Here is a 113,241-nt window from a genome sequence, read left to right on the forward strand (position 1 = left end):
CTTTGTGCTGCGTGGAGCCGTCATCTACTACAATCAGCTCGATATTCGCATAAGTCTGGTTCAGCACGCTGGAAACCGCCTGATCCACGTACGGACAGTTGTAGAAGGGAATCACGACCGTTACTTTCGGCAGCATGCGTTCACCTCTTTTCCTTCTAAGGCGGGAGCGGTCGTCAGTTCCGCCTGTAATAGTCCAGCGCATCCGCCAGGGACGTTTCGAAAGGAATCCGCGCCGACCAGCCGAGTGCCTTCAGCGCCGAGACATCCACCGGTCTGACGGGCTCGGGACGCGGCTTGTTCTCGACCTCCAGAGGCAGCGCCGCAGGAGTCAGCGAGCGGAAGACCGAAACGATCTCGCCGAGGGGCCGCAGCCGCTCCGATCCGATCCGGTAGACAGCTCCGGGTTCTCCACGGCCGAGAATCGTTTCGTAGGCCGAGACCGCGTCCCGCACATCGAGATAGTCGCGTTCCTCGCCAAGGGACGACAGCCGGAACGGTTCCGGCGGACCGCCCTTCTCCAGCGCCGAGATCTTGCGGGCGAGCAGCCCGCAGATGCCGCCGGAAGGGCCCGGGCCGACCAGGTTGGACGGCAGCGCCACCATGATCTGCTGCGAGAACCACCGGTGCCAGGACCGGGCGGCGTACAGCAGCAGCATTTTGCTGAAGCCGTACGGATGCGGAAGCGGATCGCCGGGTTCGGCTGCGCCGAGCATGGAACCCGCAACGAGAATCCGCGCGTCGGGCCGCGTGCGCAGCGCTTCCAGCAGATACACGGAAGCCATCAGGTTCGCCTGCAGGAACGCCGCCGGGTCCTTCCACGATTCGGCGACGGAATTGCGTCCGGCCAGGTGGAGCACCCATTCCGGCTCTGCTTCCGCGACCAGCGCCTTCACGTCCTCCTGCCGGGTCAGATCACAGGCATAGAGCTCTCCGGCAGGCATGCCGGCGCCCCGTTTAGCGGACTCGGACTCCTGCATCGCACCGGGCCTAGTTGACCCAGGCGGCACGTCCGAAACATCCGCACAATCCAGCACGACGGGCGTACCCCCGTTCCCATGCTTGCCGTGCGGCGGCTCCGCATTTCTGACCACGGCGGCGACCTCATAGCCTTTGGCAACAAAATAATCACAGGCGGCGCGACCCGTAAAACCGCCCGCGCCGGTGATTAGGATTCGAGGCATTGCGCACACATCCATTCATCCAGTTCTTTCAGCATCGTTTCATACCCCGGAATGGCGTAGTTCAGATCGCTGCGCGTATTTTTAAGCGTCCGGTTCAAGCGGACGGAAGCGTTTTTGCGCACCTCGATATCCGTGCGTCCGAACTGCTTGCGGAACAGATTGAGCAGCTCGTATTTGCTTACCTTGACGGGAGCCGTCAAATGTACGAGGCCCGTTAACTCCGGGCGCTGCAGCGCATGCTCGACAAATTTGGCGAGCTCCAGCGTGGTGACGCCGTTCCAGTAAGCTCTCGTGTAGCCGCCCACTTCCCCTTCCTGACTCAGGAACCAATGGAGAAGCCCGATACCCGATTCCCGGATTTCGGGGCCGATGATCGACGTGCGGACCGTCAGGTGGGGGGCTTCCCGGATTTCCCCAAGCGCCTTGGACCGCCCGTATATGCCGGTACCGTCCGGCACGTCATCCTCCGTGTGGTCCCCGTGGCGGCCCGAGAAAACACAGTCCGTGCTGATATGAATAAGCCGGCCGCCGGCCCCGAGGGCCGCTTCCGCCAGATCGTGCGGGAAAATCCCGTTGACGCGATAGGCGTTAACGGGGTCCGCTTCGGCAAACTGGTTTAGAACACCGATACAGTTAATGACGGCATCGGGACGGAACGCTTCGATAATGCTCCGGATCCGGGCCGTATCCCTGGCATCGGCAAGCAGCCCTTCACGGTCGCTCCCGTCCCGTGTCGTGTAAGCGACCTGAAATCCGGGCAGACGGCGCAGATACCGGACCACCACATGTCCCGCCATCCCCTGCCCGCCGGTGACGAGCAGCTTCATGCAAGAAAACCTCCTTTAACGAGCAGGGCGCGGATCGCCTCTTTTTCCATCAAATTGTCTTTGGAAGAAAAGCTGCTGATTTCCGCCTGGGGATAAGGAGCGTAGTGATCCTTGAGCCCGGGAATTTCGAGAGTCGGCAGAATGACCAGATATTCCTCGTCGTAAAGCACCGTCGTCTGGCTTTCGAATTCCGTAAGCAAAATCTCGTGGATCTTCTCGCCGGGTCTCGTTCCGGTTTCCACAATGCCCACTCCCGTTTTGCCGGAAGCTTCGATAAGCACGTCGGCCAGATCTAGAATTTTGCAGGTCGGCATCGTCATGACGAATATCTCGCCGCCGACGCTTTCTTCCGAAGCTTTGAAAAGCAGGGAAATCGCCTCTTCGAGCGTCAGGAAAAAGCGGGTCATGGCCTTATCCGTAATCGAAATCTGATTTTTCTCGTGGATCTGCTTGTGGAACAAGTGAATCACGCTGCCGTTGGTTCCCAGCACGTTACCTCCCCGGACACAGACAAACTTCGTTTCCGTCCGTAAAAGATTGGCATGCACGATCAGCTTCTCCCCGATCGCTTTGGTCATGCCGTAGAAGTTGGAGGGATTCGCCGCTTTGTCCGTCGAGATGTAGATCACTTTCCTGACCTTGTTCTCGATGGCCGCTTCGATGACATACTGGGTGCCGACTACGTTGGTTTTTAGCGCTTCGTAGGGCTGCTCCTCGCAAACCGGAACATGCTTGAGAGCGGCCAGATGGAACACATAATCCACCGCCTCCGTCGCGCGGATCAAAGCTTCGCGGTCGCGGATATCACCGATGCAGAAGCTGAGGCGGCTATCCTCAAAAGAGCGCTGCATCGCCACCTGAGTCGATTCATTCCGGGAAAACACTATGATTTCCTTGGGGTCCTGCGGAAGAAGCTGCCGGATCAATTCATACCCCCAAGAACCGGTTCCTCCGGTTACCAATATCCTCGTATTACGAAACATGAAGGTTCCCTCCCAGTACATATTTCACGACTTTTGCCGATACGTCCGTGTCCAGATAGCCTTCCGGACATTCCCAGTCCCGGGGCATCCGCGTCATCAGGTCTGCGGCGGATACGATCCGTTTCGCGTCCAGTCCCGACACCACATTGCTGCCGCAGTCAATCGTCTCCGGCCGTTCGGTCGTCCGGCGCACGGTGACGGCAGGCACGTGGAAAATGCAGCATTCTTCCTGAACCGTCCCGCTGTCTGTCAGGACGCAGTCCGCATTCTTCTCCAGCTTCACGAAATCGAAAAATCCGAAAGGCTCGTGAAACCCGACCAGCGGATGAATGCTCAGGCTGTCTTCCGCCTCCAGACGGGACTTGGTGCGGGGATGCAGGCTGCACAGGATGCGTTTGCCGAAGCGTTCCGCCACCCCGCTCAGACCGTTCATGATTTCGCGCAGATGAACGGGATGATCCACATTCTCCGCCCGGTGAATCGTTGCCGCGAAATACCCGCCCGGCGTCAGATTCAGACGCTCCAGTACGTCGCTTTCTTCGATTTGGCCGCTGTAGTGCCGCAGCACCTCGTAGATCGGATTGCCGGTCCGGACGATGCGCTGGCTCGGAACGCCTTCCCTGACAAGATGCTCTTTGCTCTGCTTCGTGTACGGCATGTTTATCGTGGACACCGCATCAATAATGCGGCGGTTTTTCTCCTCGGGTACAGTCAGATCGTAGCAGCGGTTGCCTGCCTCCATATGAATGACGGGAATGCCCATTCTCTCGGCCAGTACCGCACCGAGGGCGCTGTTCGTATCGCCCAGCAGCAGGACACGGTCGGGCCGCTCCGCGTTCAGGATCGTTTCCAGCTCGCCGAACATCGTCGCAAGCTGCGCACCCAGAGACTGCTGCCGGTCCTGGAGCACATAATCAGGCTGACGCAATCCGAGTTCCCGGAAGAACACATCGCTGAGCGTATACGTAAAGTTCTGGCCCGTGTGCACCACGACATGTTTCTCCGCCAATTCGTCAAGCTTGCGCATGATCAGGCTCAGCCGGATAATTTCCGGCCGTGTGCCGAGCAACGTCACGATTTTCAACGGTGCCACCTTCCTTCCGTGATAGGCTGATTACCTTCTGTCCTTGCTACGCCAACCGGCTGCGGACGGGGCTGTCAGGCCGCAGCCCGCGATCTCTTGCGGCGGGCTAGCTTGGCGCCGGGGCGCCCTTTCCGCACCGCACGCGTGCCCTTGCGGCGGGCCGGCTTGGCGCCGGGGCGCCTTTTCCGCGCCGCACGCGTGCCCTTGCGGCGGGCCGGCTTGGCGCCGGGGCGCCTTTTCCGCGCCGCACGCGTGCCCTTGCGGCGAGCTAGCTTGGCGCCGGAGCGCCTTTTCCGCGCCGCATGCGTGCCCTTGCGGCGGGCCAGTTTGGCGCCGGGGCGCCTCTTCCGCGCCGCACGCGCGCTTTTGCGGCGGGCAGGCTTGGCGCCGGTCCGGGGCGGCGGAGGCGCTGCGGCTTCGTCCGGGAAGCTCAAGCCCGTGCCGATAGGCCGGGAAGCCACGAGCGCCTCCGGAACCCGCACCGCACCCGCCCCGAGCCGCTTCCGCTGCGCTTCGGTCATCGGGTAACGGATGCCGTCCCGCAGCAGGTAGAGGCCCTGCTGCTCGCTCCTGGCGATAACCAGGGGACCCGGCACACTGCCGAGAACGGGCGGGACCGGCGGCAGCGGATTGTTTTGACGGGCCGCCAGCCTGTTTTCCACTCTCGCCAGAAGCTGCTCTTGTCTGGACCGGTAAGCTTCGATGCCGAAGGCGTTCCGGACTGCGGAGAGGTTCCTTTCCCCGGTTTGCATCCGCAGAAGTGGGTCCTCGATCAGCTCTCTCATCCGTGCCGCGAGGGTCGGGGTATCTCCTTTCGGCACAAGAAAACGGGCGTTCCCCGTATGCGCAAGAATTTCCCGCAGTCCGCCGGAATCGAAAGCGATCACCGGCTTGCCGAACATCATGCCTTCCAGTGCGGTCATACCGAAGCCCTCTTCCGTCAAGCTCGGAACGACGACGAAATCCATGGCCGTGTAGAGTGGGGCCACTTGTTTTTCAAACGCGGTCCAATGAAATCTTCCGCCATACCCCGATCGGACCGTCAAATCACGGCACTGCCGGTAAAAAACGGCGTCCGTCGGTTTGCCCGCAATCAGGTAACGAACGTGAGGATAAGCGGGACAAAGCTCCAGCGCGGCCCCGATAAAGTGATCCAATCCCTTGAGCGGATAAATGTCCGAAGCGATATAGCCTGCCAGCACTTCGCCGCTGCCGATGCCGAATCCGGCTCTGCGCTGCTCACGCAGCCCGCTCCAGTCACCATCCGTTGTTTCCGCATGCCAGGACGGATACATCACGATTTGCGATTCCGCTTCCCTGACGCCGAAAGGGGCTAAAGTCGCTTCCGAGATGCCCGCTACCAGATCCGCATGCCGGTGGATAAATTCCGCCGAAACCGGCGTGAAAGCCGTGTCCGTCATTTTTTCCGTAATCATCCAGAGCACCGGAATCCCGAGAGCCTTAGCCGCCACAGGGGGCAGCACGTTGACACATGTATTAGAGATGACCAGATCAGGCCCATATTGACTGAGCACGCGCAGCAGTTCCACCAAAGCTCTCGGCTCCCTGGCCGGCAGCCTATCCAGTTGTCCCGTAAGACCGGCATCCGGGGTGTACACCTCCCACACGAGCGGGAACGGTACAACCAGGGTATAAATACCGGCCGCCCGCGCCGCCCGGGAAAGAACACCTTCGCCCGGTACGACCAGGATGCAGTCATGCCGTTCTTTCAGTTCCCGGGCCATGAAAAGCAGCAGCTTCTCGGCTCCGGTTATATGCTGCCCGGAGCACAAATGCGAGAACAGCATGATCCTTCGTGCATTCATCGGATACATACCTGCGGATTAGGTATGGTGTTCACCTCCTTATGTGTGTGGGTAGTACAATATATTAGCGGGACATTCTACACGGCACGACAGTTGAACCCGTAGCATTCGTACAATTTGGAAAAACACCGGACGTTTTCATGAAAAATCGGTCTTCCTCATCCCGGAGTGCCACGGTAGACATCCCGCGCATACGGGAAACGGAGCAGCTTGACAAATTCCGGCCGCAAAAAAAAAGGACTTCCCATATGGAAGTCCCTGGCGGGTATCCGCACCGGAACGTTATCCGACCGGCGCCGCCGCTTCCAGAATATGCTCCCCGTCGACGACGCCCCGAGAGAAGCCGGCCTGGAAGCCGGAATCGTACCCTTCGTTAAATGCCTGGTTATAGGCGGCATCGGCCGCGGTTCTGCGTCTCACGGAAACGGGCAGGCGGCGTTTTTTCCTCAGGCCTCTCCTCCGGGCGGCTTTCGCGCCTTTCTTCTTGCCGCCGGTTCCCTTCCGGGAAGCAGCTCCAGCTCTCCTGCTTTTCACGCTTCCCGTCCCGGACACTTTTTTTAGCCGGGCCTTTCGTTTTACCGGCGGTTCCGATGAAGCTGCGGCGGCCCGTCGGGCCTTCCGCACTTTTTTTACCGATGCCGATTTGGCTCCTGTCTTCTTGTTCATGGTAGCTCTCGTCCCTTCCCCCGCAAGTGGTACGGGCAGGCGGCGGCCGCGCCTACGCGCTTCATTCACTATATGCCGCTGCCGTCCCCGCCGCTTTCCGCACGCGCCTATTACCGGCAAGGAGTCACTGGAAGAATCATCCGAATACGACCCGGAACAAGTTCGTCAGCCGGTTCGTAAACGTATGCTCCCTCATCGTCCTGCTCAGTCCGCGCAGGGCAATTTCCCTGCGTTCTTCTTCATGGGTCAGGTAATATACCAGCTTATCGCGGAGCTCCTCCGCCGATCCGTAGGTCACGATTTCCGTACCGGGCTCGTAAAAACGGGACAGATCGTTCCGGATATCCGTCAGTTGAAGCACACCGCAGGCCGAGATTTCGAACGTGCGCGGGTTGGGAGACACGGCTTGGATTCCGCGGCTGTTGTTGTTAAACTGTTCATCATCGTAGGCCCGGTGCAGATTGATAACGATTTTCGAGCCGTTGTAGTAATCGGCCGTTTCTTCGGGGCCCATCCATTTGTTGAGATTGATTCTCCCCGACAGTTTGGAATAGGCGGCGAGCCGGTCCCACCATAAGCCCGTAAAATGAACGTCGTGTCTGAGCAGTGTGGGCGTCAAGGAATTGAAAATCTGGATCCGGTTCCAGTACCCCGATCCGACGAAACATGCGCCTCTGTTGTTCCCTGCGGCAACGGCTTTGGGACGATACACGGAAGGATCCACGGCAAGGGGCAGATAGTGAACGTTCGGACATCCGCTTTCGGTATAAAAGCTGACACAGTTCAGCTCTATCGTGAACACGTAGTCGAAAGACAGCGCCAGATTCAGCGTCACGTCCGTATAATACGGATCGTCCAGCAGCCAGACGGCCGTTTTGATTCCCCAGTTGCGGATCAGCTCCAGCTGGTCCATGGGCAGCATCATCGCATCGAGCACCAGTACAAAGTCGGGCATTTCCCGGGCCGCCGTCAAAGCCAAGTCATGGGTGGGCTGGGCAAAGACGAGTTCCCGCACCATCGGCCGGATGGTTTCGATAATCCCCGTATCCAGAGGGGAATACGGAAGCCCCTTCCCGGATGTTACATAGAGCACTTTTTTATCCCAAAAAGCCGTGGGCGCAAGAGAAGTCCGGTTCATAATCGATTCGCACCGGCCCAGCCGGTAACCGGCTTCATTGCCCAAGGTGTACCCGTTCTGCCAGCCTTCCGCTTGTTTTGCCGCAAGAGACCGGCTTCTTTTGGACAGAGCAGCCATCTGCCCCACCTCCTTCTGCAAATTCCGTCTAGCCGAAAACGATTTGAAGCAGTTGGCTAAGCCTTGCTTCGAAGCTGTGGCTTGCGCGCGTCCTCATCATTCCCCGGACGGCAATCTCTCTTCTTCGTTCCTCATTCTGAAGATAATACAGCAGCTTGCCTGCGCAGTCTTCCGGCGACTGGAACGTCTCTATTTCCGCACCCGGAGCATAAAATTCCGCGAGATCCCCCCGCAGGTCCGTTAATTGAAACGCGCCGCAGGCCGAAATTTCATAGGTGCGCGGATTGATCGAGCCCGCCGGCAGCCCGATTTTATTTTTACTGTATACGGGATCGAGGGGAGCCCGGTGCAGGTTTAATACGATTTTGGCGCCGTTATAAAACTTCGCGGCCTCGTCCATCGGCTTCCATCCCAGGTGAATACCGGCGCGCAGCTGCTTGTAATGCTTCAGCCGGTCCCAGAGCGCTCCGATCAGCACGACTTTTCTGCCCGCCAGCGCGGGAGCCAGGGCATCGATAAAATCAATGCGGTTCGGAAAGGCGTTCCCGATAAAACACACATCGCTGAGATAGGACGGTTCCACCGGCCGCGGGTAATAAATATGGCCGGCCGCGGCCAGAGGGAGATGGAACACGCGCTCGCAGCCCAGCGACCGGTAATAAGCGACCGCGTTGCGCTCATGGGTAAAAATGTAGTCGTAATGAGGCACAATCGCCGGCGTCAGATCCATAAAATACGGGTCATCCGCGAACCAGATAGCCGTCGGGATACCGAGCTGCCGGACTCCGTCCGCCTGGGCCAGATGATCCTCCGGAAATACATGGAGTCCGTTCAGTACCAGCATCAAATCCGGCCTGGAGGCGGCGGCCGTCTGCAGCATATGCTCCGGCCCGCACACGATAAGCTCCCGCGTCAGGCTTGCCAGCCCCCGCTGGATTCCCGCATCAATCGCTTCGAATCCCTGCAGGACAAACATGACCCGCTTCTCGAAAAAGGCGAAGGCCGGGGCGGGAAGCCGGTTCAGAACCGCCTGGCAGCCGCCGTAGCGGCGGCCCTGCTCCCAGCCCCGGATGTAGCCTTCGCTCCTGGCTTTCTCCGTCTGTTTCCCGGGATGGCGGCCGCGTGTAACCCGTTCACCCATGGCTGGCTTCTCTCCCGTCCGTCAGGTCCGTCAGCAGAAAGTGACGGAGTGCTTCCTCCCATGGCCGGAGCGGCTTGACGCCGATCGCGCCGGCAGCCGTATCGGCCAGTGCCGAGTGTACCGGTCTTGCCGCCGGGAGAGGAAACATGTCGGCCTTGGCGCGCCGAAGCTTCACGCCATCCATGCCGAGTACCCGGATAATCTCGCGGGCGAATTCGTACCGGGTGCAGACGCCTCCGTTCGAACCGTGATAAGTCCCGTATTCCTCCGTTTCAATGAGCGAACCGATAAATACGGCCAGATCGTAGCTGTAGGTCGGCGACCCGAATACATCGTCAACCAGGCTCAGTTCAACTCCCTTTCTGGCCTTCTCCAAGATTTTGGCGACGAAATTGTTGCCTCCGCGGCCGTAAAGCCAGGAAGTCCGGACGATAAAATGGCGCTCGCAGAGCATCGACGCGAATTTTTCCCCATGCAGCTTGGAAGTGCCGTAAACACTGAGGGGATTCGGTTTATCCCGCTCAATGTAAGGGGCGCCTTTGCAGCCGTCAAATACGTAATCCGTACTGACGTAGACGAACTTGGCCCCGATGCGCGCCGCCGCCTCCGCCATATGCCAGGTGCCTGCGGAATTCACACGGTAGGCCCGGTCGATCTCGCGTTCCGCGCCGTCCACATCCGTGTAGGCCGCCGCATGGATAATAATCTCGGGCTGTTCCCGGAATACGGCCGCGTCCACGGCCGCCCCGTCCCCCACATCCAGCTCGTGCCTGGTCAATGCGGCAAGCTTATGCCGCGGGTACAGTACCCGGATAAGATCGCTCCCGAGCTGCCCGCCCGCTCCGGTGATCAGTATTTTCATACGGAACCGCCTCCTTTCAAGAGATGATGGCCCCGGTATTCCCCGCTTAAAATCCGCTCCCACCAGATCCGGTTCCGGACATACCAGTCAACTGTGGAGCGGAGTCCTTCCTCAAATGTATAAGCAGGCTTCCAGCCCAGTTCACCGGTCAGCTTGGAAGCATCGATCGCGTATCTTCTGTCGTGACCCGGCCGGTCCGCAGCGAAGGAGATGAGGGTATCAGGCTTGCCGAGCATGTTCAGAACGGTACGGGCGACTTCCAGGTTCGTGCGTTCGCTGCCGCCCCCGACGTTGTAAACTTCACCCGGCCTGCCGGATTCGAGCACGGCGGCGATAGCCGCACAGTGATCTCCGACATGAAGCCAGTCGCGTACATGCTCCCCGTCTCCATAGAGAGGCAGCGGCAAATCCCGCAGCGCCCGGATGACGAGAGTCGGGATCAGTTTTTCCGGAAACTGCATCGGCCCGTAATTGTTGGAGCAGCGTGTGACGGTTACCGGATATCCGTAAGTTTCGTGATAAGCCCGAGCCAGCAGATCCGAGCCCGCTTTAGACGCCGAATAGGGACTGTTGGGCGCAAGAGGAGTCTTTTCGGTAAAGGCGCCGGAAGTCCCGAGTGTCCCGTATACCTCGTCCGTGGAGACATGGACAAACTTCGGGACACCCCCACGGCGCGCGGCTTCCAGCAGGTTCTGGGTCCCCAGCACGTTCGTCCGCACGAAAGCCTCGGGTTCCCGGATACTGCGGTCCACGTGAGACTCGGCGGCGAAATGAACGACAGCATCTAGGGAGGTTCCGCCCATCAGCCGCTCAAGAAACGGGGCATCCGCGATATCACCGCGAATAAACCGGTAACGAGACGAATCCTGAAGATCCGTCAGATTATACGGGTTGCCCGCATACGTAAGCAGGTCTAGATTAATCAACATGTCCTGCGGATGACGGTTATGCCAGAACCGGATAAAATTACTTCCGATAAACCCCATGCCGCCTGTTACGAGGAGAACGGCCATTACCCTTCCTCCTTCCACATGTGGCGGATCGCTTCATACAGGGACTCGTGGGTTCCCGCATCCACCCACCAATTTTCCAGTATCTTGTAGGCAAGCCGTCCTTTGAGAGCGTACGCATTGTTCACATCCGTAATTTCCAGCTCTCCCCGCTTAGAGGGACGGCAGGTTTTCAGAATATCGAATACCTCGGCGTCATAGAAATAAATCCCCGTCACACTGTAAGAGGATTTCGGCCCTGCCGGTTTTTCATCGATATGGACAATCCTTCCGTCCGTCAAAACAGGCACCCCGTAACGTTCGGGGTCCGGAACTTCTTTCAGCAGCACCATGGCTCCTTCAGACTGGTTTTCGAAATCGCGAAGAAACGGCTTCAAAGAATCCTGAAAAAGATTATCCCCGAGCAGCATCACGAATTTCTCATCCCGCCCGATAAAACGCTCCGCGAGGCCAAGCGCTTCGGCAATCCCCCCGGCCTGCTCCTGGACCGCGTACGTAATGGAAACATCCCACTGCGAGCCGCTCCCCAAATAGTCCATATACAGACCGGCGGACTGCTTGCCCGTGACCAGTAAAATTTCTTTCACGCCCGCTTCCTTCAGCTTCGTGACGGAATAATGAATCATCGGATATTTCCCGACAGGCAGAAGATGCTTATTCATTAAGTTCGTCAGGGGACGCAGTCTGCTTCCTGTTCCACCCGCCAGTATAACTCCTTTCACCAGGCACACCCCTTTCCCGCATGCTTTCCAGAGAAAAAAGAAAGCCGCTGCCAAACTTAACGGTTTAATTTCCAGTTCATTCCTGAAGGCCATCTGGTAAATCATATGCTTTTCCCCATTCCGAGAATAAGGACTCCCAACCAGTCCGCTCAAAATTGGCTTTTATACGGGGCTATTTATCCCCGTGTAAAAAGAAAAAACCTTCCCGTTAAAGGAAGGTTTTCAATGAATATTTTAAAAAAAGCTCCGCCTCCCGAATCAGCCTTTGGAACCGACCGCAATCCAGTTTAAAACGACGTCGAACGTGAGCCCCGGCTGTGTCCGGACAATCGAGAGGACGGCCGTCTTCACCGTTTTCTGTTTGCATACCGCATAGCAGGCCGGATGGCTTCCAGTCGCCACAAGCACGTAAGAAGCATTCGCAAAAGGCTCCTCGAAGGAAATCCCGATTTCCAGCACGTCGTCCTGCTCCTGGAAACTGAAGGCCGCCAGACCGAACTGCTGAAGAACGGCCTTTTTACCCGAGGGAGCCTGCACCGGCCGGAAGGCCAGTTTGCTCTCTTCTACGGCCTCAGCCGCCAGATGCTCGGCATGCACCGATTCCGGGGCCAGCTTCGCTTCTGTTACGGAACCTTCCGCCAGATGGATCGGCTGGACCGCGCCTGCGGAAATTTTGCTGAAAGTAATGCTTCCGTCGGCCAGATGTCCGTTCTCGACGGATTCGCTCCGGAGATGCTCCGCCCCGACGGAACCCGAAGCGATTTTGTCTTCCGTGACAGAACCGTTTGCGAGATGCTCCGTGTCCACGGCACCGGCTTGCAAATGCACACTTCCTACGGCCGATGGCGCCAGTTTAGCGGAAGAAACCGCTTCGTCCGCAAGCTTTTCACCGGTCACCGCCCTGTTTGCGATAAGGAGAGACAGAACCGAGGAAGCCTGCAAATGCTGGCTCGCCACAGATCCCATCGCCAGGTGATCTTCCGTGATGCTCACCGGAGCCAAGCGGGCACCGCGTTGATCGGCAAGCTCCCGGTTCGAAAGCGCGTCCGGATGAAGGTGCGCCAGCGTGATAGATCCCGGTTGGACGTGTTCGCCGGTTACGGCTCCTACCGCCAGCGCCTCGTTCGTCACCGATCCGATCGCCAGTGCTTCGCTCGTTACCGATCCTGCCGCTAGTGCTTCGCTCGTTACCGATCCTGCCGCTAGTGCTTCGCTCGTTACCGATCCTGCCGCTAGTGCTTCGCTCGTTACCGATCCTACAGCCAGTGCTTCGCCGGTTACGGCTCCTACCGCCAGTGCTTCGCTCGTCACCGCGCCTTCCGCAAGTGCCTCACTCGTCACTGAGCCGTTCGCCAGCGCCTCGCTCGTTACCGATCCTGCCGCCAGTGCTTCGCTCGTCACCGCGCCTTCCGCAAGTGCCTCGCTCGTCACTGAGCCGCTCCCCAGCGCCTCGTTCGTCACCGATCCGTTCGCCAGTGCTTCGCTCGTTACCGATCCTGCCGCCAGCGCTTCGCTCGTTACCGATCCTGCCGCCAGCGCTTCGCTCGTCACCGATCCTGCCGCCAGCGCTTCGCTCGTCACCGCGCCTTCCGCAAGTGCCTCGCTCGTCACTGAGCCGTTCGCCAGCGCCTCGCTCGTCACCGATCCGCTCGCTAGCGCTTTACTCGTCACCGATCCGTACGCCAGCGCTTTACTCGTCACCGATCCGCTCCCCAGCGCTTTGCTCGTCACCGATCCGTACGCCAGCGCTTCAATCGTCACGGCGCCGCTCGCCAGTGCTTCACTCGTCACCGCTCTTACCGCCAGTGCTTCGCTCGTCACCGCGCCTTCCGCAAGTGCCTCGCTCGTCACCGATCCGTTCGCCAGTGCTTCGCTCGTTACCGCGCCTTCGGCCAGCGCTTCGCTCGTTACGGCTCCTGCCGCTAGCGCTTCGCTCGTCACCGACCCTACCGCCAGCGCTTCGCTCGTCACTGATCCTGCCCCCAGCGCCTCACTCGTCACCGATCCTGCCGCCAGCGCCTCACTCGTTACCGATCCGTTCGCCAGTGCTTCGCTCGTCACCGATCCGTTCGCCAGCGCTTCGCTCGTTACCGATCCGTTCGCCAGTGCCTCGCTCGTTACCGATCCGTTCGCCAGCGCTTCGCTCGTCACCGATCCTGCCCCCAGCGCCTCGCTCGTTACCGATCCGTTCGCCAGCGCTTCGCTCGTCACCGATCCTGCCCCCAGCGCCTCGCTCGTTACCGATCCGTTCGCCAGCGCCTCGCTCGTCACTGATCCGTACGCCAGCGCCTCGCTCGTCACCGATCCGTTCGCCAGCGCTTCACTCGTCACGGCTCCGCTCGCCAGTGCTTCACTGGTCACCGCACCGCTCGCAAGCGCCTCGCTCGTCACCGATCCTGCCCCCAGCGCTTCGCTCGTCACCGATCCGTTCGCCAGTGCTTCGCTCGTTACCGATCCCGCGGCCAGCGCCTCACTCGTCACCGTTCCATACGCCAGTGCTTCGCTCGTTACCGATCCGTACGCCAGTGCTTCACTCGTTACCGATCCCGCGGCCAGCGCTTCGTTCGTCACGGCTCCGTACGACAGCGCCTCGCTCGTCACCGATCCTGCCGCCAGTGCTTCGCTCGTTACCGATCCGTACGCCAGTGCTTCACTCGTTACCGATCCCGCGGCCAGCGCTTCGTTCGTCACGGCTCCGTATGCCAGTGCTTCACTCGTTACCGATCCCGCGGCCAGCGCTTCGTTCGTCACGGCTCCGTACGACAGCGCCTCGCTCGTTACCGATCCGCTCGCCAGCGCTTCGCTCGTTACGGCTCCTGCCGCCAGCGCTTCACTCGTTACCGATCCGTTCGCCAGCGCCTCGCTCGTCACCGACCCTGCCGCCAGCGCTTCACTCGTCACCGTGCCTTCCGCCAGCGCCTCACTGGTCACTGCGCCGCTCGCCAGTGCCTCGCTTGTCACCGAGCCGCTCGCCAGCGCTTTGCTCGTCACCGATCCGTACGCCAGTGCTTTACTCGTTACCGATCCGCTCCCCAGCGCTTTACTCGTTACCGATCCGTACGCCAGCGTTTCATTCGTCACCGCGCCACTCGCCAGTGCTTCGCTCGTCACCGCGCCTGCCGCCAATGCTTCGCTTGTCACGGCGCCTTCCGCCAGTGCTCTGCTCGTCACCGATTCGTACGCCAGTGCTTCGCTCGTCACCGAGCCGTACGCCAGCGCTTCGCTCGTCACCGCGCCGTTCGCCAGCGCCTCGCTCGTCACCGCGCCTTTCGCCAGCGCCTCGCTCGTCACCGCGCCGCTCACCAGCGCTTCGCTCGTCACCGCGCCTTTCGCCAGCGCTTCGCTCGTCACCGAGCCGTACGCCAGCGCTTCACTCGTCACCGCGCCGTTCGCCAACGCTTCGCTCGTCACCGCTCCGTTCGCCAGCGCTTCACTTGTCACGGCTCCGTTCGCCAGCGCTTCGCTCGTCACCGCTCTGCTCGCCAGTACTTCGCTCGTCACCGCTCCGTTCGCCAGTGCTTCACTCGTCACGGCTCTGCTCGCCAGTGCTTCACTCGTCACCGCTCCGTTCGCCAATGCTTCGCTCGTCACCGCTCCGTTCGCCAGTGCTTCGCTCGTCACGGCACCTTCCGCCAGCGCTTCGCTCGTCACGGCGCCTTCCGCCAGCGCTTCGTTCGTTACCGCCCTGTACGCCAGCGCTTCGCTCGTCACCGATCCGTACGCCAGCGCTTCGCTCGTCACCGCGCCTTCGGCCAGCGCTTCGCTCGTCACCGCGCCTTCGGCCAGCGCTTCGCTCGTCACCGCTCCGTACGCCAGCTCCTCACTCGTCACCGCGCCTGCCGCTAGCGCTTCGCTTGTCACCGCGCCTTCCGCCAGCGACTCGCTCGTCACCGCTCCGTACGCCAGCGCTTCACTTGTCACAGCGCCTTCTCCCAGCGCCCCACTCGTCACGGCGCCTTCTGCCAGGGCCTTGCTCGTCACGGCTCCGCTCGCCAGCGCTTTGCTCGTTACGGCGTCTTCCGCGAGTGCTTCGCTCGTCACTGACCCGTTCGCGAGCGCATCCCTTGTCACGGCTCCGCTCGCCAGCGCATCCCTCGTCACGGCACCTTCCGCGAGCACCTCGCTCGTTACGGCGCCTTCCGTCAGCGTTTGGCTCGTTACCGAGCCTGCCGCTAACGCTTTGCTTGTCACCGATCCTGCCGCCAGCGCTTTGCTTGTCACGGCGCCTTCCGCCAGCGCTTTGCTTGTCACCGAGTCCGCCGCCAACTTCTCGCCCGTCACCGAACCTGCCGCCAGAACCTCCCTCGTCACCGCCCCACTCGCTAGCGCTTCGCTCGTCACCGAGCCTGCCGCCAGCGCCTTGCTCGTCACGGCTCCGTTCGCCAGTGCTTTGCTCGTCACGGCACCTTCCGCCAGTGTTTCACTGGTCACAGCACCCTCCGACAATGCTTCGCCCTTCACGGCTCCGCTCGCCAACGCCTCGCTCGTCACCACACCTTTGGCCAAATGCTGCTGCTTAACAGAGCCTCCCGCCAGATGACGCCCTTCTACAGCGCTGGAGGCAAGATGGATGCCGCTGACCGAGCCTTCCTTCAAGTGACTTCCGTTAACGCCCTGCTCGGATATTTTAGCCGCCGTAATCGCGTTGTTCGCAATATGAACGGATTGAATGCTGAACGGCTGGATATGCTCGCTTTCAACGGATCCGCGGGCAAGCTTTTTACCCGTCACACTGCTGTCATTCAGTTTCGCCGTGCTCACGGCGTAATCCGTCAGTTTATCCGTCGAGACCGATTCTGTCGCAAGTTTCGATGTCGTGACAGCCTGATTCGCCAAGTGAGAAGTCAAAACCGCACTTTCCTCGATATGCCGGCTTTCGACAGCTCTCCGCCCGATTTTTCCTGATTTTACCGCTCCGTTCTCAATCAGGTCCTCTGTAATCTGAGACCCGCCGATATGACTGGAACGAATTTCTCCTTCCGCGATATGAACCGAGAGAACGGAACCGTCCGCCAAGTGTTCGGGACGAATTGTTTTTCTCGCAAGCTCTCGGGAGCCTACCGCTTCTTCCGCCAATTGGGCGGAATCGACTACGCCGGGAGTCAGCTTTTCCCGTGTGACGGAACCCGGTTTCAAATGCTCGCTCCCGATCACTCCGTTTCCGATATGTTGGTCCCCCACCGAACCTTTCGCCAAGTGAATGGCGTTCACCGCACCGGCGGAAATTTTGTCGCCCGTTATCGTTCCGGGCACTAAGTGAGATGCCGCAATGCTGGCCGGCGCTATTTTTTCCCCGGTTACCGCTTCATGCCGCAGCTTCTCGGTAGTAATCGCATCTTCGGCAAGCTTCGCCGAATTAATGACATAGTTGCCCAGATGGCGGGACTGAACGGCACCGCTTTTGATTTTATCAGAAGTCACGGCCTGATCTTCAAGCAGTTCAGGGGTGATACTGGCTTCCGCCAAATGATGAGACTGGATCGAATAAGGGGCGAACTTGGCGGCATCGATCGTCCCGTCCGCAAGTTTTTCCACCGTGACGCTTTTGTCCGCGATCTTATCGCTGGTGATCGTGCGGATCTGGATATGATCGCCGTTCACGATGCCATAAGCCAAATGCTCGCGGAGCACGGCACCGGGAGCGAGTTTCTCGCTGGTCACACTGCCGTCGGCCAGTTTCGAGCGCTCAACCGAAAAATCCTGGAGAGAGCGTGTGCCGATACTATTCGGCTTCATTTTCGACTCGTCGATAGCGCGGCTGGCGATTTTCTCGCCCGTAACGGCGGCTTCCACAATATCGTCGGTATACACGACGCCCTCGCTGCCGCGTTCTTCTTTGCGCTCGGACAAAAGCAGCAGCGGCGAACCGTTCCTGCCGGTTTTCACGATTTCCGGCTCGGCTTGGCGGTTTGAATCGCCGGCATCCTCCGAAGCTTCCGGGGCTTTCGAAGCTGCTTGAACTTCCGATGCTGCCGGAGGCGCCGGAACTTTCGGTGCTGTCGGGACCGCTGAAGCTTCCGGTACTTCCGGAACTTCTACCTCTTCCGTAGCATCGGAATCCTCGGCTGTTTCATCGTCGCTCCCTTCGCTCACCCACCGGTCTTGAACCGCATCCTGCAGCAGCAAAGCTTCATCGAAATCCTCAGACATTTCTTCCCCGGCAAAAATATCCTCCTCGGGCAGAAGCTCGGCGGCTACCGACTTGATCTCGCTTTTTTCCCGAACGGCAGACGCGTTTTCCTTCGCAAGTTTCCCGTCCGGTTCCGTCTGCTTTCCTCCCCCGGATACTCCTTCGGCTTTTGCCCTGAGGAGACCTTGAGGCTTAGACTTCTCCACTGCCCCTTTTTTGGGCTCCCCCGAGGGATCGGCTTTACGGACCGCTTCGGCTTCCGCTTTGGATACGGCGGCATCGGTACGCTCTTTCTTCTTCTTCGGCTCCTCATCCAGCCAGCGCAATTCATTCATGCTCGCGTTGTATTTACTGGGGGCCGGACGCTGCGCGCCTCCCGCCGGGTTTTTCTTTTTTTTCATTCCCATCTCCCTTTCCGGTTCTTCTCCCTCCTGTATCCTATGCAGCGTCCCGCTCCGGTGTTTATGCCTATTTATGAAAAAAAAGGGCGCGGACACGGTCCGGCCCCGATCATTTATTTTTTTCAGGGCAGCAGGCCGTAAAAAGCGCGCTGTCTCTCCGCCATCTTCTCCCACGTGTAAAGCTCCGCCACCCGGTCCAGGCAGCGCTGACCCATCTGCCGCCTCAGTTCGTCGTCGGCAAGAAGCCGGGAGATCGCCTGCGCAAGCTCCGCTTCCACCGACTGGAGCGGCACCAGAAGCCCCGTCGCTTCATGGAGGACAATCTCGGGAATTCCTCCGACACGCGTAGCGACAACCGGGATTCCCGAGGACATAGCCTCCACGTTGACGAGGCCGAACGCTTCGATCCGCATGGAAGGAACGGCGACGACATCGGCCAGCCGGAACCAGGCCGGGATCGAATCGTGCGATACGTAAGGAATGAAGCGGATGTGGTCCGGATACCGGGCCGCCAGTCTCTTCAGCTTCCTGACGTAAGCGGTCTGTCTCGTGCTGCCGTACCCCGCGCCGCCGATGACGAGCAGCACCGCATCCGGGTGAGCCGCAAACACGGCGGGCATCGCGTGCAGAAGCTGCTCGACGCCCTTCATCGGCATAAGACGTCCGGCGTACACAACAACTTTGCGTCCAGAAAGCCCCAGAGACGCCAGCATTTCCTGACGGGCCTCCTCGTGAAACATCCGGGGAGCGAAAATGGCCGGGTCCGCTCCGAGCGGATTCACCACAACCTTGTGCGCGACGGAGGGAGCCCGACGGATGACCTCCCTGCGCAAATAGTCGCTGTTGACGAAAATAAGGTCGGCGCAGCGGAGACATTCGGCGGCCTCTTTGCGCCCGATATGAGGCTTCGATATGAAAGTGATCGAATGCAGACCGAGACAAATCTTGGCCCGTTTCATCCGCTTCCGCAAATAACGGACGAACCGGGGCCGATTCTCTACCTGGATGAGATCGGGATTCATCGGTTTCAGCTTATGGTAAACGGCCTCGATGTACGGAAGGCCGCTTTTGTAGCTCGGCCGTACATACGTGACCCCTCCGATCTGCTCTCTTGCCGGCCTCCGTCTCGTTCTTCTTCCCAATACAGTGACTTGCGCCGCCTCGCTGAGCCGGTCCGCCAGCCGCTCCACCACATGCTCGACCGAACTGCTGGTTCCGGAAGGAACGGGGAACGATCCCGGCGACACAATGGCGATGGATGAGATGTTCATCATTCACCTTCCTCTCTTATGGGTGAATCCGCACAACGGTACCGATCGGAACGAGCCTGGACAGCGCAAGCACATCCTTGTTTTGCATTCTTATGCAGCCGTGGGAGGAACGCTTGCCGATTGAGGACGGGTCGTTGGTTCCGTGAATGCCGTAATGTTTCTTGGACAACCCCATCCAGAAAACCCCGAAAGGTCCGCCGGGGTTCGGCGCCTTGTTGACGATGGTGAACGTGCCCGACGGTGTACTCGTTCCCACTTTGCCTACACCCACCGGGTAAGTCTTCACGACTTTGCCGTCGTTATATAACGTCAGGAGAAATGTCGAGGTGTTGATATCTATGCGGTATGCCATGTGATGACCTCCTTAGGTATTGCGCCAAGCCTGCAGACCTGTTACAAAAAGCTCCCTTCTATAAGATATGACGGCCGGACTCGCCTTGGTTGGGTTAAATGACAATAGAAAAACACCCGCAGCCGATCCGCCGTCAAGTACAAGACATCGCAAATCGGGGTACGGGTATTTTGCATCTGCATAAAGTCCGACACACTAAGTTTTATTTATTTTGTACAGGGAAGCCGCACCATCCGTTACGCTAAGCTGAACGTATAGAATACCAAATTGACAAAAAGGGCCGCTATTGGGTCAGCGGCCCTTTTTTATGGGTGATCCTACCGGCATGCCGGTGAAACGGATGTGTTCCTTGCCGATGCCGTTCCCTCGTACATGTTGTTATTTGATGCCGGACTGCATAAAGCTGTTCATAAACTGGCGCTGGAACAACAGGAAGCCGGCCAGAAGAGGCGCAATCACGATCAGCGTCGCCGCGCTCACCTCGGCCCACTGGGCGCCGGTTTCGAACGACTGGGCGAAAATAGCCAGACCGACCGTAAGGGGACGGTTTTCTACCGAGTTCGTCACGATAAGCGGCCAGAGGAAATTGTTCCAGTGATAGCTGACCGATACGAGGGCAAAGGCCACGTAAGACGGCCGGGCAAGCGGCACATAGATGCGCCACAGGATCTGCCATTTCGTGCAGCCCTCCATCACGGCGGCTTCATCCAGCTCGGGAGGAATCGTCTTGAACATCTGCCTCAGTAGAAAAATACCGAAAGCCGAAGCGAAATAAGGGAGCATGATCCCCAGCTTCGTATCGAGCAGGCTCAGCTCTTTGAGCACGTTATAGTTTGGGAAGACGAGCACGTCGGCCGGAATCATGATCTGCACGAGAAACAGCATGAAGACAAATTCCTTACCTTTGAAATTCAGACGGGCGAACGCGAAGGCCGCCATCGTAACGGTAAGCAGCTGGACGACCAGAATGCCTCCGGTAATCAGCAGCGTGTTGCCGTAGTACAGCCCGAACGGAGCGGCCGACCAGACATGCCGGAAATGCTCCAGAGTAAAATCCCACGACAGCGTGGGATTGATCACGGAATCCTTGGGCCGGAATGCGGTCCACAGCATCCAGACCAGAGGTACGATCCAGACGAGCGCGACGAGAAACATAAGCGCATTCAGCCAGAAATCTAGGGTCAGCGGCCCTTGTGCAAACAGCCTGCGTCTGGCGGTTGCGGGCTTTGCCGTCCCGCCCCGGCGCGAAGCTTCGGGTGCCGCTGGCCCGGCGGTTGTGGAAGTCATGAGTTCCACCCTCCTTTTTTAGCGCGAAATTAACGGTAATGAATGTTCTTGTCCAGTCCGAAATACTGGAGTGCCGCAAGCGCCATCAGCAGAACGATCATCACCATCGTCAAAGCCGAGGCCATCCCCTGATCCCAGAAGCTGAAAGCCGTATCGTAAATATAGAAAAGAAGAAGGTTACTTGCGTTGTCGGGACCGCCCTTAGTCATGATGAACAGGTGATCGACCAGCTTGAACGAATTCGTCAAAGCCACGATCATGACAAACAACGTCGTCGGCATAAGCAGCGGAAACGTAATTTTACGAAAAACGGTCCAGCGTCCGACCCCGTCCATTTCGGCGGATTCGTACAAGTCCTTCGGAATATTCTGCAGGCCGGCGAGATAAAAAATCATCAGGTATCCCGCTTCTTTCCAGACGATCATCGCAATCATTGCCCACATGACCGTATCCTGGCTTCCCAGAATGTTGACCGCCTGGGATTGTCCCAGCCAGCCCATCGCTCTGCTGAGCAGCCCGTACTGCGGCGTATAAATGAACAGCCACACGTTGGCGATGGCGATCATCGGAATCATGTTCGGATAAAAGAAAGCCGTGCGGACGAATCCTTTCGCCCGAAGCGCTTTATTGGCGAACGCCGCCATGACCAGCGCGAGCGCGATGGCCGTCGGCACCGTACCCAGCGCAAACCAGACGTTGTTGCGGAGTACTTTCCAGAAGACGGCATCTTCCGCCATGTGCTTGTAATTGTCGAGACCCGCGAAAATCGGCTGCGGCGTAGCCAGATCAGCCTGATAGAAGCTTAAGATCAGCGTCTTGAGCATCGGATAAAACGTAAAAAGAATAAGAAACACCAGCGACGGCAGCAGAAGCAGCCACGCAAACCCGTTTTCTTTCCAAACCGCGACTTTCCCGGTCATTGTCTTCCCTCCCTGCGGTTTCCGGCCGGTTGAATAAAGAATCGGCAGAGCCAAAGGAGACCCTGCCGACCGCATTTCTACTCCGGCCCGCTTACTTGTTGAACGGCGCCAGCGCCTTGTCCGCTTCTTCCTGAGCTTTTTTCAGCGCAGCTGCCGGTTCCGCCGCACCGGTAAGCACCGCCTGGAGCTGATCGCTCAGCGCCTTGGACACTTTGCCGTTGTTGTGCGTGGACAGCTCGGCTGCCGCATACTGGAGCTGGTCGCGGGCGACAAGCGCCGGCGGGAACTCCGCTACGTACTTTTTCATCACGTCGGTTTCATAAGCGGACTTGCGTACACCTACGTAGCCGGTCTCGATACTCCATTTGGCCGCACGCTCCGGCTCCGTCATAAACTTGACGAACTTCCAGGCCGCTTCCTGCTTTTTCTTGTCGATGTCTTTGAAAATGTAGAAGTTGCCGCCGCCCGTCGGGCTTCCGTACGATTTCTTCTGCGGCAGGAACGACACGCCGAAATCGAACTTCGCGTTCTTCTTCACATTCGTCAGGTTGCCTGTCGTGTGGTACATCATCGCGGTTTTACCGGCGATAAAGTCGGAAGGCACCGTCGCCCACTCCGTTACGCCTTCCGGCATAATTTTGTCCTTGCGGGCCATGTCGGACCAGAATTGAAGCCCTTCGGCATTTTCTTTTGTATCGAAAAAGACTTTCTTTCCGTCTTCGCTCATCAGGTTCTTGCCGTTTTGCAGGGCGAACGTCTGCATCATCCAGTAAGCGAAACCGGATACCGGAATTTCAAGTCCCCAGCGGCCTTCTTTTTTCAGTTTCTTGCCGTATTCGGCCATCTCTTCCCATGTTGTCGGCGGTTTGTTGGGATCAAGACCCGCTTCCTTGAACATGTCCTTGTTGTAGTAAAGGACAATCGTACTGCGCTGGAACGGGATGCTGTACGTTTTGCCGCCCGTCTGGGAGTTGGCCAGGAAAGCCGGGTAGAAATCCGACAGCCAGTTCTTGTCTTCCTTGGCGATAAACTCGTCCAGCGGAATGATCGCATTCATGTCCAGCAGGCTGTACAGCTCCGTCGACAGGTTAACCGCTACGTCCGGAGGCGTTTTACCTTGAACACCCGCCTGGGTTTTCACTGTCGTATCCGCGTAGCTTCCGGTGTACACCGGCTTCACGGTGATGTCCGGGTTTTCTTTGGTGAATTCGGCCGCCATCGCTTCGATCGTTGCCGTCAGAGGGCCGCCTACGGCGATCGGGTAGTAGAACGTCAGCTCGGTTTTCTCTTTGGCCTTATCCGTTCCCGCCCCCGGGGTGCTTGCGCTCGTTTCCGCTTGAGGCTTGGCGCAGCCCGCCATCAAACTTGCCGTAAGCAGTGTCAACACACTCATTTTCGCGATTGTCCGCATTGGATAGTCTCCCCCAAATAAAATGATTTCGGTTTTTGCAGTTCGCCGTGCTTGTCCCCAATGTAACACTCCATTTCCACCGCTGCGTTAACGTTATGTAATGGGGGTGTTAAATATTTCTTCTCCGGAAGGCTTAGTGAACGCCTCCAGTGTCGGTACGATCCAGTCCGGCATGACCGTCCCCGCTCTCACCTCCTCCAAAGTCGCCGCGCCCGTCAGCACGAGCGCGGTGCGCATGCCGCTGGCAAGGCCCAGCCGGATGTCCGTCTCCAGACGGTCGCCGACCATGACGCACCGGTCCGCCGTCTTGCCGGTCCGGCGGAGGGCCACCCGCGCGTAGTACGGCGACGGCTTGCCCGCGACTACCGACGCGCGGACGCCCGACGCCGCCTCGATCGCGGCGGTCATCGCCCCGGTGTCGGGCAGCTCGTCGCCTTCCACCGGGCAGAACGTGTCCGGGTTGCAGGCGATGAGCTCCGCCCCGGACCGCAGCGCCCTGGACGCGGCATGAAGCTTCGCATAGTCGAAGCGCCGGTCCATGCCGACGACCACGTGCGTCGCCTCCCGGGGCGTCCGCACGACGCGGATGTTCTGTGCGTCCAGCTCCGCGATCAGCGCTTCCTCGCCGACGGCGAGCACCCGGGCCTGCGGGGCTTGTTCCGCCAAGTAGGCTGCGGCAGCCGCCGCTGCGGTTACGACCTGCTCGTCGCGGACGGCAAGGCCCAGCCCCCGCAGACGGCGGCCGCAGTCCGCGGCCGTCTGCGTCGTCGTGTTGGTCAGGAAGCCGACCGTCTTGCCGGCTTCCTCCAGCAAGCGGAGCAGCTCCGCCGCTCCGGGAAGAAGACGTCCTCCGAGGAAGATCGTCCCGTCGAGATCAAAAAAATAAGCTTCTGCATCGTTCCATTCTGTCAGGCCCCGCAAGCGTTTTGCCTCCTTGAACACATCGCCGGCCGGGAAGAAGACAACCCAAAAAACCCTTTATCCAATACGCACCGGGTACAGGAAACAATCGCACAAACGGTCTCCGTTGATAGCGGGACTTCCGTCGTGCCATGCCCTGCGGCGAATATTGCATAAAGGGTTTTCTCCTCATCTCAACCCTTGCCGATTCAGTTGTTTCTCTCTTTGCTTCTACTTTATTCCTCAAGTGTTAGCGCTGTATGAACGCGATTTTAAAGATTTGTAAAGAAAAAAGGTACACCGCGTGCGCCGCCTTAAAACAAAGATCCGGACGGCATAGGACTCTTCTCTTCGCCGTATGCTCATCGACAGGCATGCACGCGTCGGGTACACCGTCATGGCTAGGCTCCCAGCGCGCGGTGCTTGGCATCCCATGACGGCGGGCAACCATATTGCCGCGTCAACCGTCCTGCGTCGCCACACCGCGCATCGAGAGCCGTGGCGATGTGAAAGCTCCTTCCGCGTAAGGCGGCAGCCACGAGTTCCTTGGTTCTCCCGCCCTGATTCGTGGTCGAATCCGAACGGACGCGCCCTTTTAACGGACAACCGCAGCATCCGTGCGCGGACGCTTCGCTTCCTTCACCCACAGAGCCCGGCTGCCCATGGAAACCGCCGCAGCCCCCGCCTGTAAAGCCGTTTCAATCTCTTCATGGTGGTGGATCAACCCTCCCGCTATGACCGGCACGGACAGCCTTTCGCTGACTTCCGTAATGACGCGCGGAATCAGCCCCGGCATTATCTCCACGGCGTCGGGCCCGCTCTGCTGGACGTTGGCGATGCCGTTCTCCAAGGCCGCCGAATCGATGAGGAACAAGCGCTGAACGGCCGCCAGGCCATTCTTTTTCGCATGCTTGATCAGATGCGTTTTCGTGGAAATAATACCCGTCGGCCTGACCTTCTCGGCCAAATATTTAATAATGATGGGATCGCTTCCGAGCCCGGCTATAAAATCAACGTGCAAGAACACCTTTTTGCCGCTGTCGAGCACCTGCTTCACATAATCCTGAACGGTGAACAAATCACCGACCAGCAGAAAAACAACCGGCAGATCGCTTGCGCACGCCAGTTTCAAATCCTCCGAATGCCGGACGGCCGCGATGATGCGTCTCGGTCCCAGATTGCCGATTCCTTTATCCATAGTCACCCTTCTTTCTTCCGTCCCCTTAATCGTAGCCGCACCCTGTTTCCCCAGTATTAACGCCGTGTTTTTCCCCTGTAAAATCAGCCGTAATTTTTTTGTATCCGTTACCAGTTTCTCCTATTGCTACTATTCCTCTTTTTCTCTATACTGAACGATGTAGCATTTTTACAAGAACTTAATAGTACGTTCCTCATCCATTTTCGATGAGGTAGAGGTTGCGGGTGCTAGGAGTATTCCGGGGGAGACGGTAGAGACGTCAGAGAATCCGGGAGAAAGGAGCAGCCGCCGAAATTCGGGCCGTTTCTCTTGCGTCCGGATTGGGTCCGTTCCCGAATAGGGGCGGAACTGTCACTACTGCCCTTCCAAGCAGCGGTGTTGCGCTATCTTCATGGAAAAGGCGAGATAGAAGCAGCAGCCGCGAAAACTCCTTTTCGGGGCTCTTTGTGTTTTCCTTTATTAACCCGCGGTTAGCGCAGCAGGCAAGACAAATTATTGACAGAGGTGTTCCTTATGAAACAACCGAACTCCGGTTCCGAGACCACGGAACTTAAGCGCGGCCTGAAAGCCAGACATTTAACCATGATTTCGCTTGGCGGTTCCATCGGGACCGGACTCTTCCTGGCCAGCGGCGGAGCCATTCATTCCGCAGGTCCCGGCGGCGCTTTAATCGCTTACGCGGCCATCGGTATCATGGTTTACTTTCTCATGACCAGCCTCGGGGAGCTGTCGGCCTACATGCCGGTATCCGGCTCCTTCTCCACTTACGCTTCCCGGTTCGTCGATCCGGCGCTCGGATTCGCGCTCGGCTGGAACTACTGGTTCAACTGGGCCATTACGATTGCCGCCGAACTTTCCGCGGCCACGCTTATTATGAAATTCTGGCTGCCCGACAGTCCCTCCATTCTATGGAGTCTGCTGTTCCTGGTGCTGATGTTCTCCCTGAATTACATGTCTGTCCGCGGCTACGGGGAGTCCGAATACTGGTTTGCCCTTATTAAAATCGTGACCGTCATCGTATTCATCATCGTCGGGATTCTGATGATATTCGGCATTATCGGCGGCGAGTCCGTCGGGTTCAGCAACTTTACGCTGGGAGACGCTCCCGTCAGCGGAGGATTTATGGCCGTGCTCGGCGTGTTTATGGCCGCCGGCTTCTCCTTCCAGGGGACAGAGCTTGTCGGCGTGGCGGCCGGGGAAAGCGAAAACCCGCGGGAGAACGTGCCCAAAGCGATCCGCACCATTTTCTGGCGCATCCTGCTGTTCTATATTTTCGCCATCTTCATCATCGGCCTGCTCATTCCCTACACGAGCGATAACCTGATCAGCGGCGACGTCGAAAATATCGCGATCAGCCCGTTCACGCTCGTGTTCGAGAAAGCCGGCCTGGCGTTTGCCGCCTCCGTCATGAATGCCGTCATCCTGACGTCCGTCCTGTCCGCCGGCAACTCCGGCATGTACGCATCCACGCGGATGATCTGGACGCTTGCCCGCGAAGGCAAAGCGCCGCGCTTCCTCGGCAAGCTCGACAAGCGCGGCGTGCCGGTGGTCGCGCTGATCGCGACGGCAGCCGTGGGCATGTTCGCTTTCCTCGCCTCCATGTTCGGCGACGGGGTCGTGTACATCTGGCTGCTCAATGCCTCCGGCATGTGCGGGTTCATCGCCTGGCTCGGCATCGCCGTCAGCCACTACCGCTTCAGACGCGCTTACAAAGCGCAGGGCCGGGACCTGCGCGATCTGCCGTACCTGGCGAAATGGTTCCCGTTCGGCCCCATTTTCGCCCTGATCGTCTGTATCGTCGTGATCCTCGGCCAGAACTACTCCGCCATCTCGGAAAGCGGCGTCGACTGGGCGGGTCTGACCGCCTCCTACATCGGAATTCCGCTGTTCCTGATCGTCTGGATCGTTTATAAAGTCAAGAAGAAAACGAAGGTGCTCCGCCTCGAAGAATGCCGTTTCGACGATTAAACTTTGATGCGTGCCGGCAAAATAGAACAAAAGAACCTCCCGTCCGCCAAGGACCGGGAGGTTCTTTGTTGTGCCGGGCATGGTCGTCGCCCGCTTACATGTTGATATTGCCGACGTTGGCTTTGACGACAATCTCGTCGAACTTCGCATCCGACGATTTTTTCTTCGACAAGACCGTTCCGAGAATGGCGCCCAGGAATCCGAGGGGAATGGAGACGATGCCCGGATTCGTCAGCGGGAACAGCGGCGTGCCCACGAAGATGGCTTTGCCCGCTTCCGGACTCCATACGCTCGGGCTCAGGGCCACAAGCACCAGGGAGGAGATCAGGCCGACGAGCATGCCCGTTACCGCACCCGCCGTGTTGAAGCGCCGCCAGAAGACGGTGAACAGAATGACCGGCAGATTGGAGCTGGCCGCGATGGCGAAGGCTACGGACACGAGGAACGCGACGTTCAGCTTGGATGCGGCCAGCGACAAGATGATCGACAGGATGGAGACGCCGACCGACGCCCAGCGGGCTACCCTCATCTGCTCCGACTCCGTAGCTTTCCCGTTGCGTACGATGTGGCTGTAGAAGTCATGCGCGAACGCGGAAGCCGCGGAGAGAACAAGACCGGTGACAACGGCCAGAATCGTCGCGAAAGCGACGGCCGCGATAAAGGCGAAGAAGAAATCGCCGCCGAGCGCTTTAGCCAGGAGAGGCGCCGCCATGTTGCCGCCTTTGTCCTCCGCGATGATGTTGTCGTACCCGACAAACGCGGCCGCGCCGAAGCCCAAGAACAGCGTCAGCACGTAGAAGATGCCGATGATCCAGGTTGCGTATACGACGGAGCTGCGCGCGGTCGGAGCGTCCTTCACCGTGAAGAAGCGGATCAGAATGTGCGGAAGACCGGCCGTTCCCAGCACGAGCGCCAAGTTAAGCGAGAGCGTGTCGAGCGGAATTTTATACTTATTGCCGGGGTCCAGAAACTTCTCTTTGAGCGGAGTAACGGCTTTCAGCTGATCGAACATTTCGGTCACGCTGAAGTTGAACTTCGAGAACACGACAATCGAAAGAATGAAGGTTCCGCCCATCAGCAGCACCGCTTTGACGATCTGTACCCACGAAGTTGCCGTCATCCCGCCGAATACGACGTAGACGGTCATAAGCAGACCGACAATCAGAACGGATGTCGTGAAATCGAGCCCCAGCAGCAGCTTGATGAGCGCCCCCGCGCCCACGAGCTGCGCGATCATATAGAAGGTGGAGATCGTGATCGTATTCAAAGCCGCCACGCCCCGGATTTTCTTTTCGTTGAAACGGGCCGCAATCATATCCGCCACCGTATATTTCCCGAGATTGCGGAGAGGCTCCGCTACAAGGTAGAGAACGACCAGATACGCGACCAGAAATCCGATGCTGTAAAAGAACCCGTCGAAGCCAGCCAACGCGATCGTGCCCGCGATTCCCAGGAAAGAAGCGGCGGACATGTAATCACCGGCGATAGCCAGGCCGTTCTGCCAGCCCGTCAGTCCTCCGCCCGCCGTATAGAACTCATCGGTGGAGTTGGTTTTTTTGGCCGCGAAATAGGTAATCAGAAGTGTGATCGCCACGATGCCCAGAAATAACCAGAATGCCGTCAAATTCACTTGACTTCCCTCCAATTATGAGAAATGAGATCAGCCTTTCATTTGCTGCCGGATTTGCTGGACCATCACATCGAATTTAGCGGCCCGGCGCGAGTAAAGGATACATAGCACCCAACTCATGATAAACTGCGCAAAGGCGAATACCCACGCCCAGGAGACGGAACCGAATGCAGGGGCGTTAAGCACGGTGGTGTAAGAGGTGAGAATCGGGAGCGTAAAATAAAAGGCAAAGAAGAACAGGGAAAGCGGTAAAATGAATTGTCTTTTTCGTTTCAATAAAGTTTGGAACTGACTGGATTGCGCAATCTCCGTGTAATTGAGCTCCTTGGCTCGCTTTTTCATTAGCTTCCTCCTCCTAATTTTGTTTTCTTTACGTCTGGTAAGCGCTTTCATTAAACCCAACCTTATTATATATAAACTTTACATTTTGTACCAGTTATTTTTCGATCAAAATTCGGCTCATCGCTTCTTTCTTCTCCCTGAAAAAATTCCTTCTACTATAAGACGCTGCAGAGCGTACAGACCGAGCCACCCCCCGCTTGCCAAAAAGACCGGATTCAGGAACACCTTATGCACGCTCGTCATAAAAACCGTGTTGTTTACGAGAATCTCCGCCACGGTCACCCCCGCAATACCGGAAAAAAGTACAAGTGCCGCGTAAGCCGCAGTATCCATGATCCATTTGGCCCCGGCAACTTTATTTTGAAGCCAAACGAGCAGCCACGGCACGACAACAACCGTTCCCCACACCAAACCGGACATAGGTCTTCCCCCTTTTTCTAACCAGCTTAGGCAGCCTTAACCCAAATCATACCTGTCTACCCGAAGATAACGGCACCGTCCCGGCGAAAAGCTTCGTTTTCAGCTGTTGAGCGCCCGAAAACGCCGGGTCGCGGCAATTGTCAAAACGTTCATTCTATGGCAAGATAAAACGAAGACTACAGTCAACGTATAGATAGGAGCATTGAACTAAGCATGAAACCATTGTTTCGACTTATGACGGAACTCTCATCCCGCAAATGGATCTCCCGGATGACCGGTTCGTTTTCCAAATCTCCGCTCAGCCGCTCTCTTATTCCGTGGTTTGCCAAGTCTTACGGCATTCCGGTAGAAGAAGCGGAGAAGGCGATCGGAGAATACGCCACACTCAACGAGTTTTTCACCCGCCGCCTGAAGCCCGGACTCCGTCCGGTCGATACGGACCCGGCCGCGCTGGTCAGCCCGGTGGACGCCGTTATTACCGGCTATGGCCCCGTAGAGGCGGGCCGCATGCTCAGCGTCAAGGGGCAGGATTACACCGTCGAGGAGCTGCTCAACCGTTCCCCGCGTACGATTAATTACGAGAAGGGCTTTTTTATGGTGCTTTATTTAAGCCCGACGGACTATCACCGCATCCACTCTCCCGTTACCGGCGAGATATTGGAGAAAGAACATGTTCCCGGCAAGGTTTATCCCGTGAACGAATTCGGCTTGCGCCACATGACACGCGTGCTCAGCCGCAACGAGCGTCTCATTACCGTGATGGAGCATGAAGCCGGCGAAATTGCCGTCGTGAAAGTCGGCGCGCTCAACGTCAGCTCCATTCAGTATGTCGGAGGCCTACCGTCTCATCTGCAGGCGGGCGACGACCTCGCTTATTTCGAATTCGGTTCGACGGTTGTGCTCGTCACCGAGAACGGCATCCTGACGCCGCGCTCCGATCTCCAGGTGGGCAGCAAAGTCCGCATGGGCGAACGGATCGGTACGCTTACGCGTCCTACACACTAGCTTCACGAAAGGAGTGCGTGCCCTATGGCGTCGCAGGCGACAGTCAATGCCGGCACCGCACGACCCTCAGCAGGAATCCCTTCGTCGAAACCGACGGTTTATAAGGTACTCCTTGCCATCAGTCTCGTGCATCTGTTCAACGACTCGATTCAGTCGGTTATCCCGGCTATCTATCCGATTTTAAAAGACAGCATGACGCTTTCGTACGCCCAGATCGGATGGATCTCGTTCTACTTCAATCTGACCGCTTCCATCATGCAGCCGGTCATCGGCATGTATACCGACCGGAAGCCCAAGCCCTACATGCTGCCGCTCGGCATGGCCTCCACCTTCCTCGGCATGCTCCTGCTCGCGTTCGCGCCTTCGTACACGTTCGTGCTGCTTGCCGTATCGCTGGTGGGCCTGGGATCGGCGGCCTTCCATCCGCAGGGCTCGAAGGTCGCCCACCTGGCCGCAGGCTCCCGCAAGGGCCTGGCCCAGTCGATCTTCCAGGTCGGCGGCAACGCGGGTCAATCGCTGGCTCCGCTGCTGACGAAATGGATCTTCATCCCGCTGGGCCAGTTCGGCTCGATCTGGTTCACCCTCGTGGCGGGCGCCGCCATGCTCGTGCAAACCTTTATCGCCCGCTGGTATAAGGGTGTGATCGAGGCCGGAGCCGTGACGGCGAAGAAGACCGTGCAGCGCGCGATGGATCCTGCCAAGCGGAATAAGATCGCCACCGCGATCGTCGTGCTGGTGTTCCTGGTCTTTATCCGCTCGTGGTACTCGGCGGCCATGACGAGCTATTACGCCTTCTATTTGCGCGATGTCGTCGGCACGACCATCGACCAGGCGCAAATCTATATTTTCCTGTTCCTGGCCGCAGGCGCGCTCGGTACGTTCTTCGGCGGACCTCTCGCCGACAAGTTCGGACAGAGAACCGTCATCTTCGTCTCGATGTGCGGTGCGGCTCCGCTGGCCGCCCTTATCCCCTACGTCAGTCTGGGATGGGCAACCGTGCTGCTCGTGCTGACCGGATTCATCGTGTTCTCCAGCTTCTCCGTCACCGTCGTGTATGCGCAGACGCTGATTCCGGGGAAAGTCGGCATGGTGTCCGGCCTGATTACGGGCTTCGCGTTCGGCATGGGCGGGATAGGAGCGCTCGTTCTGGGCAACCTGATCGACGCGCACGGTATCAGCCTCATTATGAAGCTGTCCAGCCTTCTGCCGATTCTCGGCATCCTGACGCTGTTTCTTCCGTCAGACCGCAAGCTGCGTGAATGGTCCGCAGACGTATAAGCAAAGCAAACCGGTATCCCCTTGCGGGAATACCGGTTTTTTTAGTCGTGTCCGCAACTGTCCCTAAGCGGTCATTCCACGGCCGACGTTTCACGCTTCAGCCCGTCCATTCGTTTAAAGCCAAGAGCACGAAAGCCGCCAGCGTAAAAAGATAAAAAGATCCTATCGCAATGGCCGCGAAGATCGCCGCCATTTTGGCTATACCCAGCAGCACTTTTTTCACTCTCTCCCTCCTTCACCAGATCACAGCGACGGCCCCGATTAAGGATGATCCACCGAAAATTCCCACGGACCTCTTACCAGCGTATGAAGGGAAGACACCTTCAGCTCGTATTCCTTCTGGCCGGGCCGAACCGACAGAAGCATCCATTCCAGCCTGTTCGTTTGCTCGTTACGGTGCCAGGCGGCGGCAAAAACACCGCTGACACATTCCTCGATATCCTCCCGCGACACCGCCCCTTGAAGGATACGATGCACCAGGCCATATACGTTCGAAGCGTATAAGTCCATAAGCGCTTCCAGTGCTGCAGCATCCTGTCCAGACACCCCGCGAACCAACCATTCCTCCGTTTTTTCCATATAGTGCCCCCCGTATTTCCAATCCCGAGATCTGTTTCTTCTGTCCCTATCATGTACTACGCCCGTTCCCTCCGAAATCACTCAAGCCTGAAGAAATATCGTCCAAACCTTCTCACATACAATAGTAAAAAGCAGCGGATTTTTCTTCTGCCGCACCCGTTTGGTGTTTGCCTCAGTAGTGATTGCGGGCACTTTCATCCATCACGGGTTACGCCCTTACTTATTTTTTTCATCCAAAGGAGGCACAGGATGGGCATCTACATACCCGTTGAGCAGGGAGTTAACCTTTACGTCGAGGATTTGAACCCCGGACCCGGGGGCGGCGGCAAAACGATTCTGTTCATTCACGGCTGGCCGCTTAATCACACGATGTTCGAGTACCAGTTCGATCAGCTGCCCAAAGCCGGAATTCGCTGTATCGGCCTGGATTTGAGGGGGTTCGGCAAATCCGACCGTCCTTGGGAAGGCTATTCCTACGACCGGATGGCGGACGATATCCGCCGCGTGATCGAGACGCTCAGGCTCGAGGGCATAATACTGGCCGGATTTTCTATGGGCGGTGCCATTGCGATCCGGTATATGGCCAGACACGGCGGGTTTGGCGTTTCCAAGCTGGCTCTGTTCGCTCCGGCAGCTCCTCTTTTTACCAAACGTCCGGATTTCCCGTACGGCAATTCAATCGAAGAGGTGAATCATCTCATAGAAGGAACCTATACCGACCGCCCTAAAATGCTGGAAGATGTCGGCGGCCGTTTTTTTGCCCGGTATGTGTCGGCCCCTCTTCAAAACTGGTTTCACGGAATCGCCCTGTCATCCTCCGGGCACGCGACCGCCATGGGGGCGGCTCTTTTGAGAGACGAGGATCTGCGTCCCGATCTGCCCAAAATCTCCGTGCCCACTGTGATTTTCCAGGGGGCGCAGGATCTGATCTGTCCCTATCCGTTAGCCCAGGCGACACAAGCGGGCATCAAAGGCTCGGAGCTCGTGGCGTTTGCATACAGCGGACACGGCTTGTTTTACTGCGAAATGGGCAAATTCAACCGGGAGCTGATGCGGTTCGCCGGTTCCTAAGTACGGCTGCCTCACGGCGCATAGTGAGAAGACATTTTTATACCCGCTCTACCCCCGTGTTCCCATTGCCAAATATTGTTATGCTTGCTATACTTCATAGAAAACTTCGGACGGGGTGTCTATCTCATGAAAAGAAAACTTGGCTGCTACCATGCCCACTATTCCAATATCGAACATATCGAGAAAGCACTCGGCTCATATGACATCGAGCTAGTGCATTTCGTCGATCCCGGTCTGGACCGGATCAAGAACGACAGCGATTTTACGGAGGAACTGGCCCAGAACAAAATAAAATCCACACTCGACTGGTTAGCCAGCTGTCATGTGGATGCCATTTTGATCACCTGTACCTATTTTACCGCTCATCTGCCTGAAAATCTCTCCTGCCCGGTACCGATCATTAAAATCGACGATCCCCTGTTTCACAAAATCCTGCAGCTCAACCGGCCTTCTGTTCTTGTCTTCACCAATCCTTCGACTGTCGAAGGCACGATGGAACAACTCCATAAGTTTGCCGACGCAGCCGGCCAGGAGATCCAGATCGAATCGGTCCTCCTGGAAAATACGTTCCAGCTCGTCATGCAGGGCAAGAAAAACGATTATATCGAAGCGGTTTCCAGAGGGCTGTTCCATGTCATCGAGGACCACCCCCGCAAAACGGTGTTCGCGGCCCAATTGTCCATGGTGCCCGCCGCCCAGCGGGTCGGCATGGAAAGCGATGCGTTCCTCGGCAATCACCTCGACGCCCTTCCGGGCTATCTCAAAGATATTCTCAGCCTCGAAGCCGTAGGACGCTGACGCCGGTACACAGCCCGCAGGAATACCTAGCGGCTTTCGTAGTAAGAACTCGGCCGGAACACGCCGCCGCTTTCCGCGTAGAAAGTCTCGTCCAGCTCGAACAACCCGCTGCGTGTGCGGGTCCAGCCCGCTCCCGCCGCCGGATGATAACTTACGAGCCGGTCCCAGTCGCGGTAATTTTGCCCGCCGTTGGATTCGATCAGGCCGTAAGCCATCCCGGCCAGAGGCCGGAGGTGAGCGGCCAGCACGCGGGTCCACTCCACGAGCAGCGGATTGGCCGTGAGATCGGCGCAGAAGCATGGCACTCCCCGCTCGGCGGCAAGAGCGGCCACTTTCAAGCTCAGGCTCATCGACTTGGCCGCAGGTTTAAGGGCGAGAGCTCCGTAGCCCAGATCCATGTAATAGCGGGCATTGCTCTCGGACTGAATGCTCTCATCCCCGGCAATACGGGCCGGTACATCTTCGACGGAGATTTCACGCCCGTCCAGAAAAGGCTCTTCCACCAGAATTACATAAGGCAGCGATCCGCTGCGGTCCGCGTCCTCAAGCAGCCGCAGGAGGTCGTCTTTTGCTGCGTAACGGCCGTTCAGGTCGAGATAGTAAGACACCTCCGCGGTGGCCGGGTGGGTCTGCAAATAAGCTTGGGTCAGCTCATGAATATGCCGAAGGCGCCTGCTGTCCCAGTCGATCATATCGTCGCCTCCGGACCCCAGCTTAATTTTGAGCACAGTACAGCCCTGCTCCAGCAGGCCGGTGATCTCCCCGTCGTCCGTCCCGTACGCGATGGCAGGAACGGCTGCAACCGCCTCCGTCTTCTGCTCGCCTAAGCTGCGGAATTCCCCGGGCAGCAGATCCGAGAAACGGTAAATCTCCCGCTCCCGCGCGTAGAGGACCCAGGCTGCGAAATCGACCGCTGCGAGCGCGTTCAATACATAAGTGGGCCGGATATCAGGATGCCCCTGGCTGGCGAACCAGGACTGCGAAGGCCGCGCATATAAGGCTTCAAACAGTTCCATCGGATGCGCGAAGGAGGCTCCCTCCAGGGACTTTACGGTCTCCTCCGCAAATTTGTACATCAGTTCATTGGCTCCCTGTTCCCCGAGAGCCGCCATCAGATTGGCATCCGACCATAACGGGCTTTGGACGCCCACTCCCGTACCCTTGTGACCGCTTTCACAAGTTAGCGTAACAATCGGCTGCCACAGCTCCGTTAATTGTCCTCCTTTAAATCCGAAAGGATGAAGCAGCGGTTCCCGATCGGCCCGCAGGTTGCTTTCCGTGATTGTCAGCATGCGTTCTCGCCCTCTTTCTCCCCGTTCGCCGGAGCTTTCTTTGTCGGGCAGCTTAACTTCATACCCGCATAAGCACATTTCATTGTACCCATATCTTAGGAGTCACGACAGAGCCTGTCAATGAATCGGCCATTTATCGCAACTTTATAGACACGGAAACAGTAAAATGGTAGAAAAAGGAAGGGGCGAAAGCCATGCGTACAAGACCGATTTATTTGTTCTATGGAGGTATGTCCCTGCTAATGATGGTCGTATACACCGTCCAATTTATCAGCGGTATGCCGGAAGTTTACAAGCAGCGGACCGGGCCGCTGGGAAACGCTCCGCACTTTGAGAACTTGTTTTCGAAAGGCTTGCCCTGCGCCATTTTGGCACTGGCTATGACGTTTTTTTATCTGATTCTATATTTGGCCGACAGGCCGAAAAAAGAGCCGGATCAAGAGCCCGGATAAGGCCCGATTCGGCTTTTTCCGAGTCCTATGTCAGAATGGTAGCTTCTCGGAACGCCGGCTCTGCTTCCAGCCATGTTTATCGCTTGCAGAAATCCCGCCCCGTTAGCCGGACAGGACCTCCAAAGTCAGCAGTTGACCGGTTCTTTTCGTCACGGTCGCCTTCACCTGATTGCCCGCCTCCAAAAGCTCTCCGCTTTCCACCGACGGTATTTCCCTGGACGGCAGCCGGTAGCGCTTCACCTTGCCCTCCCTCGTTTTCAGCGACAGCCTTCCGTTGTCGTATGCCGTTACCCGGCCTTCAAACTCAACGTGCCGGGATTCGATCATATCGAACAGAACACATCCGGCGGTAAAAAGCGCAAAAAGGAGGCCCAGAACTATCAATGGCCTAAGCAAGGGAGGCTGGTCCCAGCTTTGAATCATCAGCGTGACAAACATAAAAACGCTGAATAACGACCCGGCCAGCAGAGGCAGCAGGGGATTTCGTATTTCAATCGTCTTCATAAGCTCTCCTCCTCGGCAAATGAGCACTTCTTTTTACAAGCAAGCTTAATCCTCTATATTTCGTCCTCAGGCATAGAAGCGCGTTACTGTGTTCTCTTCTACTCTAACGAATTTATCATGGGAAATAAATACAAAAAATGAAAATATTTTGTGAGCGCCTCTAAAAAAAGCCCCCGCACCGGCAGGTACGAGGGCTTCTCAAAGCTAACTAATTCACTAAACAAACTCACGTCGTGCAGAGGGTACCCTGATCGTCAGCTTACAGCTGAGCCGCCAGCTCCGTCACGAAACGCTCCAGCATAACGCGGTCGGTTTCGTCAAAACGGGCCAGGTTCGGGCTGTCGATATCCAGGACGCCCAGCAGCTCGCCGTCTTTAACGAGCGGTACGACAATCTCCGAGCGGGAGGCCGCGTCGCAGGCAATATGCCCGGGAAACTGCTCCACATCCTCGACGACCAGCGTCTCGCGCGTCTGCGCCGCCGTACCGCATACTCCGCGTCCGAGCGGAATGCGCACGCAAGCCGGAAGCCCCTGGAAAGGTCCGAGCACCAGCTGCTCTCCTTCCAGCAAATAGAAACCGACCCAATTTATGTCCCGGAGAAACTGGCCGAGCAGCGCCGAAGCGTTCGCCAGATTGGCGATCCGGCTTGTCTCCCCTTCAATGAGCGCCTTCAACTGGGCTATGACGAGAGTATACTGCTCTTCACGGGTTCCTCCGTAAGTTTCCGTATGAAACATAGTATCGCCTGCTTTCCTAGTAAAACTGTAACCAGGAATTTATTATAGCATACCCGCGCCGTCCGCGGACTGCTCGGATTGGACGGATTCGTCGCTGCGGATATCGGCGCTTTTCCGTCTGGCTACGCCGGTTTCGTAAGCGGCCGCAATCACGGCCTCGCGGACCTTCTTCACGACCTGCTTATTGAACACGCTCGGTATGATGTAAAGCTCGTTGAGCTCATCTTCCGAAACGACGGATGCGATAGCTTTGGCGGCCGCCAGCTTCATCTGCTCGTTCACACGCGTGGCGCGGCAGTCCAGAAGACCGCGGAACAGGCCCGGGAAGCACAAGACGTTGTTGATCTGGTTCGGATAGTCGGAACGGCCCGTCGCCATGACGCGCACGTAAGGCTCCGCTTCTTCCGGCGCGATTTCCGGTGTCGGATTCGCCATGGCGAACACGATCGGATCAGCCGCCATTTTCTTGATGTCTTCCACTTTAAGCACACCCGGTCCCGACAGGCCGACAAAAATATCGGCTCCCTCAATGACTTCGGAGAGACGTCCTTTTTCCTCATTCGGATTCGTATTCTCGGCATACCACTGCCACGATTGGTACGGATACGATTGGCCGCGGACGAGTGCTCCTTCACGGTCCACTCCGATCACGTTCTTAACGCCTGCCGCGAGCAAAATCTTGGTGCACGCGATACCGGCGGCTCCGATCCCGCAGACGATAACCTTGCAGTCTTCGAGCTTCTTGCCCGCGACCTTGACGGCGTTCAGCATTCCGGCAAGCAGAACGACCGCCGTGCCGTGCTGGTCATCGTGGAAAACGGGTATATCCAGCTCTTCGATAAGCCGGTTCTCGATTTCAAAACAACGCGGGGACGAAATATCCTCCAAGTTGATTCCGCCGAAAGCCGGGGAAATCGCTTTTACGATCGATATAATTTCTTCAGGGTCCTGTGTATTGAGGCAGATCGGGAAAGCGTCTACACCGGCAAACTGTTTGAACAGCATCGCCTTACCTTCCATAACAGGCATGGCCGCTTCCGGACCGATATTGCCCAGTCCCAGAACCGCCGTACCATCCGATACAACGGCAACGGTGTTGCGTTTAATCGTCAATGAGAACGCTTTCGAAGGATCTTCATGAATAGCCATGCAAACGTTTGCCACACCGGGTGTATACACACGGGACAAATCATCACGGTTTTTGATCGGTATTTTCGGCGTCGTTTCGATTTTACCGCCCAAGTGAAGCAGGAACGTCTGGTCGGACACGTTAATGACTTTTACGCCGTCCAGCTCGTTCAGGGCCTTCACGATGGCACCCGTATGATTCTGGTCGCTGACATTAACGGTAATATCCCGGACGGTAACGGTTTTCGTTGAACGGTTGACGTCAATTGCCACGACATCGCCGCCGGCGTCGCCGATCGTAGTTGCGATCTGTCCGAAATTCGTGCGTTCTTTCATCATCTCAAGCCGCAAAATAATACTTGTACCTCCGGTAAATCCGGCCATATCCAATCACTCCTACGGGAATTCTATATTACGGAAAAGCCTCGGCGAGTCAAACCGGGCTCGTCCTTCATTCACATCATAGCACAAACCTTTTGGAGATTCCCGCATGCCTACAAAAAAGTTTCCCTCAGGACTTCCCCCATCACGGAGATGCCGCGGCCGATCTCCTCCCGTGACAGATGTCCGAAACCGAAACATGCCGCGGGTCTTTCTCCGCAGCGGACATGCTGTCCGGCGTCCCGCCAGAAAACACCCCGCTCGGCGCATTCGGCGGCAAAGCGCCTATATTCCTCCACGCCGCCTTTCCACCAGCCGAAAATATGGAGTCCCGCTTCGCTTGGCATCCATTCGAAAGCGGAATCCAGCGCAGTCAGCCCCGAACGCAGCAGGGCGGCTTTCTCCCCGTACACCCGCTGCATCCTGCGCAGATGGCGCTCGTAGGCGCCGCTGTTCATAAAGGCCGCCAGGGCCCGCTGCTCCAGCATCCCCGTCGTCAGCGGCTCGTAGTGCTGCTTGGCGCGCCGGAACGGCTCGACGAGAGACGGCGGCAGCACCGCATAGCCGAGGCGCAGGCCCGCGTACATCGTCCGCGAAAACGTGCCGACGAACAGGACGCGGCCTTCGCGGTCCAGCGCCTTAAGCGGCTCCAGCGGCCGGCCCGCGTAGCGGAACTCGGTGTCGTAATCATCCTCGATGATGACGGCGCCTCGTTCCTTCGCCCAGCGGAGCAGCTCCTGCCTCCGCTGGAGCGGAAGAACCGCCCCGGTCGGAAACTGCCGTCCGGGGGTGACGAACAGCAGCCGTGCATTCCACGGCTGCGGGATAATGCCCTGCCCGTCGACGGGCGCATCGACGGGCAGGCCGCCCGCGGCCGCCGCAGCGCGTACGGCGCCGCTGTACCCGGGCGATTCGACGACTACCTCGTCGCCCGGGCCTACCAGCAGCTGCATCGTCAGCGCAATCGCCTGCATCGACCCGTTCACGATTGCGACGCAATCGGGGTCCGCGTCGATGCTCCGCGAGCGCCGCAGATGCAGCGCGATAGCCGAGCGCAGCGAATAGTCCCCTTGAGGGTCGCGCAGCGGACCCTCAAGGAAGGCGGCGCTGCGCACCTGCTCGTGCAGGCAGCGGTTCCAGGCCTGCCGCGGGAAGGCCGAGCTGTCGGTGCCCGACAGCTCGAAGACGATGGCGTCCGGACCCGCGGGTGTATGCGGCTCTGCGCTCCAGTAGGCAGCGCCGGTCACTCCTTGCTTCCCGGCTTCTCCTGGTACGCTGCCCGGCCTCCGCTCTGCTCCGAGGTACTCCTGCTCCCGGCTATCCTCCTTATTTCCTGCCGAGCCGCCTCTCCCTTCCTGCCGCCTGCCAGCCTCACCTTCCGGTTTCATCAAAAGGCGTCCCCACGCCGACAAAAGGAGAGGTTCTTCCGAAAAGGAGCCGGTTCCCCCCGCCTGGTCGCTCCGGAAGGCAACGAACGTTCCTTTCCCCGGTTTGCCTTCTATGTATCCTTCGGACATCAGCATCTCGTATACTTGCATAACGAGTCCGCGGGAGATTCCGTATACCTCCGCCAGCTTCCGGCTGGAAGGGAGTTTAGAGCCCCATTCCAGTCTTCCTTCTACTATACTTTCCCGCAGCGCTTGGTAGAGGGCGGTATTTTTATGGGGAAACAGTTGTGCATAGTGATTAAAAGGGATTAAAATCTTCACATAAACCTCCGCCGAATTCCGGTGAAAATAAAAAGCCGCCTGATCGTTTCTATCTTCTTACCATCTCACAGAGACGTGTTCAAAATCAACGGCATTTTAGCCGGCTCCGGGCTCCGCGCACCTGAGTCCCATTTCGGGCGGTCTCTGCGAACTTTTATAGGGGGAAAGCAAAGGCCCAAGGGAACTTCCTGATCCCGTTTGTGGAACCTTTGAGCCGCTTCACCCGTTCGGTTAGGCATATTTGAAGCCGCCGTCCTGTTTCAGGGCGCTGTTCCCGCAGCGGAGCGAAACACGGGTTCTTTGCCCGTCTCCGGCTCCGGTAACAGGACAGAAGATTGTTGTCTGCCATCGGCGCACAGAAAGGAAAATGATATGATTTTGCCAGGTTTGCGTTTAACCATCCGGACCGCTCGCGACCGGTTTCGTACCCATTGGAAAAAAGGAGCCGCGCAGGCTCCGCGTTTGTTCGCCTTCTATTCGATTTTATCCTGGCTGGGCCTGACCGTCTTATGCCTGTCCCTGCCTTTTATGAAAGACAGCCGCACTTTGCTTGTGCAGGCTTTGGTTTCTTTTTACGTACTCTGGCAGCTGTGGATCGTCTGCCGTTCCAAAACCGTCGGCTGGTCCGCGTACGCCGCCTTTTTTATCATCGGCACCTGGATCGTAGCTCCGCTCAATACGCTGTTCATTCACCTGGTCTTCCTGCCGTTCGATCCGGCGGTTTACGCCGTCTGGAACGCGTCGCTCGTTTCTCCGCTGACGGAAGAGCTGATGAAGCTGGCTCCCCTGCTTCTGTTTTTGTGGGGCTCGCGCAAAGCGACCTCGCTCAGCCTGGCCGACTTCGCCCTGATCGGGGGCGCTACCGGAGCCGGACTCCAGTTTCTGGAGGAATACGGGATGCGGCTGCATGCCAGTCTGGAGCGGGCCGGCTCCGCGGCGGTTTCGCCGGATAGCGCGATGAGCTGGAGCCCGGTTCATTTCCTGCCTTCCCTTGAGCAGGGTCTCGCCTCGCCTTGGACCGGGCATACGGCGGCAACCGCCCTCTGTGCCCTCGGCCTCGGAATCGCCATCCGCCTGCGCAGAGTCATCGGGAAATCCGCTTACGCGCTGCCCGTCTTTCTGCTTGTCTGGGTCGCTGCGGATCATGCGGTCCATAACGGGACACAGGCGACCTGGCTGAACGGGTTTCATATGACGCTCGGCGGGGGCGCTTATACCAAGGCGGTATTTATCGTTCTGCTGATCGGTGCGATCGCATACGACTATGCCGACCTGAACCGCATGCGGAAGGGGCTGACATTGCTCCGCTCCGAAAACTTGATCGAACCGTTCCGCGAGCTGTACCGTTCTGTGAGCATGCTGAGGGAAGGCGCCCAAAGCTACGTCAGCCTTCTCCGTTTCTACCGGATCCGGCGCCGCCTGGCGTTCACCCTGCTGTACGGCAAAAAAGATGCCAAGCGCAGCCTCGGCAATCTCCAGGACGAAATGAAAACGCTGAACAAAGCGGCTGTCCTCCTTGCGGCGGGATTCCTTCTGCTGAGCGCCGCATCCTGGACCGGCGGACCTGCCGCGGCCGCAGGAACAAGCCCGGCAGGCAGTGCCTGCGTTTCCTGCCTGTACGTTCCGACCCAGGCTTGGTGGAGCGGGCAGAGTGCCGCCGCGAAAGGCGTGCTCCTGCTCGGCACCGCCTTTCTGTTCACTTCCTTCTTCCCGCTGTGGGGCGCGGTAAGCGATACGCTGGCGGGCAGCTTCAAAGCCCGCCGCAAACACGCCGGGCGGCTTCAGCCCGGAGAGATTTTGCCGCTGCTCGGCACGTTCACTCCGCGTATGGCGGCGGCGGCCGGTCTGCGGCTGCTCCTTGACCGCCTGTCGGGTCTCGGAGCCGGGAAGGAGCCTTCCGCGCCAAGTGCGCCCACGGCTTCGCCGGGCGCGCAGGAGCAGCCCTCTGCGGCCCGGTCCGCAGAAGCCCCGTCTGCCGCGGAAAGCGCGGCGGACGCCGGCAGCGGCGCTGACGCTGCGGCCGGTGCGGCTGGCGCGGAGCGTGCCGGAACCGCCCCGGAACGCCGGCACCGTTTCACGACGGCGCGCACGCGGCAGACCGTCCACCAAGGGGAGCAGGCTTATTTGCCTGCCGGAACCCGCTACGGAGGCGGGTGGACTTTGAAGGGGCTGCATAACTGGAACGGCTTTTTGAACGCCGTCAGCCGGGACCGCTGCACGGTGGTAAGAATCGAGGAACTGCCGGAGAACGGAATCCGCAGAGCCGTCATCAGACGGCAGGGAACGGACCCCGTAACCGGGGAAACGCTCACCTCCCTGACGTACGGCAAAACGTTTTATCCCAGCCACTACAACGATTCGGAAATCGACCGCTTAGGGGAAGACGCGCTGAACAAGGCTATTCTTCATAACCGGCTGCAATCGCAGAATGACCATCGCGGCCGTCTTCAGGCCTATACGTTTAAAGAACAAGTCGTCGGGCCCGACGGGAAAATCATCGGGGTTCGGGGCAGAGTCCTACCCGATGTCGAAGGCAATCTGACGGAAATTATCGACCATTTCCCTTACAATCACCGCCAGACGGTGTCGTTCCGCACGCTTGCGGTGGATCAGGACTAAATTATCCCGCTTTATCGTAAGCGTACCGCTCTTGTACCCGTATGGAAGCAGGCAGTGCATTTTATGCGGTAGATCCGGAAAGGAGGATACCAATGGAAACCAATATGGAGCTGCTCAGGCATCTGGCCCAGATTCACCGCCCCATCGATACCGACGCCGATGATATCTGGCATTATATGATTTTGAATATGGAAGAAGATGCCCTGGATCCCCCGGCGCTTCAAGCTGTCGCCTCCGCTCTGGAGAGCGAAACGAATCAGGGAATCGGTTTCCGGGAAATCCAGTTCGAGCGTGTGCTCGAACACCCCGAGCTTGTCGAAATGGAATACTACGAGACTAATCTGGTCTGCCCGCGGGAAGCGCTGGCCGCTCATATCCGCAAGGTGCTTTTTCTTTACGACGCGGGAATGGAAGCATAATATACGGACTTGATAAAAAAAGAGGCGCCGCACACGTTTTGCAGGCTTAGTCTGCTTGACACTTTCTATTGGTGTTTCTTACTCCTTAGCTGCAACTTTGCTTCTGTTTTCATTATTCGCTCGACAATTCAATCGACGTTTCTATCGCGCTCTCCGCAAGTTTTTCCGGAGCTTTATTACCGGTTCTTGCGGGTTCAAACGGCTTCCGGATACCGGGGGCCGTTTTTTTTAGGTAACGCAGTGACGCATTCCGGTAAGAAGTGCTATAATAATGGCTAAAATGAATTTCCATAACCCCGGAAGGATGGAGCGGAATGAACCCCCTTGCTAAGCAGTTGAATGAAACCATCGAAAAAGAGAACGCCTATGTGTACGAGATGTTATCGTCGCTGGGCAAGCACATGTATTTCCCGAAAGTCGGCATTTTGAGCCAATCGGCCGAGGCTAAAGCGAAAGCCGGTAAATATAATGCCACGATCGGTACTGCCATCGAGAAGGGTCAGCCTATGCACCTGAAGGTCATTCAGGATACGCTGTCCGCCTATGATCCGAAAGATCTCTACGAATACGCGCCTCCTGCGGGCAAACCCGGTTTGCGCACCGCCTGGCGTAAAAAAATGCTGGAGGAGAATCCGTCCTTAAGCAACAAAACGTTCGGCAATCCGATCGTGACCAACGCCCTTACACACGGCTTGAGCGTTGCGGCCGACTTGTTCGTAGAAGCGGGAGACCGCGTCATTATTCCGGATAAAAACTGGGAAAACTACGAGCTCACCTTCGGAATCCGCCGGGGCGCCGAAATCGTTACGTACCCGCTTTACAATGAAGACAACACGTTTAATTCCGCAGGACTCCGCGAACAGCTCCTTGCCCAGAAAGAGACAGGCAAAGCGTTCGTCGTCCTGAATTTCCCGAACAATCCGACGGGGTATACACCGGGTCCGGAAGAAGGACGCCAGATCGTTGCGGTGATCCGCGAAGCCGCGGAAGCGGGCATCAATGTCGTGGCGGTTACCGACGACGCGTATTTCGCGCTCTTCTTCGAGAATTCCCTGCAGGAATCTCTTTTCGGCCAGCTTGCCGATCTTCACGACCGCGTACTGGCGGTTAAAGTGGACGGCGCTACGAAAGAAGAATATGTATGGGGCTTCCGCGTAGGTTTTATCACTTACGCCGGCAAGAATGAAACGCTGCTCAGCGCCTTGGAGCAGAAAACGCTCGGGATTATCCGGGCCACGATCTCCTCGTGCTCGCATCCTTCGCAGACGTTTGTCCTGCACGCTTTGAACTCTCCTGAATTCAACGCTCAAAAGCAGGAAAAGTTCGAAATCATGAAGGGCCGCGCGAACAAAGTGAAAGCTCTGCTCGACAGCGGCAAGTATGGAGACTCCTGGAATTACTATCCGTTCAACTCCGGTTACTTCATGTGCTTGAAGCTGAAAACCGTGGATGCGGAAGCGCTGCGCCAGCGCCTGCTGGAAGTTTACGGCGTCGGAACGATCGCCCTCAGCGAAACGGATCTTCGGGTCGCTTTCTCCTGCATCGACGAAGAAAACATCGAGGAGCTGTTCGACCTGATCTATCAGGGAGTACGCGACCTTGAGACGGTTTCCGCGAAATAAGCGAGCCTTCCTTTGCTCCATACCTAAAAGCCCGGCTGCTATAGCCGGGCTTTTTTATCTTTTATGAGAACTCACAGAAACGGTTTCATGCAGAGTCATATGCTTGCCGCAGGTCGTGAAAGTCAATCATCGGAGTCGAAATAGCCCCGGCAGCGAACAAGGGGGCTCATCTCAACGGTACCCATACACTTCCATTCCACTGCACCGGCGTTCCCTCAGCCGTTCCGGCCGCGATTTTACCGGCGGGTACCCGTACCCTCCTGCCTTCGATTTCCAGCACCGCCGACGGTCCGCCCAGTTCCCGCACGATACCGGAGCGCCTGATTTTGCAGCTGCTTTTCTCCTGCATGAGTTGTACCTCCGTTGTGTATCTATTGTCCGCCCGGCTCCGTCCCTGTCCCGCCGAGGAGCGCTGTCTGCGCTGCTCCGGTACTCGGTAGCTGCCAGCCGCGTGACGGGTTCGCATCCGGCAGCCGAACGTTCCTCCCGCACTCACAACTCGTGGACGGTGACTTCGCTGCGGATCAAAAACCGGGCGTTGGGGCCTGCCTGCCCGATCCCTTTGGAAATGTAATAGCGTCCGTAAGAGGTTTCATGCAAGCCCTTTGTGATCCCCCTCGCCGCGAGCTCCCCCTTCCGTATAAAACGGAACATGAAACTGCATGCCGTGAAAATGCCCCGCCATCAAATAAGTAAACGGCCGCTTTAAACGGAGGACAAGGTTCGGATTGTGGGTCAGCACCACGACCGGCTTGTGTGCCGCAGTATGCCGGAAAGCTTTCCCGATCCGGCTGTGCCCGGTGCCAAGATCATCGATGCCAACGAACTGGAAGGCGCCGAGATCCGCCGAACGGTTGTTCAGCAGAACAACGCCCGCCCCTTCCAAAATCGCGCTCAGCCTCCCCATTCCGGCCGGATCTAAGCGGTGATCGTGATTGCCGAGAACGGCAAATGCCGGAATTCCGCGGGAAACGACCGCCTTCAGCACCCTCTCCACTTTCGGCAAATACTTGTTTCTGCGGGTAAAGTCGCCGGTCAGCGCGATATAATCCGGCTTTTCCGCATCAATCAGCCGAGTAAGCGTACCGGGACGGATTCTCAGCTTTTCGACGTGAAGATCGCTGATCTGCAAAATCTTAATGCCGAGCCCGGCAGGTACCCTTACGCGCTCCACTTTGAGCCACATCGTGGGGACGATCAAGAAGAGATACGCGCAGGCCGCCGCAAGCAAAAGCCACACAAGTACAGTCATAAATCTCATCCTGTTCCAGTTAAAGGTTCCTTCCACCATAAGGCACGCATCCTCCGTTCGTCAAGGTACCGGATACCCCGTCTCCGGCAATAAAAAAGATACGCAAATTGTGTCTTTTTTTGTCGAAATTGGCTACCTTGTACAAATAGAGCCCGGAAGCTATAATGAGATTACATAATGGCATTTTATACCTATTATTTTAAAGGATTGGAGGTAAACGCGATGAAACGCTGGGTTTTTGCTATCCTTACCGTTGCAGCATTGGTTTACTCATCCGGACTGGCCTTTCCTTGGGGTCCGTGAGCCACTTAGAGGAACTGGGCTGAGCCTGGTTCCTTTTTTTATTCGGAGGTTAATATGATCTACTTCATCGTTCTGGCTATCGCCGTTACCCTTCTTTCAGGACGGAACCCGCTCTCCCTGGTAGAGAAAGTGAACTTCAGGCTGCCCTATCTCCTGCTCGGAAGCTTTGCCGTCCAAATCGTGATTTTTGCCGTTACGGTCCGTACAAACCGGACGTACCCTTATTGGACGGAAGCGGCTATTCTGGCCGCCGTCCTGTTTTTGTGGCTGAACCGGAAAGTTCCGGGCATCCCCCTTATTTTCCTGGGCGCTCTCTGGAACTGGACGGCTCTTGTCGTACACGGAGGACTGATGCCCGTATCGGATACGGCACTGGCTTGGGCGGGACTTGCGGCGCTTCCCGAGAACGAACCCCGCCATCAGCTCATGGACGCGTCCGCTTTCTGGTGGATGGGTGACTGGATTCCGCTTGTACGAAGGGTAATCAGCATCGGCGATGTAGGGATCGGAGCCGGGCTTGTGCGGTTTATGCTCGGAAATTCGGTGAAAAGGAGGAAGAATGAAGGACCATAACCCGTTTACTTCCCTGTTGTCGGTTTTCGGAATCCTCACCCTGATCACCGCATCGGCTTTTATCGCGCAGAACGCTTACGATCTGAAGATTTTGCTGCCTATCGCCGTCATGGTGATCGTATTTGAAATGATGCCCGTTAAAATGCCTACCGGCATCTACTACAGCGGTGTCACGATCGGTTTTATCCTTTCACTCTTTGAAATGGGATTTTTTGCAAGCACTTTCTTTCTTGTTCTGAACACGCTGACGTTCTTTATGCTGCATTCGAAGCCTTTTTATAAAATCAGGTGGTTCCGCTTCTTCACCACGCTCGGCATGTACGGCGTCAGTATGCTGGCTGCCTGGGGTACGGGCGTTCTAACCGCCGAGGCCCCTCTTTTCGTCAAAATCGTATGCGTACTCCTCGCGTTCGAGGGCTTGAATCTCCTGTTGAGAATGGGCATCGTGCGTTCGGTCACGGGTACGCCCGTTTCCGCAGGCAAGGCCATTTATGAGGCGCGCAGTCTTCAAATCGGCATCCTGATCGCCTCGGTCGTTCTTTATAAAATGCTGAAACAGCCCAGCTACGAGCTTTTCATTTCGGAAATCGTGTTTACGATCATTGCGATCAAAATCATTCATTATTTTGTTGCCGGGTATTTGAAACAGATCGATATCATTGAAGAGAGCAACAAGCGCTACAAAAAGATGGCCTACTACGACTCGGTCACCGGTCTGCCGAACCGGGCACATTTTAACGAACGCTTGACTCAGGATATCGCCGTGGCTCGGGAAACGAAAGGGAAAGTCGGGCTGCTCTTTCTCGATCTCGACCAGTTTAAAAATATTAACGACACCATGGGACACATCAGCGGGGACGCCCTGCTCGTTCAAGTGGCCGGACGGCTGCAGAGCTGTCTGGGGCAAGACCATACGGTATCCAGGCTGGGGGGCGATGAATTTACGATTATCGTTCGGGACATTGCGGGAGCGCAGGATTGTGTTCGGGTCGCCGAAACGGTCCTTTCCGCCCTGAAATCGGGCTTTTTCCTGCTGGGGAAAGATATCTATATCACGCCGAGCATCGGCATCAGCCTGTATCCGGACAACGGGTACGATTCGGAAACGATCGTGAAAAACGCGGACACCGCCATGTACAGAGCGAAGGAGCTCGGCGGTAACTTGTATTCCATGTTCACCTCCGATTTGGAAGAAACGATTGAAAAGAAACTGATTTTGCAGAGAAATCTACATAAAGCGCTGGAACGCGGCGAATTTCATCTCGTCTATCAGCCCCAGCTGCATCTGGATACGGGCCGGATTCAAGGCATGGAAGCTCTCGTCCGCTGGAACAACCGGGAGCTCGGCCTCGTATCCCCCGAAGATTTTATCCCGCTTGCGGAAGAAAGCCGGCAAATTCTTTCGATCGGCGAATGGGTACTGAGAACAGCCTGCGAGCAAAACAAAGCCTGGCAGAGCGAAGGCTTTCCTCCCGTCAGGATGGCCGTTAATTTGTCTTCCATCCAGTTTGAACACGACGAGCTGATCCCTACCATCCGGCGCATACTGGACGAAACCGGACTGGAAGCCCGATGGCTGGAGCTGGAAATTACGGAGAGTCTTCTGCTCCGCAATAAAATCAAAACGATGCGTACGCTCAGACAGCTCAAGGACCTCGGCGTTCACATCGCCATGGACGATTTCGGCGTCGGCTATTCCTCACTCAGTTACTTGAACTACTATCCGTTCGACCGGCTTAAAATCGACAAGTCCTTCATCCATCATATGAACGACCGCACAGGAGATGAATGGATCGTCCGCACGGTCATCCAGCTGGCCCACGGCCTCCATATGACGGTCGTTGCGGAAGGCGTCGAGACGGAAGAGCAGCTTGCTTATTTGAAGGAACAGGGCTGCGATTGCATTCAGGGCTTCCTGATCAGCAAACCGCTGGCCGCCTCCCGGCTGAAGGAAAAGCTTTGGGAAGCCGCCGGAACGCCGGATAACCGGCCGGATTAATACGCAAGACCCGCAGGCAGCTGCGGGTTTTTTCAGCGTTCGGGCGTGGCGGGAGCGCCTAGGGACGATGTGGGCAGGGCGGGACTGTTTGGACAGCACGGGCGGGTCATTTAGGCTGGGCCTCCGGGCGGGGCCGTCTGGCCAAATTTCCGCATCGTCCGAGAAAGCGAGCTTCGCACAAGATGCCATCTCTTCTTTGCGCGTCAAGGTGTACGGAACGAATCCGGATGGAACTTTGACCTCGGAACATAAATTTGTTACAGTTAAGATTACAGTTAAACCGTTTTTGTTACAGTTATCCACAAGAGGTGAGCTTATGTTGAAACTGGGGATTCTGGATCAATCGCAAGTAGCCGAAGGCCGTACGGCCTCCGACGCTCTTAAAGAAACGACCCGGCTGGCGCAGGAAGCGGACCGTCTCGGCTTCACCCGCTACTGGGTTTCCGAGCATCACGCCTCGAAGTCGCTGGCCCATTCGAGCCCCGAGGTGCTCCTGGCCCATCTTGCGGCGGTGACCTCCCGCATCCGCGTCGGCTCCGGCGGCATTATGCTGCCGCATTACAGCGCCTACAAGGTCGCGGAAAACTTCCGCCTGCTGGAGGCGCTCCACCCGGGCCGGATCGACCTCGGGCTCGGACGCGCGCCGGGCGGCATGCCGCTGGCGACCCGCGCCCTGCAGGCGGACAAATACGTCAGCATCGACCGGTATCCGGATCAGGTAGCCGATATCGCCGGCTACCTTCACGAATCGATGCCTCCGGGACACCCGTTCGCCGCGCTGCAGGCTTCGCCCTCCATACCGACGGCGCCGGAGGTATGGCTGCTCGGCTCCAGCGGCGAGAGCGCCCGCATCGCCGCCAAGCAGGGCGCCGCGTTCGGCTTCGCCCAGTTCTTCGGCAGTCCCGGCGGCGAGGAAGCCATGCGCCACTACAAGAAGCACTTCCAGCCTTCCGTGCTGGGCGACAAGCCGCGTACGCTGGCAGCCGTTCTCGCCGTCTGCGCGGACACCGAGGAAGAAGCGAACAAGCTCGCTTCGAGCACGGACTTGTACTTCCTGCGCCTGGAACGCGGCCTGGAGCTCGGTTTTTTTCCTTCCGTGGACACGGCGCTGAATTATCCTTACACGGAGTATGACCTCGCACGCATCAAAGAACGCCGGGAAAAACGGATTGTCGGCAGCCCCGAGCAGGTCAAACGTCAGCTTCATGCGGTTGCGGAAGCTTACAGCGCGGAGGAGCTGCTGATCGTTTCGCCCATCCACAATTTCGGCGCCCGTCTCCGCTCTTACAACCTGATCGCCGAGGCCTTCGGCATGAAGGGCGAGGCGTAGAGCAAGGCGGAGCGTCCGCCCGAAGCAGTCCGGCTTGTCTTTGCACGGCGGGCACGCTGCGGGCCAAGTCCGCTTGACCGGGTCCGGCTTGTCTCCGCACGGCGGCTATGCTGCGGGCCAAGCCCGCTTGACCGGGTCCGGCTTGTCTCCGTACGGCGGGCACGCTGCGGGCCAAGTCCGCTTAATCGGGTCGGCTTCGTCCTGGGTCCTGTCCGGCCCGCACCTTCCCAACGGCGCTTCACACGGCAGCCGCACCTTCGTAAAAAAGCCCGGAGCTTGGGGATTTCCCCAAACACCGGGCTTTTTGGCTTGTTTCTTACTTGATGATAATCGTTTGAACGACTTTATCTTTGCCTTTCAGCTCGACGGCAGTCGGCTTGACCAACCGGCTCACATCCCCTTGAATCGCAACGTCGGAGGCTACCTTGTACGTTGCTTTGTCCGTACTTCCGTACACTTGATTCGTTACGGTAACGGTAGCGATGCGTCCATCTTTGTTCAGCGTCATGGAATCGAAGAAGCCGCTGACCTGAAGCGTACGGTCTTCAACCGCTTTTTTCGTTACTTCGATAAAGACAACCGTGTTGTTATACGAACGCAGTCTGACCATATCCCCGTTTTGAAGCTGAGACGCGCTTACTTTAGCGCCGTTGCGGTAAACGAACACTTCCGGGTGCAGCGCATACGTCTTCAAGGTGCCGTTCTGGTCGAGCACCAGCGTATTCCCGCTTACGGTTCCGGCCACTTTACCGATGGCCGTGGTTTGGTCCTGTCCCGGCATCTGGCTGTCCGTACGGTCCAGAAGCGCAGCAAGCTGGGCGCGGGTTACCGGCATATTCGGACGGAACGTATTGTCTTCGAAACCGTCGATCAGGCCTTTCTCGATAGCGACGGCCACATAACCGACGGAACCGGCCGGAATCTGCTTAGCGTCCTTGAACGAAAGCTGCGTGTTGACTTTCGCTTTAGCCTCGGCGTCCAGCTTCATCGCTTTCACGAGGAGAACCGTCGCCCACAGGCGGTCGGCAGGCTTGGAAGGCTGAACCATGTCCTCGTTTTCGCCGAACAGGTCGTTCTCAAGCGCTACGGCCACGTAACCTACCGCCCAGTCGGGAATTTTGTTCGCATCCTTGAAGTTCAGCTTCGTCTGCTTCTCTTCGCTTGATTCCGCTTTATCGCGCAGGCCCATCAGCCGGACGGCAGCCGTAATGGCTTCAATACGGGTAACCGTATTCCGCGGTTTGAACGTACCATCTTCATAGCCTTCAAAAACACGCTTCGAAGAAAGGCTTGCAATATTTTTCAGCGCCCACTCCACGTCCGAACCCTTCAGATCGTCGAACGTAATCCGGAAATCGATAGAGCCGTGTACGCCTCCGTTTTTGCCCTCTTTCCAGTCTTTATCCTTATCATGGTCCTTATCCTTGCCGTTTCCGTTAGCGAACGCGGCAGTGCCTCCGCCCATTGCCATAGCGAGTACGAGCGTGGATAGAACGCTTTTTTTCATGTTAAGTTTTTTCATCGGAAAACTCTCCTTTATGCGTGTAGGAATCAGCCCCGGCCCGGGCTGGATGAACCGGCAACTCTTCGCGAAGTATTACGGTTTACACTATAGCAATTCTTGGAGCCGCGGCGTTTTAGGGGGGTCCGTTCCAAGAGCAACCGGTAAAATGATGAAAAAAAGTCCCACTCTACCGGAGAGTGAGACCAATCACGACGAAATCGGGATCAAAACGGACTTCCTTGATATGCACGATGGAAGGCAAATACGAATCCAGCGAAATCGCAACCGGTGCGAGGGAAACCACTCCCTGCGGCACTTCGAAGTTCCGGATATGCGTCCCCGTATGCGTTACGGTCAGTTCCTTGCCTGTCCAGGCCAGTTTAAACGTCATTTGCGCCCCGACAGGGACGGTATTTTTCCAAAGCAGATTCACATCCGCGGTCAAATTCTCGCCATTTCGTGTAAAGTCGGCTCCGGTTATCGTTACATCGGGCGAAACCCGTGCACGTTTGGCGATCGCTTTTTTGCCGAGCTGATTGAGTTCTTCATTGGACAGCCGGACCTCGGGCTTCTTGCTTCTGATGATATCCACCAGCTGGCTTTCCAGCGAAAGTTCCGTATAAGCCAGATCAAGCTGCTGCTGCGGTTTGATATACGCTAACAGTCCCCAGGCCGCCAGCCCCGCCGCAACGGCCAGAACGAGCAGGACCACGATCATACGCCGAATGATTTTCACGTTTATTCCCTCCTTGCCGTAATGACGCGTACCCTCTATTTACCCATCGTTCTCCAAATGAAAAAGCCGGTTCGACCCGAACCGGCTTGGAGTCTTATACGCGATGCTGCAGCTCCGGTTACTTCCCGTCTCCGTCTCCGTCTCTTTTGGCTTTCAGCCATTTCGGCGCGCCTTTGTTTTTGCGGTCCTGGGCAGTCTCCTGCTTGCGGGCGGACTTGCGCGAGGCCGGCTGCTGCGCGGAGCCTCCGCGTGCCGCTCCTCCGCGGCCTTCGGCCGCACCGCTCCGGGCGGCTGCGCCCGCGCTGCCGCGTCTGGCGCCAGCCGTACGGCCGGGTGCTCCGCCGCGGCCGTTCTCTCCACGGCGGTCCGTAGAGAGGCGTTCCCCGTCCGCGCCGGAAGCTTCGCGGCGTGCTCCCGCTTCGCCGCCGGAAGCGCTCCGGGCCGTGCCCGCAACGCGGGCTTCCGCGTCATCCCGGCGCGGTGCGCCGCGGAAGCCGCTGCGCGGGCCTTGGCCGGCGTCGACCACCCGGCCCTCGTACATCTCCTTCTCGTCGATGGAGATGCGCAGAGCCTTGCGGAACTTATCCAGGATGAACCGCTCCTTCGGAGCGGCGATCGAGATCACGGTTCCGCTGCGCCCCATCCGTCCGGTACGCCCTGCACGGTGCAGGTAGTACTCGGCGTTAAGCGGCATGTCGAGGTTGATGACATGCGTCACTTCCTCGATGTCTAGCCCGCGGGCCGCGACATCGGTAGCCAGCAGCAGTTGGAACTTGCCGTCGCGGAACGACTGCATGACGTTCGCCCGCTGCTGCTTGCCCGCCTCTCCGTAGAGCGCCTCCACGGACAGTCCGAGGTGCTGCAGCTTCGATACGACTTCGGACACGTCGGCCGTCGCATTGACGAACACCATCGCCTTGGGCGGATCGTACAGGCGGACGATCCTGCGGAGCGTGTCGATTTTATTGCGGGCTTCGCAGTTAAAAGCGAGATGCTCCAGCGTGGACGCCGTACGCTGATCCGGGTTGATCCGGATCTCGGCCGGGTCGTTCATCAAGCTTTCCGCCGCTTGTCCGATCTCGGACGGAATGGTGGCGGAGAAGAACAGCGACTGCGACGAGCGCTGCAGAGCTTTAAATATCGCGTAGACTTCTTTCATGGAGCCCAGCTCCAGCACGTGATCGACTTCGTCCACGATCAGCGTGGATACATGATGCACATTCAGCTTACGGGCCTTGATCAGCTCGTTAATGCGGCCGGGAGTTCCGATAATCAGGTGCGGAGAGCCCTTCTTAAGCTTCTCGACCTGCCGGGCCAGAGCGGCTCCTCCGATCAGCGCCTGACACTTGATGGGACCGTCGCCGATCAGATCTTCCGCCACGCGCAAAATCTGCATGCCGAGCTCCCGTGTCGGAACGATGATGGCCGCCTGGACATGCTTCGCGTTCACATCGATCCGCTGCAGGGCCGGAAGCAGAAAAGCCAGCGTTTTGCCCGTTCCCGTTTGCGACTGCACAATAGCGTCCCGTCCCGTGAGAATGAGCGGGATCGCCTCGGCCTGAACGGCCGTAGGCTTGCCTATCCCCCGTTCTTTCAACTTTTCCGCCCAGACGGGGGCGATTTGCAGCTGTTCAAAATTGTCGTACATGAAGAACCTCTTTTCTGTATACCGTTGTTGTTTGTCTACATTATACGCGAGGAAGCCCCCGGTAACAAACCGGATCATGCCAAAAAAGGATGGGCTGCGGGGCTTGACCGCTTTTCCCACCCCTTAACGGGTAGTATTAGGCCTGCATGAAGCGCTTATTTAAGAAAATCCCATTCTTCCAGCAGCATTTGCCGGATCGCTTCGCGCGCACGGTACAGACGCTGCCGGATGACGCCTTCCGTCACGTTCATCTCTTCGGCCATTTCCTTGTAAGACATGTTATGGACCACTTTCATAGCCAGAATTTGCCGGTAAGCGGGGCTGAGCTGGTTCACGTAATGGCTGATCGCTTCCTGCATGATCTTCAGTTCAACCTCCTTCTCCAGCGGTGTGCTGCCGGCCTCGTAAGCCGGGGCGGTTTCCCTTAGCGTCAGCGTAATCTCCGAATCCAGCTCGTTGCGGTTGCGCTTATGCTTCTGCAGGTAGTTAAGTGTCACGTTGCGCGTCAGCTTCTTCAGCCAGCTTTCATACTTCTCCGTCTCTTTCAGCTGAGGAGCCTTGTCGATAGCGCGGAGAAACGATTCCTGAATGATATCCTCGACCAGATTGTGATCTTGTAGGATAAAATAAATGGTCGGATAGACCATGACATGAAATTCTTTATATATTTTTTCCTGGAGGCTTTTATCCAGGTGGAAATAATTCGATGTAAACAAATGAATCATGTACTTTGACATGAGACATCCCCCTTATGTAAACCATTCCTAAAACTCATATTAGGCTATAGCGGAGGAGTTAACAATATTAAACAGGAAAAAAAATCATTATATTTAAAGAAAAAGCTTACATTTCTATCCAACCCTGCTTCTAAGTCTCATTTCGGATAAATACAGGCGGGATAACGCCATTTTCGGCATCGAAAAAGGAGATTTTTTTCTTTTTTATGCTTAGAAAAATTAAACTATTTTTCTTCTTTTTTACTCTTATTCCCTTCTATTTCAATTCTTTTTTGCTCCATCCAGCGGAATACCTCGTCCAGCGCCACTTCGTCCATTTCCTTCGGAAAACGGTGTTCCAGCCCTTCGTAAATGAGCATGGTGTGATCTTTGCCCGCATGTTCAAGCGCAGCGGCCAGCTTGTAAGCATGTGAAATTTTAACCTGCGGATCGGCGGTTCCGTGCACGATCAGCACGGGAGATTCGATAAGGTCGGCCCATCTCGCCGGCGACCTGCGGATATATTCATCCGCCTGCTTGAGGGGATGGCCGACGACCCGTTTGAGCATGCGCCGCAAGTCGACTCGCTCCTCATACGTGTCGTGAAGGTCGCTGACGCCGCCCCATACGACGACGGGGCCCACTTCCTCGCAGTCTCTGGCGGCCAGCAGCGCCATCAGCGCGCCGCGTGAGAAGCCGATCAGCGAGACCGGGACGGAGGCGACCTCGGGCAGATCCCTCAGCATTAGCAGCCCGTGATACACATCGTACCGGTCCTCTCCGGCAAAGTCTTCACGGCCTTCTCCCCCTTCGTTGCCCCGGTAGAAGGGCGCGAACACGACATAGCCCCGCCGCGCCATCGAAACGATCCGGCGGATCCGCACCATCCCGACGCGCCGGATGCCTCCCCGGCAGTAGACGACGGCCGGCAGCGGTTCCGCGTGATCCGGCACGGCCAGGTAGCCTTTGACGCGAAGTCCCTGGGCTGCATACGTCACGACGTACAGCGTGACGTTTCTAGCGTGCCGGGACAATAGCTCCCGCTCCAGGAGCTGGCCGTCTTTAAGACTTCCCGCTTCGTTTCCGGCCGCCCGTACGGCAGGCGATAAGGTAACCGGCGAGAGGGTGCTGATTTTTTTTCCCGATTGAATGGACTCCGACATGCTTGTACAGCCTCCTTGTATGTAAACGTCCTGAATGCAGTTACGGACGGACCCGGGGCCCGTCGTGAAGGAATCTTTACAGTCCCCATGGCTTCCGATAGACTGGAAGTATCTTATTTTCATACGGAAGGAATGATCTTATGAGTCAAGAATTCGAAAACGAGTTTAACGCCCTCGTATCCAAGGCGGCCGAGCTGTTGACCGGAGACGGTTCCTCCGAAATGACCGAGAAAATAAAAATCTGGGCCATCTATCAACACTTACATAAAGCTATGCCTGCCCTGACGAATCACTGGAACGGCTCGCACCCCGAGGCCAAAGCGCAAGTCCGGGCCATTTTCGAGGAAATACGCGATCTCAACGAACAGCAGAAGGCAAAGCGGAGCAAACCTGAATAAGATTTCGTCCGCGCAGCCACAATAAGCCGGAGATCCCTTATAAAGGAGCGAAGGCATATGTCTAGAATCGCAGTTGAAGACAGCTTGTCCAGTGTGAAACAGGCCCTGCAGAGCAGCGGCTACGAAGTTACTTCGTTAAATCAGGCGGACGGAGCGTCCTGCGTCGTCATTTCCGGTCTGGACCAGAACGTGATGGGCTTTGCGGATGCCGCTACCTCCGCTTCCGTCATCAACGCTCACGGCTTGACGGACGAAGAAATCGTTCAGGAAGTAAGCAGAACGACCGGTCAAAACCAGGGCTTCTGATCCGCGCAGCCGGTTCCTGGTTTTCTTCCTGCAAGTTTTTGCTGCCCCAAACAACGGATTAAAAAAGCGATTCTCCAGCTGGAGAACCGCTTTTTTTCTTGGGTTATTTCTTGTTCAGCATACGCTGCGCGGATTTATCCAGCAGGCGGGGAAACAGCGAATACAGTTTCGTGCCGATTCCCGCTATAAAAGGGAGGTCGATCTCCGCCTTCTCTTTCTCGATCGCGCGAATGATCGCTTCGGCCACCCGCTCCGGTTTCAACATGAACCAGCTGATGTTCTTGACGTAGTTCCCCGTAGGGTCCGCCCGTTCGAAGAAGGGAGTGTCGATCGGGCCCGGATTGACGGCGCTGAGCCGGACACCGGTACCCGACAGCTCCTGGCGCAGCGAATTAGTCAGGCCGAGCACAGCGTGCTTGGTGGCGGAATACCCGGAGGACTTGGCCGATCCGATTTTGCCGGCCATGGAAGCGATATTCACGATGTGGCCCGAGCCCGATTGGATCATGGCCGGAAGAACTGCTTTCGTGCAGCGGACGATACCCAAATAATTCACGTCCATCATCTCTTCGAACTGCTCCAGCGGAGTGTCTATAAACCGTTCGAATACTCCGAATCCCGCGTTATTGATGAGAACATCGATGCGCCCGTACTCGGCGAAAACTTCGGCGAAAACCCGGTTCACTTCGGCCGTATTCTGCACATCGAGCCGGTATACGCCGCATCCGCCGCCGATCTCCGCCGCCAGCTGTTCCAGCTTGTCCCGCGAGCGTGCCAACAGAACGGGCACAGCTCCACGCTGCGCCAATGCCCGCGCGGTCTGCGCGCCTATTCCGCTGGAAGCTCCGGTGACGACGGCTACTTTGCCTTCTATGTTCATGGATGTGCTTCTTCCCCTTCCGGTGACGCTTGTAGGCTTAGTATACCTTACGCGGCATTTCTTCACCAGGCGGAGGCGGGGGCGAATTTTAGTTCGCTCCGTTTACAGAGAGCGACATTTAGCCTAGAAATTCTCCCGTTTCGTTACTCCCGGTCCCTGATCCTTAAAAAATTTCCATCAAAAAAAGGACCGCTTCAACAGAAGCAGTCCTTTTCCAGGTTCTCCGGCTTGGTCCGGTTAAGCTAAGCGAGAAGAACCTGAATATCCAGTTCACCGATTCCGTCCATCAACAGAGGCACCGTCAGCGCTTTCAGTGCATCCACCTCATGGACGTCTCCCGTGACGACCTTAGGGGGCGTAATGTCAACCCTGATGCCCTGATTGTACAAAATCGTGCTGGCGTTGCCGCTGATCATGTTTCCGAGTTCGGAAATCGCGCTGTGTCCCATTTCGTCCAGTTCGGTCAAAATAAATCCGCCCATCATAGCGGAAACCATCCGCAGCGCCGTTGATTCTTCAAAACCGAAGCGTATGTTTCCCTGCATTTGACCGGTCATACCGATTTGTATCCATACATAACGTTCGATAAAGTAAATATCTTTAACAGACAATTTACCGGTAGTCGGACGCACGTTCGCGACTTGTTCGATGACAATCCGCGCGGATTCCAGAAAAGGATTGATGTATTCCGCTTTCATGTGCTCTTTAACCCCTTTACCAACATATAGGAACAACAAATTGATTCACGAGGTGATAAAACCGTTCCTGCGGTTTAGGCACTCATGTCGGATTTTTTCGAACCAAACTTACACATTTTTCTACATTATATAGTAAAAATCGTTGTCCGTATACTTCTTTTGTCCTATTTTATCCATGTAAGTTTTGAGTCTTTCTTATCATTAGACCTATAAACCGGGACCAAACGAGAAGAAAATCGCGCGGCGGTCCTACTTACCGTTTTAGAGATTTTCCGGACTACGGGGGTTTGAGCAAATCTGACCTTTAGAGGATTAGACGCCGCCGAACCTCTTTACACGTCATAAAGGACCGCGCTTGTGAGGAAGCATTCCGTTTGGTACGATAAAAGGTGAGGTGAACAAAAGCATGCACGGATTTTTGATTGATTTGGATGGCACACTGTACAAAGGGAACGAAGCTATACCGGGCGCGAAGGAATTTGTGGATCTGCTCAATAAGAACGGCCTCCCTTATCTCCTTGTGACCAACAATTCGTCCCGCTCCCCGGAACACGTAGCCGGCCATTTAAACGGGATGGGCATAGAAGTCGGGCCCGACCGCGTGTACACGACGGCCATGGCTTCCGTTCAGTATTTGCTGGAACACGGAAGCGGCGAGCGCGTTTACTGCATCGGCGAAGAAGGGCTTCAGAGCGCCCTGCTGGAAGCGGGATTCGAGCTCACCGGCACGGAGCCGGATTATGTCGTTCAAGGTATCGACCGGCAGCTGACTTACGACAAGCTGGCATCGGCGGTCAAGCATCTGCTGGGCGGCGCCCGGTATATCCTGACGAACCCGGATCACCTGCTTCCGTCCGACAGCGGCCTGATTCCCGGAGCCGGCTCCATCGGCGCCCTCATCCGGACCGCTTCCGGCGCCGATCCGGTCGTCATCGGCAAACCGTCGCCGGTCATTATGAACTATGCCCTGGCCCGCCTTGAACTGCAGGCGAAAGACACGTGGGTGATCGGCGACAATACCGCGACGGACATCGGCGGCGGGATAGCGGCCGGCTGCCGGACAGCTCTCGTGCTGACGGGGCTTGCCACGGAGGCAAACGTCCGGGAACACATTTCGAAATCCGGAAACGAGCCGGATCTGATTTGCCCCGACCTGCCTCATTTTTGGAACAGCCTTATGAAGTAGATCAACCGGACCTCGCCACCCATCATGCACCGATTTAATTGGCATTTATTTACACCCATTCATTTGAACTCTCCCCGGCCATCCTTTATAATAGAAAGAAAATTAAATTATCTTGTTACATGTTTCGATAAATTTTACTTATATCGGAGGGCTGCCCATGAATCTCAATCAATTGGAGACGCTCATCACGATTTCCAAGACGATGAGTTTCCGTAAGGCAGGCGAACTTCTTAACCTGACGCAGCCGGCCGTATCTGCGCAGATTAGAAGCTTGGAAGAAGAGTTCGGGACGATTCTGATCGACCGCAACCAGCCTGTAACGCTCACGGACAGCGGCAAGCTGTTCCTGGAGCACGCTGAAAGAATTCTCCGCACTGTCGAGGATTTGAAACAGCGGTTGGCCGATCTGAGCCAGACTCCCCAGGGCCATATCCATATCGGGACGACCACGTCCATTGCCATGCAAATTTTACCGCGGGTGCTGTTTTATTTTCAGGACCAGTTCCCTTTAATCAAAACCACCATTCATTCCATGACCTCTTCGCAAATTATGGCGAGCGTCGATAACGGCAGTGTTGATATCGGCATTTCGTATCTCTACGAAAAGTATCCGTCTCTGGAAGCTTCCGTCCTGTACTACGACACGTTCGAACTCATCGTATCCACCAGTCATCCGCTAAGCCGATACGCTCATATTTCCATCGAGAAGCTGCGTAATCTGCCCTTTATCATGCTATCGCCGGAAACGGCGGGACGCCGATTCGTCGATCAGGTGTTCAAAACGTACGATATCAACCCGCAAATCGTGATGGAGCTGTCAAGCAGCGAAGAAGTCAAACGGATGGTGGAGCTGAATCTCGGCGCCGCCATCATCTCGAAGTTGTCTGTCGTCAACGATCTCGACCACGGTACACTGAAAATGCTGAAAGTAGACGAATTAGATATCACTCATCCCGTCGGCGTTGTGTACAAATCCGGCCGCTACCTCAACTCCGCGATGCACCAGTTCCTGCAGGATTTGAAAGGAATGCCGGAAACTCAATTTCTCGGTTCCGAATAGGAGGGCTACTTATGAAATTCGATCTTCATACGCACAATGAAAGATGCGGGCATGCAACGGGAACCATCCGTCACTACGTAGACGCGGCTGTGGAAGCGGGTTTGTCCGTGATCGGCATTTCGGATCACTCCCCTTATTTTTACAGCGAGCAGGACCAGTTGTTTCCCGGAATCGCCATGGGCAAAAGCGCCTTCGCCGCTTATGTGGAAGAAGTGCTCAGCCTGAAGAAAGAATACGCGGGCAAAATCGAAGTGCTGCTGGGCGTCGAATCCGACTATTTCCCCGAGCACCTGGAGCTGTACCGTTCCATGTACGAGAAATTCCCGTTCGACTATATTATAGGGTCGGTCCACCTGTCCGGCGGCGTCAGTATCTTTAACAAGAACCGGTGGAAAGGGCTTGACGACGCCGAGCATATCGTCCATAAAGAAACCTACTACGATCTGATTCAACAGTCGGCTAGAGCCGGGCTGTTTCAGATACTGGGGCATATCGACGCGATGAAAGGATTCTATCCCGCTTTCTCGGACATTCCGACTCCCAAAGTGGACGAAACCCTGAAAGTAATCGCGGATGAGGATGTGGCGATCGAAATCAATACTTCCGGCAAAACCAAAACCGTAGGCGGCTGGTATCCGTCCGATCTTATTCTGGAACGGGCCCTTCATTACGGGGTTAAAGTCACGTTCGGCTCGGACGCCCATGTTCCCCAGCGTGTCGGCGACGACTTCGAACTGGTAAGCAAGCGGCTGAAAGAAATCGGGTTTAAAGAATGGTGTTTCTTCCGCAATAAAGAGAGAGTTCTCGTTTCCCTCTAACCACCCTTTGTTCATAAAAAAACAGAAAGAAACCGGCCCGTCAAACGGCCGGTTTCTTTTGTTTCCCGTGCTGAGATTGCTTAGGTATTCCGGCGCTAACCGAAGCCGTCCGCAACCTGACTCTAAAGTATGCAGACCTGTGCGGTCTACTTAAAAACCGTAACCGGCAAGTACGAAACTTACTGGAAGCGGTAGTTGGAGGAACTGTTATTTTGCTGGGAGTAGATAGCGGGATTGTTGAAAGATTGCTCCAGCTGTCCGCAAATTTGGGACACGTGCTGCATTTGTTGCACGGCACGGCTGTGGCCTTGAAGAGCGGTTTGGATAATCTGGCTGGCTTGACGCTCTCTTTGGGCGAGTTGTTCCAGCTGCTGCGCGTTCTGCTGCTCCTGTTGAAGCAGCTGCTGGTATACGGCACTCGCCTGCTGGGTTTGCTGGATAAGCTGTTGAACCGTTTGCTGACAGTGCTGCAGCTGTTGATTGTAATTGTTATACATCGTGTAGTCCCTCCGGTAAACGTAGTTTGGGCGCCTTCTCGGACTGCCTGGAATAGCTTCCCCTCCCTACCGGAGATCATACAGGAAAAAGACGGCTTACAAGGTTAGAGACAACCCGTAATCATCCTACTTTGCGCTTATACAACGGCTTCCGAATGCCAGAGAAACGAAAGCGGCAAGTTTCCCAGACAAAAAAAAGCAGGCTTACCAACGGGGTAAGCCTGAAACGTTGTATATTAAAAAGGGGGTCTTGGTTATTATAATACCTCCCTTACATTATAGGAACGTAACAGAAATATTTCATTTATGTAACAAAATTGAAAGCGTTCTCTTATATTCCGACAGCAACTTCCCCGGGTTCGGCAGCATTCGCCTATGAAAATCCGCTTTTGCCTATTTCATAGAACAGCCGTTGCAGGATTTCGGGCCGTGACGTATAATTCCAACAGAACAACCTGGTAAAGTGTCTACTATCGTCCGTTCATCCATATAAAAAAGCCGGAAAGCAGGTACAAGCCATGACCGATTTTCACCATCTTGACCATGTAAAGGAACAATCCACCTCGAAGCGTACGCTTTGGATTACCCTTCTGCTCACGTTATTTTTCACCATTGTCGAAGTTGTCGGGGGGATTATGTCTAATTCCCTCGCTCTTCTCTCGGATTCCGCGCATATGATTTCAGACGTTATTGCGCTCGGACTCAGCATGACCGCGATTTACCTGGCCTCCAGGGAACCCAACAGCCGGTACACGTTCGGCTTTCTGCGGTTTGAAATTATCGCCTCTTTCCTCAACGGACTTGCCTTGGCGGTAATCGCCATCGGAATCCTTGTCGAAGGAATCAAGCGGTTTTACGATCCGCAGAACATTGATTTCAAACTAATGCTCATCATCTCCTCCATCGGGTTCGTGGTCAATCTGGTGCTCACGCTGGTCCTGCACCGCAGTATGGAAGAAGAGGAAAACCTCAATGTGCAGAGTGCCCTGTGGCATTTTATCGGTGACCTGCTCAGCTCCGTAGGGGTCATCATTTCGGCGGTAATCATTTATTTTACGGGCTTGCTTTGGTTCGACCCTCTGATCAGTATCGTAATCGGCGGCATTATTTTCATCGGAGGCAGCCGGATCATTAAAGAATCCTTCCTCATTCTGATGGAATCCGTTCCCGCCAAGTTCAATCTGGAAGAAATACGCCGCGATATCGGCAATGTCGAAGGTGTCGAAGATGTTCATGAAATGCACCTTTGGGCGATCTCGACGGATCATTACTCCCTGACCGCACACGTTTTTATCGACGACAAAATCCAGCCCTTCTGCATTATCCTCGCCATTAACGAAACGCTGAAGGAAAAATACGGCATCACGCATTCCACTATTCAGATGGAGCATGCGGGCATTCATCCTCACGGCGAATACGGCCGGGAATTTCTTAAGCATCGCGAAGAGAAACACCAAGGAGATACGTTGGCGCCTGTTCAAAAACAGACCGCCACGTAACCCGAAAGGACGTGCATACACCGGAGCCCTTGTAAGGGGCCCGGTGTTTTTTGCCTAACCGGGCTTGTACCATTCTTATGCCGGCTGTTTTATAATGGATCTAATGTACCCAGCCCAGTCAACCTATCGGAGGTGCTTCCCATGAAAGCAGTTCTTCTCGAAACATTCGGCGCACCGGAATCCTTCTCCGTCGGAGAAATTCCGACCCCCGCCGTCCTGCCCGGACACGTGCTTATCCGCGTTGCCGCCAGCGGCGTGAATCCTATCGACACGCGGATCCGCCAGGGTCTGATGCCGAATCTCGCTCCGCATGCTCCCGCGGTCCTTCACGGCGACGTGGCGGGCACCGTCGAAGCCGTAGGCGAAGGCGTGACGAAGTTCCGGCCCGGCGACGAAGTATACGGCTTCGCCGGCGGCTTCAAGGGCTTCGGCGGCGCACTCGCCGAATACATGCTGGCCGATGCGGAGCTCATCGCCCGCAAGCCCGCCTCGCTCTCGATGAGCGAGGCGGCGGCCCTGCCCGTCGTGGCGCTTACCGCCTGGCAGGGCCTGTTCGACCGGGCGCGGCTTCAGCCCGGCCAGCAGGTGCTCGTGCATGCCGCCGCGGGCGGCGTCGGCCACATCGCGATCCAGCTCGCGAAATGGGGCGGCGCCGACGTCTTCGCGACGGCATCCTCCGGCGCGAAGCTGGACATCGCTTCGCGGCTGGGTGCGGACGGCGTCATCAACTACCGGACGGAGCCGGTAGAGGATTACGTCCGCAGATGCTCGGGCGGCGGCCAGGGCTTCGGCGTCGTGTTCGACACGGTCGGGAAGGATAACCTCGACCGCTCCTTCGCCGCCGCGCGCACGGGCGGCCATGTCGTCGCCATCGCCGCCCGCTCCACGCATGATCTCAGCCCGCTTCATGCGAAGGGGTTAACGCTGCACGTGGTGTTCACCGTGCTGCCGCTTCTGACCGGCGCCGGCCGCAAGCATCAGGGCGAGACGCTGGAGCGTCTTGCGCGCCTGGCCGACGAAGGCCATCTGCGCCCGCTGCTCGACGAGCAGCGGTTCACGTTCCGCGACGCGGCGGGAGCTCACCGGCGCCTGGAATCGGGCGGCGCGATCGGCAAGGTCGTGCTGACGAACGATCTGTAAGGACGTGTCCGCGGATGTGAGGCTGTGGATACGGGCGGCAGATGCAGCGGTTGGAACGGTTGCCGCGAAAATGAGTTTTCCCGTAAGAGCCGCCCTAGCCGCAGACTTCACCTAAAGGTCAGCCATGCATAATGGACAGAAAAGAGCCGAAACGCTTATGCGTTCCGGCTCTTTATATGTTTGTGTAACGAGAGGCGATCGGCCCAGCCCTAAATCAAGCCGGCTTGAGCGCTCCCGTTTTTCCTCTACGCAGATGAGGATAAGCGATTCCGAAAAGGATGAGCAGGACGCCCGCCCACTGCACCAATGACACGCTTTCCCGGAGCACGGCCGCCGAAAGCACGACGGCTACGGGCAGCTCGGCGGCCCCGAGAATGGACCCCAGCCCCGTGCCCAGCTTCGGCATGCCGTAGTTAAAGCATACGGTCGGAATCACGACACCGAATACTCCGACGAGCAGCGCATATTTCCAGAGTCCCTCTCCCAAGGCGCCATTCCATATAAAACTCGGCGTGTGGTAAACGAAAACGAGAAGAAGTCCCCCCATATTCATCATCAGGGTCCGGTTGATGGCCGGCACTCCCGTGCTCACCTTGCCGCTGAAATAAATAAAACCGGTATAGGTCACCGCGGACAGCAGGCCAAGCACCACTCCGACTACGGGTAAATCGATGGAGCCGAGATCGGCCACGCCGGATGCCAGCCCCGTTCCGATCAGAAGCAGCACTAAGGAAACCGCCTTCGCACGGCTTGGTCTTTTGCGTTCCAGCACCGCTTCCAGAATAACGCCGATCCAGGTGAACTGGAACAACAGCACGATGGCGATGGAGGCCGGAACCGTCTGCAGGGAATTGTAATATAAAATGCCGGTCGAACCGGTTGTCAGCCCCACCATAAGAAGCGGCACCCATTGCCCCGGCTTCATTTTATAGCGGGAGAGCGTCAGAACGAGTACGAGCGAGATCAGAGTCCCGAACAAGTTCTGGGCACCAACTACCTCACCCGGCTCGAATCCCGCGTCATACGCGAATTTAACGAACGTAGAGAGCATCCCGTAACTGCATGCTCCCAGGAATACAAGAATGATAGCTTTCCACATGATGTTCTCTCCTTCTCTCTTTCCGAACTAAACGGCGTGGAACGCTTTATTTCATTAGCATGCCGCAGGTTTTCTTTTCATAACAAAAGCACTTCCGCGCGGGAAGTGCTGCGCGGAAGTGCCGGATATTTCATAGTATGCCAGATTGGCGTGCTTACATGCCCAACCATTTTTTGAACAGACGTTTCGTGGTGTCCTTGTTCATTTCCGCGATGGAAGTCGTGAGCGGAATGCCTTTCGGACAAGAACGCACGCAGTTCTGCGAGTTACCGCAGCCCTCGATGCCTCCGTCTTCCATCAGCGTATCGAGACGCTCGTCCTTGTTCATTTCACCTGTAGGGTGGGAGTTGAACAGGCGGACTTGCGAAACGGCGGCAGGACCGATAAAGCTTGTCTTCTCGTTTACGTTCGGGCAAACTTCCAGACATACGCCGCACGTCATGCACTTGGAGAGCTCGTAAGCCCATTGACGCTTCGATTCCGCCATACGCGGTCCCGGACCCAGATCGTACGTACCGTCGATCGGAATCCACGCTTTCACTTTCTTGAGGGCGTTGAACATCCGGGTGCGGTCGATAACCAGGTCTCTCACGACCGGGAACGTACGCATCGGTTCAACGCGGATAGGTTGTTCCAGCTTGTCGATCAAGGCTGCGCAGGCTTGACGCGCTTTGCCGTTGATGATCATGGAGCAGGCGCCACATACTTCCTCGAGACAGTTGGACTCCCAGCAAACCGGAGTCGTTTCGCCGCCGTCCGATTTTTTCGGATTGCGCTGGACTTCCATCAGAGCGCTGATCACGTTCATATTCGGACGGTACGGGATTTCAAACTCCTCTTTGTAAGGAGCCGATTCCGGGCTGTCTTGACGGGTGACGATAAACTTGACCGTTTTGCTTGGTACTGCTGTTTGCGCTTCGGCCATGATCAATGCCCTCCCTCTTTCTCTTTCTTCTTCTTGTCCGTAGTGTAATCGCGTTTACGCGGTGCGATAAGCGATACGTCTACGTCCTCATATTCGATAACCGGACCTTCAGGCGTCCACTTGGCTTTGGTTGTCTTCAGGAAGTTATCGTCATCGCGTTCCGGGAACTCCGGCTTGTAGTGAGCGCCGCGGCTCTCGTTACGCAGAAGAGCGCCCAGCGTCATCGCTTCGGAAAGTTCGAGCATGTTCCAGAGCTGTCTCGTGAAAGCGACACCCTGGTTGTTCCAACGGGCCGTATCCGTCATGTTGATATTCTGGAAACGTTCCTTATATTCTTTAATCTTGACGATCGTCTCTTCAAGATTTTTGTTGTAACGCACGACGGTCATGCTCGAAGTCATCAACTCGCCGAGCTCTTTGTGGATGACATAAGCATTTTCCTTGCCGTCCATTTTAAGCAGGCTTTCGTAACGATCGGTGTGCTTCTGCTTCTCGCGGTCGAACATGGCGGTGGACATATCTTCCACGTGCTTGTCGAGACCTTGGATATATTCGATTGCTTTAGGACCCGCTACCATACCGCCGAAAATAGCGGATACGAGGGAGTTCGCTCCCAGACGGTTTGCACCGTGAACGGAGTAATCGCACTCGCCAGCGGCGAACAAGCCAGGAATGTTCGTCATTTGGTTGTAATCGACCCAGATGCCGCCCATCGAATAGTGAACCGCCGGGAAAATCTTCATTGGAAGCTTCCGCGGGTCGTCGCCTGTGAATTTCTCGTAAATTTCGATGATACCGCCCAGTTTAACGTCCAGTTCTTTCGGATCTTTGTGGGACAGATCCAGGTAAACCATGTTCTCGCCGTTGATGCCGAGCTTCAGGTCGTTACAAACGTGGAAAATTTCACGGGTCGCGATATCACGCGGGACCAGGTTTCCGTAAGCCGGGTATTTCTCTTCAAGGAAGTACCAAGGCTTGCCGTCTTTATACGTCCATACGCGTCCGCCCTCGCCGCGCGCGGATTCGGACATCAGACGAAGCTTGTCGTCGCCCGGAATCGCTGTCGGGTGAATCTGGATGAACTCGCCGTTCGCGTAGTAGACACCCTGCTGGTACACGGCGCTTGCTGCCGTACCGGTGTTGATAACGGAGTTCGTTGTTTTACCGAAAATGATACCGGGGCCGCCAGTCGCCATGATAACCGCATCGGAAGAGAAGGTTTGCACTTCCATGTTGCGCAGATCCTGTGCGGCAATCCCGCGGCAAACGCCGTCGTCGTCGAGGACCGCGCCGAGGAATTCCCAATGCTCGAACTTCGTTACGAGTCCCGCTGTTTCGAAACGGCGGACCTGCTCGTCGAGCGCGTACAGCAGTTGCTGGCCTGTCGTAGCGCCGGCAAATGCCGTACGGTGGTATTTCGTACCGCCGAAACGGCGGAAATCCAGAAGACCTTCCGGTGTCCGGTTGAACATAACACCCATTCGGTCCATCAAGTGGATAATGCCGGGAGCCGCGTCGCACATCGCCTTAACCGGCGGTTGGTTGGCGAGGAAGTCGCCGCCGTATACCGTATCGTCAAAGTGCTCCCAAGTGGAGTCGCCTTCGCCTTTCGTATTAACCGCTCCGTTGATACCGCCTTGGGCGCACACGGAGTGGGAACGTTTTACAGGAACCAGGGAGAAAAGTTGTACGGGCACACCCGCTTCCGCTGCCTTAATGGTTGCCATCAGGCCGGCCAGACCGCCGCCGACGACAATTACTTTTGAATTAGCCATTGCTGGTCACCCCTCCGATCATTCCGCTAACGACAGGAAGCTCCTGAAATTGCGGGTCTTTAAATGCTACGAGAGATGCGATGAACATCACGGACATGACAAGGAACAAGCCGATCCAGATATAGGAAGATACGCGTTGGGCGCGTGGGCCCACCGTGATGCCCCAGCTGACAAGGAACGACCACATGCCGTTTGTAAAATGGAAAGACGCGGCGATAACGCCGATTACGTATATAGTCAGCAAAAGAGGCTGAGATACGATGTCATGCATCGTCTGTCCTAGGCGTTCATGCTCTACGTTGCCGATTGCCACTTGAAAACGCGTTTCAAAGAAATGCCATGCCACGAACAGGAAGGTAAGAACCCCCGTGATCCGCTGCCATAAAAACATCTGGTTGCGGAAATAGCCGTATTGGCTTACGTTGTTGCGGGCCGTAAACGCTACGTACAGGCCGTAAACGGCATGGTACAGGAGCGGAATCCAGATCCCGACGATCTCGAGCACAAGCACGAGCGGCAGGCTGTTCAGCCAGTTGATTTGATCCACAAACGCTTCAGGTCCCTTAGTTGCTTCAAAGTTGGTAAGCAAATGCTCGATCAAGAAGAAACCAACCGGAATAACGCCAAGCAAGGAATGCAGCTTGCGGTTAAAATACGAGTTCTTGCCCATTAGTAATGCTTCCCCCCTCAATTTTCGCCTCGACACGATACGTCTCGACAATTCCAGACAAAACCAAATTCAATTGTACTCCCCTGTCCGGGGACCGTCAACCGCCAAAAAAGGCACACTCATCGCTTTTTCCTGCCTCGGATTAGCGACAATGGGCCGAATTTTTTGTGAACAACTGGTGACATATACATCGTACCTCTTTATCGCTTATAATGGAATTGCTGTTTTTTTATATTCATTATAATATTTTTGCATAATAAGAAGAATTTAAACCTCAGGGAGGCACGGATTATGGAACATCTCGACGTTTTTGCTGTCGTTGTCGAACAAGCCAGCTTGAATAAAGCGTCGCAGGTGCTAAATTTGTCGCAGCCTGCCTTATCGCGCAAGATTATGAAGCTGGAGGAGCAGCTCGGCGTCCAGCTCTTTTCCCGCAAGGGCAAGCGCCTCGATTTAACCCGGGCCGGCGAAATCGCATACGAGTATGCGCTGGAGCAGAGGCAGGGCGAACGCCGCTTCCTGCAGACCCTGTACGAATACAAGACCGCCGGACGCCATATGAGCCTCACCATCGGAGCCAGTCTGACCACGCTGCAGACCACGCTCCCCGAGCTCGTGACGATGTACCTGGCGGAATATCCGTCTACGGATATGAAAGCCCTGACGGGCAAAACTCACGAGATCGTCATGATGGTCAAGGAGAAGAAAGTCGACATCGGCCTCGTCGCTTCCTCTATCGACCAGCCCGGACTCGCCTGCGAGCCCCTTTTCGACGACCATCTCTGTCTGGTGCTGCCTCAGGGTCATCCTTACCTGGACCGCGAGGAGCTGTCCATCGCCGATCTGAACGGCCTCTCGATGATCCTCTTCTCCAAAGGCACCTGGTACCGGGTGCTTACCGATGAGCTGTTTCACCGCTTTTTCATTTTTCCGGACGTCAAAATGGAAATCGACTCGTTCGAAGCGATCATGCGGCTCGTCGTTACATGCCAGGCGGCTACGCTGCTGCCGAGATCGTACCTGCACGACCGTTCGTCCGATCATGACGGGCTCTGCGTCCGGGAGCTGCCCGAGCTTTTGAAAACGCCGAGGACCACCTCGCTGATTTTTGTGAAGGAAACCCACCAGAATGAAGCGGTCGCGCATTTTATCCGCAAGGCCAAGGCGCATTTCGCGGGCTTGAGCCAGTAAGCTCTGCCCAGGCAGAGGCCGCCGCCACGGGAGCGTTTGGGACCGTTACGCGGATATGCCCGTATAAAGACTATAACGGCCAAGCCGACATGCTCCGCCTGATGCTCCAAAGATCCGCCGGCTGCACAGAACCTTCCAGCCCTGCACGGCATGGCGAGGTTCTTTTTTTTCGCCAAAACTGTGTTGTTGATTTTTTGTTGAAGCAACGGGCAGCACAGCGGAATTGATTATTTTCGCTTGACCCTAACACTGGTGTCAGGACTCATACTACTCATATAACCTGCTAGAAAGGAAAAAAGATAAGTTATGGATATTACTTCACAAGAAGAAATCATGATTAAGGCTCTCCGTGAGGCTGCGTTGCCTCCTTTATTTGTGCTCATACGAATTAGAAATGAGATTTCAAATGACACTGTAAATGTCGAAGAGAGCCGAAGAGATGTCGTCGTAAAAACAATGGAAAAATACATCAGCCCATTATGGAAAGACTATCATGAGGGAAAAAATTCACAAGCCAAAGAAGAATGAACCGCCCGAATTGAGCGGTTTTTCTTTTGGACAAAAATCAACACTCAAGGATAACAAAGCCTTCGCCAAAAAACCGCCCCTGCAAGCAGAGGCGATTTCCTTTTTTATCGTCCGAAAGAAAAATTTCTTCCATTATTGCGGCCCCGGCTTCGCATGCGGTAAGCCATGCGCGCCTTCGCCGCCGCTGTCCTCCTCAAGGCCCAATTTACGCGCCACAAAGCCCGTGGTGCTGGCCTGGAACAGGATTGTGATCAGCACCGCCATAAACGTAACCGAAGCGATCAGATCCGCATGGGCGATGCCCAGCCCTGCCACCATGCCGGAAAGCGCCGCCGGAATAACGCCGGTTTCCCTCACCCAAAACATGAAGACAATCTCTCTCCAGGTCCATTTCGCTTTGCGGTCCGGCAGTGTGCAGACAAGCACGACCAACGGACGGGCGATAAACATGAACACGAAAATAATGCCGAGACTCGGCCACAAATACTTGAGCAGCAGCGGAAAATTGACCTGGCTGCCGAGCAGGATAAAAATCAGCATGCGCATCAGAACGGTCACATTTTCCGAGAAATGGGACATCTCCTGCTTTTTGTCCTCCATATGCAGCTTAAATACGTCGGAATTCCCCCAGATCAGCCCGGCCGTAAACGTAGCCATAAAACCGCTGACCCCCAGATGTTCACCCGCGAGGTAAGAGCCGAGAGCGGCCGCCAGCATCAGGATCGTCGCGTAATCGCGCAGAAAGCCGATTTTCACGTGAGCGGTCAAAAAGGCTCCCGCATACCCGATAATCGCGCCGACCGCCAGCCCGCCCAGCGCGGTTTTGACAAACTGCCATGCCCCTGAAGCGACGGATACGTGCTCCGTTCCCAGAAGAATAGCAATCAGCGAGAAGGTAAGAATGGAGCCCGTAGCGTCATTGAATGCCGATTCGCTCTCCACCGTCTCTCGCACCTTGGTCCGGATTCTCACTTGCTTGAACACGGGAATGAGCGTAGCCGGATCGGTGGAAGAGATGATGGCCCCAAGAAGGAGCGCGTGCAGCCAGGGCAGGCCGAGAAACCAGTGGGAAGCGGCCGCGACCGCCCCGCACGTAAGAATGACGCCCGGTATGCTTAGCAGCGTGACGGAGATCCAGACATGCTTCAGTCCGCTCAGCCGGATATTGCGCCCTCCGTCGAACAAAATGAGCGTGGAGCCTACGACGAGGATGAACTGGTTGGTCAGCGAACTGCTCGGTTCGGCGATCCAATGAAACGCTTGCCCGAAAATCATCCCGGCGATCAGAAAAAGAGCCACATCGGGCAGGCGGAGCCACCCCGCCAATTTGCCGAACAGCATGCCCAGAACCACAATCAGGATAAATAAATACAGCTCATAGTCAATGAGCTGTGTCAAAGCATTCTCCATGCGATACGCCCCTTTCCCGCTTCCTACCGGATCACGCGGCTCTCAAACGCATCGATTTGCTCCTTCGTGCCGATAACGACCATCACGTCCTGCTCGTGCAGGACATCTTCGGCGGTAGGCGCGATAATCACATCGTCCGCTTTATTGATGGCGACGATACTGCAGCCGTACTTGGCCCGCGGATCGAGTTCTTTGAGGGTCAGGCCGGAAATACGCCGGGAAACGACGAGTTCGGCGATCGTATAGTTTTTGGACAATTCGATGTAATCGAGAAGATTCGGAGACACAAGCTGATGAGCTACGCGCACGCCCATATCCCGCTCCGGGAAAATAATTCGGTCCACGCCGATTTTCTCGAGCACTTTGGCATGCTGATCCGTCAGCGCTTTAGCGACGACCGTTTTGACGCCAAGCTCTTTGAGCAGGATGGCCGCCATGATACTCGCCTGGATGTTGTCCCCGATAGCCACGACGGCACAGTCGAAATTGCGGACGCCGAGCGAGCGGAGGACCTCTTCGTCCGTCGCATCCGCAACTACGGTATGAGTGAGCTTGTCGCTCATCTCGTCCACTTTTTCTTCATCTCTGTCGATGCCCAGCACCTCATGCCCGAGCTGAGTCAATTCTTGGGACAAGCTGGAACCGAAGCGTCCGAGTCCGATAACTGCATATTGAATGGAAGCCATTGTTTGTTTCTCCTTAACCTATCGTGATTTTTCCTTCGGGATAACGATACAGTTCTTTCTCGGCTTTAGGCTGCAGCGCATACGCCAATGTCAGAGGGCCGAGACGTCCGGCGAACATGGTGAGGGCGATCATTACCTTGCCGAACATGGTAAGCTTCGTGGTCAGCCCCAGGGTGAGTCCTACAGTCCCGAATGCCGAGGTCACTTCATACAAAATCATAAGAAACTCGTGATCTTCCGTCGTAGACAGAAGCATGGTAACGAAAATAACCAGGAAGAGTGCAAACATCGTCAGAGTGATCGCCTTCAGGATACGTTCCTTGCCGAGACGGTTGCGGAAGAAGACGATATCTTCTTTTCCCCGTACCATCGCGACGATTGCCCCTACGAGCATCGTAAACGTAGTCGTCTTGATACCGCCCCCGGTAGATCCCGGAGAAGCCCCGATGAACATCAGGATGATCATGAAAAATTGAGTGGCTTGGCGGAGAGAAGCGAGATCAAGCGTGTTCGCCCCCGCCGTACGCGGTGTGACCGATTGAAAGAACGATGCGAGAATCTTGCCGCCGAAGTCCAGCGAACCCAGCGTTTTCGAATTGGAATACTCGAAAATAAAAATAACGAGCGCCCCGGTCACGATCAAAATGCTTGTGGCGCTCAGCACCACCTTGGAGTGAAGGGTCAGCCTCTTCGTTTTCCGGTAATCCATCACATCCGACATCACGATAAAACCGATTCCGCCCAGAACAATGAGCGCCATCGTCACTACATTGGTAATAAAATCGTCGGCGTAAGCGGTCAGCGAGGAGAATGGGCCGGTAATGGGACCGAACAGGTCAAACCCCGCATTGTTGAAAAAGGAAACGGCATGCCAGATGCCGTAGTACAACCCCTTCGGAAACCCGAGATCCATCGACCAGCGGGCGGTAAAAAGGACAGCCGCGATTCCTTCGATGCTCAGCGAGTAGATCAGTACTTTCCGGAAAAGACGGACAATGCCTTCCATGCTGCCCTGGTTCAAGGCTTCCTGAAGCAGCAGCCTTTCGCGGAGCGATATCTTTTTGCGCAGGATGAAGGCAAACAGCGTCGCCATACTCATGAATCCGAGACCGCCGATTTGGATCAGCGAAATGATGACAATTTGCCCGAACATCGTAAAATGCGTCCCGGTGTCTACCACGACCAGACCTGTTACACAGGCAGCCGAGGTGGCCGTAAAGAGGGCGTCGATGAACGGAAGCGGCAGCCCGTCCGTTGACGAGACCGGCAGCATCAGCAGGCCGGAGCCGACGAGAATAATGAGCGCAAACCCGAGAACGAGAATCTGCGGCGGCGTAAATCTCGACTTTTTCAACACATAATTTCCTCCTATATGAAGCACAAAAAAGACACTGGAAACCCACTGCCTTTCGGTTATGGTTCCTGCTGTCGCCTACGAGGTTAGCTGACGGATTCGGATGTACAGGCCACCCTATTTACCCTGCCCTATTCAGGCACAAGCGGTAAAATTCACCCCAAAGTATGGTTCCCCCGTTTTCCTGCGGAAATTCGGCGTATGAAGTTGCGCGAAGAAATGAATCCTCCGCATTATATATCTGTTATTAAACAAGCACAAAGCTCTTTTAACCGGATTTTACGGGGGGAAACATAGACAATCTTCCTGCAGCTAACTGGGAGTCACGAATTGGCATCCTTACGCAAACTGTGATACGGTTAAAAAAACGATCGGAGAAGGAGCTGACCATGAAAAAATACGGTCTGGATAAACCGCTGCTGCTTCTCGCCCTGACCGGATTCCTTCTATATGCAGCCGTAGTTTTCATCTATAATACCGGGGCCGCTCCAGCCGATTCCGATCCTTACGAAACGCCTGCCTCCATTACGAAAGAACAAGCCGCGGAGGCAGCGGTCGCATGGCTGCGGCAAAGGCTGGGTGCCGATACCGAAACCGGTACCGGAGGCGTTACGGCCGGCGGGTCTCCCGGCACTTTCGTCAGCTACCAGTCGGAGAAGGAACTCAGCGGTTATCTCACCAAAGAGAAGCTTCAAACTTTGTATGACAAAAGCTACGCCGGCCGGGTGCCCGTCGATTACTACCGGGTGGAAGTCGCCGAGGCTCCCCCCTCGGTCCGGAAGTGGATCATCGATATCCATATGACCACGAAAGCCGTAATCGGCTGGTCCGGCATCGGCGGCGAAGCCCAGGCCGCCGTGTCCGCGGCGGATGCGGAAAAGGCCGCTCGGGAAGCGATAGCCCGGCAGGGATACGAAGAGGCGGAGTTCAAGCGAATCAGCCCTCCGGCCGCCAAGTCCGGCCTGTTGCTGTTCGAGCGGGAGAAAGAACCTATCGGGGACGCTAGACTGACGATCGGCGTGAAGCTGGACGGAACCTCCGTTTCCTCGTTCACCCAGTCGTTCCGGCTCCCCGCCGCTTTCACGTCTTGGCTGGAGCACCAGGAGGATACCGCCTCCATGTGGACCCGCATCAGCTTGTGGGGGAACGGCCTGATGGCTCTGATTGCCCTCGGTTATACCGTCCTTAAATGGAGGACGGTCGATTTTTCCCGGGGCGTCCTGCTAACGGCCGTGTATGCCGTGATCTACGTCATGAACAACATCAACATGTATCCGGCTTACAAAGCCGGCAGCACGCTGACGAGAAGCGGCCAGGAAGCGATGCTTTCGATCGGGCTGATCAACTTCGTTACGCTGCTGATGGCCGCCGCCGTCTACTTCTCTTTCACGGCGGGCGAAGCCTTGTGGAGACGCGAAGGAAAGTCCGTCATGCCCCGCTGGCGCGAAGCCGACTTCGGTTCGCGCGTAACCCGCAGCATGGTGCAGGGGTATCTGCTCTGCCTGTTCCTGCTCGGCCTCCAGCAGGTGCTGTTCCTAGTGGCGGAGAAAGGCTTCGGCGTCTGGTCGGTGAACGACCCGATGTCCTCTCCCCGCAACATGCTGCAGCCCGCTTTGCTTCCGCTGATGGCTTGGGCCGCGGGCATCTCCGAGGAGGCCACCTTCCGGCTGCTCGGCATCGCTCTGTTCAGCAGGCTGCTCAAGTTCAAATGGCTGGCCGTGCTTCTGCCCAGCCTCATCTGGGCGGCGGGACACACCGCCTACCCGATCTACCCGGTGTATACGAGGCTGATCGAAGTCACGGTGCTCGGCCTCGTGTTCGGTTACGCCTTCCTGCGGTACGGCTTCCTGACCGCCCTGTTCGCCCATACGGCCATGGACAGCATCCTTATGGGCTTGTCCCTTCTCACGGGCCAAGGACTGGCAGCAAGCACGCCTGCGCTCGGCCTGCTGTATATGGCGCTGCCAGCCGCCGTCGCCCTTGCGGTTTCCTGGCTCCACAAGCTGAGATTTGTGAGCGGAGGCAGGCAGAACCGGCGGCCCGTCTAGATGGGCGGCGGTTTTGTCTGAAGCGCCGGCAGTGAACCCGCCCGTCCGCCTGCCTGCAGCTAGCCGCCCGAAGGCTTTTGATATCCCGGCGCAGACACGGACCATATGATTGCGCCCTGTCATGCGGCGCCTCGCCACGCGGTGCGAAACGATTCGTCACGGTGCAGCATGGCCTAACAGCATGGTGTCAAGACCCGGCAACCGGCGGAAATGCAAACCACCGCCGACCTTGCGCCGCATAACATGCACAAAACAAGAGGAACCGTCTCAAATGGACGGTTCCTCTTGTTCTTGTTCTCCCCGCAGGGCGGTCAATATTTGTGCGGCGAGCTTCTCGCCGATCCCCAGAGGCCGGAAGTCTTCGACTGCGGCCTCTTTGATTTTTTTAACGGACCCGAAATGCTTCAGCAGCAGTTTCCGGCGTTTCTCCCCGATACCGGGAATGGCATCGAGCTGCGAAACGACCATCGACTTCGCCCGCCGCTCCCGGTGGAACGTAATCGCGAAGCGGTGGACTTCGTCCTGGATCCGCTGAAGCAGGTAAAATTCCTGGCTGTCGCGCGGAATAGGAACGACTTCGGCGGGATCGCCGGCCAGCAGCATCGCGGTTTTGTGCTTCACGTCCTTGGAAAGGCCGCACACCGGAACGAACAGCCCCAGCTCGTTCTCCAGCACGTCGATAGCGACCGACATCTGCCCCTTGCCGCCGTCCACGATGATCAGATCCGGCAGGGCAAGGTTCTCTTTCAGCACCCGCTCGTAACGGCGGCGGATGACTTCCCGCATGGACTCGTAGTCGTCCGGTCCCTGTACGGTCTTGATCTTGTACTTGCGGTACTCCTTCCGGTCCGGCTTTCCGTCCGTGAAGACGACCATCGCGGCCACCGGATCGGAGCCCTGGATGTTCGAATTGTCGAACGCCTCGATCCGCGTGACAGGCCCCGTACCGAGCCAGCTGCCGAGGTTCCCGACAGCCAGAACCGTGCGCTGCGCATCCCGCTCGATGAGGCGGAACTTCTCCTCCAGGCCGACGCGCGCGTTGTCCCTGGCCATGTCGACCATCTGCTTTTTCAGCCCGCGCTGCGGAAAATACACTTTCACCTTCAGCCAGCTCTCCAGCGCTTCCTTCACGTCCTTCTGCTCCGCCGTCGTCGGCATGCTGCGCGAATCGGAACCGGCGTGTTCCTCCGCTTCCGCCGCGAGCGGTGACGGCGATGCCGCCTCTTCCGTCGCTTCCTGCAGGATCTCCGGCGATCCGTCAGCTTCTCCGGCCTGCCGGGCAGCCGCTCCCGCCGCTGCCTCCGCACCGGCGCTCAGGCTCCCCGCAGGCAGCTCCTGCTGGCTGCGGCCGGGCAGGAAGATCTCCTTCGGCAGCGCCGGGTTCTCGCTGTATACCTGCATCACGTAAGTGATGAAGTCCTCGTACTCGTCCCCGTAGTACGGGAACATGGTCACATGCCGTTCGATCAGCTTGCCCTGGCGCATGTACAGAATCTGCACGCACATCCAGCCTTTGTCGGCCACGTAGCCGAAAATATCGCGGTCCACCACATCCGTCGTCGTAATCTTCTGCTTCTCCATCACCGCATCGATGTTCACGATCAGATCACGGAGCTCCTTCGCCCGCTCGAAGTTCAAATCCTCGGCCGCGGCGTGCATCTTCGAGGTCAGCTCCTGTTTGACCTGTTCGTGACCGCCGTTCAGGAAGCGCACGATCCCCTGCACCATCTCGTCATTCTGCTGCCGCGTAATGTCATGCTCGCACGGAGCCAGACACTGGCCCAGATGATAATACAGGCAGACGCGGTCCGGGATCGTTTTGCACTTCCGCAGCGGATACAGCCGGTCGAGCAGCTTTTTCGTCTCCTGCGCGGCAAACGCGTTCGGATAAGGCCCGAAATACTTCCCCTTGTCTTTGACGATTTTGCGCGTCACTTCCAGACGCGGATGCTCTTCATGGGTAATTTTGATATAAGGAAACGACTTGTCGTCTTTAAGCAGCACGTTGTAGCGCGGATAATGCTGTTTAATCAGGTTGCATTCCAGTATAAGCGCCTCGATGTTGCTTGAGGTCACGATATATTCGAAATCACGGATTTCCGACACAAGGCGCTGTGTCTTCCCGTCATGGCTTCCGGTAAAATAAGAACGCACGCGGTTTTTGAGCACTTTGGCCTTCCCCACGTAAATAATCGTGCCTTCCGCGTTCTTCATGAGGTAACAGCCCGACTTATCCGGCAGCAAAGCCAGCTTGTTGCGGATATGCTCCTCGCTCTCCTCACGGGTCATTCTGTGGAGAGGTTCTCCCCCCCGTTCTTCCGTCACTGCCTCTCCCTCCTTAGGCTTCCTGTATCAAAAAACTCATGTCTTTATCGGATAAATGACAAAAAAAGCTCCTTTTCAGCATAGCAGAAAAAGAGCTTTTTCTCATCGTTTGTTTGCGCGAGGCAATTATTGGTGACGGGAAAGAACGTTCTTGAGCGCGTCCTTCGATTGGAAACCGACGACTTTATCGACCGGTTGACCGTCTTTGAATACGATCAGGGTCGGGATGCTCATAACGCCGAAGCGGGAAGCGGATTCCGGATTGTCATCCACGTTCACTTTCGCGATTTTCAAGCTCTCTTCCTCTTTAGCCAATTCTTCCAGAACCGGTGCGATCATCTTGCAAGGTCCGCACCATGGTGCCCAGAAATCAACGAGAACCGTGCCTTCTCCCTCTACTTCACCTTTAAAGGATTGGTCTGTTACGTTTACGATCGCCATGATTTCTTCCTCCTCATTTATCTAAAAGTTCATCGAAATCCTCAGCGGATCCGGATATTGTCAACATGTAAAGTATACCACAATGTGTCGGTTTTTCAACCGAACAGGGCAAGCCCTAAAATCTGGCAGTCTCCGGGTTGCGCCAACTTTGTCAGGCTTTGAATCTCCGGGCATCTTTACAAGTTTCGCGAAAAATGGGTATACTGGCAATAAGCCTACGTCTGCTTATTTTCGGGCGGACAAGTGAGGAGGAACAGGCATGAGCGATCCTAAACATCCGGAACTTCATTTGAATGAAGAGCCCCGCAACGACCTTATGGATGTTGCCCTCGGTTTTGGCGGATTCTTCGCCGTTTTGATGATCATATTTATCATTGGGGTCATTATTAAACTGGTGATCGGATAATCCGGACCGCCTGAAAGAAACCTGCTGCATATGCGGACAGGTTTTTTTCTTGTTTGCATCTGTGGCGAACGGGTGAAAATTGCCTTTTGGCAGCAATCAAGCAGGACTTTGGTCTCAAAACGGAGAATTCTGGTAAGAGGCCGTTTTACGCCCTTCCTAATAACAGGTGAAACTAGAGAAAATGGGGTGCCCTTTTTGATTCAATTGTCTGATGACCGGATGAAGCAGGTGCGTTTTACCGGCATAACCGAGAACGACCTGCAGCTGCTAAAAGCAAATGAACCCGCTTTCAATAAAATCGTGGAAGAGGTGGTGGAGCAGCTCTACGAGCAAATCTCCGCCGAACCCGAGCTAAGAGACCTGATCTCGCGGCACAGTACGCTGGAGCGCTTGAAGCAGACGCAGGCGAATTACTTCCTGTCCATGGCTTCGGGCGTACTGAACGAACAATATATCCAGAACCGGCTCATCGTAGGCAGAGTGCATTCCCGGATCGGTCTGACAACGGAATGGTACCTGGGAACCTACATGCTGTATCTCGATCTGTCCCTCCGTCATTTTAAACGCGTCCTTCCGGACGGAGCCTGGCTTGAAGTGGTTCATGCCCTGACGAAAATGTTCAACCTTGACTCGCAGCTCGTTCTGGAAGCGTACGAGCATGACGAGAAAGCTAAAATACAGCAGCTGGCCGATGATCAGGCCACGATGCTCTCCGGCATTTCCAAAGCCGTTCAGGACCTCGCCTCCATGATGGTCGAGCTGAGCAGCAGCAGTCAGATCGTGGCCGAAACGGCCGTACAAACCGCGGAATCCCAGGACAAGTCGCATCAATATTTAAAAGACCTGGAGGAAGAAGTCGGCCATATCCACGCGATGGGCTCTCTCATGAAGGAAGTGTCCGAGCAGACTCACCTTCTCGGCCTCAATGCGGCCATCGAAGCGGCCCGTGCCGGCGATGCCGGACGCGGCTTCGAAGTCGTCGCCAACGAGGTGCGCAAACTCGCCTCCCGCTCCCGCGAATCGCTGGAGCTGATCGAGGACAAGCTGACCGCGATCCGCACGATTCTCGGCACCGTACACGGCGAGTCCGAGCAGACGTCCATCTACGCGCGCACGCAGGCCGCAAGCTCCCAGGAGCTCAGCTCGTTCGTCCAGATGGTCGAACAGGTCGCGCACGATCTGGAGCGCCTCAAAAACAAATAAGAGCCGACAGCGTCGCTGCCGGCCCCACCTTCCCTGCTCCGCGGCATGCTGGCGGCATACCGCGGAGCGGGACAATCAAGAGCCGCCTGCGGAACGCACTCCGCGGCGGCTCTTGGCATATACGAACAAACGGGCGGCAGCTAGGCCCCCCGTTTGTTATGTCCGTCCACGGTCACGACTTCGACATAAGGCCGTACCCGGTCCATAATCCGCTGGCCTTTGTACTCTTCGTCACCGTCTTTGTTCGTAAAGCTGAAATGCTTCTCCAGCGCGTCCAGATCGTAATTGGACGTAAAGAATGTCGGCTTGCGGTTCATCCGGTAGTTGAGAATCGCTCCCAGCACATGGTCCCGCAGCCACGGATTGAGATTCTCCGCCCCGATATCGTCGAAGACCAGTAGTTCCGTCTCCTTCAGCAGCTCGATCGTCTCCTTCAGTTTTTGCGGCTCCCCGAACATTCCCTTGAGATCCTCCGCAAAATCCGGCATATACACGATGGCTCCCGTAAACCCTTTCTTCGCCAGCTGATAAAGCATGTAGCACATCAGGAACGTTTTGCCCGTACCGAAGGAGCCCTGCAGGTACAGCCCTTTCTTCTGCAGCCCTTCTTCCGTTGTCCGCATCACGTAGTCGTTCAGGAAATCGACGGCCTTGGCGCGTTCCATATCCGTCCGCAAAATGTCCGTGTACGTATGCTCCCGGCTGAGCGCCTGCTCGTCGATGTGAAACGTGCGGATCCGGCTGCGGATCGCATCCTGGGACTGCTTCGCTATAAATTTGCGGCAGGCCGTTTTTTCTTCATGAATATAAGTCCGGCCGCCGTTATCTTCCACGTTTAGCATCGTATAATGCCCCTGCATATCATTCGGGCACCGCTCCAGCCCCGGGCAGTTCAGGCAGTTCTTATGTTCCCTCGCATACTGGTACAGACGGTTCATGTTGATTTTGAGCGTATGATCGTCCAGTTGCGGATACTGTCCGCGGAGCTTCAGGATCAGCGGATCTTCCAACACCTGTTTGGCCTGTTCCTCCGCCCTTTGCATCCAGCTGCTCTTGGGCATTTGTTTCAGCATATCGGACAGGGATTCCATCGGGGTTCCTCCTCCCGCCATTGTTTAGAACTCTCAGGAATTGAACATTTCATCGAGCTTCTTCGCCTTGCGCAGCATCGCTTCCAGCTCTTCCTCCGTCACGCGGGACGTCTGTCCCTTGTTCTGGACGATCGGAATCTGCGGCTTCATCTGTTTGCCTGCCGTGCGGGCTTTCCCTCTGCCGGCGTAACCGCCGGAAGCTTTGGCCGCCGCCGCTTTGGCCGCCGCCTGCTGCCGGAACTGCAGCCGCTGGCGCACATATTCGACGGCCTGTTCGAACGTGGCGATCTGCTTGCCGAGCATGTCCGACGCGACCGCTTCGATGGACGACTTGGCCCACGAGCGTTTGTCGATATGAATGTAATGAATCAGGACGTTAATGACTTCTTCTTTCAGCTTATAATTGAGATCGATTTTCTCGAAAATATCCAGAACGCCGTTCGGAACCGGACCTTGGGTGAAAAAGCTTTGCAGCACCAGGGTGTAAGGTTCGTTTTTAAGGAGTGAATTGTACTGGTGCTCGTTGTGCGAACCCTGCAGGAAAGCGGGAACCTCCAGGTAGTACTGCATTTCCACCGACCGGGCTCCTTCATCGGAATCGGCCGTATTATCACCGGCGTCACCCGGCTCTGCGCGGTGAAGGAAACGCTCGCGCTCTTCCTCCCGCTTCTTTCCCTGGCGGAAATACAGATTCGCTTTGTACTGCAAGGAATCGATCTGAAGCTCGCCGTCCTCGTCGAACATTCCGTCCTCATCCAGCAGACGAACCGTTTCCTGCAAAGTCAGACTGTATTTCCTTGCGACCATATTAATGGAGATCATCGTTTCGGGCTTATACTTGAGATTCTCGACATAAATGCGGTTAAACGATTCCCGGGGATACCGGGTAATCAGATCCGCGTAGGCATAGCCTTTGGTCGTCACATCCAGCGCCTGCGCCGCCTGCTTGCCCGCCGACGCTTCGTACAGGGCCTGCTCCAGCTCATAATCGATCACCTGGGTGTTCAGGCGGAACAGTTCGTAGAAAGGCACCGACAAATTCTCGCTGTCCGCTCCCGTCAGCTCCGCAGGTTCTGGCATCGTAAGATCGTCGCGCAGCGACAGCAGCAGAAACTTGCCGATTTTATCCCGCAGGAGCAGGGTCAAATGCTGATTGCGGAAAAATTCATTCGGTGAAAGCGGGCAGAACAGCGTGTATTCATAGATGTAATCATCCTCGTCCTGCATGTAAATGCGCGACGTCTGGAGCAGCCCTACGGCCTCCAGCTTCGAGGAATGCTCGATGAACAGCTTGCGGCTGCGCTCGCCCGGATCCAATTCCAGCGATAAAAAAAGCTTGCGCTGCTGCTCCAGTCCGGCATAGCCCGTTTTATCCGACGGGACCTGCTGGTAGAGCGTATGGTACAAGCTGACGGCATAGCCCCCGATCATCGGCTGATAGATCGAAGACATCATTTTATAATCAAGACTGCTTAACGCGAAATCCCGGTACACGCAGAACCGGTGATTCTCTGTAAAATGCAGCAAATTGGTCAATCGCATAGCATCAAACTCTCCATCCGTACCTTAAAAGGTCTGAACATCATTTTACCACAAATCTCGACAAGGAAGGGAATGAAAAATGTTACCTGGCCTTAATGACGAGGGGCCGCCCCGACTAAAGTCTAACTCCAAAACCGCCTTAAGGCCGTTTTGGCTCTCCTCCCGATCCGGTAAGATAAAGACATGAAATACGGAAACGGCGCAAGACAAACGAGCCGGACCGGTTCCGGACAACTAATCGACCATTTCAAAGGAGAGATTCAATCATGAACAAACTTTTCCGTTCCAGAACAGACCGTAAACTTACAGGACTTTGCGGAGGCCTTGCCCAACTGCTGGGCGTGGACGCCACGATCGTCCGCCTGATCGCCGTAATCGGAGCCGTGTTCAGCTTCGGCACTTTCACTCTGATCTACATCGTCGCTTCCCTGCTCGTACCCAAAGAGCCTTACGCCGGATACGGCTATCACGATTCTTACCACTCGTACTAATCGGCTGCGGAAGCCCGCAAACGAATATCCCTTATCATTAAGAAAGCCCGGAGCTGATGCTCCGGGCTTTTGCTGGCTGTCCTTGCAGCGCGTTCTAGAACATTTTGAAGCCTTTGATTCTCAGCGTGCGGATGGTTGTCCCGCTCACGACGGCTCCAATGAGTCCGCCGATAACCGGCGCGATATCCACCGCTGTAATCGATGTCATTTTGTCGCTGTAATAGAAGCTCAGCCCGATGATCAGCGCCACAAACGCATAGACCGGAAACCAGGTCGTTTTCATCAGCATATTTAGAATAAACCCGAGTCCAAAAAACAGCACGAACATCAGGACGATGACGATGACCAACTGAATCAAAATCGGTCCACCCCTTTTACGCATTCTTCTCTCTATTGTAAAGCAATTTCCACGGTCAGGTAAAGTGTCCACATCATGAACATTGAGCGCTCGACACCGTTTGTTCATTTGCCTTTTGAAAGCGGAGCCGATACAATGAGAAAGATTGGTAAGGCCCGATTTCCCTAGATTAAAGGAGGGTTTCCGTTTCTTATGAGTGAAGCCATCGAAACATTAGAAGGTTGGTACGCCCTGCACGATTTCCGCCGCATGGACTGGAACGCCTGGAAAGAAGCATCTCCGGAAGAGCGCAAGCGCGCGGAGGACGAGCTTCGTTCGTTTATCGGCGAGTGGGCAACAATTGAAGATAATAAAGAAGGAAGCACGGCGCTGTACAGTATCGTAGGCCAGAAGGCCGATATTCTGTTCATGCAGCTTCGCGAAACGCTCGAAGAGCTGAACGATCTGGAGACCGCCTTCAACAAATCGGCGTTCGCCAAATACACAGTCCCGGTTTACTCCTATGTATCGGTCGTCGAGCTGAGCAGCTACATGTCCAAGCCGGGCTCCGATCCTATGGAAAATCCGGAAGTGGTCGCACGCTTGAAGCCGACGCTGCCTAAAGCGAAGCACATCTGCTTCTATCCGATGAACAAACGCCGCCAAGGAAGCGATAACTGGTACATGCTCGATCTCGAATCGCGCAAAGCCATGATGCGCAGCCACGGCATGATCGGCCGCAGCTATGCCGGCAAAGTCAAACAGATCATCACCGGCTCCGTCGGTTTCGATCTGTGGGAATGGGGCGTCACGCTGTTCGCCGACGACGCGCTGCAGTTCAAGAAGCTCGTGTACGAAATGCGCTTCGACGAAGTGAGCGCACGCTACGGCGAGTTCGGCGACTTCTACGTCGGCAACCTGCTCGACGATGACCGCCTCGGCCGTCTGCTGGACGTATAGCCGCACCGCGGCAAGCCAAAAAAGCCTGAACGTTTCCCTTAGGGAAGCGTTCAGGCTTTTTTGTGCCGGCGGGAGTGGGGCAGCCGGCGCTCGACGCTCGCGGTCATGTGCACACGGGCGCCGCAGCCGGCGACCGGCGAACCGCCGCGGAAAACCGCGACGCAGGCGGTCGCTTGCGCCGGACCATCGGGCACGGTACGGCCGTCGTCTCGCAGCGTGCGGACGTCCCCGTCCACACGTACCGTCGCCACAGCCCGTGCGGACGATTCCGCGGGTGGACGCGGCGCCCCTAGCTAAGACGCCCCCTCCGCTTAGGCGGCAGCTTCCTCGCCCGAAAGGACAAAAGCCGCACCGCGCGAAGCTCCCGGCGCGCGGTGCTCGGCGTCACATGACGATGGTCAACCACACGGCTAGTCCTCGTCGTCTTCCTCCGCGATCCGCTTCATCTCGGCTTCCATCTCCGCCTTGCGGCGCAGGTAGTCCTCCGTATCGCGGTCACGCTGACGGCTCTTCTCCTTGAGTCGTTCTATCGCCGGAAGGATGAGAATGTCAATCTCCTTCTGAACGACGGCCACATGACCGTATTCCTTCTGGTTTTCCAGATAGTGGCCGACTTCGATCAGCGCATTGTAGCGGTCCAGCTCGCTGCGCGTCAGAAGGCCGCGTACTTGTACACTGCAGTGTCTCATTTCGTATGTACACCTCCCCTGGCTGCCTTACCCGCTAAGCAAAAAAAGCCGCCCCGGCACGCCCTCTGCGGACGGTTGCCGTTAGCGGCTTCGGTCTTGATCATCTTATCCGGAAGGAAAGCGGATTAGCGCAGCTTTCCTTTGCGGACCACGAGCGGAAGACCGCCAATCGTATACAGGTAGCGCATATCGATGACTTTCTTCATTAAAGCCGCCGTACCGCCCTTCATTTTCTTCGTCCCCACAATGCCGATGGCTTCGCCTTTGCCTAGGGAAGCTACCGTGCCGCGGTTTACGAACGCGAATTCTTTCAATGCGTTGCCGCGAATGGAAGCCACGAGGTTGAACGCGCAGTTCTCCCCCTGCTGGGTCGCGATTTGAGCCGTCGGCGGGTATGGCCTGTCTTCGGGATTCATCACCAGGGAGCAGTCGCCCGTTACGAAAATATTGTCGTAACCCGGAGCGCGCAGGAATTCATCGACCTTGATGCGGCCGCGCATCGTTTCGAAGCCCGCATCCTCCAAGAGATGATTGCCGCGGATTCCCCCCGTCCAGATGACGGTGCCCGCTTTGATGAATTCATCGCCGGCGATGAGGACGCCTTCCGGCGTGCATTCCTTGATCGCGGTGGCTATTTTGAACGTGACGCCTTTATCGGTCAGCAGGCGCATCGCATACTCGACCAGCTCCGGATCGAAGCCCGGCAAAGCCGTCGGTGCCGCTTCGATATTATAAATGTGGACAAGCGCCGGGTCCACGTCGAACTCTTTGCACAGCTCGGGGATACGGTCCGCCAGTTCACCGACGAATTCTATGCCGGAGAAGCCCGCGCCGCCTACGACGAAAGTCAGCAGCTCTTTGCGGTCCGGCTCCTGCTTGAACCTGGCGAATTGATATTCGATATGTTCGCGGATATGACGTACGCTGTTAATGCTGCGGATCGTCATCGCATATTCTTTTAAACCCGGGATTCCGAACGTTTCCGGCTCGCCGCCGAGACCGATAACCAGATAATCGTAGGACAGGGTGCCGTCTTCGAGGATGACTTTCTTCTCCCCCGAGCGTATTTGAACTACGGTCGATTTAACGAAGTCCACTTTGAATTCATCGATCAGAGAGGAAATATTGACGCGTGCATTATCAGGTTTATCCGTTCCGGCTGCGGGCATATGCAGATGGGTCGTAATATAATGATAATCATGCTTGTTCACCAGCGTTACGTCCGCTTCGTTATAATTTAACAGTTTCTGAAGACGTAAAGATGTTACAACACCACCGTAGCCAGCGCCCAATATGACTATCCTTGGGACTCTACTCATTGGTTCTCTCTCACTTCCATACTTTTTTAAGGGCTTGCATTGTGAAAATTAACACATATCTCCTGACAGATATGTCCGTGAAAATGTTTCTCTCTCTATCCTTTAAGCTAGGCAATTTCGCCATTTTTCACGGAAATGCAGCACCAATCTCATGCAATCATATAATGTGCCCTGTTAAATAGCAAGGGTCAATTTCCTCAAAAACGAAGGTTTTTCAACCAGTAATTTCCACAAATTATGGAGGAAGTTAGTCCCAAACCTGCACGCTTGAAAGAGCCTTTCAAAGGGATTGCCGACCGGTTTGCTCGGCTTTTCTTCATCTATTTGGTTTATTTCCTCATTTCGGGAGTTTATAATGGAGCAGAAAGCAATGTGCAGAACAGTGGAGGTGTCCGAGTAGTGAGTGAAACCGAAATTCAGCACGACCAAGTGAAAGACCTGATCATCATCGGGGGCGGACCGGCCGGTATGTTTGCGGCGTTTTACGGGGGTATGCGTCAGGCTTCCGTTACGTTAATCGAAAGTATGCCTCAGCTGGGCGGGCAGCTTGCCGCTCTGTATCCTGAAAAGCATATATACGATGTAGCGGGATTTCCGAAAGTGACTGCGCAAGAGCTTGTAAACAGCCTGGCCGTCCAAATGAATCACTTTCCGATTCATGTTTGTCTGGAAGAAAAGGTACTGCAGGTGGTCAAGAAAGAGGAGCGCCTGTTCGAGGTTATCACCGATAAGGAATCTCACTTCGGCAAGGCGGTTATCATTACCGGAGGCGTCGGCGCCTTCGAACCGCGCCGTCTGGAACTGCCGGAAGCAGCCCGGTACGAGAAAACGAATCTGCACTATTTCGTCAGCGATCTGAATTCGTTCGCCGGTCAGAAGGTTCTCATCAGCGGTGGAGGCGATTCCGCCGTCGACTGGTCGCTTATGCTGGAGCCGATCGCCGAGCAGGTTACGCTCATTCACCGCCGGGATAAATTCCGCGCTCACGAGCACAGTGTGGAGAAGCTGATGAATTCCCGGGTCAACGTTGTGACGCCGACCGAGATCACCGTGCTCGAAGGCGACGACGAGATCCGCAAAGTAACCCTGAAGCATGTCAAGACAGGAGAAGAAACGGTGCTCGACGTCGATGCCGTCGTCGTTAATTTCGGTTTCGTTTCATCCCTGGGTCCGATAGCGGAGTGGGGGCTTCAGATCGAGAACGGCTCGATCGTCGTCGATTCGCGGATGGAGACGAACGTACCCGGCATTTTCGCGGCAGGGGACATCACTACGTACCCGGGCAAGCTGAAGCTGATCGCCGTGGGCTTCGGAGAAGCGCCTACCGCCGTCAACAACGCGAAAGTTTATCTGGACCCGTCCGCCAAACTTTCACCGGGACACAGCAGCAACATGAAGTTCTGATGCAAGAGCTGCCAGGCAACTCTTACAAATGAAAATAAAGTCCGGAGGGCATTCTAACTTTGACGCCGCGAACCCGCGAGCCGATTAAGGAGGAGTGCCCTTTGTCTTCTTTCTGCACCGTCTGCAACGGGATGGAAGCGCTCAGCGCCGTCTGTCCGAACTGTGGAAGCGGCAGCGCGTCCGACTACGGACGGGTTAACGATTATTTCGGTCCCTACGCGCCTTACCGGCCGATCGAGGATATCTCCATGACCAACGGATACCCGGATGTCGCACGGAGCGAATGCATGCATATGCTTTATTGCGAGGCATGCGGCGCAAGCTCGGTGATGGCCGTTCCCGAGAGCTTAACTTGATCTTCTATATGGGCCGGCGGACAAAAAAAGAAGCTACGCAAGCGCAGCTTCATCGCTATGATAAGCTTCCAGCACAATATGTCTCCGGTTAATTTCGCCTAGTAGTAAATCGACAAATTCCGATTCCAGTTCGAGGTCAAGGGCTTTGAAATACGATTCAACGAGAGTTTCGTCGCTAATCTGTCTCATACCAACCACCTTTCCTACTTAACTTGTCATTATATTACCATGTGCCAAAATTTAGAACAATCGTTCTGTTATCCACAAACCCATGTGCATATCTTGTGGGTAATTTGTGAATAGACTCTAATATTGGCGAGTTTTGTAGGGGGATATTGTGGACAAAGTTATACACACCTTTTTTCACTTTACCGTGATAAAAACAAATAATCGGAACTTGTCCCTCCATCAACAGAATTCATTACGCTTCATTTGCGTATTTAACCAAATCTCCGCACCGATTTCCCATATAACGGGAATAATCCGACTCCTTTCGCATATATTGAACATAGTTGTCGTCCGTACTCCCTCTTGGGACCTGTAAATTTCACAGGATGGACGATCTCATTTAACGTAGATTTAATACTGGCCGTTTATACTGGGTTCAGTAAGCGAAAGGAGAAGTGAGTCATGATCGTCTACGACATCGTAGTCAACGGAGAAGTGAAAGAAACCATCCGGCCGCAGAAGCTCCGTTTGAAGGAACTGTATGCGTACATGCTGGAACAATCCAAGCAGATGAAGATGAAGTACGGGGAGAACACGCGCGTTCTCAAACGCATTCTCTATTAATTGTATATTGATTCCCTGCCGCCCCCTTTGATAGACTAGGAGGGTAAAAGGGAGGCTGTATAGAACTTGGAAAATCAACCTAAAAAAATTCAAATTATCGGGGAATTCAAAAAATTTATTATGCGCGGCAACGTCGTGGACCTTGCGGTCGGCGTTATCATAGGGGCCGCTTTCAATAAAATCGTGACCTCGCTCGTCAACGATATCCTTATGCCCCCGATCGGTCTGCTGCTCGGCAAGATGGACTTCAAGAATTTAAAACTTCCTCTGTCAGGCGGCGTCACGATCAATTACGGAGCCTTTATCAACAATATCATCGATTTTCTCATCGTTTCGGCCGTCATTTTCCTGATGATCCGCCAGATGAACAAGCTGCGCAAAAAAGAAGAGGCTCAAGAGGAACCCAAGTCCGAACCGACGAAAGAATGCCCTTACTGCATTTCGGAAATCGCCGCCAAGGCAACCCGCTGTCCGCGCTGCACCTCGGTGCTTGAACCGGAAGCTCTGCCCCAAACTTAGCCGGTTCGCTCTGCTTGCATTTCACATCTCAAACTATTGAATTCTGCAAAAGAAACCTGCTAGATGGCAGCCTCAGGGCGCCTCTTGCAGGTTTTTATTTTTCCGCTCGCACGTGGGCCACGAACACAAAAGAAAAGAACCGTGGGGATGTAAAATGCCCCAGGTTCTCGCTATAAAACGGTTTAGTCGTCGCACTTCTCCGCTTTGCCCTCTTCGCCTTTCACCTTGAAGGAAGCGCCGCAGCCGCAAGATGCTACCGCATTGGGATTGTCGATCGTGAAGCCTCCGCCCATACCCGCATCCTTGTAATCAATCTCGACGCCATACAGGTATTTCGCGCTTTCCGGGTCCACGACCACTTTCAAGCCGCTGAAATCCAGAACCGTATCTTCTTCCTTCTGGTCGTTATCGAACCCCATACCGTATGAAAAACCGCTGCAGCCGCCTTCTTTGACACCGACACGCAAAAAAAGATCCGGTGTTTCCTCGGCTTCGAGCATCTCCTTGATCTTGCCTGTTGCTTCTTCACTGATCTTGATCAGACTCATATAAGTAAACCTCCTTGTACGGAGCGGCCTTAATCCAGCGCCGGGCTCCTGAAAGCAGTCTTTTAGTAATCCACTTATCTTCCTATAGTATACTCCTATTCAAGCTTCGTCTCAAGAGGTGACTCTCCCCGCTCCAGCTGGTAGTACCGCAGTATAAGTTTGTCGAGTCTTCTGCTGTCGTGCTGTACACTCGGGTGCAGGAATCCGTATTTCATCCCGTTCTCTACCATTTGGGACCGCAGCTGCTCGATTCTGACGTCAAGCTTCTGTCTGCATTCCCACTCCTCCGATTGCTGCATATGTACCGACCATCCTATCCAAAAAAAGATCACCATTTCAGTGTACATCAAACCCCGAAGGATAATAAAGACCTTTTTACCAGTTTCTGTCCGGGACCGCGAATATATTTACCGTCAAACTTGTAAAAAAAGCGGCGGTTCGGACCCCTTGGAAGAGCTGCAAGCTTTATCCTTATTGCCCCTTTGGGGTGACAGGTTTATAATAGGAGGGATGAAACCGGACTTTTATCGTTTTTTTATTATGGAATCCTGCAGCCGTCGTTATACGGTTGACGGGATATGCTTCTTTGTATAGGTTCACCCGATTTGAACGTACGGTGAAAAATTTACACAGGATGGATTCAAAAGATCCGACGGGGAGGGTATACTAGTGAATGTCATTATAGACAGTCCTGAGCGCCGCATGGCGGAAATTGCAGAAAAAGTCGAGAACGGAGAACGTCTTTCGCGGGAAGACGGCCTGTTTTTGTACCAATCGGACGATTTGTTGACCATTGGTCAATTAGCCAACAAGGTCAACCTGCGCAAGAACGGCAAAAACGTGTATTTTGTACAAAACATGAGTTTGTATTTTACGAACGTTTGCGAAGAACACTGCGCGTTTTGCCATTTCCGCAGAGACGAGGGCGAGGCAGGCTCCTACACGCTGACGCCATCTGAGATGCTGACGTATATCTCCGAAAATTTCCACCCGGATATTCGTGAGTTCCACATCAGCCAGGGTCACAATCCGCATGTTCCGTTCCAATATTATTTGGACGCCCTGCGCACCCTGAAACAGCATTATCCGCAAGTTGCGATCAAAGCCCATACCGCTGCCGAAATCGACTTTTTCGCGCGGATTAGCGGACTCAGCTACAAAGAGGTGCTACGCACCCTGATGGACGTAGGTCTCGATACGCTGCCCGGCGGCGGAGCCGAGATTTTGACCGAACGCTACCGCAAGAAGATGAGAGTCGAGAAAGCCGACACGAACCAGTGGCTGGATGTCCACCGTGCGGCTCACCAGCTCGGCATGAAGACGCATGCGACGATGCTTTACGGCTCGATCGAGACACTTGAAGAGCGTATCGAGCATATGGCCCTGCTGCGCGAACTGCAGGATGAAACGGACGGATTCCTCGTGTTCATCCCGAATTCGATCCAGCCCGCCAGCGCGAACGCGGGTATCCGCCGCCGCGTGCCTGCCGTCGACGAGCTCAAGACGATTGCGATCAGCCGTTTAATGCTCGACAATTTCCCGCATATTAAAGCCTATTTTATTAACATGGGCATCAAAGTGACCCAGCTTGCGTTCCAATTCGGCGCATCTGACGCTCACGGAACCATTGTGAAGGAACGCATCTCCCATGCCGCGGGCGCTCAATCACCGGACGGAGTCACGAAAGATGATCTTGTCTGGCTGATTAAAGGAGCGGGACGAATTCCGGTTGAACGGGATACCTTCTACAATGTGGTTCAAACCTACAACTAATTGGGGTAAGAACCTTTTAGAAACCTTTTACAGCAGATGATGAAACGAACAAAAGCCATGGCAGAAGGGATTCATGTAACATGAACAAGTTTGTTATTCTGGGAGGCGGTTATGGCGGCATTACCATAGCCACAGAGCTTCTGGAAAAAGAAATACCCGACAACTGGACGGTCACGATGGTCGACCGCTCGCCTTTTCAAGGACTGAAGACGGAATACTACGCGCTGGCTGCCGGTACGGCCGCCGAGACGGAACTTCGCGTTGCCTATCCGAACGATCCCAGACTATCGCTTAAATACGGAGAGGTCACGGAAGTGAACCTGGAAACGAAACAAGTGATCTTTGCCGACAAAGAACCGCTCGACTACGATTACCTCGTCATCGGCCTCGGCTGTGTGGACAATTTTCACGGTATTCTAGGCGCGCAGGAATTTTCCAACGGCATTCAAACGTTCTCGCAAACCCGCATCACGTACCAGCGTGTCAATGATGTCGTGCCTTACGGTCAGGTTACGATCGTCGGCGGAGGTCTGAGCGGCGTAGAGATGGCGGCGGAGCTTCGCGAAAGCCGGCAGGATATCAATATCCGCATCCTGGACCGCGGCGCAAGCATCCTGTCCTCTTTCCCGACCAAGGCGAAAGAATTCGTACGCGACTGGATGCTCGACCACGACATCGAAATGCGTTCGCACGTCTCTCTGAAAAGACTGGAAGGCGGCGATCTCTACAACGAAGAAGAGATCATCCGCACGGACGCCACGATCTGGACGGCCGGCATCAAGCCGAGTCCGATCGTCGAGCAGCTTCCCGTGGACAAGGATCCTTCCGGACGCGTTCTGCTGAACGAGTTCCATCAGATCCCGTCCCACCCGAACGTGTTCGTCGTCGGCGACTGCGCCAGCCTGCCGTTCTCCCCGAGCGCGCAGGCGGCCGAATCGCAGGGCAAACAGATCGTTGAAGTGATGCAGGCGCTGTGGAAGAACGAAACGCCCAAGCTTGGCCAGATCAAGCTCAAAGGGGTTCTCGGCTCCCTGGGCAAGAAGACAGGCTTCGGCCTGATGGGCAAGAAGACCGTTATGACAGGCATGGTACCGCGTGTCCTGAAAAACGGAGTCCTGTGGATGTCCAAACACCACTGGGGCTAGAAACGCAAAAAAAGCCCGGTTTGCATCTATTGTGCAGACCGGGCTTTTTGTTATTCAGTCGCCGAACAGATCGTACATCTCTTCGACTTCCTTTATTTTTTTGGAAATTTCGTCAAAGAGCTTGTCGGCTGTCTCGGCCGCTACGATTTCACCGTTAACCATGGCGAAAGGAAAAAGGTAACATTCCCCGCAGTTTCCCAGACATCCGTATTCGATAACATCGTAATCCGGATTGCCTTCCAGCTTCTTCATGACGGCGTCCGTACCGTGATGCATATTGCTTGCGCAAAACTCAATGATAGGTCTCATGTTTGATCTCCACCTGTTTCACAAACTATCTGTATTGTAACACATCCCGGGAGATTTGAGCATAAGTTCCGCAGACGGACGGACGGCACGCCATTATCTTCCCCTCGTATACTCCGGTCTAAAATACAGGCTACGCATAATGTCGGTGATCGAGTCTTGAACGTCGAACGCATCGGCCACTACACCGCTTCCGCTGCAGCGCGCACAGGCCGTCTTCCCGCTTCCTCCGCAGGACGTACAGATTCCCCGGTCTCCTCTGCTTCCTTCACCGGAGCAGCTTTGACACTCCGTTTCCCCATCTCCATAACAGTGGAAGCAATCGTTATTCTCGTTCATCGTGACTCCATCCTTCCCGTTTTTAAATGTTATAATACAGTTCTGGATTTATATGATTTGTATTATATAACATATGCAGCGGAATAAGAAGTGTTTTTTTGAAAAAAAATAAACGGCCGGTCCGAACGGCCGGCTGCCCCTTTATATGCGGGGGATATTTTTTTTCCCCGAAATGTACTATAATAAAATAAGAAAGGAGTCGATTAAAATGACTGAAAATACCCAAAGTGCACCCATGTATGATGAAGTACTTGAGGTTCTAGATAAGCTTCGCCCGTTCCTGCAGCGTGATGGCGGTGACGTGGAACTGGTGGACGTGGAAGACGGTATCGTAAAACTGAAGCTGATGGGTGCATGCGGAAGCTGCCCGAGCTCCACGATTACGCTGAAAGCCGGTATCGAGCGTGCGCTTGTCGAAGAAGTAGAAGGCGTTGTCGAGGTTGTTCAAGTATTCTAATAAAAAAAGCCGGCCATAGGGCCGGTTTTTTTTATGGGCGCGAAGCGGGCGTCGCTTACCTGCTCTGCTTCAGCATGGGCAGGGTCTGAATCGGATCGAGGCCGCCGTTCACTTCCATGATGTTCCCCGTCAGAAAATCCGACTTCGGGTCGCACAGGAAGGTCAGCACCCGGGCGACATCCTCGCCCGTACCGGGTCTGCCCCGCGGCGTTTCATCGTCGGTGCAGTTCTCCACTTCCTCGATCCGCTTCTCCTTGTTGGCTCCCCGGATATCGCCCGGACAAATCATGTTCACGGTGATCCCGTGTGCCGCTTCTTCTTCGGCCAGTGTCTTCGTGAACGAAACCAGCCCCACCTTGGCGGCCGCATAGACGGCCCTGTGGGGCCAGGCGCGCGCTTCGGCGGCATGCCCGAAGCCGAAGTGGATAATGCGGCCCCAGCGCTTGCGCCGCATGTGGGGCAGCAGCGCGTGATCCAGCTGGATCACGCCGAGCAGGTTGCCGCGGATGAGATAATCGATCTCATCGCGCGTATAATCCGCGAACAGCCTCCGTTCGCGGATAAACGGGCCGGCGTTGTTGACGAGCACATCGACGCCGCCCATCGTTTCCCCTACCGTCTCCGCGATGCGTTCGATATCCTCGCCGCGGGAGACGTCGCCTTGAATCGCGGCGGCGCGGACGCCCGTATTCTGGATGTGCCTGACCAGGTCGTGCGCTTCCTCTTCACTATGTACATAATTGATAACGATATCATACCCTTGATTGGCCAGCGTTAGAGCCGCCATTTTCCCGAGCCCTTTCGCGCTGCCCGTGATGAGAGCCGTTCTGCGTACCTCCGCCATGATTCTCCTCCCCGTTTCCCCCTGTGCTGCCCCTGGATATATACTGGAACACGAGATCCATCGTGATGCAAACCATCTCGTATCCGCGGTCCAGCTGTGCCAGATTATCCGCGATATCCTCCACTTGGATGCGGTCACCCAAATAGGAGTGGGACTGCATCAGATCATCCAGCATCTCTACATTCACGTAGTGAATTTCCATATTCCGCTGGTTGCGAAGAACCTGAAGCGGCTGTTTGGTTTCTGTTTTCAGTTCGTACAGTTTTTGCTGCAGGGCGAGATGAACCCCGCTCTCTCTCATTTTACGCAATACGGTAAAAAAGGAAAAGTGCGTTTTGAGGGTCTCCGTTTTGAGATCGAACAAATCGTTCAAAAAGTACCCCAGCTTATCCAGCACCGAAAAGAGACGGATGAGGGCGTTTTTATAAAAATAAACATACCGCCTGTAATCGTCCAGTTCCTCGGGCTGCATATCATCTAGATAAGATTTCTCGACCCGCCCGGCAAAACGACCGGCACAGTATTTACTCTCCTCCAGCTCATCCAGGGCATCCAGAAATCCTTGGGTCCATACATAGAGTCTATGCAGCTTTTTGGGGCTGTAGGAGGGCGAAGAATGTCGGCTTTGCTGAAGGACGTTCAAATAACGCTTGATCGAAGTGAAAGCTTGTTCCAGCCGCTCGTCGGAGCGCTCGCTGCGTTTCGTCTCGTTGAAAATCGATCTTAGCATGGCTTTCACTCATTTCCTTATTTTTTTCAGTATGAGCTCCGTCTCCGTGATCCATACATTCCGGTCAGGCCGAGCCTGATCTTCGCGTGAAGCGGCCGCGCCTCCCGGAGCGCCTTCTTTTGGATTACCCTAAATGAGCCTTTTTCGAAAAATGGAAATCGTGGGCGCCGGGTCAGGGCGTCTTATCTGGACGGTTAAGCCGCTCTCACCGGCCCTGCCGGGAAAGCGGGTCAAGGCGGAATCCATCGCCCCTCGGCGGATGCTCTTCAGCGCCGCATGGGTAGCGGCTGCATGGGATATCCTGGCTCCTCCCGGCATTCCGTCAGACGAATATTTTCGCCGCAAAAAGAAAACGGCTGCCCTTCACATTCGTGAAAAGCAGCGCGTTTTCCTCCCTCTTATTGAATGCGACGGCGTAGTTCTCGGGTCGACCGGGATGCCGGAGACGGCCAGGGCCGCAGGTTATTCCGTCACGGCTTCCTTTCTGCTAACGGGAGCCTTCGCCGGCTTCCGGCTCCCCTTCTTGGAACGGGGATGCTCCACGCCCAGCGGTACGCGGGCATTCAGCATAACGACGCACAGGTAGCTGATCCAGCCGAACAAGGCACAGATCAGGACGGCGTGGATCATGCCGGTGAACAGGAAAGCCGTATCGTGTCCCAAAGACCAGGTAACGGTGGCTCCGCTGAAAATTTGAGCGATCAGGAAGCCGAGCACCCATCCTGCGCCCTTGTAGACATTTTCAAGATGGCTGTATTTCTTGCGTGCGACCAGGAACAAAGTAAGTCCGAAGATGAACATAATCACGGCCGCAATGCGGTGGAAAAATACGATTCCGGTGGCGCCCGTCAGTTCCGGGACGACCTGTCCGTTACACAGGGGCCAGCCGATGCAGCCTCCCGAAGACTCCGTGTGACGGACAAAGGCGCCCACATAAACGACGATGTAGCAGTACACGCCGACAAACCAGACGAAAGCACGGAAGCCGCGGCCGATCGGAGCCGCATCCTTCGACAGAGCCGGTGTGCGGCCGTCCGCCGTCCGGGCGACGGAAACCGTGTAGTTCCCCCATTTCGTGAACGTCAGCCAGAGCAGCAGCGTCATGGCGAAAGCAAGCAGCGAAAGGCCGAAATGAAGCGCCATAACCGCGGAAGACTGCGAAAAGACAACGGCCAGGGCCCCCATAATCGCCTGCAGCACGGTAAAGAAACCCGCACCCGCTACGAAATATTTCGCGTCCTTTCGGCTGACCGTTTTGAAAACAAGAATAAATGTGGCGAGCAGCAGCAGCCCCACAAGGCCCGTCACCGCCCGGTGACTGTATTCGATAACGGACGAGATCGTATAAGCCGGGACGAACTTGCCGTTGCAGAGCGGCCATTCGTTACCGCAGCCCAAACCCGACTCGGTTTTGGTTACGAGCGCGCCCATAATCACGATCAGGAACATGCCGATCATGGTCAGAAAGGACAACCGCTTCGTTAATTTATACATAACATGCACCTACTTCTCTATAATCAATAAGGCTATTTTTGCATGAGATTTGGCTGCCGACAGCAGCAATGCCGCTCCTATTCATTATAGCTACTATTCGGGGCCAATTCCATTCGCAAATGTTACAAAGCCTTGAAAGAAGCGGCATGTACGCGTCCACTCATTAGGGAGTCCCTAAAGACCGCAAATTATGCATAGAGCCGGGTGCGGAGCGGCATGAATCAGCGGCAGGAGGGTTTCGGTGAAGCGGACAAGCGGGCAGGGATCCCCCCCTCCATATGTGCGGTTGATTGCATAAGCGCAGCGCCCGTACGTTTCGAAATCATCGAGAAGCCGGAAGGCAGCCGTGCAGCCCGCTTGACAAGCGAGCGTTCCGGCGCTTTGCAGCAGCGGACGGTCAAACGCCAGGCAGAGCACGGGCAGCATAGGAACTTTGAAGGTATGACGTAACCGTCAGGTCCCGCACACAAAAAACAGCCATCCCCGAAGGAACAGCTGTTTGGGCTTGACTTACCAAAGAGCGGGTCTCCGGCGCCCTGCCTCACTTAGCCAGCGCGTTGCCCACTTCGATCGCACGGTCCAGGAACTGCTCGATCTCTTCGCGCGTTTTGCGCAGCTTGCTGACAAACCGGACCAGCTCCTGCCCGCTGCGGAAGGCGATAAAGCTGGGAATGCCCAGAATGTTCAGCTCTTCGCAGAGGTCGGGTACTTCGTCACGATCCAGCTCGATGAACGTGATGCGTCCGGCATAAGCCTTCTCCAGATCCGGCATAAAAGGATCGATATAATGGCAGTCTTTACACCAGGTTGTTTTAAAAACGGCTACGGTAACTTCGGATTTCTCCACCGCGGCGCGGAAATCTTGTTCGTTGTGGACTTTTTCCATGGGGATCACCTCAAATCGAATCGTCCGGCCTTCATTCCCGACCGGCTTCATCGGAATCTGACAAACTTGTTTATCTTATAGCATGCTCCTCGGAAGCTGTCAATAACAGCGGAAAGTACGGAACATCTAACCATTTACAGACATTGTAAAAAGTGATATCATATAAATATCAAAACGATATTTAAATTTTCGAATTCCTTAAAGGAGATGAACGCGATGACCGAACGTCATGTATGGAAAATCAACGGATTTGTCGGCCTGCTTGCTATGGTCGTATTTATCGGAGCAGGTATTTTCTGCCTGACCGAGGAACTGATTATCCCCGCCGTACTGCTGTTTGTGCTGGCAGCCGTAGTACTCAGCTCATTTACCGTCGTGCAGCCTAACCAAGGGATGGTCGTCAATTTCTTCGGGCGCTACAGCGGCACCGTCCGCGACAGCGGCTTCTGGGTAACCATCCCTTTCAGCGAGCGCAAGAAAATATCGCTGCGTGTCCGCAACTTCAACAGCGCCAAGCTGAAGGTCAACGATGTGGACGGCAATCCCATTGAAATTGCGGCCGTCGTCGTTTTTCGCGTAGTCGATACGGCCAAAGCCAAGTTCGAAGTCGATAATTACCAGGCATTCGTGGAAATACAAAGCGAGACCGCCCTCCGTCATGTCGCCTCCAAATACCCGTACGACTCTTATGCCGGAGAAGCCTACTCTCTGCGCGCCAACAGCGAAGAGGTTGCCAAAGAACTCACCTTCGAGCTGCAAAGCCGCCTCAGCGTGGCCGGCGTCGAAGTATTGGAGTCCAGGCTGACTCACCTGGCCTACTCCACCGAGATCGCAAGCGCCATGCTCCAGCGCCAGCAGGCCTCCGCCATCATAGCCGCACGCGAGAAAATCGTGGAAGGCGCGGTCAGCATGGTGCAGATGGCAATCGCCCGCCTTCAGGCGGAAGGCGTCGTCGAGCTGGATGAAGAGCGCAAAGCCGCAATGATCAACAACCTGCTCGTAGCGGTTGTCTCCGACAGGTCCGCCCAGCCTGTCATCAACTCCAGCTCTATCTATTAAGCGGACGCATGGCTGTTAAGAAGAACTTTCCGCTGCGGCTCGATCCGAAGCTCCATCAAGCTTTGGAGCGCTGGGCAGCCGACGAATTCCGCAGCGTCAACGGGCACATCGAATTTCTGCTCCGGGAAGCGCTGGTGCGTGCAGGCAGAATGCCGGGCCACGCACCGGCGCCTCCCCCGGACGGGGAAGCCGAGAATGAGAACTGAAGAACGGGGGACGCATAAACACCCCGTCTCGCATTTAAAGAGCCGACACCTCCGGAGGTGTCGGCTCTTTATTGTAGGGCCATGCTTTCGTCCACTGCCGGTTTCTTTCAAACCTCGTGACTCAATTCTTTCCTCATTTTAAAGTTAACCAGCTTAATCCCCTTGCGTTCCACATGCTGCTCCCGAACTAACCGGAACCCGTGATGTTCAAAAAATGATTGGGCCGTAAGACTTGCATCCGTTTCCAGTTCGGCAAGCTCATGTTTTTTGGCCTCGTATTCAAGAACACTCACTAAAGCCGAGGCTATCCCCTGTCCTTGAAAATCTTTGTCCACATACAGTCTGTCCACATATCCGTTCAGCGTCATATCCGAGAAGCCGACGATTCTGCCGTCGATTAAGGCAACATACGCGATATGACTGCTCATCGAATCCTTCCAGGATTCCAACACTAGCTTCTCTTCCTCTTTGCATGCCCATGCATGAAGCTGCTCCTGGGTATAATCTTTTTTGTTTACGGAATGAACGGTTTCATAAAATAACGAGACAATGGGTCGAATATCCGATACCTGAAACTGTCTGATTTCCATCTGATCTCCTCTTTGCCGCCTTTATAGGATAATCTCCTTATCCACCCGATTTAAAACAGCTGCGGGCAAAAAAAAGAGCGGGCTATACACAGCCCGCTCTTCTCCCATGCTATACGGCTTCTGCCTTAAATCCCCGGTTGCTTACGGACGTGTAATGATGACGGCATCCTGCTCGCTGTCCCATTTCGCTTCTCCGCCCAGCGCTTCGGCCAGGAATCTCAAAGGAACGTTCGTATAATCCCCGTTAAGCTCGACAGCCTGCTCAAGCGCAACCGGTTTACCGTCAACCAGCGCTTCGGCGCTGCCCAGCGTAAACACGATCGTATGGCCGCCAAGATCGTCCGTTACCGTAATTTGTTTCGTTTCCCCGTCCCATTTCACTTTCGCATCGAGCATATTCGCTACATACGTCACAGGCGCCATGGAAACGTCGCCTTTGCGGTAGCCGCCAAAGCCGAACAAACTCATGTCCTCATCGTCCAGCGACAGCGTAAAGGAACGCTTCGTGATCTGGAGATCCTCTTTAAGCAGCTTGTAAATCGAGGAATTCTTATCCACCGATTTCAGAAAGCTTCCGAGAGAAGGAACCGAGTCCGGATCAGCCGCATCGAAAGTGAAACGCTCTCCGTCCGCTTTTACGGGGTTGGTCGTAACCGGCTGGTTGATATTCCATCTTTCTCCGGTCACGCTCAGCTTGATCCCTTTCAGACCCGTTTCCGCTTCAGGCAGCGGAATGGTAATTCCCGCGCTGCTTTTACGGATATGCTGGGAACTGTCCACATACAGGTCCACGTTTACGGACGAGCGGTCGCTCAAAATGTCGCGGATCGGCTCATTGCCGGGACCGTTCACCAGCTTATCGGCCGTTTCGTCATAGCTTGCCAGGACATCCTTCAGCCCGGTTTGTACGGCGGTATACATCGTTTCGACCGCTAACGTTTTGTTGGAGAGATAAGCATCTAACAGCTTGTTTTCCTCACCTGCCTGTGCGGTTGCTTCTTTGGCTATCGGTCCGAATACGTCGAATACGGTGCCGAGGAATTCCTTCAGGCCTTTCTCGTCTGCGGCGATGTTCTGCAGGAAGGTTTTCACCAGACCGAGCGCTTCGCTGCCTTTAATTTCGGCATGAAGCTTCTGCAGGGAAACCGTCTCGTTGTACACATTCTCCGAAACGGACGTGACCCCGATCGTCTTCGGGTTCGGCGCATGGCCGATGAAGAACGATGCGAACGTCGGCAGTTTGTCCTCAAGCACCTTCTGAAGCTCCTGAATGCTCTTCTGTCCCGGTACGAGCAGGCCTCCGTTAAGCGGACTTGTCTGCGCATTGCGGATGTAAATCGGCTTGCTTACGCCTTCGATACGGATAATAATATCTTCGTTCTGAAGGGACAGTTCGAAAGGAATGCTTCCCTTGCCGTATGTAAATTCACCTTTCATCGATGCGTTCCGGGGATCCTGGATCTTCTCCTCCGTAAACTTAATCGTCACTTCTTTAAACAGGCCTACCAGCTTCTGCGCCTCAGGCGGCAGCCCGCCAAGATCTCCTGTCAGAAGTTCGAACTTGAGCGTCTCCTGCGATTCCGCCGATTTGACGGAGTACTGGTTGACCAGCGCCTTGTTCACATCAAGACCTCCTACGGATTCGCAACCCGTAAGGACGATCATGAGTGCGCCTGTGCCCCCGCACAGTACTTTTTTCCAGTTATTCACTTTCATTTCTCCGGCTCCTTTCCAGCCCCCAATTATTGCTAACTCTTTTATATACGCGCAAGTAAGCAAAAAGACTCACATTCCCGATAAATTTTCCTGGAAAGCAGGACCATTGCCCATTTGTTTGCATATCGTGCAGGAAGATGGAAATTCGGAAAAACCGGGCAACCTAATGATTGACGTTACGGCTGCTTCACAAAGTAATCCGGGGAAAAGAGGCTGCAACAATGAACGGCAACGGGGTCAAAGACAACAATCCGCTCAAAACGATCGGGCACTGGCTGGCGGGGGTGCCGCACACGATTACCCAGCTTGCATCGGGAAAACTGGCTTCTTTGCAATCCGCTTTTCATCTGGGACAGAATGCCCAAAAGCTTGTACCGGGCAAGGACAGTATCAAAAGATTGCGCAGGGCGTGGAAGGTCCTCGCTGTACTGCCCGTAAACCCGCCGGATCCGGAGTCTTCCCTGTCCGCACAGGAACTGCAGCTCGTGGAACGAATCCGCCTCGATACGCAGCGGAAAAACCGGAATAACGTGACCCGGACCCGGGCTTACTGGAATTTGTATGAGCAGCATCCCGAGCTCCACTGGGCCCTTCTCGCCCATATGGTCTCCCGCAACGGCGGCTGGAACATGACGGACCTGGAGGGAGAGTTCCTTCCTACCCTGCTGAAACATCCGGGACGCGAGGCTCTTTTCGCTTTTCTGGAGAGAGCGAATGCACTCATATTCGGGGACGCTTATCCGCAGCTGCTGCTCTACGAGGAGTCGAAACGGACCGGCGAGCCTCTGTTCCATCTGCTCCCGGCTTTCGGTGTGTCCGTTTTTATGAAGCCCGTCTGGGAGGAATTCTGGGCGGCTCACGATCCGGTCCTGTTAACGGTCTCCCTAATCGTAAATGAACAGCATTTTATAGAAACCCGTGTAGTCAAACAGCACTATTTCGTTACGCATGTTCTGGAAACGACGGAGTTTCAAGCCCAGGCGCTCCTTCAGCTGAATCAGGTTTTCTTCCCTTTCGCCCTGCACAAAGATCCTCTGCACAAGTCGGCAGACCGCCTGAAACTGGCCGGCGAAATATTGGAAGACTTCACGGATATCAAGGAACGGATCGAGTTCGGAAAAACGCTGTACACCATCTTGTTCGGCATTCCGGCGGTCCACCAGGGCGTGGTGCTTTTCGCTTCCGCACAGCCGCACACCGGTTCACGGGCGGACTACTGGCCGCATTTGTTCACCCGCATCCGCAAGGACGTCCCCGGTGTAAGCGCAGCGGGGCCGAAGCTGGAAGGCTGCGAGCTGAAAGCCGGAGCGGCGGGCATCTACAGTCCCGAGCTCGAACGCACGTGGATGGATGTCCCGCTGACGGCTCCCGAGCCCGGGGACTGGTTTCCCGAGTATGCCGGGAGCGTGACGGGCTACTTCGGGGACATCGACGTCCCCGCCTTGTTCGAAATGAGTGCCGAGTGCTGCTTCGGCCTCCATAAAATTCAGCTGGCCGCCCTGGCGTCGACTCAGCTGAAAGGGGAATAAAAAAACGCCCGGCGTCCACTCTGCTTACGCAGAGGCACATCGGGCGTTTTATCGGTTGGTCCGGTGGACCGGAGGCCCGGCGGGCGAAGCCGTGAGGGCCTCGGCGCCGGTCGCTCCGCGGGAGCTTTATCCCCGGCGGCCGAGTACACGGCCAGCCTTCGCATAAAGCTTCTGCAGCGGCGCGGGGAAGGTCTTGATGTCATCCTTCGTGACCACTTTCGTGACAAACAGAAGGATGACATAGAGCACGCAGGCCAAGGCGCCGATCACGACGGCGTTGACGGTTGCGTTCACGACTCTCCACGGGAACAAGTGGAGATGCTCGAAGAGCAGCCGCTCCGCGAACACGCCGATCACCACGACGACAGCCGTCGTGACGACAAGACCGGTCCAGCGGCGCCGAGCCATGATGCGGAAGGAAACCACGTTGCGCATCACTGCCAGGTTAAAGGCGGACATGACGATGAAGCATAGCATCGTCGAAGCCAGAATGCCGTAAATGCCGAGCCACGGCGATAGAATCAGGTTGCCGAGCAGCTTTACGGCTATGCCGAAGACGACACTGGACACGAGCGCGCGCATTTTGCCCATGCCCATCAGGATGGCGCCCGACGTCTGCATGATAATCTGGAACATTGCTCCCGCGGTCATCATCGCGATCATCGGAGGGCCGAACTCGTAGCCTGTCGGAGTACCGCCATAGTCGAACATGCCCGAAAGCGGGCGTGCCGCCGTACAGATCGCCAGAACCATGGGCAGGCCGGACAGGATAGCGAGCTGCATCACGCGGGAGGACTGGTTGCGGACCAGTTCCAGATCCCGTCGCGAGTAGGCTCCCGAAATAATGGGAACGACCGACTGGCTGAGCGCGATCGCCAGCACGATCGGCAGCCCCGCAAGCGATTGGGCCTGCCCGCCGAGGATACCGACGATATCCTTGGCTTTGGCTTCGCCGATCTGATCCCGCAGAAGCGGAATAATGGTGGAAGAGTCAATGTTATAAATCAGCGTAACGGTAATCGAAAAAATAACGATCGGAATAGACAGCCTGAGAAGCTGACCGTAAATTTGCCCGTAACGGAGTTTCCCTCCCGACTGGCGGCTTTGACCGTTTTCCGCATACACGGGTTCGGAAACCGGCAGTGTCCCCCTGTCTTCTTTACGGAGCTTGAGCGCGTAATACAGCATGACGGCCAAAGCAGCGATTCCGCCGGTTACACCGCCGAAGGACGCGCCCGCCACGGCCCAGTCCAATGAAACGCCCAGCAGCAGATAAGCGAGCCCTACCGCCGTAATCAGACGGACGATCTGCTCGATAACCTGCGAGATGCCGTTGGGCATCATCCGCTGGCGGCCCTGGAAATAACCGCGCATGATGGCGATCAGCGGGAAAAACAGCAGGGCCGGAGCGATGGCCAGCGTCGCCAGCGTGGCATGAGGATCGCCGGACGATTCCGCATAATGCGGAGCCAGAAGGAACAAGACCAAGCACATGACAACCCCGGCTCCGACCGCGAATATCAACGCGGCTTTGTAGATCCGGTTCGCTTCATCCATCCGCCCGAGCGCGGTCCGCTCGGAAATCATTTTGCTCAGGGCACTCGGAATGCCCGCCGTTGCGATAACCAGCAGATTGCTGTAGAGGTTAAAAGCGATCGCATAACTCGCCATTCCCTCGTTGCCCAGCATATAAACGAGCGGAAAACGCTGAAATACACCGAGAAAGCGGGCAATCAAAGCCGCGACCGTCAAGATCAGAGTGCCTTTGACTAGCGAATCCTTAGACAATGTCGTTCCTTCTCCCCATACATAATAAGACCGGAAAAGGAGATCCTTTTCCGGACATGATCGGCTGACGCCGCTTTACTTCGCCTGAAGCTTCTCCAAAGGCTGCGCGTTTCCGTAAACAGGCTTCGCCGTATGTACCGGAGCCGCCCATTTCACGCCGTTTGTAATGACTTTCAGAACGTTCTCGTTGTAATAAGTCGGATACGTTTCATGACCCGGACGGAAATAGAAAATCCTGCCCTGCCCGCGATGATAGGTGCAGCCGCTGCGGAATACCTCGCCGCCTTCGAACCAGCTGACGAAGACCAGCTCGTCCGGTGCGGGAATATCAAAATGCTCCCCGTACATTTCTTCCTGCTCCAGCTCGAAATATTGCCCGATGCCTTCGGCGATCGGATGGGAAGGATCCACGACCCACAGGCGTTCTTTCTCCCCGGCTTCGCGCCATTTCAAATCGCAGGAAGTGCCCATCAGCTTTTTGAAAATTTTCGAGAAATGACCGGAGTGCAGCACTACAAGCCCCATGCCGTCCAATACGCGTTTGTGAACGCGATCCACGATTTCATCGGCGACTTCGTCGTGGGCTTTGTGTCCCCACCAGATCAGAACGTCGGTGTCATCCAGAACCTCCTGCGTAAGCCCGTGCTCGGGCTGATCCTGCGTTGCTGTGCGGATTTGGAAGGAGTCTCCCGCAATCCCCGCCGCAATCGCTCCGTGAATGCCTTCCGGGTATACTTCGGCTACTTTGACATTCGTTTTCTCATGCACGTTTTCATTCCACACGGTTACTTTAATCATGTCGGTCTTCCTTTCCAATGGGGAAAATAAGGCGTATTCCGCGCGCTTCCGCAGTCCGCCTTTTTTTGACGGGTAACCCTGAACGGGTTAAATCCAGATGACGAAAAGAATGATCATCAGCAGTTGAAGAACGACTTTGACGACAACGCTGGAGAAGAAACCGAGAACCGATCCTACCCCGACCTGGGCGGAATGCTTAAGGTTCGAGCCGTGGATCAGTTCGCCCAGCACAGCGCCGATAAAAGGTCCCAGGATAAGCCCGAAAGCCGGAATGACGAACGGGCCGACGAGCAGCCCGATCGTGCTTCCCCATACGGACGCCTTGGAACCGCCGAATTTTTTGACGCCGAACGCACTCACGAGATAGTCGGCGATGGTGATGGCGATAACGACCGCCGATTGGATCAGCCAGAACCAGAAACCGAAAGGTTCAAAGCTGAAGAAAAACCCGTAGACGAAAAAAGCTCCGAAAATAGCGAGCGCGCCCGGAAGAATAGGAAAAATCGCACCCAGCATCCCGACGGCAAACAGCAAAATAATGAGGATCCATCCCAAAATAGCCATGTCTTCTCATCCTTTCTTCCCGAAAACTCCCCCGTAATCTTAGTGGGCGGATAACGGGTCCAGCACGTATTCCTGAATGATTTTGGCGACGCCGTCCTCGTCGTTGGTAACCGTAACAAGGTCGGCGATACGCTTCACGCCGTCCTGGGCATTGCCCATCGCTACGCCGAGACCCGCCGCACGGATCATCGCGATATCGTTCTCGCTGTCGCCCATGGCGATTACCTGCGACATCTCGATGCCAAGAAGCTTGCAGACTTCCTCGATGCCGCTCGCTTTGCTGATTCCTTTGGGGTTCAGCTCGAGATTGTCCGGATGGGAGTTCGTGATTTCAAGCTCTCCCCAGCGGGCCAGCTCTCCGCGGATGATCTCCAGGCTTTCTTTATTTTCCGTGTAAAAGCCGAATTTGAGCCACTGGGGTTTAGTGATGTCCTCCGCCCAGTTTTCCCGGTTGTACATGCCCTCGACCGAATAAGCCCAATACCAGGTATCGTGCTCAATCGCCAGATCGTACATCCGTTGTACAAGATCCAAATCAAGCAGCGTACGTTTCAGAAGGTCGTGCGGAGCTTTCCAGACTTCGCTTCCGTTGACGGAAACAATCGGCGTTTCCAGCTTAAGCTCTTCGGCATAAGGAAGAGCGCTTTGCACGCCGCGTCCGGTCGAGAAAATAACGGTGACTCCCGCTTCCAAAGCCGCGTAAATCGCTTCCCGGTTCGCAGGGGAGACCTGCTTTTCTTCGTTAAGCAGCGTACCGTCCATATCCAGCGCTACCAGCTTATATTGACTCAAAATGTTTCCTCCTCCAGGCTTTCCGGCAGAAAAGCCGCTCGTAAGTATTGCCCCAGACTCCCGGAAGGGAATCTGGAGCTAAACGGAACTTTTTATGTCAGAACACGGCTACGGCTTTCTTCGTGGTTTCTTCCATGTAGGTCGCATGCCAGAGAGCGAACATGTAAATGGTCCACAGGCGGCGTGCATAATCGCCTTGCCCGTCCTGATGCAGCTTGGCCATTCTTTCGACCGCGTCGATCCTTACATAGTCCTCGATGCCGCTCGCTTTAATCTGCTCCACCATCGTGGAACCCGTCGGCCCTTTGAGCCAGTCGCGCAGCGGAACCGGGAATCCGAGCTTCGGACGATTCAGGATGAAATCCGGCACGATGCCTTCCATCGCCTTGCGGAAGATATGCTTCGTGGTTCCTTCGGCAATCCGGTATTTCGTCGGGATGCGGCGGGCAACCTCGAACAGTTCCTTGTCGAGAAGAGGAACGCGCAGCTCCAGGGAATGGGCCATCGTCATTTTGTCCGCTTTCATCAGGATGTCGCCCGGCATCCACAGGTTCATGTCGATGTACTGCATCCGCGTCACGGGATCCTGATGCTTCGTCTTGTCATAGTATTGGGCGGCAATCTGGAACGGATTCTGATAACGCTTGAACATCTCGGTGTCCACGCGCAGCACTTCCGCCTTCATATCCTCGGTAAAAATTTTCGCGTTGCCGAGGAAGCGCTCCTCCAGCGGAGTCGTTCCGCGAAGCAGGTAGTTGCGGCCCTTCATGCCTGCAGGCAGCATTTTTACCAGCCGGTGCAGCATGCGGCGTACGGAAAGCGGCAGGCTCTCCAGCGGGGCCAGCGATAGAGGTTCCCGGTAGATCCGGTAGCCGCCGAACAGCTCGTCCGCGCCTTCGCCCGACAGCGTCACGGTAACGTGCTCACGGGCAAGCTGGGCCACGTGATAGAGCGCGATAGCCGAAGGATCGGCGACAGGCTCGTCCTGATGCCAAACGGCTTTCGGCAGCGTGTTGAAGAAATCTTCGCGCGTGATGATCTTGGAGTAGTGCTCCGTACCGAGCGCTTTGGCCGTTTCAGCCGCGATCAGGGTCTCGTTGTTCGGGCCTTCGAAACCGACGGAGAACGTCCGGATAGGCTCGATCTGGCGCATATGAGCCGCAATCGCGGTCGAGTCGATTCCGCTGGACAGGAAGCAGCCCCGCTCCACGTCGCTCACCATGTGATGGACGACGGAATCTTTGAGCGTTTCGCGGATTTGCTCCACATATTCCCCAAAGGGGCGTTCCACCGGATCGAACATCGGATCCCAGTAGCGGTGAATTGACATTTCGCCGTCGAAGGACGCTTTTATGTAATGCGCCGGCGGCAGCTTCTGAATCCCTTCGAACATCGTGTTCGGTTCAGGGACGTACTGGAACGTCAAGTAGTTCATCAGGCTCTCGGTCCGGATGGACGGACTTACGCTTCCCGATGCGACAAGGCTTTTGATTTCGGAACCGAACAGCAGCTGCCGGTCGTTGTACTGATAATAAAAAGGTTTGATGCCGAAATGATCACGGGCGGCGAAAAGCTGCTTCTTGCGGCGGTCCCAGATGGCAAAACCGAACATACCACGAAGATGCTTCACGCATTCTTCACCGAATTCTTCGTACAAGTGGACGATGACTTCGGTATCGCTGTTCGTCCGGAAAACATGGCCGCGGTCCTGCAGCATGCTCCGCAAAGATTTATAATTGTAAATTTCCCCGTTAAAAATGATCCAAACGGATTCGTCTTCGTTGCAAAGCGGCTGATGGCCCTCCGCAATATCGATAATCGACAGTCGGCGGAACCCGAGCCCGATACGATTCTCTGTCCAGAAGCCCGAGTCGTTCGGGCCGCGGTGATGAATCACGTCCGTCATCTGCCGAAGCATGGATACGGATGGCTCTCTATCTTCAAAATACATAACACCGGTGATACCACACACGAGTGATTCACACCTCCACTAAAGCTACAACTAGTCTTGTTGTTATTCGATAAACTAGTATAGCACACCCGGTCGCCTTTCTGAAAATGAAAACTCGCGGCCCCCTTTAACCGCGGCTTTTGGAGCGTGCCGGAGACACTTCATTTCCCTCGTAACAGAAGCGTTTCCGACTTTTTCCGGGGACCGCGGGCAGCCCTCGTTTACAAAAAAGCAATAACCCACATAAGGCGTTTAACAGATGAAGCCAGCCTCCGTTTTTTCATGTCCACCGCCCCTTTTCCTTCGCACATAATTGTTGGCATTAGGCAACTTTTAAGGTAACAAAAAACCGGGTTCCCTGCTCTCAGTCTATGTCTCTTCCGGTTGGAAGTGACAAACATGAGCAGGTGCCCGGTTTGGCGATGCTGTTTGGTCGGCCGTATTACTGCCGTATTACTGCCGGTTTGCTTGCCGGCCCGGCACTGCCTAGTTCTTGCCTGTGCCGTCCGTCTTGCCGTTAGCCGGTCCGCGCGGGGTGCCGTTCAGACCGATATATTCGTCGTACGCGTCGAACATTTCCCTCGCGATCGGAGCGGCGCCGTATGAGCCGTAGCCCCCTTCGGGAACGACGACCGCAACGGCAAGCTTCGGCTTATCGGCCGGAGCGAACGCGATAAATACGGCGTTGTCCACCTCTTTGGAGCCGATCTGCTGCGTGGACGTACCCGTTTTGGCGGCTACGGTGTAGTTGACGCCGTCGAAGCCCTGCTTGCTGACTTCCTTCATGCCTTTGAAAATCGTATCCCAGTACTGGGGCTTGAACGAATTTTCCTCGCTAAGCACAACCGGATCGAATTTCTTGATGGTCTCGCCTTCGTACGTCGTAATGCGGTCCACGAAAAGCGGCTTCATCCGTTTGCCCCGGCTGGCGAGCATGGCGGTGTGCTGGGCGAGCTGCAGTGTGGTCGACTTCTCGTTCTGTCCCCAGGAAGCGTAAACGAGAGCGGACTGTCTGCTGTCAAGCTTCGCGTTGGCGAGCGATTCGTTGGAACCCGCATACTCGTTCGGAAGGCCGCTTTCCGTAGACACGACGAGGCCGAACCGCTTCAAGTAATCGTCCCACACCTTCAACCCGTCTTCCCGGTCGAAATAAAGCCGTTCCCCGATCAATGCGGACATAAACGTATTGGAGGAATGCTTGAGCGCATCGGCGGCATTGATCGGACCGAACGCTTTGCGGCCGGAGTTCCAGATCGTGCTCTGCGACCCCTTTTTACCGAACGAATAAGAGCCCCTGTCGTTATAATAATCGTTCACGCCGAAAAAGCCTTCTTTGAGCCCGACAAGCACGGTCAGCGGTTTAATCGTCGAACCCATGTACACGATGGAATTGGCATGCTTTTTCAGCTCGTTTTCCGGATAATCCGGATAGGCCGTCGTAATCGTCCCGTTGTTGACGAACGGCTGGATTTTTTTGTATTCCGTCGTCTTAATCCCGCCGGTCCAAAGATTGGGGTCGTAATCCGGCATGCTGGCCATGGCGACGACACGTCCCGTATCGACTTCCATGGCGACGGCGTAACCCGAACGGGCATTCGGCGAATAGCCGTAGGAGCTGGATTTCGGCTGACGCAGGTAAGCCAGATGATCCATAATTTTCTGTTCCGTGCGGTTCTGGATATCCTTGTGAATTGTCAGGTACAGGTTGTTGCCTTTTTCCGGCTTCGTGATGGACACGGGCCCGATAATTTTCTGCGAGGAGTTCACGGGATATTTCTTATAACCGTTCTTGCCGCGCAGCTCTTCCTGATACATCAGCTCAAGCCCGTCATAGCCGACGTCTTCCGTATCGAGATACTCGGCCGTGTTTTCTTTGTTTTTATAAAAACTGAGCCCGTATTTGGATTCCCGCGCAGTCGAAAACTGCCGCATGTATCCGGTCAGCTGAACCGCGATTTTATCTTGGTCGTAGGTCCGTATGCTCTCTTCCATCACTTCGATCCATTTGAATTCATCCCGGTGCTCCAGCAAGTAGGAGACCTCTTCCTTCGTAAGATCGGCTTTGATCCTTCTCGGAATGGAGTAATAGCTCGGCGCCTTCGTCTGCTGCTGGTTGATATCGTAGCCTACGTCCATCAGCTCGACGATTTCCTCGGGCGTTAAAGGTTTGGCGGTCTTGGACCCGTACTGCTGGAAAACTTCCGCAAGCTTGCGGGCGAGACCGACCACCTCGTCCTTATTGTTCTGCCCCGATTCAATCCGGAAAAAGACCGACTGAACGGGAATCGTATAGGCGATGGGGTAGCTGTTGGAATCGTAAATATTGCCCCGGATCGGAGGGATGGGAGTTTCCCGGTTGGTGGCCGAGTTCTCCTCTTCCGCGAGCCTGTCTCCTTCGACAAACTGGAGGATAGCCAGGCGGACGATCAGAACGGAAAACAAAATAAACGTCATGAAAAAGAACAAATTAATGCGAACTGAGAAACGTTTAGAGGAATCCGGTTTTTCTAAATCTTCGTTGTGCATCTTGCTTCCTTCCTTGTCACCTTTTCTTTCATAGCTCTACCTATCAGTTTACCATAGACGGGTACCGGGAGAAAAATGTAAGAGAATGGAAAAGCCTCTTCCTTTACGATTCTTGCAAAAGAAAACCGCCCCCGGTAAGGGAGCGGTCCTTTAAGCTTCACGGATATGCGTCTGATTGAAGTTGGACGGGTTAAACCAGTCGCCTCCGCTGGAAAACCAGGTGGAATCGAGCGGAATCCATTCCTTGGAATTCGCCAGATACACCTCGTTCCAGGCATGCGGACCGTATCCGCCGCGTCCGTCATACCCGAGGCCGGTCACTACTTTCACATCGAGACCGACGGAACGGGCCATAACGGCGTAGAGCCGGGAATAGTCGATACATACCCCTTTGCGCGTCGCAAACGTATCCTCCGGCGTCTGTTCCTTCCAGATACGCTGCTGCTCGTATAGCTCGACTTTGTTCCAGTCGTATTCGACCCGGCTGCCGACCCATTTGTAGAGCAGCTCCGCTTTCTCTTCGTCGGTCTTGCCCGCCTTCGTGACTTCC

The 113,241-nt window shown here is 55.7% G+C and carries 109 protein-coding genes and 2 riboswitches (2 of these 111 running past the window's edge); of the genes, 37 read left to right on the forward strand and 72 right to left on the reverse strand.

Annotated features, from left to right (window positions below):
• The 20 genes from AC58P5_RS09090 to AC58P5_RS09185 form a co-directional block, all read right to left on the reverse strand.
• A protein-coding gene (locus AC58P5_RS09090) for a glycosyltransferase (protein WP_497385822.1) crosses the window boundary here: on the reverse strand, positions 1 to 136 show its beginning. The gene continues 710 nt to the left of window position 1, outside the view; only the first 136 of its 846 coding nucleotides appear in the window; the start codon lies at positions 134 to 136; the stop codon falls past the left edge of the window.
• A gap of 37 nt (positions 137 to 173) precedes the next feature.
• Complete coding sequence (locus tag AC58P5_RS09095; RefSeq protein ID WP_497385823.1) at positions 174 to 1,181, reverse strand: NAD-dependent epimerase/dehydratase family protein; 1,008 nt, start codon at positions 1,179 to 1,181, stop codon at positions 174 to 176.
• The gene (locus tag AC58P5_RS09100; protein WP_497385824.1) at positions 1,166 to 2,008 is read right to left on the reverse strand and encodes a dTDP-4-dehydrorhamnose reductase family protein; all 843 of its coding nucleotides are present in this window, start codon (positions 2,006 to 2,008) and stop codon (positions 1,166 to 1,168) included. Before AC58P5_RS09100 ends, AC58P5_RS09095 begins: the two co-directional genes overlap by 16 nt.
• Positions 2,005 to 2,991 carry a polysaccharide biosynthesis protein gene (locus AC58P5_RS09105; RefSeq protein WP_497385825.1) on the reverse strand — a complete coding sequence of 329 codons (987 nt, stop codon included), beginning with the start codon at positions 2,989 to 2,991 and terminating at the stop codon, positions 2,005 to 2,007. The genes AC58P5_RS09100 and AC58P5_RS09105 overlap by 4 nt, the downstream gene beginning before the upstream one ends.
• Positions 2,981 to 4,075 (reverse strand): non-hydrolyzing UDP-N-acetylglucosamine 2-epimerase, encoded by a 1,095-nt coding sequence (wecB, locus tag AC58P5_RS09110; RefSeq protein ID WP_497385826.1) that lies wholly within the window; start codon positions 4,073 to 4,075, stop codon positions 2,981 to 2,983. The genes AC58P5_RS09105 and wecB overlap by 11 nt, the downstream gene beginning before the upstream one ends.
• A gap of 74 nt (positions 4,076 to 4,149) precedes the next feature.
• Positions 4,150 to 5,901, reverse strand: coding sequence for a glycosyltransferase family 4 protein (locus AC58P5_RS09115; RefSeq protein ID WP_497385827.1), 1,752 nt, complete (start codon positions 5,899 to 5,901; stop codon positions 4,150 to 4,152).
• 282 nt (positions 5,902 to 6,183) lie between these two features.
• Positions 6,184 to 6,567: a hypothetical protein gene (locus AC58P5_RS09120; protein WP_497385828.1), complete on the reverse strand. Its 384-nt coding sequence runs from the start codon at positions 6,565 to 6,567 to the stop codon at positions 6,184 to 6,186.
• 136 nt (positions 6,568 to 6,703) lie between these two features.
• A complete protein-coding gene (locus tag AC58P5_RS09125; protein WP_497385829.1) occupies positions 6,704 to 7,822 on the reverse strand; it encodes a CgeB family protein in 1,119 nt (372 codons plus the stop codon).
• A gap of 28 nt (positions 7,823 to 7,850) precedes the next feature.
• A complete protein-coding gene (locus AC58P5_RS09130; RefSeq protein WP_497385830.1) occupies positions 7,851 to 8,963 on the reverse strand; it encodes a CgeB family protein in 1,113 nt (370 codons plus the stop codon).
• Positions 8,956 to 9,825 (reverse strand): dTDP-4-dehydrorhamnose reductase, encoded by an 870-nt coding sequence (rfbD, locus tag AC58P5_RS09135; protein ID WP_497385831.1) that lies wholly within the window; start codon positions 9,823 to 9,825, stop codon positions 8,956 to 8,958. The genes AC58P5_RS09130 and rfbD overlap by 8 nt, the downstream gene beginning before the upstream one ends.
• A complete protein-coding gene (rfbB, locus tag AC58P5_RS09140) occupies positions 9,822 to 10,838 on the reverse strand; it encodes a dTDP-glucose 4,6-dehydratase (protein WP_497385832.1) in 1,017 nt (338 codons plus the stop codon). The genes rfbD and rfbB overlap by 4 nt, the downstream gene beginning before the upstream one ends.
• Positions 10,838 to 11,557, reverse strand: coding sequence for a sugar phosphate nucleotidyltransferase (locus AC58P5_RS09145; protein WP_497385833.1), 720 nt, complete (start codon positions 11,555 to 11,557; stop codon positions 10,838 to 10,840). The genes rfbB and AC58P5_RS09145 overlap by 1 nt, the downstream gene beginning before the upstream one ends.
• A gap of 258 nt (positions 11,558 to 11,815) precedes the next feature.
• On the reverse strand, positions 11,816 to 18,088 hold the full coding sequence (locus tag AC58P5_RS09150) for a WIAG-tail domain (protein WP_497385834.1): 6,273 nt from the start codon (positions 18,086 to 18,088) through the stop codon (positions 11,816 to 11,818).
• A 122-nt stretch (positions 18,089 to 18,210) separates the two neighbouring features.
• A complete protein-coding gene (locus AC58P5_RS09155) occupies positions 18,211 to 19,362 on the reverse strand; it encodes a glycosyltransferase family 4 protein (protein WP_497385835.1) in 1,152 nt (383 codons plus the stop codon).
• A gap of 13 nt (positions 19,363 to 19,375) precedes the next feature.
• Positions 19,376 to 19,711, reverse strand: coding sequence for a L,D-transpeptidase (locus tag AC58P5_RS09160; RefSeq protein ID WP_497385836.1), 336 nt, complete (start codon positions 19,709 to 19,711; stop codon positions 19,376 to 19,378).
• Positions 19,712 to 20,089: 378 nt separating this feature from the next.
• Positions 20,090 to 20,998, reverse strand: coding sequence for a carbohydrate ABC transporter permease (locus tag AC58P5_RS09165; protein ID WP_497385837.1), 909 nt, complete (start codon positions 20,996 to 20,998; stop codon positions 20,090 to 20,092).
• A gap of 29 nt (positions 20,999 to 21,027) precedes the next feature.
• On the reverse strand, positions 21,028 to 21,918 hold the full coding sequence (locus AC58P5_RS09170; protein ID WP_497385838.1) for a carbohydrate ABC transporter permease: 891 nt from the start codon (positions 21,916 to 21,918) through the stop codon (positions 21,028 to 21,030).
• Positions 21,919 to 22,009: 91 nt separating this feature from the next.
• Positions 22,010 to 23,329 (reverse strand): ABC transporter substrate-binding protein, encoded by a 1,320-nt coding sequence (locus tag AC58P5_RS09175; RefSeq protein WP_497385839.1) that lies wholly within the window; start codon positions 23,327 to 23,329, stop codon positions 22,010 to 22,012.
• Between the two features lie 93 nt (positions 23,330 to 23,422).
• Positions 23,423 to 24,250, reverse strand: coding sequence for an HAD-IIA family hydrolase (locus tag AC58P5_RS09180; protein ID WP_497385840.1), 828 nt, complete (start codon positions 24,248 to 24,250; stop codon positions 23,423 to 23,425).
• A 574-nt stretch (positions 24,251 to 24,824) separates the two neighbouring features.
• On the reverse strand, positions 24,825 to 25,427 hold the full coding sequence (locus AC58P5_RS09185) for a glycerol-3-phosphate responsive antiterminator (protein WP_497386053.1): 603 nt from the start codon (positions 25,425 to 25,427) through the stop codon (positions 24,825 to 24,827).
• Positions 25,428 to 25,631: 204 nt separating this feature from the next.
• A riboswitch (Lysine riboswitch) is annotated at positions 25,632 to 25,821 on the forward strand.
• A gap of 119 nt (positions 25,822 to 25,940) precedes the next feature.
• On the opposite strand from AC58P5_RS09185, the gene AC58P5_RS09190 reads away from it, so the two are divergent.
• The gene (locus tag AC58P5_RS09190; RefSeq protein WP_497385841.1) at positions 25,941 to 27,395 is read left to right on the forward strand and encodes an amino acid permease; all 1,455 of its coding nucleotides are present in this window, start codon (positions 25,941 to 25,943) and stop codon (positions 27,393 to 27,395) included.
• A 94-nt stretch (positions 27,396 to 27,489) separates the two neighbouring features.
• Here AC58P5_RS09190 and AC58P5_RS09195 read toward each other — a convergent pair whose 3' ends face one another.
• The 3 genes from AC58P5_RS09195 to AC58P5_RS09205 all read right to left on the reverse strand — a co-directional run bounded on the left by AC58P5_RS09195 (position 27,490) and on the right by AC58P5_RS09205 (position 29,787).
• Positions 27,490 to 29,025, reverse strand: coding sequence for a solute symporter family protein (locus tag AC58P5_RS09195; RefSeq protein WP_497385842.1), 1,536 nt, complete (start codon positions 29,023 to 29,025; stop codon positions 27,490 to 27,492).
• A 30-nt stretch (positions 29,026 to 29,055) separates the two neighbouring features.
• Positions 29,056 to 29,367, reverse strand: a complete 312-nt coding sequence (locus AC58P5_RS09200) for a DUF485 domain-containing protein (RefSeq protein WP_497385843.1) — start codon at positions 29,365 to 29,367, stop codon at positions 29,056 to 29,058.
• 117 nt (positions 29,368 to 29,484) lie between these two features.
• Positions 29,485 to 29,787: a hypothetical protein gene (locus AC58P5_RS09205; protein ID WP_497385844.1), complete on the reverse strand. Its 303-nt coding sequence runs from the start codon at positions 29,785 to 29,787 to the stop codon at positions 29,485 to 29,487.
• 213 nt (positions 29,788 to 30,000) lie between these two features.
• Between AC58P5_RS09205 and asd the strand changes: the two genes are divergently transcribed.
• Positions 30,001 to 30,792, forward strand: a complete 792-nt coding sequence (gene asd / locus AC58P5_RS09210; RefSeq protein ID WP_497385845.1) for an archaetidylserine decarboxylase — start codon at positions 30,001 to 30,003, stop codon at positions 30,790 to 30,792.
• A gap of 24 nt (positions 30,793 to 30,816) precedes the next feature.
• On the forward strand, positions 30,817 to 32,070 hold the full coding sequence (locus AC58P5_RS09215; RefSeq protein ID WP_497385846.1) for an MFS transporter: 1,254 nt from the start codon (positions 30,817 to 30,819) through the stop codon (positions 32,068 to 32,070).
• A 97-nt stretch (positions 32,071 to 32,167) separates the two neighbouring features.
• On the opposite strand, the gene AC58P5_RS09220 is transcribed toward AC58P5_RS09215, so the two are convergent.
• Both AC58P5_RS09220 and AC58P5_RS09225 read right to left on the reverse strand, forming a co-directional pair.
• Positions 32,168 to 32,293 carry a hypothetical protein gene (locus AC58P5_RS09220; RefSeq protein WP_497385847.1) on the reverse strand — a complete coding sequence of 42 codons (126 nt, stop codon included), beginning with the start codon at positions 32,291 to 32,293 and terminating at the stop codon, positions 32,168 to 32,170.
• Between the two features lie 38 nt (positions 32,294 to 32,331).
• Positions 32,332 to 32,649, reverse strand: a complete 318-nt coding sequence (locus AC58P5_RS09225; RefSeq protein WP_497385848.1) for a hypothetical protein — start codon at positions 32,647 to 32,649, stop codon at positions 32,332 to 32,334.
• Between the two features lie 249 nt (positions 32,650 to 32,898).
• Between AC58P5_RS09225 and AC58P5_RS09230 the strand changes: the two genes are divergently transcribed.
• Both AC58P5_RS09230 and AC58P5_RS09235 read left to right on the forward strand, forming a co-directional pair.
• Positions 32,899 to 33,720, forward strand: a complete 822-nt coding sequence (locus AC58P5_RS09230) for an alpha/beta fold hydrolase (RefSeq protein ID WP_497385849.1) — start codon at positions 32,899 to 32,901, stop codon at positions 33,718 to 33,720.
• A gap of 126 nt (positions 33,721 to 33,846) precedes the next feature.
• Positions 33,847 to 34,518: a hypothetical protein gene (locus AC58P5_RS09235; protein WP_497385850.1), complete on the forward strand. Its 672-nt coding sequence runs from the start codon at positions 33,847 to 33,849 to the stop codon at positions 34,516 to 34,518.
• Between the two features lie 26 nt (positions 34,519 to 34,544).
• Here the strand turns inward: AC58P5_RS09235 and AC58P5_RS09240 are convergent, their stop codons facing one another.
• Positions 34,545 to 35,810 (reverse strand): enolase C-terminal domain-like protein, encoded by a 1,266-nt coding sequence (locus tag AC58P5_RS09240; protein ID WP_497385851.1) that lies wholly within the window; start codon positions 35,808 to 35,810, stop codon positions 34,545 to 34,547.
• Between the two features lie 194 nt (positions 35,811 to 36,004).
• Here AC58P5_RS09240 and AC58P5_RS09245 point away from each other — a divergent pair, with 194 nt between their 5' ends.
• On the forward strand, positions 36,005 to 36,262 hold the full coding sequence (locus AC58P5_RS09245; RefSeq protein WP_497385852.1) for a hypothetical protein: 258 nt from the start codon (positions 36,005 to 36,007) through the stop codon (positions 36,260 to 36,262).
• Positions 36,263 to 36,364: 102 nt separating this feature from the next.
• Here the strand turns inward: AC58P5_RS09245 and AC58P5_RS09250 are convergent, their stop codons facing one another.
• The 4 genes from AC58P5_RS09250 to AC58P5_RS09265 all read right to left on the reverse strand — a co-directional run bounded on the left by AC58P5_RS09250 (position 36,365) and on the right by AC58P5_RS09265 (position 40,723).
• Positions 36,365 to 36,766 carry a hypothetical protein gene (locus AC58P5_RS09250; RefSeq protein WP_497385853.1) on the reverse strand — a complete coding sequence of 134 codons (402 nt, stop codon included), beginning with the start codon at positions 36,764 to 36,766 and terminating at the stop codon, positions 36,365 to 36,367.
• A 259-nt stretch (positions 36,767 to 37,025) separates the two neighbouring features.
• A complete protein-coding gene (locus tag AC58P5_RS09255; RefSeq protein ID WP_497385854.1) occupies positions 37,026 to 37,505 on the reverse strand; it encodes a GAF domain-containing protein in 480 nt (159 codons plus the stop codon).
• 42 nt (positions 37,506 to 37,547) lie between these two features.
• Positions 37,548 to 39,017 (reverse strand): NAD-dependent malic enzyme, encoded by a 1,470-nt coding sequence (locus tag AC58P5_RS09260; protein WP_497385855.1) that lies wholly within the window; start codon positions 39,015 to 39,017, stop codon positions 37,548 to 37,550.
• Positions 39,018 to 39,127: 110 nt separating this feature from the next.
• Positions 39,128 to 40,723: an aminotransferase-like domain-containing protein gene (locus tag AC58P5_RS09265; RefSeq protein ID WP_497385856.1), complete on the reverse strand. Its 1,596-nt coding sequence runs from the start codon at positions 40,721 to 40,723 to the stop codon at positions 39,128 to 39,130.
• Between the two features lie 372 nt (positions 40,724 to 41,095).
• Between AC58P5_RS09265 and AC58P5_RS09270 the strand changes: the two genes are divergently transcribed.
• The 3 genes from AC58P5_RS09270 (at position 41,096) to AC58P5_RS09280 (ending at position 45,383) form a co-directional block, all read left to right on the forward strand.
• Positions 41,096 to 43,342, forward strand: coding sequence for a PrsW family glutamic-type intramembrane protease (locus AC58P5_RS09270; RefSeq protein ID WP_497385857.1), 2,247 nt, complete (start codon positions 41,096 to 41,098; stop codon positions 43,340 to 43,342).
• A 92-nt stretch (positions 43,343 to 43,434) separates the two neighbouring features.
• Entirely contained in the window at positions 43,435 to 43,761 is a 327-nt protein-coding gene (locus AC58P5_RS09275) for a hypothetical protein (RefSeq protein WP_497385858.1), read from the forward strand.
• Positions 43,762 to 44,075: 314 nt separating this feature from the next.
• The gene (locus AC58P5_RS09280; protein WP_497385859.1) at positions 44,076 to 45,383 is read left to right on the forward strand and encodes an aminotransferase class I/II-fold pyridoxal phosphate-dependent enzyme; all 1,308 of its coding nucleotides are present in this window, start codon (positions 44,076 to 44,078) and stop codon (positions 45,381 to 45,383) included.
• Positions 45,384 to 45,549: 166 nt separating this feature from the next.
• On the opposite strand, the gene AC58P5_RS09285 is transcribed toward AC58P5_RS09280, so the two are convergent.
• Both AC58P5_RS09285 and AC58P5_RS09290 read right to left on the reverse strand, forming a co-directional pair.
• The gene (locus tag AC58P5_RS09285) at positions 45,550 to 45,732 is read right to left on the reverse strand and encodes a hypothetical protein (RefSeq protein WP_497385860.1); all 183 of its coding nucleotides are present in this window, start codon (positions 45,730 to 45,732) and stop codon (positions 45,550 to 45,552) included.
• Between the two features lie 243 nt (positions 45,733 to 45,975).
• Complete coding sequence (locus AC58P5_RS09290; RefSeq protein WP_497385861.1) at positions 45,976 to 46,635, reverse strand: metallophosphoesterase; 660 nt, start codon at positions 46,633 to 46,635, stop codon at positions 45,976 to 45,978.
• Between the two features lie 357 nt (positions 46,636 to 46,992).
• Between AC58P5_RS09290 and AC58P5_RS09295 the strand changes: the two genes are divergently transcribed.
• The 3 genes from AC58P5_RS09295 to AC58P5_RS09305 all read left to right on the forward strand — a co-directional run bounded on the left by AC58P5_RS09295 (position 46,993) and on the right by AC58P5_RS09305 (position 50,840).
• Positions 46,993 to 47,511 carry a DUF5317 domain-containing protein gene (locus tag AC58P5_RS09295; RefSeq protein WP_497385862.1) on the forward strand — a complete coding sequence of 173 codons (519 nt, stop codon included), beginning with the start codon at positions 46,993 to 46,995 and terminating at the stop codon, positions 47,509 to 47,511.
• Positions 47,498 to 49,510 (forward strand): putative bifunctional diguanylate cyclase/phosphodiesterase, encoded by a 2,013-nt coding sequence (locus AC58P5_RS09300; protein WP_497385863.1) that lies wholly within the window; start codon positions 47,498 to 47,500, stop codon positions 49,508 to 49,510. Before AC58P5_RS09295 ends, AC58P5_RS09300 begins: the two co-directional genes overlap by 14 nt.
• A gap of 316 nt (positions 49,511 to 49,826) precedes the next feature.
• Positions 49,827 to 50,840 (forward strand): LLM class flavin-dependent oxidoreductase, encoded by a 1,014-nt coding sequence (locus AC58P5_RS09305; protein ID WP_497385864.1) that lies wholly within the window; start codon positions 49,827 to 49,829, stop codon positions 50,838 to 50,840.
• Positions 50,841 to 51,156: 316 nt separating this feature from the next.
• On the opposite strand, the gene AC58P5_RS09310 is transcribed toward AC58P5_RS09305, so the two are convergent.
• From AC58P5_RS09310 to AC58P5_RS09330, 5 genes are all read right to left on the reverse strand, one after another.
• On the reverse strand, positions 51,157 to 52,362 hold the full coding sequence (locus AC58P5_RS09310; RefSeq protein ID WP_497385865.1) for an S-layer homology domain-containing protein: 1,206 nt from the start codon (positions 52,360 to 52,362) through the stop codon (positions 51,157 to 51,159).
• Positions 52,363 to 52,531: 169 nt separating this feature from the next.
• Positions 52,532 to 53,080 (reverse strand): hypothetical protein, encoded by a 549-nt coding sequence (locus AC58P5_RS09315; protein ID WP_497385866.1) that lies wholly within the window; start codon positions 53,078 to 53,080, stop codon positions 52,532 to 52,534.
• Positions 53,081 to 53,198: 118 nt separating this feature from the next.
• Positions 53,199 to 54,728, reverse strand: coding sequence for a DEAD/DEAH box helicase (locus AC58P5_RS09320; protein WP_497385867.1), 1,530 nt, complete (start codon positions 54,726 to 54,728; stop codon positions 53,199 to 53,201).
• A 155-nt stretch (positions 54,729 to 54,883) separates the two neighbouring features.
• The gene (locus AC58P5_RS09325) at positions 54,884 to 55,465 is read right to left on the reverse strand and encodes an RNA polymerase sigma factor (RefSeq protein ID WP_497385868.1); all 582 of its coding nucleotides are present in this window, start codon (positions 55,463 to 55,465) and stop codon (positions 54,884 to 54,886) included.
• A 224-nt stretch (positions 55,466 to 55,689) separates the two neighbouring features.
• Positions 55,690 to 56,607, reverse strand: a complete 918-nt coding sequence (locus tag AC58P5_RS09330) for an alpha/beta hydrolase family protein (protein WP_497385869.1) — start codon at positions 56,605 to 56,607, stop codon at positions 55,690 to 55,692.
• 140 nt (positions 56,608 to 56,747) lie between these two features.
• Here AC58P5_RS09330 and AC58P5_RS09335 point away from each other — a divergent pair, with 140 nt between their 5' ends.
• Positions 56,748 to 57,005, forward strand: a complete 258-nt coding sequence (locus AC58P5_RS09335; protein ID WP_497385870.1) for a DUF2573 family protein — start codon at positions 56,748 to 56,750, stop codon at positions 57,003 to 57,005.
• Between the two features lie 57 nt (positions 57,006 to 57,062).
• Positions 57,063 to 57,311 carry a YkuS family protein gene (locus AC58P5_RS09340; RefSeq protein WP_497385871.1) on the forward strand — a complete coding sequence of 83 codons (249 nt, stop codon included), beginning with the start codon at positions 57,063 to 57,065 and terminating at the stop codon, positions 57,309 to 57,311.
• 103 nt (positions 57,312 to 57,414) lie between these two features.
• Here the strand turns inward: AC58P5_RS09340 and AC58P5_RS09345 are convergent, their stop codons facing one another.
• Entirely contained in the window at positions 57,415 to 58,191 is a 777-nt protein-coding gene (locus AC58P5_RS09345) for an SDR family NAD(P)-dependent oxidoreductase (RefSeq protein ID WP_497385872.1), read from the reverse strand.
• A gap of 242 nt (positions 58,192 to 58,433) precedes the next feature.
• Entirely contained in the window at positions 58,434 to 58,889 is a 456-nt protein-coding gene (locus AC58P5_RS09350; RefSeq protein ID WP_497385873.1) for a chemotaxis protein CheX, read from the reverse strand.
• A 406-nt stretch (positions 58,890 to 59,295) separates the two neighbouring features.
• On the opposite strand from AC58P5_RS09350, the gene AC58P5_RS09355 reads away from it, so the two are divergent.
• The 3 genes from AC58P5_RS09355 to AC58P5_RS09365 all read left to right on the forward strand — a co-directional run bounded on the left by AC58P5_RS09355 (position 59,296) and on the right by AC58P5_RS09365 (position 61,953).
• Positions 59,296 to 60,075, forward strand: coding sequence for a TIGR01457 family HAD-type hydrolase (locus tag AC58P5_RS09355; protein WP_497385874.1), 780 nt, complete (start codon positions 59,296 to 59,298; stop codon positions 60,073 to 60,075).
• A gap of 157 nt (positions 60,076 to 60,232) precedes the next feature.
• Complete coding sequence (locus AC58P5_RS09360; protein WP_497385875.1) at positions 60,233 to 61,135, forward strand: LysR family transcriptional regulator; 903 nt, start codon at positions 60,233 to 60,235, stop codon at positions 61,133 to 61,135.
• Positions 61,136 to 61,146: 11 nt separating this feature from the next.
• Positions 61,147 to 61,953, forward strand: a complete 807-nt coding sequence (locus AC58P5_RS09365; RefSeq protein WP_497385876.1) for a histidinol-phosphatase — start codon at positions 61,147 to 61,149, stop codon at positions 61,951 to 61,953.
• 179 nt (positions 61,954 to 62,132) lie between these two features.
• Here AC58P5_RS09365 and AC58P5_RS09370 read toward each other — a convergent pair whose 3' ends face one another.
• Positions 62,133 to 62,450: a hypothetical protein gene (locus tag AC58P5_RS09370; protein ID WP_497385877.1), complete on the reverse strand. Its 318-nt coding sequence runs from the start codon at positions 62,448 to 62,450 to the stop codon at positions 62,133 to 62,135.
• A 518-nt stretch (positions 62,451 to 62,968) separates the two neighbouring features.
• Between AC58P5_RS09370 and AC58P5_RS09375 the strand changes: the two genes are divergently transcribed.
• Together AC58P5_RS09375 and AC58P5_RS09380 are read left to right on the forward strand one after the other, a co-directional pair.
• Positions 62,969 to 63,949 carry a cation diffusion facilitator family transporter gene (locus tag AC58P5_RS09375; protein WP_497385878.1) on the forward strand — a complete coding sequence of 327 codons (981 nt, stop codon included), beginning with the start codon at positions 62,969 to 62,971 and terminating at the stop codon, positions 63,947 to 63,949.
• Positions 63,950 to 64,090: 141 nt separating this feature from the next.
• The gene (locus AC58P5_RS09380) at positions 64,091 to 65,089 is read left to right on the forward strand and encodes a zinc-dependent alcohol dehydrogenase family protein (protein ID WP_497385879.1); all 999 of its coding nucleotides are present in this window, start codon (positions 64,091 to 64,093) and stop codon (positions 65,087 to 65,089) included.
• Between the two features lie 214 nt (positions 65,090 to 65,303).
• Here the strand turns inward: AC58P5_RS09380 and AC58P5_RS09385 are convergent, their stop codons facing one another.
• From AC58P5_RS09385 to AC58P5_RS09400, 4 genes are all read right to left on the reverse strand, one after another.
• Positions 65,304 to 66,188, reverse strand: coding sequence for an EamA family transporter (locus AC58P5_RS09385; RefSeq protein WP_497385880.1), 885 nt, complete (start codon positions 66,186 to 66,188; stop codon positions 65,304 to 65,306).
• A gap of 154 nt (positions 66,189 to 66,342) precedes the next feature.
• Positions 66,343 to 67,113, reverse strand: coding sequence for a succinate dehydrogenase iron-sulfur subunit (sdhB, locus tag AC58P5_RS09390; protein WP_009676242.1), 771 nt, complete (start codon positions 67,111 to 67,113; stop codon positions 66,343 to 66,345).
• A gap of 2 nt (positions 67,114 to 67,115) precedes the next feature.
• Complete coding sequence (sdhA, locus tag AC58P5_RS09395) at positions 67,116 to 68,888, reverse strand: succinate dehydrogenase flavoprotein subunit (protein ID WP_497385881.1); 1,773 nt, start codon at positions 68,886 to 68,888, stop codon at positions 67,116 to 67,118.
• Positions 68,881 to 69,558 (reverse strand): succinate dehydrogenase cytochrome b558 subunit, encoded by a 678-nt coding sequence (locus AC58P5_RS09400; protein ID WP_497385882.1) that lies wholly within the window; start codon positions 69,556 to 69,558, stop codon positions 68,881 to 68,883. The genes sdhA and AC58P5_RS09400 overlap by 8 nt, the downstream gene beginning before the upstream one ends.
• A 291-nt stretch (positions 69,559 to 69,849) precedes the next feature.
• On the opposite strand from AC58P5_RS09400, the gene AC58P5_RS09405 reads away from it, so the two are divergent.
• On the forward strand, positions 69,850 to 70,749 hold the full coding sequence (locus AC58P5_RS09405; protein ID WP_497385883.1) for a LysR family transcriptional regulator: 900 nt from the start codon (positions 69,850 to 69,852) through the stop codon (positions 70,747 to 70,749).
• Positions 70,750 to 71,055: 306 nt separating this feature from the next.
• The gene (locus AC58P5_RS09410; RefSeq protein WP_497385884.1) at positions 71,056 to 71,277 is read left to right on the forward strand and encodes a hypothetical protein; all 222 of its coding nucleotides are present in this window, start codon (positions 71,056 to 71,058) and stop codon (positions 71,275 to 71,277) included.
• A gap of 132 nt (positions 71,278 to 71,409) precedes the next feature.
• Here the strand turns inward: AC58P5_RS09410 and AC58P5_RS09415 are convergent, their stop codons facing one another.
• The 3 genes from AC58P5_RS09415 to AC58P5_RS09425 are packed head-to-tail and all read right to left on the reverse strand — an operon-like array spanning position 71,410 to position 74,730.
• Positions 71,410 to 72,687 (reverse strand): cation:proton antiporter, encoded by a 1,278-nt coding sequence (locus tag AC58P5_RS09415; RefSeq protein WP_497385885.1) that lies wholly within the window; start codon positions 72,685 to 72,687, stop codon positions 71,410 to 71,412.
• A gap of 23 nt (positions 72,688 to 72,710) precedes the next feature.
• Entirely contained in the window at positions 72,711 to 73,373 is a 663-nt protein-coding gene (locus AC58P5_RS09420; RefSeq protein WP_497385886.1) for a potassium channel family protein, read from the reverse strand.
• Positions 73,374 to 73,386: 13 nt separating this feature from the next.
• Positions 73,387 to 74,730 carry a TrkH family potassium uptake protein gene (locus AC58P5_RS09425; protein ID WP_497385887.1) on the reverse strand — a complete coding sequence of 448 codons (1,344 nt, stop codon included), beginning with the start codon at positions 74,728 to 74,730 and terminating at the stop codon, positions 73,387 to 73,389.
• Between the two features lie 57 nt (positions 74,731 to 74,787).
• Positions 74,788 to 74,937: riboswitch (cyclic di-AMP (ydaO/yuaA leader) on the reverse strand.
• 179 nt (positions 74,938 to 75,116) lie between these two features.
• Between AC58P5_RS09425 and AC58P5_RS09430 the strand changes: the two genes are divergently transcribed.
• The gene (locus AC58P5_RS09430; protein WP_497385888.1) at positions 75,117 to 76,775 is read left to right on the forward strand and encodes a CPBP family intramembrane glutamic endopeptidase; all 1,659 of its coding nucleotides are present in this window, start codon (positions 75,117 to 75,119) and stop codon (positions 76,773 to 76,775) included.
• A gap of 267 nt (positions 76,776 to 77,042) precedes the next feature.
• Here AC58P5_RS09430 and uvrC read toward each other — a convergent pair whose 3' ends face one another.
• Positions 77,043 to 79,064 (reverse strand): excinuclease ABC subunit UvrC, encoded by a 2,022-nt coding sequence (gene uvrC, locus AC58P5_RS09435; protein ID WP_497386054.1) that lies wholly within the window; start codon positions 79,062 to 79,064, stop codon positions 77,043 to 77,045.
• 162 nt (positions 79,065 to 79,226) lie between these two features.
• A complete protein-coding gene (gene trxA / locus AC58P5_RS09440) occupies positions 79,227 to 79,541 on the reverse strand; it encodes a thioredoxin (protein WP_497385889.1) in 315 nt (104 codons plus the stop codon).
• Between the two features lie 259 nt (positions 79,542 to 79,800).
• Between trxA and AC58P5_RS09445 the strand changes: the two genes are divergently transcribed.
• Positions 79,801 to 79,947, forward strand: a complete 147-nt coding sequence (locus AC58P5_RS09445) for a YqzM family protein (RefSeq protein WP_009676287.1) — start codon at positions 79,801 to 79,803, stop codon at positions 79,945 to 79,947.
• Between the two features lie 186 nt (positions 79,948 to 80,133).
• On the forward strand, positions 80,134 to 81,150 hold the full coding sequence (locus tag AC58P5_RS09450; RefSeq protein ID WP_497385890.1) for a protoglobin domain-containing protein: 1,017 nt from the start codon (positions 80,134 to 80,136) through the stop codon (positions 81,148 to 81,150).
• 140 nt (positions 81,151 to 81,290) lie between these two features.
• Here AC58P5_RS09450 and dnaI read toward each other — a convergent pair whose 3' ends face one another.
• Both dnaI and AC58P5_RS09460 read right to left on the reverse strand, forming a co-directional pair.
• On the reverse strand, positions 81,291 to 82,241 hold the full coding sequence (gene dnaI / locus AC58P5_RS09455) for a primosomal protein DnaI (RefSeq protein WP_497385891.1): 951 nt from the start codon (positions 82,239 to 82,241) through the stop codon (positions 81,291 to 81,293).
• 33 nt (positions 82,242 to 82,274) lie between these two features.
• Entirely contained in the window at positions 82,275 to 83,783 is a 1,509-nt protein-coding gene (locus AC58P5_RS09460) for a replication initiation and membrane attachment family protein (RefSeq protein WP_497385892.1), read from the reverse strand.
• Between the two features lie 266 nt (positions 83,784 to 84,049).
• Here AC58P5_RS09460 and AC58P5_RS09465 point away from each other — a divergent pair, with 266 nt between their 5' ends.
• Positions 84,050 to 84,274: a PspC domain-containing protein gene (locus tag AC58P5_RS09465; RefSeq protein ID WP_497385893.1), complete on the forward strand. Its 225-nt coding sequence runs from the start codon at positions 84,050 to 84,052 to the stop codon at positions 84,272 to 84,274.
• A gap of 94 nt (positions 84,275 to 84,368) precedes the next feature.
• Here AC58P5_RS09465 and AC58P5_RS09470 read toward each other — a convergent pair whose 3' ends face one another.
• Entirely contained in the window at positions 84,369 to 84,632 is a 264-nt protein-coding gene (locus tag AC58P5_RS09470; RefSeq protein WP_009676274.1) for a YuiB family protein, read from the reverse strand.
• 192 nt (positions 84,633 to 84,824) lie between these two features.
• Here AC58P5_RS09470 and hemQ point away from each other — a divergent pair, with 192 nt between their 5' ends.
• Positions 84,825 to 85,571 (forward strand): hydrogen peroxide-dependent heme synthase, encoded by a 747-nt coding sequence (gene hemQ, locus AC58P5_RS09475; protein WP_497385894.1) that lies wholly within the window; start codon positions 84,825 to 84,827, stop codon positions 85,569 to 85,571.
• Positions 85,572 to 85,981: 410 nt separating this feature from the next.
• On the opposite strand, the gene AC58P5_RS09480 is transcribed toward hemQ, so the two are convergent.
• Positions 85,982 to 86,260, reverse strand: a complete 279-nt coding sequence (locus AC58P5_RS09480) for a hypothetical protein (protein ID WP_009676256.1) — start codon at positions 86,258 to 86,260, stop codon at positions 85,982 to 85,984.
• A gap of 125 nt (positions 86,261 to 86,385) precedes the next feature.
• Complete coding sequence (locus tag AC58P5_RS09485; protein ID WP_497385895.1) at positions 86,386 to 87,579, reverse strand: NAD(P)/FAD-dependent oxidoreductase; 1,194 nt, start codon at positions 87,577 to 87,579, stop codon at positions 86,386 to 86,388.
• A gap of 399 nt (positions 87,580 to 87,978) precedes the next feature.
• On the opposite strand from AC58P5_RS09485, the gene AC58P5_RS09490 reads away from it, so the two are divergent.
• Together AC58P5_RS09490 and AC58P5_RS09495 are read left to right on the forward strand one after the other, a co-directional pair.
• Positions 87,979 to 88,983, forward strand: coding sequence for an NAD(P)/FAD-dependent oxidoreductase (locus AC58P5_RS09490; protein WP_497385896.1), 1,005 nt, complete (start codon positions 87,979 to 87,981; stop codon positions 88,981 to 88,983).
• 101 nt (positions 88,984 to 89,084) lie between these two features.
• A complete protein-coding gene (locus AC58P5_RS09495) occupies positions 89,085 to 89,339 on the forward strand; it encodes a hypothetical protein (RefSeq protein WP_497385897.1) in 255 nt (84 codons plus the stop codon).
• A 33-nt stretch (positions 89,340 to 89,372) separates the two neighbouring features.
• Here AC58P5_RS09495 and sda read toward each other — a convergent pair whose 3' ends face one another.
• Positions 89,373 to 89,528 (reverse strand): sporulation histidine kinase inhibitor Sda, encoded by a 156-nt coding sequence (sda, locus tag AC58P5_RS09500; RefSeq protein ID WP_009676266.1) that lies wholly within the window; start codon positions 89,526 to 89,528, stop codon positions 89,373 to 89,375.
• A gap of 441 nt (positions 89,529 to 89,969) precedes the next feature.
• Between sda and AC58P5_RS09505 the strand changes: the two genes are divergently transcribed.
• A complete protein-coding gene (locus AC58P5_RS09505; protein WP_009676280.1) occupies positions 89,970 to 90,131 on the forward strand; it encodes a hypothetical protein in 162 nt (53 codons plus the stop codon).
• A 93-nt stretch (positions 90,132 to 90,224) separates the two neighbouring features.
• Positions 90,225 to 90,650, forward strand: a complete 426-nt coding sequence (gene mscL / locus AC58P5_RS09510) for a large-conductance mechanosensitive channel protein MscL (protein WP_497386055.1) — start codon at positions 90,225 to 90,227, stop codon at positions 90,648 to 90,650.
• Positions 90,651 to 90,832: 182 nt separating this feature from the next.
• Here the strand turns inward: mscL and erpA are convergent, their stop codons facing one another.
• Both erpA and AC58P5_RS09520 read right to left on the reverse strand, forming a co-directional pair.
• Positions 90,833 to 91,192, reverse strand: a complete 360-nt coding sequence (gene erpA, locus AC58P5_RS09515; protein ID WP_181024426.1) for an iron-sulfur cluster insertion protein ErpA — start codon at positions 91,190 to 91,192, stop codon at positions 90,833 to 90,835.
• Positions 91,193 to 91,293: 101 nt separating this feature from the next.
• A complete protein-coding gene (locus AC58P5_RS09520; protein ID WP_016423556.1) occupies positions 91,294 to 91,497 on the reverse strand; it encodes an aspartyl-phosphate phosphatase Spo0E family protein in 204 nt (67 codons plus the stop codon).
• Positions 91,498 to 91,867: 370 nt separating this feature from the next.
• Between AC58P5_RS09520 and mqnE the strand changes: the two genes are divergently transcribed.
• Together mqnE and AC58P5_RS09530 are read left to right on the forward strand one after the other, a co-directional pair.
• A complete protein-coding gene (mqnE, locus tag AC58P5_RS09525) occupies positions 91,868 to 92,971 on the forward strand; it encodes an aminofutalosine synthase MqnE (protein ID WP_497385898.1) in 1,104 nt (367 codons plus the stop codon).
• An 80-nt stretch (positions 92,972 to 93,051) separates the two neighbouring features.
• Positions 93,052 to 94,116, forward strand: a complete 1,065-nt coding sequence (locus AC58P5_RS09530; protein ID WP_497385899.1) for an NAD(P)/FAD-dependent oxidoreductase — start codon at positions 93,052 to 93,054, stop codon at positions 94,114 to 94,116.
• A gap of 54 nt (positions 94,117 to 94,170) precedes the next feature.
• Here the strand turns inward: AC58P5_RS09530 and AC58P5_RS09535 are convergent, their stop codons facing one another.
• Together AC58P5_RS09535 and AC58P5_RS09540 are read right to left on the reverse strand one after the other, a co-directional pair.
• On the reverse strand, positions 94,171 to 94,425 hold the full coding sequence (locus tag AC58P5_RS09535; RefSeq protein ID WP_103995869.1) for a YuzB family protein: 255 nt from the start codon (positions 94,423 to 94,425) through the stop codon (positions 94,171 to 94,173).
• Positions 94,426 to 94,518: 93 nt separating this feature from the next.
• The gene (locus AC58P5_RS09540; RefSeq protein ID WP_370001050.1) at positions 94,519 to 94,761 is read right to left on the reverse strand and encodes a hypothetical protein; all 243 of its coding nucleotides are present in this window, start codon (positions 94,759 to 94,761) and stop codon (positions 94,519 to 94,521) included.
• Between the two features lie 208 nt (positions 94,762 to 94,969).
• Between AC58P5_RS09540 and AC58P5_RS09545 the strand changes: the two genes are divergently transcribed.
• Positions 94,970 to 95,218 carry a NifU family protein gene (locus tag AC58P5_RS09545; RefSeq protein ID WP_497385900.1) on the forward strand — a complete coding sequence of 83 codons (249 nt, stop codon included), beginning with the start codon at positions 94,970 to 94,972 and terminating at the stop codon, positions 95,216 to 95,218.
• A gap of 55 nt (positions 95,219 to 95,273) precedes the next feature.
• Here the strand turns inward: AC58P5_RS09545 and AC58P5_RS09550 are convergent, their stop codons facing one another.
• From AC58P5_RS09550 to AC58P5_RS09560, 3 genes are all read right to left on the reverse strand, one after another.
• Positions 95,274 to 96,062 (reverse strand): SDR family oxidoreductase, encoded by a 789-nt coding sequence (locus AC58P5_RS09550; RefSeq protein ID WP_497385901.1) that lies wholly within the window; start codon positions 96,060 to 96,062, stop codon positions 95,274 to 95,276.
• A complete protein-coding gene (locus AC58P5_RS09555) occupies positions 95,971 to 96,792 on the reverse strand; it encodes a Cthe_2314 family HEPN domain-containing protein (RefSeq protein ID WP_497385902.1) in 822 nt (273 codons plus the stop codon). The genes AC58P5_RS09550 and AC58P5_RS09555 overlap by 92 nt, the downstream gene beginning before the upstream one ends.
• A gap of 462 nt (positions 96,793 to 97,254) precedes the next feature.
• Positions 97,255 to 98,286 carry a COX15/CtaA family protein gene (locus AC58P5_RS09560; protein ID WP_497385903.1) on the reverse strand — a complete coding sequence of 344 codons (1,032 nt, stop codon included), beginning with the start codon at positions 98,284 to 98,286 and terminating at the stop codon, positions 97,255 to 97,257.
• A 216-nt stretch (positions 98,287 to 98,502) separates the two neighbouring features.
• Here AC58P5_RS09560 and AC58P5_RS09565 point away from each other — a divergent pair, with 216 nt between their 5' ends.
• On the forward strand, positions 98,503 to 98,736 hold the full coding sequence (locus AC58P5_RS09565; protein WP_497385904.1) for a hypothetical protein: 234 nt from the start codon (positions 98,503 to 98,505) through the stop codon (positions 98,734 to 98,736).
• A gap of 91 nt (positions 98,737 to 98,827) precedes the next feature.
• On the opposite strand, the gene AC58P5_RS09570 is transcribed toward AC58P5_RS09565, so the two are convergent.
• On the reverse strand, positions 98,828 to 99,172 hold the full coding sequence (locus AC58P5_RS09570; RefSeq protein ID WP_497385905.1) for a thioredoxin family protein: 345 nt from the start codon (positions 99,170 to 99,172) through the stop codon (positions 98,828 to 98,830).
• A 216-nt stretch (positions 99,173 to 99,388) separates the two neighbouring features.
• On the opposite strand from AC58P5_RS09570, the gene AC58P5_RS09575 reads away from it, so the two are divergent.
• Together AC58P5_RS09575 and AC58P5_RS09580 are read left to right on the forward strand one after the other, a co-directional pair.
• The gene (locus AC58P5_RS09575) at positions 99,389 to 100,231 is read left to right on the forward strand and encodes an SPFH domain-containing protein (RefSeq protein ID WP_497385906.1); all 843 of its coding nucleotides are present in this window, start codon (positions 99,389 to 99,391) and stop codon (positions 100,229 to 100,231) included.
• A gap of 8 nt (positions 100,232 to 100,239) precedes the next feature.
• Positions 100,240 to 100,437 carry a type II toxin-antitoxin system antitoxin gene (locus AC58P5_RS09580; RefSeq protein WP_497385907.1) on the forward strand — a complete coding sequence of 66 codons (198 nt, stop codon included), beginning with the start codon at positions 100,240 to 100,242 and terminating at the stop codon, positions 100,435 to 100,437.
• Positions 100,438 to 100,544: 107 nt separating this feature from the next.
• On the opposite strand, the gene AC58P5_RS09585 is transcribed toward AC58P5_RS09580, so the two are convergent.
• Both AC58P5_RS09585 and AC58P5_RS09590 read right to left on the reverse strand, forming a co-directional pair.
• Entirely contained in the window at positions 100,545 to 101,027 is a 483-nt protein-coding gene (locus AC58P5_RS09585; RefSeq protein ID WP_497385908.1) for a GNAT family N-acetyltransferase, read from the reverse strand.
• 141 nt (positions 101,028 to 101,168) lie between these two features.
• On the reverse strand, positions 101,169 to 102,743 hold the full coding sequence (locus tag AC58P5_RS09590) for a copper amine oxidase N-terminal domain-containing protein (RefSeq protein WP_497385909.1): 1,575 nt from the start codon (positions 102,741 to 102,743) through the stop codon (positions 101,169 to 101,171).
• A gap of 221 nt (positions 102,744 to 102,964) precedes the next feature.
• Between AC58P5_RS09590 and AC58P5_RS09595 the strand changes: the two genes are divergently transcribed.
• Positions 102,965 to 104,272 carry a DUF2515 family protein gene (locus AC58P5_RS09595; RefSeq protein WP_497385910.1) on the forward strand — a complete coding sequence of 436 codons (1,308 nt, stop codon included), beginning with the start codon at positions 102,965 to 102,967 and terminating at the stop codon, positions 104,270 to 104,272.
• A gap of 126 nt (positions 104,273 to 104,398) precedes the next feature.
• Here AC58P5_RS09595 and AC58P5_RS09600 read toward each other — a convergent pair whose 3' ends face one another.
• From AC58P5_RS09600 to AC58P5_RS09630, 7 genes are all read right to left on the reverse strand, one after another.
• Entirely contained in the window at positions 104,399 to 106,060 is a 1,662-nt protein-coding gene (locus AC58P5_RS09600; RefSeq protein ID WP_497385911.1) for a putative polysaccharide biosynthesis protein, read from the reverse strand.
• Between the two features lie 75 nt (positions 106,061 to 106,135).
• Positions 106,136 to 106,858 (reverse strand): ThuA domain-containing protein, encoded by a 723-nt coding sequence (locus tag AC58P5_RS09605; RefSeq protein WP_497385912.1) that lies wholly within the window; start codon positions 106,856 to 106,858, stop codon positions 106,136 to 106,138.
• Positions 106,859 to 106,945: 87 nt separating this feature from the next.
• Positions 106,946 to 107,422, reverse strand: a complete 477-nt coding sequence (locus tag AC58P5_RS09610; RefSeq protein ID WP_497385913.1) for a DUF456 domain-containing protein — start codon at positions 107,420 to 107,422, stop codon at positions 106,946 to 106,948.
• Between the two features lie 39 nt (positions 107,423 to 107,461).
• Entirely contained in the window at positions 107,462 to 108,214 is a 753-nt protein-coding gene (locus AC58P5_RS09615) for a Cof-type HAD-IIB family hydrolase (RefSeq protein ID WP_497385914.1), read from the reverse strand.
• 97 nt (positions 108,215 to 108,311) lie between these two features.
• A complete protein-coding gene (gene asnB / locus AC58P5_RS09620; protein WP_497385915.1) occupies positions 108,312 to 110,186 on the reverse strand; it encodes an asparagine synthase (glutamine-hydrolyzing) in 1,875 nt (624 codons plus the stop codon).
• Positions 110,187 to 110,651: 465 nt separating this feature from the next.
• The gene (locus tag AC58P5_RS09625) at positions 110,652 to 112,691 is read right to left on the reverse strand and encodes a peptidoglycan D,D-transpeptidase FtsI family protein (protein WP_497385916.1); all 2,040 of its coding nucleotides are present in this window, start codon (positions 112,689 to 112,691) and stop codon (positions 110,652 to 110,654) included.
• 150 nt (positions 112,692 to 112,841) lie between these two features.
• On the reverse strand, positions 112,842 to 113,241 hold the 3' portion of the coding sequence (locus AC58P5_RS09630; RefSeq protein WP_497386056.1) for a transglutaminase domain-containing protein. The gene runs 746 nt beyond the window's last position; only the last 400 of its 1,146 coding nucleotides appear in the window; its start codon lies off the right edge, out of view; it ends in the stop codon at positions 112,842 to 112,844.

The organism is Paenibacillus sp. JT31N7, from assembly GCF_059692095.1.

Excerpts from the sequence above, each read along its gene's own strand:
- uvrC (WP_497386054.1), bottom strand. The coding sequence starts at position 79,064 with ATGACCCGTGAGGAGAGCGAGGAGCATATCCGCAACAAGCTGGCTTTG.
- trxA (WP_497385889.1), bottom strand. The coding sequence starts at position 79,541 with ATGGCGATCGTAAACGTAACAGACCAATCCTTTAAAGGTGAAGTAGAG.
- AC58P5_RS09250 (WP_497385853.1), bottom strand. The coding sequence starts at position 36,766 with ATGAAGACGATTGAAATACGAAATCCCCTGCTGCCTCTGCTGGCCGGG.
- AC58P5_RS09130 (WP_497385830.1), bottom strand. The coding sequence starts at position 8,963 with ATGGGTGAACGGGTTACACGCGGCCGCCATCCCGGGAAACAGACGGAG.
- AC58P5_RS09300 (WP_497385863.1), top strand. The coding sequence starts at position 47,498 with ATGAAGGACCATAACCCGTTTACTTCCCTGTTGTCGGTTTTCGGAATC.
- AC58P5_RS09460 (WP_497385892.1), bottom strand. The coding sequence starts at position 83,783 with ATGCGATTGACCAATTTGCTGCATTTTACAGAGAATCACCGGTTCTGC.
- AC58P5_RS09115 (WP_497385827.1), bottom strand. The coding sequence starts at position 5,901 with ATGAATGCACGAAGGATCATGCTGTTCTCGCATTTGTGCTCCGGGCAG.
- AC58P5_RS09555 (WP_497385902.1), bottom strand. The coding sequence starts at position 96,792 with ATGCTAAGATCGATTTTCAACGAGACGAAACGCAGCGAGCGCTCCGAC.
- AC58P5_RS09255 (WP_497385854.1), bottom strand. The coding sequence starts at position 37,505 with ATGTTTCATACGGAAACTTACGGAGGAACCCGTGAAGAGCAGTATACT.
- AC58P5_RS09580 (WP_497385907.1), top strand. The coding sequence starts at position 100,240 with ATGGCTGTTAAGAAGAACTTTCCGCTGCGGCTCGATCCGAAGCTCCAT.
- AC58P5_RS09345 (WP_497385872.1), bottom strand. The coding sequence starts at position 58,191 with ATGAACATAGAAGGCAAAGTAGCCGTCGTCACCGGAGCTTCCAGCGGA.
- AC58P5_RS09380 (WP_497385879.1), top strand. The coding sequence starts at position 64,091 with ATGAAAGCAGTTCTTCTCGAAACATTCGGCGCACCGGAATCCTTCTCC.
- rfbB (WP_497385832.1), bottom strand. The coding sequence starts at position 10,838 with ATGGCCGTTCTCCTCGTAACAGGCGGCATGGGGTTTATCGGAAGTAAT.
- AC58P5_RS09125 (WP_497385829.1), bottom strand. The coding sequence starts at position 7,822 with ATGGCTGCTCTGTCCAAAAGAAGCCGGTCTCTTGCGGCAAAACAAGCG.
- AC58P5_RS09375 (WP_497385878.1), top strand. The coding sequence starts at position 62,969 with ATGACCGATTTTCACCATCTTGACCATGTAAAGGAACAATCCACCTCG.
- AC58P5_RS09235 (WP_497385850.1), top strand. The coding sequence starts at position 33,847 with ATGAAAAGAAAACTTGGCTGCTACCATGCCCACTATTCCAATATCGAA.
- AC58P5_RS09190 (WP_497385841.1), top strand. The coding sequence starts at position 25,941 with ATGAAACAACCGAACTCCGGTTCCGAGACCACGGAACTTAAGCGCGGC.
- AC58P5_RS09530 (WP_497385899.1), top strand. The coding sequence starts at position 93,052 with ATGAACAAGTTTGTTATTCTGGGAGGCGGTTATGGCGGCATTACCATA.
- AC58P5_RS09445 (WP_009676287.1), top strand. The coding sequence starts at position 79,801 with ATGAGCGATCCTAAACATCCGGAACTTCATTTGAATGAAGAGCCCCGC.
- AC58P5_RS09095 (WP_497385823.1), bottom strand. The coding sequence starts at position 1,181 with ATGCCTCGAATCCTAATCACCGGCGCGGGCGGTTTTACGGGTCGCGCC.
- AC58P5_RS09260 (WP_497385855.1), bottom strand. The coding sequence starts at position 39,017 with ATGGCCGGATTTACCGGAGGTACAAGTATTATTTTGCGGCTTGAGATG.
- AC58P5_RS09335 (WP_497385870.1), top strand. The coding sequence starts at position 56,748 with ATGAGTCAAGAATTCGAAAACGAGTTTAACGCCCTCGTATCCAAGGCG.
- AC58P5_RS09310 (WP_497385865.1), bottom strand. The coding sequence starts at position 52,362 with ATGAAAAAACTTAACATGAAAAAAAGCGTTCTATCCACGCTCGTACTC.
- AC58P5_RS09420 (WP_497385886.1), bottom strand. The coding sequence starts at position 73,373 with ATGGCTTCCATTCAATATGCAGTTATCGGACTCGGACGCTTCGGTTCC.
- AC58P5_RS09100 (WP_497385824.1), bottom strand. The coding sequence starts at position 2,008 with ATGAAGCTGCTCGTCACCGGCGGGCAGGGGATGGCGGGACATGTGGTG.
- AC58P5_RS09360 (WP_497385875.1), top strand. The coding sequence starts at position 60,233 with ATGAATCTCAATCAATTGGAGACGCTCATCACGATTTCCAAGACGATG.
- AC58P5_RS09240 (WP_497385851.1), bottom strand. The coding sequence starts at position 35,810 with ATGCTGACAATCACGGAAAGCAACCTGCGGGCCGATCGGGAACCGCTG.
- AC58P5_RS09225 (WP_497385848.1), bottom strand. The coding sequence starts at position 32,649 with ATGGAAAAAACGGAGGAATGGTTGGTTCGCGGGGTGTCTGGACAGGAT.
- asd (WP_497385845.1), top strand. The coding sequence starts at position 30,001 with ATGAAACCATTGTTTCGACTTATGACGGAACTCTCATCCCGCAAATGG.
- AC58P5_RS09155 (WP_497385835.1), bottom strand. The coding sequence starts at position 19,362 with ATGATGAACATCTCATCCATCGCCATTGTGTCGCCGGGATCGTTCCCC.
- hemQ (WP_497385894.1), top strand. The coding sequence starts at position 84,825 with ATGAGTGAAGCCATCGAAACATTAGAAGGTTGGTACGCCCTGCACGAT.
- AC58P5_RS09485 (WP_497385895.1), bottom strand. The coding sequence starts at position 87,579 with ATGAGTAGAGTCCCAAGGATAGTCATATTGGGCGCTGGCTACGGTGGT.
- AC58P5_RS09215 (WP_497385846.1), top strand. The coding sequence starts at position 30,817 with ATGGCGTCGCAGGCGACAGTCAATGCCGGCACCGCACGACCCTCAGCA.
- AC58P5_RS09590 (WP_497385909.1), bottom strand. The coding sequence starts at position 102,743 with ATGAAAGTGAATAACTGGAAAAAAGTACTGTGCGGGGGCACAGGCGCA.
- AC58P5_RS09105 (WP_497385825.1), bottom strand. The coding sequence starts at position 2,991 with ATGTTTCGTAATACGAGGATATTGGTAACCGGAGGAACCGGTTCTTGG.
- AC58P5_RS09545 (WP_497385900.1), top strand. The coding sequence starts at position 94,970 with ATGACTGAAAATACCCAAAGTGCACCCATGTATGATGAAGTACTTGAG.
- AC58P5_RS09505 (WP_009676280.1), top strand. The coding sequence starts at position 89,970 with ATGATCGTCTACGACATCGTAGTCAACGGAGAAGTGAAAGAAACCATC.
- AC58P5_RS09585 (WP_497385908.1), bottom strand. The coding sequence starts at position 101,027 with ATGGAAATCAGACAGTTTCAGGTATCGGATATTCGACCCATTGTCTCG.
- AC58P5_RS09595 (WP_497385910.1), top strand. The coding sequence starts at position 102,965 with ATGAACGGCAACGGGGTCAAAGACAACAATCCGCTCAAAACGATCGGG.
- AC58P5_RS09565 (WP_497385904.1), top strand. The coding sequence starts at position 98,503 with ATGAATCAGCGGCAGGAGGGTTTCGGTGAAGCGGACAAGCGGGCAGGG.
- AC58P5_RS09410 (WP_497385884.1), top strand. The coding sequence starts at position 71,056 with ATGGATATTACTTCACAAGAAGAAATCATGATTAAGGCTCTCCGTGAG.
- AC58P5_RS09605 (WP_497385912.1), bottom strand. The coding sequence starts at position 106,858 with ATGATTAAAGTAACCGTGTGGAATGAAAACGTGCATGAGAAAACGAAT.
- AC58P5_RS09480 (WP_009676256.1), bottom strand. The coding sequence starts at position 86,260 with ATGAGACACTGCAGTGTACAAGTACGCGGCCTTCTGACGCGCAGCGAG.
- sda (WP_009676266.1), bottom strand. The coding sequence starts at position 89,528 with ATGAGACAGATTAGCGACGAAACTCTCGTTGAATCGTATTTCAAAGCC.
- AC58P5_RS09245 (WP_497385852.1), top strand. The coding sequence starts at position 36,005 with ATGCGTACAAGACCGATTTATTTGTTCTATGGAGGTATGTCCCTGCTA.
- AC58P5_RS09200 (WP_497385843.1), bottom strand. The coding sequence starts at position 29,367 with ATGAAAAAGCGAGCCAAGGAGCTCAATTACACGGAGATTGCGCAATCC.
- AC58P5_RS09350 (WP_497385873.1), bottom strand. The coding sequence starts at position 58,889 with ATGAAAGCGGAATACATCAATCCTTTTCTGGAATCCGCGCGGATTGTC.
- AC58P5_RS09415 (WP_497385885.1), bottom strand. The coding sequence starts at position 72,687 with ATGGAGAATGCTTTGACACAGCTCATTGACTATGAGCTGTATTTATTT.
- AC58P5_RS09205 (WP_497385844.1), bottom strand. The coding sequence starts at position 29,787 with ATGTCCGGTTTGGTGTGGGGAACGGTTGTTGTCGTGCCGTGGCTGCTC.
- AC58P5_RS09465 (WP_497385893.1), top strand. The coding sequence starts at position 84,050 with ATGAACAAACTTTTCCGTTCCAGAACAGACCGTAAACTTACAGGACTT.
- AC58P5_RS09325 (WP_497385868.1), bottom strand. The coding sequence starts at position 55,465 with ATGTCAAAGTACATGATTCATTTGTTTACATCGAATTATTTCCACCTG.
- AC58P5_RS09290 (WP_497385861.1), bottom strand. The coding sequence starts at position 46,635 with ATGACTGTACTTGTGTGGCTTTTGCTTGCGGCGGCCTGCGCGTATCTC.
- AC58P5_RS09550 (WP_497385901.1), bottom strand. The coding sequence starts at position 96,062 with ATGGCGGAGGTACGCAGAACGGCTCTCATCACGGGCAGCGCGAAAGGG.
- AC58P5_RS09610 (WP_497385913.1), bottom strand. The coding sequence starts at position 107,422 with ATGGCTATTTTGGGATGGATCCTCATTATTTTGCTGTTTGCCGTCGGG.
- AC58P5_RS09165 (WP_497385837.1), bottom strand. The coding sequence starts at position 20,998 with ATGACTTCCACAACCGCCGGGCCAGCGGCACCCGAAGCTTCGCGCCGG.
- sdhB (WP_009676242.1), bottom strand. The coding sequence starts at position 67,113 with ATGGCCGAAGCGCAAACAGCAGTACCAAGCAAAACGGTCAAGTTTATC.
- AC58P5_RS09340 (WP_497385871.1), top strand. The coding sequence starts at position 57,063 with ATGTCTAGAATCGCAGTTGAAGACAGCTTGTCCAGTGTGAAACAGGCC.
- AC58P5_RS09275 (WP_497385858.1), top strand. The coding sequence starts at position 43,435 with ATGGAAACCAATATGGAGCTGCTCAGGCATCTGGCCCAGATTCACCGC.
- AC58P5_RS09400 (WP_497385882.1), bottom strand. The coding sequence starts at position 69,558 with ATGGGCAAGAACTCGTATTTTAACCGCAAGCTGCATTCCTTGCTTGGC.
- AC58P5_RS09385 (WP_497385880.1), bottom strand. The coding sequence starts at position 66,188 with ATGTGGAAAGCTATCATTCTTGTATTCCTGGGAGCATGCAGTTACGGG.
- AC58P5_RS09185 (WP_497386053.1), bottom strand. The coding sequence starts at position 25,427 with ATGGATAAAGGAATCGGCAATCTGGGACCGAGACGCATCATCGCGGCC.
- AC58P5_RS09160 (WP_497385836.1), bottom strand. The coding sequence starts at position 19,711 with ATGGCATACCGCATAGATATCAACACCTCGACATTTCTCCTGACGTTA.
- AC58P5_RS09625 (WP_497385916.1), bottom strand. The coding sequence starts at position 112,691 with ATGCACAACGAAGATTTAGAAAAACCGGATTCCTCTAAACGTTTCTCA.
- AC58P5_RS09295 (WP_497385862.1), top strand. The coding sequence starts at position 46,993 with ATGATCTACTTCATCGTTCTGGCTATCGCCGTTACCCTTCTTTCAGGA.
- AC58P5_RS09170 (WP_497385838.1), bottom strand. The coding sequence starts at position 21,918 with ATGACCGGGAAAGTCGCGGTTTGGAAAGAAAACGGGTTTGCGTGGCTG.
- AC58P5_RS09430 (WP_497385888.1), top strand. The coding sequence starts at position 75,117 with ATGAAAAAATACGGTCTGGATAAACCGCTGCTGCTTCTCGCCCTGACC.
- AC58P5_RS09330 (WP_497385869.1), bottom strand. The coding sequence starts at position 56,607 with ATGTCGGAGTCCATTCAATCGGGAAAAAAAATCAGCACCCTCTCGCCG.
- AC58P5_RS09365 (WP_497385876.1), top strand. The coding sequence starts at position 61,147 with ATGAAATTCGATCTTCATACGCACAATGAAAGATGCGGGCATGCAACG.
- AC58P5_RS09370 (WP_497385877.1), bottom strand. The coding sequence starts at position 62,450 with ATGTATAACAATTACAATCAACAGCTGCAGCACTGTCAGCAAACGGTT.
- AC58P5_RS09405 (WP_497385883.1), top strand. The coding sequence starts at position 69,850 with ATGGAACATCTCGACGTTTTTGCTGTCGTTGTCGAACAAGCCAGCTTG.
- dnaI (WP_497385891.1), bottom strand. The coding sequence starts at position 82,241 with ATGGAATCCCTGTCCGATATGCTGAAACAAATGCCCAAGAGCAGCTGG.
- AC58P5_RS09560 (WP_497385903.1), bottom strand. The coding sequence starts at position 98,286 with ATGTATAAATTAACGAAGCGGTTGTCCTTTCTGACCATGATCGGCATG.
- sdhA (WP_497385881.1), bottom strand. The coding sequence starts at position 68,888 with ATGGCTAATTCAAAAGTAATTGTCGTCGGCGGCGGTCTGGCCGGCCTG.
- AC58P5_RS09175 (WP_497385839.1), bottom strand. The coding sequence starts at position 23,329 with ATGCGGACAATCGCGAAAATGAGTGTGTTGACACTGCTTACGGCAAGT.
- AC58P5_RS09280 (WP_497385859.1), top strand. The coding sequence starts at position 44,076 with ATGAACCCCCTTGCTAAGCAGTTGAATGAAACCATCGAAAAAGAGAAC.
- rfbD (WP_497385831.1), bottom strand. The coding sequence starts at position 9,825 with ATGAAAATACTGATCACCGGAGCGGGCGGGCAGCTCGGGAGCGATCTT.
- AC58P5_RS09120 (WP_497385828.1), bottom strand. The coding sequence starts at position 6,567 with ATGAACAAGAAGACAGGAGCCAAATCGGCATCGGTAAAAAAAGTGCGG.
- AC58P5_RS09305 (WP_497385864.1), top strand. The coding sequence starts at position 49,827 with ATGTTGAAACTGGGGATTCTGGATCAATCGCAAGTAGCCGAAGGCCGT.
- AC58P5_RS09535 (WP_103995869.1), bottom strand. The coding sequence starts at position 94,425 with ATGAGACCTATCATTGAGTTTTGCGCAAGCAATATGCATCACGGTACG.
- AC58P5_RS09570 (WP_497385905.1), bottom strand. The coding sequence starts at position 99,172 with ATGGAAAAAGTCCACAACGAACAAGATTTCCGCGCCGCGGTGGAGAAA.
- AC58P5_RS09355 (WP_497385874.1), top strand. The coding sequence starts at position 59,296 with ATGCACGGATTTTTGATTGATTTGGATGGCACACTGTACAAAGGGAAC.
- AC58P5_RS09270 (WP_497385857.1), top strand. The coding sequence starts at position 41,096 with ATGATTTTGCCAGGTTTGCGTTTAACCATCCGGACCGCTCGCGACCGG.
- AC58P5_RS09575 (WP_497385906.1), top strand. The coding sequence starts at position 99,389 with ATGACCGAACGTCATGTATGGAAAATCAACGGATTTGTCGGCCTGCTT.
- AC58P5_RS09285 (WP_497385860.1), bottom strand. The coding sequence starts at position 45,732 with ATGCAGGAGAAAAGCAGCTGCAAAATCAGGCGCTCCGGTATCGTGCGG.
- AC58P5_RS09230 (WP_497385849.1), top strand. The coding sequence starts at position 32,899 with ATGGGCATCTACATACCCGTTGAGCAGGGAGTTAACCTTTACGTCGAG.
- AC58P5_RS09520 (WP_016423556.1), bottom strand. The coding sequence starts at position 91,497 with ATGCAGCAATCGGAGGAGTGGGAATGCAGACAGAAGCTTGACGTCAGA.
- AC58P5_RS09150 (WP_497385834.1), bottom strand. The coding sequence starts at position 18,088 with ATGAAAAAAAAGAAAAACCCGGCGGGAGGCGCGCAGCGTCCGGCCCCC.
- AC58P5_RS09540 (WP_370001050.1), bottom strand. The coding sequence starts at position 94,761 with ATGAACGAGAATAACGATTGCTTCCACTGTTATGGAGATGGGGAAACG.
- AC58P5_RS09320 (WP_497385867.1), bottom strand. The coding sequence starts at position 54,728 with ATGTACGACAATTTTGAACAGCTGCAAATCGCCCCCGTCTGGGCGGAA.